The 111,997-nt window shown below is 59.2% G+C and carries 109 protein-coding genes, 5 tRNA genes, 3 rRNA genes, 1 other RNA gene and 1 pseudogene (2 of these 119 running past the window's edge); 76 read left to right on the forward strand and 43 right to left on the reverse strand.

Features of this window, described 5'->3' with window-relative positions:
- The 11 genes from AC1UK9_RS03740 to yfiB form a co-directional block, all read left to right on the forward strand.
- Positions 1 to 127, forward strand: a 16S ribosomal RNA gene (locus AC1UK9_RS03740) (it extends 1,410 nt beyond the left edge of the window).
- A gap of 124 nt (positions 128 to 251) precedes the next feature.
- Positions 252 to 328: transfer RNA gene (locus AC1UK9_RS03745), tRNA-Ile, on the forward strand.
- Positions 329 to 337: 9 nt separating this feature from the next.
- Positions 338 to 413, forward strand: a tRNA-Ala gene (locus AC1UK9_RS03750).
- Between the two features lie 227 nt (positions 414 to 640).
- Positions 641 to 3,532: ribosomal RNA gene (locus AC1UK9_RS03755) — 23S ribosomal RNA — on the forward strand.
- 159 nt (positions 3,533 to 3,691) lie between these two features.
- Positions 3,692 to 3,807 (forward strand): 5S ribosomal RNA (gene rrf / locus AC1UK9_RS03760).
- Together the 16S, 23S and 5S rRNA genes with 2 tRNA genes alongside form the textbook arrangement of a ribosomal RNA operon.
- Before the next feature lie 154 nt (positions 3,808 to 3,961).
- A complete protein-coding gene (recC, locus tag AC1UK9_RS03765; RefSeq protein ID WP_473014406.1) occupies positions 3,962 to 7,414 on the forward strand; it encodes an exodeoxyribonuclease V subunit gamma in 3,453 nt (1,150 codons plus the stop codon).
- Positions 7,411 to 11,100, forward strand: a complete 3,690-nt coding sequence (gene recB, locus AC1UK9_RS03770) for an exodeoxyribonuclease V subunit beta (RefSeq protein ID WP_482579479.1) — start codon at positions 7,411 to 7,413, stop codon at positions 11,098 to 11,100. Before recC ends, recB begins: the two co-directional genes overlap by 4 nt.
- Positions 11,097 to 13,196 (forward strand): exodeoxyribonuclease V subunit alpha, encoded by a 2,100-nt coding sequence (gene recD, locus AC1UK9_RS03775; RefSeq protein ID WP_482579480.1) that lies wholly within the window; start codon positions 11,097 to 11,099, stop codon positions 13,194 to 13,196. Before recB ends, recD begins: the two co-directional genes overlap by 4 nt.
- Positions 13,197 to 13,315: 119 nt before the next feature.
- Positions 13,316 to 13,891, forward strand: a complete 576-nt coding sequence (yfiR, locus tag AC1UK9_RS03780) for a regulatory sequestration protein YfiR (protein WP_025110545.1) — start codon at positions 13,316 to 13,318, stop codon at positions 13,889 to 13,891.
- Positions 13,888 to 15,156 carry a diguanylate cyclase DgcN/YfiN gene (gene dgcN, locus AC1UK9_RS03785; RefSeq protein WP_025110544.1) on the forward strand — a complete coding sequence of 423 codons (1,269 nt, stop codon included), beginning with the start codon at positions 13,888 to 13,890 and terminating at the stop codon, positions 15,154 to 15,156. Before yfiR ends, dgcN begins: the two co-directional genes overlap by 4 nt.
- 44 nt (positions 15,157 to 15,200) lie before the next feature.
- The gene (gene yfiB / locus AC1UK9_RS03790) at positions 15,201 to 15,656 is read left to right on the forward strand and encodes an outer membrane lipoprotein YfiB (RefSeq protein ID WP_177327331.1); all 456 of its coding nucleotides are present in this window, start codon (positions 15,201 to 15,203) and stop codon (positions 15,654 to 15,656) included.
- Here yfiB and AC1UK9_RS03795 read toward each other — a convergent pair.
- Positions 15,653 to 16,600 carry a LysR family transcriptional regulator gene (locus AC1UK9_RS03795; RefSeq protein WP_482579481.1) on the reverse strand — a complete coding sequence of 316 codons (948 nt, stop codon included), beginning with the start codon at positions 16,598 to 16,600 and terminating at the stop codon, positions 15,653 to 15,655. The genes yfiB and AC1UK9_RS03795 overlap by 4 nt on opposite strands.
- Positions 16,601 to 16,749: 149 nt before the next feature.
- On the opposite strand from AC1UK9_RS03795, the gene AC1UK9_RS03800 reads away from it, so the two are divergent.
- Both AC1UK9_RS03800 and mmsB read left to right on the forward strand, forming a co-directional pair.
- Positions 16,750 to 18,276, forward strand: coding sequence for a CoA-acylating methylmalonate-semialdehyde dehydrogenase (locus tag AC1UK9_RS03800; protein WP_482579482.1), 1,527 nt, complete (start codon positions 16,750 to 16,752; stop codon positions 18,274 to 18,276).
- A gap of 9 nt (positions 18,277 to 18,285) precedes the next feature.
- Positions 18,286 to 19,173, forward strand: coding sequence for a 3-hydroxyisobutyrate dehydrogenase (gene mmsB, locus AC1UK9_RS03805; RefSeq protein WP_482579483.1), 888 nt, complete (start codon positions 18,286 to 18,288; stop codon positions 19,171 to 19,173).
- Between the two features lie 94 nt (positions 19,174 to 19,267).
- On the opposite strand, the gene AC1UK9_RS03810 is transcribed toward mmsB, so the two are convergent.
- A complete protein-coding gene (locus tag AC1UK9_RS03810) occupies positions 19,268 to 19,618 on the reverse strand; it encodes a cupin domain-containing protein (protein WP_003221437.1) in 351 nt (116 codons plus the stop codon).
- Between the two features lie 265 nt (positions 19,619 to 19,883).
- On the reverse strand, positions 19,884 to 20,765 hold the full coding sequence (locus tag AC1UK9_RS03815) for a LysR substrate-binding domain-containing protein (RefSeq protein ID WP_025110539.1): 882 nt from the start codon (positions 20,763 to 20,765) through the stop codon (positions 19,884 to 19,886).
- Between the two features lie 214 nt (positions 20,766 to 20,979).
- Between AC1UK9_RS03815 and AC1UK9_RS03820 the strand changes: the two genes are divergently transcribed.
- A complete protein-coding gene (locus AC1UK9_RS03820) occupies positions 20,980 to 21,744 on the forward strand; it encodes a sulfite exporter TauE/SafE family protein (protein WP_473014411.1) in 765 nt (254 codons plus the stop codon).
- Here AC1UK9_RS03820 and AC1UK9_RS03825 read toward each other — a convergent pair.
- Positions 21,734 to 22,048: a putative quinol monooxygenase gene (locus AC1UK9_RS03825; RefSeq protein ID WP_025110537.1), complete on the reverse strand. Its 315-nt coding sequence runs from the start codon at positions 22,046 to 22,048 to the stop codon at positions 21,734 to 21,736. The two genes, AC1UK9_RS03820 and AC1UK9_RS03825, sit on opposite strands and share 11 nt — an antisense overlap.
- A 182-nt stretch (positions 22,049 to 22,230) precedes the next feature.
- Between AC1UK9_RS03825 and mdaB the strand changes: the two genes are divergently transcribed.
- The 7 genes from mdaB to AC1UK9_RS03860 all read left to right on the forward strand — a co-directional run bounded on the left by mdaB (position 22,231) and on the right by AC1UK9_RS03860 (position 29,481).
- Positions 22,231 to 22,821, forward strand: a complete 591-nt coding sequence (gene mdaB, locus AC1UK9_RS03830; protein WP_473014412.1) for an NADPH:quinone oxidoreductase MdaB — start codon at positions 22,231 to 22,233, stop codon at positions 22,819 to 22,821.
- Between the two features lie 149 nt (positions 22,822 to 22,970).
- Positions 22,971 to 23,882, forward strand: coding sequence for a LysR family transcriptional regulator (locus tag AC1UK9_RS03835; protein ID WP_025110535.1), 912 nt, complete (start codon positions 22,971 to 22,973; stop codon positions 23,880 to 23,882).
- Positions 23,883 to 23,985: 103 nt separating this feature from the next.
- On the forward strand, positions 23,986 to 24,879 hold the full coding sequence (locus AC1UK9_RS03840) for an NAD-dependent epimerase/dehydratase family protein (RefSeq protein ID WP_482579484.1): 894 nt from the start codon (positions 23,986 to 23,988) through the stop codon (positions 24,877 to 24,879).
- Positions 24,880 to 25,309: 430 nt separating this feature from the next.
- Positions 25,310 to 26,659 (forward strand): GntP family permease, encoded by a 1,350-nt coding sequence (locus AC1UK9_RS03845; RefSeq protein WP_482579485.1) that lies wholly within the window; start codon positions 25,310 to 25,312, stop codon positions 26,657 to 26,659.
- A 15-nt stretch (positions 26,660 to 26,674) separates the two neighbouring features.
- Positions 26,675 to 27,535 (forward strand): MurR/RpiR family transcriptional regulator, encoded by an 861-nt coding sequence (locus tag AC1UK9_RS03850; protein ID WP_042557552.1) that lies wholly within the window; start codon positions 26,675 to 26,677, stop codon positions 27,533 to 27,535.
- Between the two features lies 1 nt (position 27,536).
- Positions 27,537 to 28,994, forward strand: a complete 1,458-nt coding sequence (locus AC1UK9_RS03855; protein ID WP_482579486.1) for an N-acyl-D-amino-acid deacylase family protein — start codon at positions 27,537 to 27,539, stop codon at positions 28,992 to 28,994.
- Between the two features lie 118 nt (positions 28,995 to 29,112).
- Complete coding sequence (locus AC1UK9_RS03860) at positions 29,113 to 29,481, forward strand: glyoxalase superfamily protein (protein ID WP_482579487.1); 369 nt, start codon at positions 29,113 to 29,115, stop codon at positions 29,479 to 29,481.
- 175 nt (positions 29,482 to 29,656) lie between these two features.
- Here the strand turns inward: AC1UK9_RS03860 and gliR are convergent, their stop codons facing one another.
- Entirely contained in the window at positions 29,657 to 30,673 is a 1,017-nt protein-coding gene (gene gliR / locus AC1UK9_RS03865) for an AraC family transcriptional regulator GliR (protein ID WP_025110529.1), read from the reverse strand.
- A gap of 211 nt (positions 30,674 to 30,884) precedes the next feature.
- Between gliR and AC1UK9_RS03870 the strand changes: the two genes are divergently transcribed.
- The 7 genes from AC1UK9_RS03870 to AC1UK9_RS03900 all read left to right on the forward strand — a co-directional run bounded on the left by AC1UK9_RS03870 (position 30,885) and on the right by AC1UK9_RS03900 (position 41,302).
- Positions 30,885 to 32,480 carry an FAD-binding oxidoreductase gene (locus AC1UK9_RS03870; RefSeq protein ID WP_482579488.1) on the forward strand — a complete coding sequence of 532 codons (1,596 nt, stop codon included), beginning with the start codon at positions 30,885 to 30,887 and terminating at the stop codon, positions 32,478 to 32,480.
- A 5-nt stretch (positions 32,481 to 32,485) separates the two neighbouring features.
- The gene (locus tag AC1UK9_RS03875) at positions 32,486 to 34,081 is read left to right on the forward strand and encodes a glycerol-3-phosphate dehydrogenase/oxidase (RefSeq protein ID WP_482579489.1); all 1,596 of its coding nucleotides are present in this window, start codon (positions 32,486 to 32,488) and stop codon (positions 34,079 to 34,081) included.
- 20 nt (positions 34,082 to 34,101) lie between these two features.
- Entirely contained in the window at positions 34,102 to 35,670 is a 1,569-nt protein-coding gene (locus AC1UK9_RS03880; protein WP_029977620.1) for an FGGY-family carbohydrate kinase, read from the forward strand.
- A 241-nt stretch (positions 35,671 to 35,911) separates the two neighbouring features.
- The gene (locus AC1UK9_RS03885) at positions 35,912 to 37,207 is read left to right on the forward strand and encodes a phospholipase (RefSeq protein WP_482579490.1); all 1,296 of its coding nucleotides are present in this window, start codon (positions 35,912 to 35,914) and stop codon (positions 37,205 to 37,207) included.
- 47 nt (positions 37,208 to 37,254) lie between these two features.
- Complete coding sequence (locus AC1UK9_RS03890) at positions 37,255 to 39,210, forward strand: DUF1302 domain-containing protein (protein WP_482579491.1); 1,956 nt, start codon at positions 37,255 to 37,257, stop codon at positions 39,208 to 39,210.
- A gap of 150 nt (positions 39,211 to 39,360) precedes the next feature.
- Complete coding sequence (locus AC1UK9_RS03895; RefSeq protein ID WP_482579492.1) at positions 39,361 to 40,734, forward strand: DUF1329 domain-containing protein; 1,374 nt, start codon at positions 39,361 to 39,363, stop codon at positions 40,732 to 40,734.
- Between the two features lie 142 nt (positions 40,735 to 40,876).
- Positions 40,877 to 41,302: a hypothetical protein gene (locus AC1UK9_RS03900; protein ID WP_482579493.1), complete on the forward strand. Its 426-nt coding sequence runs from the start codon at positions 40,877 to 40,879 to the stop codon at positions 41,300 to 41,302.
- 235 nt (positions 41,303 to 41,537) lie between these two features.
- Here AC1UK9_RS03900 and AC1UK9_RS03905 read toward each other — a convergent pair whose 3' ends face one another.
- Together AC1UK9_RS03905 and AC1UK9_RS03910 are read right to left on the reverse strand one after the other, a co-directional pair.
- Positions 41,538 to 42,401, reverse strand: a complete 864-nt coding sequence (locus tag AC1UK9_RS03905; RefSeq protein WP_371262359.1) for a methyl-accepting chemotaxis protein — start codon at positions 42,399 to 42,401, stop codon at positions 41,538 to 41,540.
- Positions 42,402 to 42,443: 42 nt separating this feature from the next.
- Positions 42,444 to 43,457 (reverse strand): annotated as a pseudogene (locus AC1UK9_RS03910) (methyl-accepting chemotaxis protein); the annotation flags it as partial.
- A gap of 254 nt (positions 43,458 to 43,711) precedes the next feature.
- On the opposite strand from AC1UK9_RS03910, the gene pmrG reads away from it, so the two are divergent.
- A complete protein-coding gene (gene pmrG, locus AC1UK9_RS03915; RefSeq protein ID WP_473014423.1) occupies positions 43,712 to 44,383 on the forward strand; it encodes a lipopolysaccharide core heptose(II)-phosphate phosphatase PmrG in 672 nt (223 codons plus the stop codon).
- A gap of 77 nt (positions 44,384 to 44,460) precedes the next feature.
- On the opposite strand, the gene AC1UK9_RS03920 is transcribed toward pmrG, so the two are convergent.
- Complete coding sequence (locus tag AC1UK9_RS03920) at positions 44,461 to 45,900, reverse strand: ArnT family glycosyltransferase (protein WP_482579494.1); 1,440 nt, start codon at positions 45,898 to 45,900, stop codon at positions 44,461 to 44,463.
- Positions 45,901 to 45,969: 69 nt separating this feature from the next.
- The gene (gene rimJ / locus AC1UK9_RS03925; RefSeq protein WP_482579495.1) at positions 45,970 to 46,557 is read right to left on the reverse strand and encodes a ribosomal protein S5-alanine N-acetyltransferase; all 588 of its coding nucleotides are present in this window, start codon (positions 46,555 to 46,557) and stop codon (positions 45,970 to 45,972) included.
- 323 nt (positions 46,558 to 46,880) lie between these two features.
- Here rimJ and AC1UK9_RS03930 point away from each other — a divergent pair, with 323 nt between their 5' ends.
- Positions 46,881 to 47,453, forward strand: a complete 573-nt coding sequence (locus AC1UK9_RS03930; RefSeq protein WP_482579496.1) for a GNAT family N-acetyltransferase — start codon at positions 46,881 to 46,883, stop codon at positions 47,451 to 47,453.
- A 90-nt stretch (positions 47,454 to 47,543) separates the two neighbouring features.
- Here AC1UK9_RS03930 and AC1UK9_RS03935 read toward each other — a convergent pair whose 3' ends face one another.
- Positions 47,544 to 48,950 carry a DUF2252 domain-containing protein gene (locus AC1UK9_RS03935; RefSeq protein ID WP_482579497.1) on the reverse strand — a complete coding sequence of 469 codons (1,407 nt, stop codon included), beginning with the start codon at positions 48,948 to 48,950 and terminating at the stop codon, positions 47,544 to 47,546.
- A gap of 282 nt (positions 48,951 to 49,232) precedes the next feature.
- On the opposite strand from AC1UK9_RS03935, the gene AC1UK9_RS03940 reads away from it, so the two are divergent.
- The gene (locus AC1UK9_RS03940) at positions 49,233 to 50,273 is read left to right on the forward strand and encodes a DMT family transporter (protein WP_482579498.1); all 1,041 of its coding nucleotides are present in this window, start codon (positions 49,233 to 49,235) and stop codon (positions 50,271 to 50,273) included.
- Positions 50,274 to 50,370: 97 nt separating this feature from the next.
- Here the strand turns inward: AC1UK9_RS03940 and ssrA are convergent.
- The 7 genes from ssrA to AC1UK9_RS03975 all read right to left on the reverse strand — a co-directional run bounded on the left by ssrA (position 50,371) and on the right by AC1UK9_RS03975 (position 58,873).
- Positions 50,371 to 50,760, reverse strand: a transfer-messenger RNA (tmRNA) gene (gene ssrA / locus AC1UK9_RS03945).
- A 96-nt stretch (positions 50,761 to 50,856) separates the two neighbouring features.
- Entirely contained in the window at positions 50,857 to 51,135 is a 279-nt protein-coding gene (locus tag AC1UK9_RS03950) for a hypothetical protein (RefSeq protein WP_025110473.1), read from the reverse strand.
- 129 nt (positions 51,136 to 51,264) lie between these two features.
- A complete protein-coding gene (locus AC1UK9_RS03955) occupies positions 51,265 to 54,075 on the reverse strand; it encodes an FAD-binding and (Fe-S)-binding domain-containing protein (RefSeq protein ID WP_482579499.1) in 2,811 nt (936 codons plus the stop codon).
- On the reverse strand, positions 54,072 to 54,743 hold the full coding sequence (locus AC1UK9_RS03960) for a LutC/YkgG family protein (RefSeq protein WP_473014441.1): 672 nt from the start codon (positions 54,741 to 54,743) through the stop codon (positions 54,072 to 54,074). Before AC1UK9_RS03960 ends, AC1UK9_RS03955 begins: the two co-directional genes overlap by 4 nt.
- Positions 54,743 to 56,197 (reverse strand): LutB/LldF family L-lactate oxidation iron-sulfur protein, encoded by a 1,455-nt coding sequence (locus AC1UK9_RS03965; RefSeq protein WP_473014442.1) that lies wholly within the window; start codon positions 56,195 to 56,197, stop codon positions 54,743 to 54,745. The genes AC1UK9_RS03960 and AC1UK9_RS03965 overlap by 1 nt, the downstream gene beginning before the upstream one ends.
- Positions 56,194 to 57,018 carry a (Fe-S)-binding protein gene (locus tag AC1UK9_RS03970; protein WP_320329641.1) on the reverse strand — a complete coding sequence of 275 codons (825 nt, stop codon included), beginning with the start codon at positions 57,016 to 57,018 and terminating at the stop codon, positions 56,194 to 56,196. The genes AC1UK9_RS03965 and AC1UK9_RS03970 overlap by 4 nt, the downstream gene beginning before the upstream one ends.
- Before the next feature lie 160 nt (positions 57,019 to 57,178).
- Positions 57,179 to 58,873 carry a lactate permease LctP family transporter gene (locus AC1UK9_RS03975; protein WP_025110468.1) on the reverse strand — a complete coding sequence of 565 codons (1,695 nt, stop codon included), beginning with the start codon at positions 58,871 to 58,873 and terminating at the stop codon, positions 57,179 to 57,181.
- Between the two features lie 261 nt (positions 58,874 to 59,134).
- Here AC1UK9_RS03975 and AC1UK9_RS03980 point away from each other — a divergent pair, with 261 nt between their 5' ends.
- The gene (locus tag AC1UK9_RS03980; RefSeq protein ID WP_025110467.1) at positions 59,135 to 59,902 is read left to right on the forward strand and encodes a GntR family transcriptional regulator; all 768 of its coding nucleotides are present in this window, start codon (positions 59,135 to 59,137) and stop codon (positions 59,900 to 59,902) included.
- Between the two features lie 134 nt (positions 59,903 to 60,036).
- On the opposite strand, the gene smpB is transcribed toward AC1UK9_RS03980, so the two are convergent.
- Positions 60,037 to 60,519 (reverse strand): SsrA-binding protein SmpB, encoded by a 483-nt coding sequence (gene smpB, locus AC1UK9_RS03985; protein ID WP_003221505.1) that lies wholly within the window; start codon positions 60,517 to 60,519, stop codon positions 60,037 to 60,039.
- Positions 60,520 to 60,638: 119 nt separating this feature from the next.
- Between smpB and AC1UK9_RS03990 the strand changes: the two genes are divergently transcribed.
- From AC1UK9_RS03990 to AC1UK9_RS04000, 3 genes are read left to right on the forward strand one after another with little or no spacing between them, the layout of a single operon-like run.
- On the forward strand, positions 60,639 to 62,042 hold the full coding sequence (locus AC1UK9_RS03990) for a sodium-dependent transporter (protein ID WP_025110466.1): 1,404 nt from the start codon (positions 60,639 to 60,641) through the stop codon (positions 62,040 to 62,042).
- A 7-nt stretch (positions 62,043 to 62,049) separates the two neighbouring features.
- Complete coding sequence (locus tag AC1UK9_RS03995) at positions 62,050 to 62,484, forward strand: type II toxin-antitoxin system RatA family toxin (RefSeq protein ID WP_025110465.1); 435 nt, start codon at positions 62,050 to 62,052, stop codon at positions 62,482 to 62,484.
- Entirely contained in the window at positions 62,477 to 62,791 is a 315-nt protein-coding gene (locus AC1UK9_RS04000; RefSeq protein WP_482579500.1) for an RnfH family protein, read from the forward strand. The genes AC1UK9_RS03995 and AC1UK9_RS04000 overlap by 8 nt, the downstream gene beginning before the upstream one ends.
- A 60-nt stretch (positions 62,792 to 62,851) precedes the next feature.
- Here AC1UK9_RS04000 and bamE read toward each other — a convergent pair whose 3' ends face one another.
- The gene (gene bamE / locus AC1UK9_RS04005) at positions 62,852 to 63,382 is read right to left on the reverse strand and encodes an outer membrane protein assembly factor BamE domain-containing protein (protein ID WP_482579501.1); all 531 of its coding nucleotides are present in this window, start codon (positions 63,380 to 63,382) and stop codon (positions 62,852 to 62,854) included.
- A 97-nt stretch (positions 63,383 to 63,479) separates the two neighbouring features.
- On the opposite strand from bamE, the gene fur reads away from it, so the two are divergent.
- The gene (gene fur / locus AC1UK9_RS04010; RefSeq protein ID WP_003221515.1) at positions 63,480 to 63,884 is read left to right on the forward strand and encodes a ferric iron uptake transcriptional regulator; all 405 of its coding nucleotides are present in this window, start codon (positions 63,480 to 63,482) and stop codon (positions 63,882 to 63,884) included.
- A gap of 88 nt (positions 63,885 to 63,972) precedes the next feature.
- Here the strand turns inward: fur and recN are convergent, their stop codons facing one another.
- Complete coding sequence (recN, locus tag AC1UK9_RS04015; RefSeq protein WP_025110462.1) at positions 63,973 to 65,646, reverse strand: DNA repair protein RecN; 1,674 nt, start codon at positions 65,644 to 65,646, stop codon at positions 63,973 to 63,975.
- Between the two features lie 240 nt (positions 65,647 to 65,886).
- On the opposite strand from recN, the gene grpE reads away from it, so the two are divergent.
- From grpE to AC1UK9_RS04055, 8 genes are all read left to right on the forward strand, one after another.
- Positions 65,887 to 66,453, forward strand: coding sequence for a nucleotide exchange factor GrpE (grpE, locus tag AC1UK9_RS04020; RefSeq protein WP_025110461.1), 567 nt, complete (start codon positions 65,887 to 65,889; stop codon positions 66,451 to 66,453).
- Between the two features lie 102 nt (positions 66,454 to 66,555).
- Positions 66,556 to 68,472: a molecular chaperone DnaK gene (gene dnaK / locus AC1UK9_RS04025; protein WP_025110460.1), complete on the forward strand. Its 1,917-nt coding sequence runs from the start codon at positions 66,556 to 66,558 to the stop codon at positions 68,470 to 68,472.
- A 297-nt stretch (positions 68,473 to 68,769) separates the two neighbouring features.
- The gene (gene dnaJ / locus AC1UK9_RS04030) at positions 68,770 to 69,894 is read left to right on the forward strand and encodes a molecular chaperone DnaJ (protein ID WP_003221522.1); all 1,125 of its coding nucleotides are present in this window, start codon (positions 68,770 to 68,772) and stop codon (positions 69,892 to 69,894) included.
- A gap of 9 nt (positions 69,895 to 69,903) precedes the next feature.
- The gene (dapB, locus tag AC1UK9_RS04035; protein ID WP_482579502.1) at positions 69,904 to 70,710 is read left to right on the forward strand and encodes a 4-hydroxy-tetrahydrodipicolinate reductase; all 807 of its coding nucleotides are present in this window, start codon (positions 69,904 to 69,906) and stop codon (positions 70,708 to 70,710) included.
- Positions 70,711 to 70,967: 257 nt separating this feature from the next.
- Positions 70,968 to 72,104, forward strand: coding sequence for a glutamine-hydrolyzing carbamoyl-phosphate synthase small subunit (gene carA, locus AC1UK9_RS04040; RefSeq protein WP_007953761.1), 1,137 nt, complete (start codon positions 70,968 to 70,970; stop codon positions 72,102 to 72,104).
- Positions 72,105 to 72,229: 125 nt separating this feature from the next.
- On the forward strand, positions 72,230 to 75,451 hold the full coding sequence (gene carB, locus AC1UK9_RS04045) for a carbamoyl-phosphate synthase large subunit (RefSeq protein WP_025110458.1): 3,222 nt from the start codon (positions 72,230 to 72,232) through the stop codon (positions 75,449 to 75,451).
- On the forward strand, positions 75,448 to 75,924 hold the full coding sequence (greA, locus tag AC1UK9_RS04050; RefSeq protein WP_482579504.1) for a transcription elongation factor GreA: 477 nt from the start codon (positions 75,448 to 75,450) through the stop codon (positions 75,922 to 75,924). Before carB ends, greA begins: the two co-directional genes overlap by 4 nt.
- 28 nt (positions 75,925 to 75,952) lie before the next feature.
- Complete coding sequence (locus tag AC1UK9_RS04055; RefSeq protein ID WP_482579505.1) at positions 75,953 to 76,357, forward strand: MFS transporter; 405 nt, start codon at positions 75,953 to 75,955, stop codon at positions 76,355 to 76,357.
- Between the two features lie 9 nt (positions 76,358 to 76,366).
- Here the strand turns inward: AC1UK9_RS04055 and AC1UK9_RS04060 are convergent, their stop codons facing one another.
- Positions 76,367 to 76,675: a YhbY family RNA-binding protein gene (locus AC1UK9_RS04060; protein ID WP_003221534.1), complete on the reverse strand. Its 309-nt coding sequence runs from the start codon at positions 76,673 to 76,675 to the stop codon at positions 76,367 to 76,369.
- Positions 76,676 to 76,776: 101 nt separating this feature from the next.
- On the opposite strand from AC1UK9_RS04060, the gene rlmE reads away from it, so the two are divergent.
- From rlmE to AC1UK9_RS04145, 17 genes are all read left to right on the forward strand, one after another.
- Positions 76,777 to 77,406 carry a 23S rRNA (uridine(2552)-2'-O)-methyltransferase RlmE gene (gene rlmE / locus AC1UK9_RS04065; RefSeq protein WP_025110456.1) on the forward strand — a complete coding sequence of 210 codons (630 nt, stop codon included), beginning with the start codon at positions 76,777 to 76,779 and terminating at the stop codon, positions 77,404 to 77,406.
- A 202-nt stretch (positions 77,407 to 77,608) separates the two neighbouring features.
- Positions 77,609 to 79,519, forward strand: a complete 1,911-nt coding sequence (gene ftsH, locus AC1UK9_RS04070) for an ATP-dependent zinc metalloprotease FtsH (protein WP_025110455.1) — start codon at positions 77,609 to 77,611, stop codon at positions 79,517 to 79,519.
- Between the two features lie 8 nt (positions 79,520 to 79,527).
- Positions 79,528 to 80,379, forward strand: a complete 852-nt coding sequence (gene folP / locus AC1UK9_RS04075; RefSeq protein WP_482579506.1) for a dihydropteroate synthase — start codon at positions 79,528 to 79,530, stop codon at positions 80,377 to 80,379.
- A gap of 16 nt (positions 80,380 to 80,395) precedes the next feature.
- A complete protein-coding gene (glmM, locus tag AC1UK9_RS04080) occupies positions 80,396 to 81,733 on the forward strand; it encodes a phosphoglucosamine mutase (RefSeq protein WP_482579507.1) in 1,338 nt (445 codons plus the stop codon).
- Between the two features lie 65 nt (positions 81,734 to 81,798).
- Positions 81,799 to 82,554 (forward strand): triose-phosphate isomerase, encoded by a 756-nt coding sequence (gene tpiA, locus AC1UK9_RS04085; protein WP_008088336.1) that lies wholly within the window; start codon positions 81,799 to 81,801, stop codon positions 82,552 to 82,554.
- A gap of 4 nt (positions 82,555 to 82,558) precedes the next feature.
- Entirely contained in the window at positions 82,559 to 82,945 is a 387-nt protein-coding gene (secG, locus tag AC1UK9_RS04090; RefSeq protein WP_482579508.1) for a preprotein translocase subunit SecG, read from the forward strand.
- A 22-nt stretch (positions 82,946 to 82,967) separates the two neighbouring features.
- Positions 82,968 to 83,053 (forward strand) — tRNA-Leu (locus AC1UK9_RS04095).
- A 97-nt stretch (positions 83,054 to 83,150) separates the two neighbouring features.
- Positions 83,151 to 83,227 (forward strand) — tRNA-Met (locus tag AC1UK9_RS04100).
- 138 nt (positions 83,228 to 83,365) lie between these two features.
- Positions 83,366 to 83,824, forward strand: a complete 459-nt coding sequence (gene rimP / locus AC1UK9_RS04105; protein WP_007915250.1) for a ribosome maturation factor RimP — start codon at positions 83,366 to 83,368, stop codon at positions 83,822 to 83,824.
- A 47-nt stretch (positions 83,825 to 83,871) separates the two neighbouring features.
- Complete coding sequence (gene nusA / locus AC1UK9_RS04110; RefSeq protein ID WP_003221546.1) at positions 83,872 to 85,353, forward strand: transcription termination factor NusA; 1,482 nt, start codon at positions 83,872 to 83,874, stop codon at positions 85,351 to 85,353.
- A gap of 27 nt (positions 85,354 to 85,380) precedes the next feature.
- A complete protein-coding gene (infB, locus tag AC1UK9_RS04115) occupies positions 85,381 to 87,900 on the forward strand; it encodes a translation initiation factor IF-2 (protein ID WP_473014449.1) in 2,520 nt (839 codons plus the stop codon).
- 159 nt (positions 87,901 to 88,059) lie between these two features.
- On the forward strand, positions 88,060 to 88,461 hold the full coding sequence (gene rbfA / locus AC1UK9_RS04120; protein ID WP_007953741.1) for a 30S ribosome-binding factor RbfA: 402 nt from the start codon (positions 88,060 to 88,062) through the stop codon (positions 88,459 to 88,461).
- A gap of 4 nt (positions 88,462 to 88,465) precedes the next feature.
- Positions 88,466 to 89,383, forward strand: a complete 918-nt coding sequence (gene truB / locus AC1UK9_RS04125) for a tRNA pseudouridine(55) synthase TruB (RefSeq protein ID WP_024011571.1) — start codon at positions 88,466 to 88,468, stop codon at positions 89,381 to 89,383.
- Positions 89,384 to 89,524: 141 nt separating this feature from the next.
- Positions 89,525 to 89,794 (forward strand): 30S ribosomal protein S15, encoded by a 270-nt coding sequence (gene rpsO / locus AC1UK9_RS04130; RefSeq protein ID WP_003221553.1) that lies wholly within the window; start codon positions 89,525 to 89,527, stop codon positions 89,792 to 89,794.
- Between the two features lie 193 nt (positions 89,795 to 89,987).
- On the forward strand, positions 89,988 to 92,093 hold the full coding sequence (pnp, locus tag AC1UK9_RS04135; RefSeq protein ID WP_025110451.1) for a polyribonucleotide nucleotidyltransferase: 2,106 nt from the start codon (positions 89,988 to 89,990) through the stop codon (positions 92,091 to 92,093).
- A 129-nt stretch (positions 92,094 to 92,222) separates the two neighbouring features.
- Positions 92,223 to 92,298, forward strand: a tRNA-Thr gene (locus AC1UK9_RS04140).
- 163 nt (positions 92,299 to 92,461) lie between these two features.
- Entirely contained in the window at positions 92,462 to 93,694 is a 1,233-nt protein-coding gene (locus tag AC1UK9_RS04145) for a tyrosine-type recombinase/integrase (RefSeq protein WP_482579509.1), read from the forward strand.
- On the opposite strand, the gene AC1UK9_RS04150 is transcribed toward AC1UK9_RS04145, so the two are convergent.
- The 22 genes from AC1UK9_RS04150 to AC1UK9_RS04255 all read right to left on the reverse strand — a co-directional run bounded on the left by AC1UK9_RS04150 (position 93,664) and on the right by AC1UK9_RS04255 (position 104,636).
- A complete protein-coding gene (locus AC1UK9_RS04150; RefSeq protein WP_482579510.1) occupies positions 93,664 to 93,918 on the reverse strand; it encodes a helix-turn-helix transcriptional regulator in 255 nt (84 codons plus the stop codon). The two genes, AC1UK9_RS04145 and AC1UK9_RS04150, sit on opposite strands and share 31 nt — an antisense overlap.
- Before the next feature lie 108 nt (positions 93,919 to 94,026).
- Complete coding sequence (locus AC1UK9_RS04155) at positions 94,027 to 94,800, reverse strand: hypothetical protein (RefSeq protein ID WP_482579511.1); 774 nt, start codon at positions 94,798 to 94,800, stop codon at positions 94,027 to 94,029.
- Positions 94,797 to 95,075, reverse strand: coding sequence for a hypothetical protein (locus AC1UK9_RS04160; RefSeq protein ID WP_482579512.1), 279 nt, complete (start codon positions 95,073 to 95,075; stop codon positions 94,797 to 94,799). Before AC1UK9_RS04160 ends, AC1UK9_RS04155 begins: the two co-directional genes overlap by 4 nt.
- Positions 95,068 to 95,604, reverse strand: a complete 537-nt coding sequence (locus AC1UK9_RS04165; protein ID WP_482579513.1) for a hypothetical protein — start codon at positions 95,602 to 95,604, stop codon at positions 95,068 to 95,070. Before AC1UK9_RS04165 ends, AC1UK9_RS04160 begins: the two co-directional genes overlap by 8 nt.
- A gap of 70 nt (positions 95,605 to 95,674) precedes the next feature.
- Entirely contained in the window at positions 95,675 to 96,319 is a 645-nt protein-coding gene (locus tag AC1UK9_RS04170) for a hypothetical protein (RefSeq protein ID WP_482579514.1), read from the reverse strand.
- Positions 96,316 to 96,462 (reverse strand): hypothetical protein, encoded by a 147-nt coding sequence (locus tag AC1UK9_RS04175; protein ID WP_482579515.1) that lies wholly within the window; start codon positions 96,460 to 96,462, stop codon positions 96,316 to 96,318. The genes AC1UK9_RS04170 and AC1UK9_RS04175 overlap by 4 nt, the downstream gene beginning before the upstream one ends.
- Positions 96,459 to 96,611, reverse strand: coding sequence for a hypothetical protein (locus AC1UK9_RS04180; protein ID WP_482579516.1), 153 nt, complete (start codon positions 96,609 to 96,611; stop codon positions 96,459 to 96,461). Before AC1UK9_RS04180 ends, AC1UK9_RS04175 begins: the two co-directional genes overlap by 4 nt.
- Before the next feature lie 43 nt (positions 96,612 to 96,654).
- Positions 96,655 to 97,263: a hypothetical protein gene (locus AC1UK9_RS04185; protein WP_482579517.1), complete on the reverse strand. Its 609-nt coding sequence runs from the start codon at positions 97,261 to 97,263 to the stop codon at positions 96,655 to 96,657.
- A 56-nt stretch (positions 97,264 to 97,319) separates the two neighbouring features.
- Complete coding sequence (locus AC1UK9_RS04190) at positions 97,320 to 97,637, reverse strand: hypothetical protein (protein ID WP_482579518.1); 318 nt, start codon at positions 97,635 to 97,637, stop codon at positions 97,320 to 97,322.
- A complete protein-coding gene (locus AC1UK9_RS04195; protein WP_482579519.1) occupies positions 97,634 to 98,062 on the reverse strand; it encodes a hypothetical protein in 429 nt (142 codons plus the stop codon). The genes AC1UK9_RS04190 and AC1UK9_RS04195 overlap by 4 nt, the downstream gene beginning before the upstream one ends.
- Before the next feature lie 49 nt (positions 98,063 to 98,111).
- Positions 98,112 to 98,573, reverse strand: coding sequence for a hypothetical protein (locus AC1UK9_RS04200; protein WP_482579520.1), 462 nt, complete (start codon positions 98,571 to 98,573; stop codon positions 98,112 to 98,114).
- Complete coding sequence (locus AC1UK9_RS04205; RefSeq protein ID WP_482579522.1) at positions 98,570 to 98,809, reverse strand: hypothetical protein; 240 nt, start codon at positions 98,807 to 98,809, stop codon at positions 98,570 to 98,572. Before AC1UK9_RS04205 ends, AC1UK9_RS04200 begins: the two co-directional genes overlap by 4 nt.
- Before the next feature lie 2 nt (positions 98,810 to 98,811).
- Positions 98,812 to 99,435 carry a YqaJ viral recombinase family protein gene (locus AC1UK9_RS04210; RefSeq protein WP_482579524.1) on the reverse strand — a complete coding sequence of 208 codons (624 nt, stop codon included), beginning with the start codon at positions 99,433 to 99,435 and terminating at the stop codon, positions 98,812 to 98,814.
- Positions 99,416 to 99,937, reverse strand: a complete 522-nt coding sequence (locus AC1UK9_RS04215) for a hypothetical protein (protein ID WP_482579526.1) — start codon at positions 99,935 to 99,937, stop codon at positions 99,416 to 99,418. The genes AC1UK9_RS04210 and AC1UK9_RS04215 overlap by 20 nt, the downstream gene beginning before the upstream one ends.
- Positions 99,938 to 100,090: 153 nt before the next feature.
- The gene (locus tag AC1UK9_RS04220; protein ID WP_482579528.1) at positions 100,091 to 100,546 is read right to left on the reverse strand and encodes a hypothetical protein; all 456 of its coding nucleotides are present in this window, start codon (positions 100,544 to 100,546) and stop codon (positions 100,091 to 100,093) included.
- Positions 100,543 to 100,692 carry a hypothetical protein gene (locus AC1UK9_RS04225; RefSeq protein ID WP_482579530.1) on the reverse strand — a complete coding sequence of 50 codons (150 nt, stop codon included), beginning with the start codon at positions 100,690 to 100,692 and terminating at the stop codon, positions 100,543 to 100,545. The genes AC1UK9_RS04220 and AC1UK9_RS04225 overlap by 4 nt, the downstream gene beginning before the upstream one ends.
- Complete coding sequence (locus AC1UK9_RS04230; protein ID WP_482579532.1) at positions 100,689 to 100,883, reverse strand: hypothetical protein; 195 nt, start codon at positions 100,881 to 100,883, stop codon at positions 100,689 to 100,691. The genes AC1UK9_RS04225 and AC1UK9_RS04230 overlap by 4 nt, the downstream gene beginning before the upstream one ends.
- Complete coding sequence (locus AC1UK9_RS04235; RefSeq protein WP_482579533.1) at positions 100,880 to 101,305, reverse strand: hypothetical protein; 426 nt, start codon at positions 101,303 to 101,305, stop codon at positions 100,880 to 100,882. The genes AC1UK9_RS04230 and AC1UK9_RS04235 overlap by 4 nt, the downstream gene beginning before the upstream one ends.
- 21 nt (positions 101,306 to 101,326) lie before the next feature.
- Positions 101,327 to 101,527 carry a DUF551 domain-containing protein gene (locus AC1UK9_RS04240; protein WP_482579535.1) on the reverse strand — a complete coding sequence of 67 codons (201 nt, stop codon included), beginning with the start codon at positions 101,525 to 101,527 and terminating at the stop codon, positions 101,327 to 101,329.
- A 717-nt stretch (positions 101,528 to 102,244) separates the two neighbouring features.
- Positions 102,245 to 102,724, reverse strand: coding sequence for an Lcl C-terminal domain-containing protein (locus AC1UK9_RS04245; RefSeq protein ID WP_482579537.1), 480 nt, complete (start codon positions 102,722 to 102,724; stop codon positions 102,245 to 102,247).
- Between the two features lie 403 nt (positions 102,725 to 103,127).
- A complete protein-coding gene (locus AC1UK9_RS04250; RefSeq protein ID WP_482579539.1) occupies positions 103,128 to 103,553 on the reverse strand; it encodes a hypothetical protein in 426 nt (141 codons plus the stop codon).
- A 354-nt stretch (positions 103,554 to 103,907) separates the two neighbouring features.
- Complete coding sequence (locus tag AC1UK9_RS04255) at positions 103,908 to 104,636, reverse strand: LexA family transcriptional regulator (protein ID WP_482579541.1); 729 nt, start codon at positions 104,634 to 104,636, stop codon at positions 103,908 to 103,910.
- A gap of 108 nt (positions 104,637 to 104,744) precedes the next feature.
- Here AC1UK9_RS04255 and AC1UK9_RS04260 point away from each other — a divergent pair, with 108 nt between their 5' ends.
- The 15 genes from AC1UK9_RS04260 to AC1UK9_RS04330 all read left to right on the forward strand — a co-directional run.
- A complete protein-coding gene (locus AC1UK9_RS04260; RefSeq protein ID WP_482579543.1) occupies positions 104,745 to 104,918 on the forward strand; it encodes a Cro/CI family transcriptional regulator in 174 nt (57 codons plus the stop codon).
- 2 nt (positions 104,919 to 104,920) lie between these two features.
- Positions 104,921 to 105,229, forward strand: a complete 309-nt coding sequence (locus AC1UK9_RS04265; RefSeq protein WP_482579545.1) for a CII family transcriptional regulator — start codon at positions 104,921 to 104,923, stop codon at positions 105,227 to 105,229.
- Between the two features lie 2 nt (positions 105,230 to 105,231).
- Positions 105,232 to 105,948 (forward strand): hypothetical protein, encoded by a 717-nt coding sequence (locus AC1UK9_RS04270; protein ID WP_482579547.1) that lies wholly within the window; start codon positions 105,232 to 105,234, stop codon positions 105,946 to 105,948.
- A complete protein-coding gene (locus AC1UK9_RS04275) occupies positions 105,945 to 106,658 on the forward strand; it encodes a replication protein P (protein WP_482579549.1) in 714 nt (237 codons plus the stop codon). The genes AC1UK9_RS04270 and AC1UK9_RS04275 overlap by 4 nt, the downstream gene beginning before the upstream one ends.
- 90 nt (positions 106,659 to 106,748) lie before the next feature.
- The gene (locus AC1UK9_RS04280; protein ID WP_482579551.1) at positions 106,749 to 107,216 is read left to right on the forward strand and encodes an ead/Ea22-like family protein; all 468 of its coding nucleotides are present in this window, start codon (positions 106,749 to 106,751) and stop codon (positions 107,214 to 107,216) included.
- On the forward strand, positions 107,209 to 107,679 hold the full coding sequence (locus tag AC1UK9_RS04285; protein WP_482579553.1) for a hypothetical protein: 471 nt from the start codon (positions 107,209 to 107,211) through the stop codon (positions 107,677 to 107,679). Before AC1UK9_RS04280 ends, AC1UK9_RS04285 begins: the two co-directional genes overlap by 8 nt.
- Positions 107,676 to 107,861 (forward strand): hypothetical protein, encoded by a 186-nt coding sequence (locus tag AC1UK9_RS04290; protein WP_482579554.1) that lies wholly within the window; start codon positions 107,676 to 107,678, stop codon positions 107,859 to 107,861. The genes AC1UK9_RS04285 and AC1UK9_RS04290 overlap by 4 nt, the downstream gene beginning before the upstream one ends.
- Positions 107,858 to 108,469 (forward strand): recombination protein NinG, encoded by a 612-nt coding sequence (locus AC1UK9_RS04295; RefSeq protein ID WP_482579556.1) that lies wholly within the window; start codon positions 107,858 to 107,860, stop codon positions 108,467 to 108,469. The genes AC1UK9_RS04290 and AC1UK9_RS04295 overlap by 4 nt, the downstream gene beginning before the upstream one ends.
- Positions 108,459 to 108,821, forward strand: coding sequence for an antiterminator Q family protein (locus AC1UK9_RS04300; RefSeq protein WP_482579558.1), 363 nt, complete (start codon positions 108,459 to 108,461; stop codon positions 108,819 to 108,821). Before AC1UK9_RS04295 ends, AC1UK9_RS04300 begins: the two co-directional genes overlap by 11 nt.
- Complete coding sequence (locus AC1UK9_RS04305) at positions 108,818 to 108,997, forward strand: hypothetical protein (RefSeq protein ID WP_482579560.1); 180 nt, start codon at positions 108,818 to 108,820, stop codon at positions 108,995 to 108,997. Before AC1UK9_RS04300 ends, AC1UK9_RS04305 begins: the two co-directional genes overlap by 4 nt.
- 681 nt (positions 108,998 to 109,678) lie before the next feature.
- Positions 109,679 to 109,930: a holin gene (locus AC1UK9_RS04310; protein ID WP_482579561.1), complete on the forward strand. Its 252-nt coding sequence runs from the start codon at positions 109,679 to 109,681 to the stop codon at positions 109,928 to 109,930.
- Positions 109,927 to 110,439 (forward strand): glycoside hydrolase family protein, encoded by a 513-nt coding sequence (locus AC1UK9_RS04315; protein ID WP_482579562.1) that lies wholly within the window; start codon positions 109,927 to 109,929, stop codon positions 110,437 to 110,439. Before AC1UK9_RS04310 ends, AC1UK9_RS04315 begins: the two co-directional genes overlap by 4 nt.
- Positions 110,436 to 110,885: a lysis system i-spanin subunit Rz gene (locus AC1UK9_RS04320; protein WP_482579563.1), complete on the forward strand. Its 450-nt coding sequence runs from the start codon at positions 110,436 to 110,438 to the stop codon at positions 110,883 to 110,885. Before AC1UK9_RS04315 ends, AC1UK9_RS04320 begins: the two co-directional genes overlap by 4 nt.
- 2 nt (positions 110,886 to 110,887) lie before the next feature.
- Positions 110,888 to 111,367 (forward strand): terminase small subunit-like protein, encoded by a 480-nt coding sequence (locus AC1UK9_RS04325; RefSeq protein ID WP_482579564.1) that lies wholly within the window; start codon positions 110,888 to 110,890, stop codon positions 111,365 to 111,367.
- Positions 111,348 to 111,997, forward strand: the 5' portion of a protein-coding gene (locus AC1UK9_RS04330; RefSeq protein WP_482579565.1) for a PBSX family phage terminase large subunit. 658 nt of this gene lie beyond the right edge of the window; only the first 650 of its 1,308 coding nucleotides appear in the window; it begins with the start codon at positions 111,348 to 111,350; the stop codon falls past the right edge of the window. Before AC1UK9_RS04325 ends, AC1UK9_RS04330 begins: the two co-directional genes overlap by 20 nt.

Raw genomic sequence — 111,997 nt, forward strand, 5'->3', positions numbered from 1 at the left:
GGAGTGGGTTGCACCAGAAGTAGCTAGTCTAACCTTCGGGAGGACGGTTACCACGGTGTGATTCATGACTGGGGTGAAGTCGTAACAAGGTAGCCGTAGGGGAACCTGCGGCTGGATCACCTCCTTAATCGACGACATCAGCTGCTCCATAAGTTCCCACACGAATTGCTTGATTCATTGAAGAAGACGATAGAAGCAGCTTTAAGCTCCAAGCTGATAGCTCTTAGCTAATCAGTTACGCGCTCGAAATTGGGTCTGTAGCTCAGTTGGTTAGAGCGCACCCCTGATAAGGGTGAGGTCGGCAGTTCGAATCTGCCCAGACCCACCAATTTTGTATGGGGCCATAGCTCAGCTGGGAGAGCGCCTGCCTTGCACGCAGGAGGTCAGCGGTTCGATCCCGCTTGGCTCCACCATTAACTGCTTCTGCTTGTTAGAGTTTAGAAATGAATATTCCAGTGCGAATATTGATTTCTAGTCTTTGATTAGATCGTTCTTTAAAAATTTGGGTATGTGATAGAAAGATAGACTGGATAGCACTTTCACTGGTGTTTATTCAGGCTAAGGTAAAATTTGTGAGTTTAATCGCGAATTTTCGGCGAATGTCGTCTTCACAGTATAACCAGATTGCTTGGGGTTATATGGTCAAGTGAAGAAGCGCATACGGTGGATGCCTTGGCAGTCAGAGGCGATGAAAGACGTGGTAGCCTGCGAAAAGCTTCGGGGAGTCGGCAAACAGACTTTGATCCGGAGATGTCTGAATGGGGGAACCCAGCCATCATAAGATGGTTATCTTGTACTGAATACATAGGTGCAAGAGGCGAACCAGGGGAACTGAAACATCTAAGTACCCTGAGGAAAAGAAATCAACCGAGATTCCCTTAGTAGTGGCGAGCGAACGGGGACTAGCCCTTAAGTGGCTTTGAGATTAGCGGAACGCTCTGGAAAGTGCGGCCATAGTGGGTGATAGCCCTGTACGCGAAAATCTCTTGGTCATGAAATCGAGTAGGACGGAGCACGAGAAACTTTGTCTGAATATGGGGGGACCATCCTCCAAGGCTAAATACTACTGACTGACCGATAGTGAACTAGTACCGTGAGGGAAAGGCGAAAAGAACCCCGGAGAGGGGAGTGAAATAGATCCTGAAACCGTATGCGTACAAGCAGTGGGAGCAGACTTTGTTCTGTGACTGCGTACCTTTTGTATAATGGGTCAGCGACTTATTTTCAGTGGCGAGCTTAACCGAATAGGGGAGGCGTAGCGAAAGCGAGTCTTAATAGGGCGTCTAGTCGCTGGGAATAGACCCGAAACCGGGCGATCTATCCATGGGCAGGTTGAAGGTTAGGTAACACTGACTGGAGGACCGAACCGACTACCGTTGAAAAGTTAGCGGATGACCTGTGGATCGGAGTGAAAGGCTAATCAAGCTCGGAGATAGCTGGTTCTCCTCGAAAGCTATTTAGGTAGCGCCTCATGTATCACTGTAGGGGGTAGAGCACTGTTTCGGCTAGGGGGTCATCCCGACTTACCAAACCGATGCAAACTCCGAATACCTACAAGTGCCGAGCATGGGAGACACACGGCGGGTGCTAACGTCCGTCGTGAAAAGGGAAACAACCCAGACCGTCAGCTAAGGTCCCAAAGTTATGGTTAAGTGGGAAACGATGTGGGAAGGCTTAGACAGCTAGGAGGTTGGCTTAGAAGCAGCCACCCTTTAAAGAAAGCGTAATAGCTCACTAGTCGAGTCGGCCTGCGCGGAAGATGTAACGGGGCTCAAACCATACACCGAAGCTACGGGTATCACGCAAGTGATGCGGTAGAGGAGCGTTCTGTAAGCCTGTGAAGGTGAGTTGAGAAGCTTGCTGGAGGTATCAGAAGTGCGAATGCTGACATGAGTAACGACAATGGGTGTGAAAAACACCCACGCCGAAAGACCAAGGTTTCCTGCGCAACGTTAATCGACGCAGGGTTAGTCGGTCCCTAAGGCGAGGCTGAAAAGCGTAGTCGATGGAAAACAGGTTAATATTCCTGTACTTCTGGTTATTGCGATGGAGGGACGGAGAAGGCTAGGCCAGCTTGGCGTTGGTTGTCCAAGTTTAAGGTGGTAGGCTGAGATCTTAGGTAAATCCGGGATCTTAAGGCCGAGAGCTGATGACGAGTTACCCTTTGGGTGACGAAGTGGTTGATGCCATGCTTCCAAGAAAAGCTTCTAAGCTTCAGGTAACCAGGAACCGTACCCCAAACCGACACAGGTGGTTGGGTAGAGAATACCAAGGCGCTTGAGAGAACTCGGGTGAAGGAACTAGGCAAAATGGCACCGTAACTTCGGGAGAAGGTGCGCCGGTGAGGGTGAAGGACTTGCTCCGTAAGCTCATGCCGGTCGAAGATACCAGGCCGCTGCGACTGTTTATTAAAAACACAGCACTCTGCAAACACGAAAGTGGACGTATAGGGTGTGACGCCTGCCCGGTGCCGGAAGGTTAATTGATGGGGTTAGCTAACGCGAAGCTCTTGATCGAAGCCCCGGTAAACGGCGGCCGTAACTATAACGGTCCTAAGGTAGCGAAATTCCTTGTCGGGTAAGTTCCGACCTGCACGAATGGCGTAACGATGGCGGCGCTGTCTCCACCCGAGACTCAGTGAAATTGAAATCGCTGTGAAGATGCAGTGTATCCGCGGCTAGACGGAAAGACCCCGTGAACCTTTACTATAGCTTTGCACTGGACTTTGAATTTGCTTGTGTAGGATAGGTGGGAGGCTTTGAAGCGTGGACGCCAGTTCGCGTGGAGCCATCCTTGAAATACCACCCTGGCAACTTTGAGGTTCTAACTCAGGTCCGTTATCCGGATCGAGGACAGTGTATGGTGGGTAGTTTGACTGGGGCGGTCTCCTCCTAAAGAGTAACGGAGGAGTACGAAGGTGCGCTCAGACCGGTCGGAAATCGGTCGTAGAGTATAAAGGCAAAAGCGCGCTTGACTGCGAGACAGACACGTCGAGCAGGTACGAAAGTAGGTCTTAGTGATCCGGTGGTTCTGTATGGAAGGGCCATCGCTCAACGGATAAAAGGTACTCCGGGGATAACAGGCTGATACCGCCCAAGAGTTCATATCGACGGCGGTGTTTGGCACCTCGATGTCGGCTCATCACATCCTGGGGCTGAAGCCGGTCCCAAGGGTATGGCTGTTCGCCATTTAAAGTGGTACGCGAGCTGGGTTTAGAACGTCGTGAGACAGTTCGGTCCCTATCTGCCGTGGACGTTTGAGATTTGAGAGGGGCTGCTCCTAGTACGAGAGGACCGGAGTGGACGAACCTCTGGTGTTCCGGTTGTCACGCCAGTGGCATTGCCGGGTAGCTATGTTCGGGAAAGATAACCGCTGAAAGCATCTAAGCGGGAAACTTGCCTCAAGATGAGATCTCACTGGAACCTTGAGTTCCCTGAAGGGCCGTCGAAGACTACGACGTTGATAGGTTGGGTGTGTAAGCGCTGTGAGGCGTTGAGCTAACCAATACTAATTGCCCGTGAGGCTTGACCATATAACACCCAAGCAATTTGCAGGCTTTGAGCTGAAAAGCGAAAGGTCACCAGATTGCGGTGTGTGAAGACGAAACGAACCGAAAGTTCGAGAGAAACACACAAACTATCGCATACCCAATTTGCTGAAGCGTCGAAAGACGAGTCGGCACACCGAATTTCTTGACGACCATAGAGCGTTGGAACCACCTGATCCCATCCCGAACTCAGAAGTGAAACGATGCATCGCCGATGGTAGTGTGGGGTTTCCCCATGTGAGAGTAGGTCATCGTCAAGATTAAATTCCGAAACCCCAATTGCGAAAGCAGTTGGGGTTTTGTTTTGCCCGCAGGAAAGTTCCTACGACATGCAGGTGCCCCTTCCGGCTGTCACAGCCTGCCGACAGTGCTAAGGTTCTGCCCTGGCTTTTGTACTTTTCCAAGGAAGTTTTTATGCCGGACGCCTCGTCCCTCAACGCTGCATTCATGGTGGTCCAGAGCAATAGCCTGGACGAACTACGCAGCCTGGTGGTCAGCATCATGCGGCGCTATCCATTGGCGCCCTTGGAGAATGAAATCGCTCTGGTGCAGAGCAACGGTATCGCCCAGTGGCTGAAACTGGCTCTGGCTGAAGACCCTGAAGAGGATGACCTCGGTGGCTGCGGGATAGCCGCTGCCATCGATGTGCAACTTCCTGGCAGTTTCATGTGGCAGCTCTACCGTATGGTGTTGGGCCGCGACGAAATCCCGGCCACATCCCTGCTCGACAAAGCCCCGTTGACCTGGCGACTGATGCGCTTGTTGCCGCAGGTGATTGATCGCCCGCATTTTGAGCCGTTGCAACGCTTCCTTACTCATGACACCGATTTGCGCAAGCGCTACCAGTTGTCCGAACGCTTGGCGGACCTCTTTGACCAATACCAGGTGTATCGGGCTGATTGGCTCGAAGATTGGGCCGAAGGCCGGCACCAGTTACGCAATGTCAGAGGCGAGGTGAAGCCACTGCCCCCCGTCAGTTGTTGGCAGGCTGAACTGTGGCGTGCGCTGTTGGAGGACGTGGGCGAACAGGGCATGGCGCAGAGTCGGGCCGGCGTTCACCAGCGATTTATCGAGCGCATAAACGCCCTCGAGCAGGCACCTGCGGGACTGCCATCGCGGGTGATCGTGTTCGGCATATCTTCATTGCCGGCCCAAGTGCTCGAAGCGTTGGCGGGACTTGCGCGTTTCAGCCAGGTGCTGCTGTGTGTGCATAACCCTTGCCGGCATCATTGGGCCGATATCGTCGCGGACAAGGATCTGCTGCGCCATCAATACAAGCGCCAAAGTCGCAAGACCGGAATGCCAGCGGTACTCGATCCCGATGCGTTGCATCAACACGCCCACCCGCTACTTGCCGCGTGGGGCAAGCAAGGTCGCGACTACATCAACCTGCTCGACAGTTATGACGACCCCAACAGCTATCGCGCTGCTTTTCGCGATGGGCGTATCGACCTGTTCAGTGAGAATCAGCCACAGAACCTGCTCAATCAGCTTCAGGACGATATCCTCGAATTGCGGCCACTCAACGAAACACGTGAATACTGGCCTGCTGTTGATCTCGAACACGACGAGTCCATCCGCTTTCACATTGCCCACAGCGCTCAGCGTGAAGTGGAGATCCTCCACGATCAGTTGCTCGCACGCTTCAGCGCCAATCCGGATCTGCGTCCACGCGATGTGATCGTGATGGTGCCGGACGTCGACAGCTATGCACCGCATATTCGGGCAGTCTTTGGTCAACTGGATCGGCATGATCCACGCTTCATCCCTTTCACTTTGGCCGACCAAGGGCAGCGCGGCCGGGACCCATTGCTGATTGCAGTCGAGCACCTGCTCAAATTGCCGGACAGTCGTTTCCCGGTCAGTGAGATCCTCGACCTGCTTGACGTTCCCGCACTACGCGCCCGTTTTGGCGTGCAAGAGCGTGATCTGCCAACGCTGCATCGCTGGATCGAAGGGGCGGGGGTGCGCTGGGGCATGAACGCCGAACAGCGTGCCGGTCTGGGCCTGCCGGATGAGCTGGAGCAGAACAGCTGGCATTTCGGCCTGCGGCGAATGCTGCTGGGGTACGCCGTCGGCAGCTCCAGCGCCTGCGCGGGTATTGAGCCTTATGATGAGATCGGTGGTCTTGATGCTGCGTTGATCGGGCCCTTGGTTGCTTTGCTCGACGCATTGGAGCGGGCCCATCACGAGCTCACTCAGGCCGCTCAGCCCAAGGCGTGGGGCCTGCGTCTGCAAGTCCTGATGCAGTTGTTTTTCAAGGCCAGTAACGAGCACGACGATTATCTGCTGACGCAACTTGAAGAGCTGCGCGAGACCTGGCTGAAAACCTGCGAGTCCGTAGGGTTGGTCGATGAACTGCCGTTGACGGTGGTCCGAGAAGCCTGGCTCGCGGGACTGGATCAAGGGCGCCTCTCTCAGCGTTTTCTCGCCGGTGCGGTAAACTTTTGCACGCTGATGCCCATGCGGGCGATCCCGTTCAAACTCGTCTGTTTGCTGGGGATGAACGATGGCGACTACCCCCGGGCGCAACCGCCGCTGGACTTCGACCTCATGGGCAGTGATTACCGTCCAGGGGACCGTTCGCGGCGTGAAGACGATCGCTATCTGTTGCTCGAAGCGCTGCTGTCTGCACGTGATCAGCTGTACATCAGTTGGGTCGGGCGCAGTATTCGCGACAACAGTGAGCGTCCCGCGTCGGTGCTGATCGGCCAGTTGCGCGACCACCTTGCCAGCGGCTGGCGGTTGCTCGATGAACAGCAGGATCTGTTGAGCGCCATGACCGAGGAGCATCCACTGCAACCGTTCAGCTCACGCTATTTCCATGAAGGCGATCAGCTGTTCAGCTATGCCCGTGAATGGCAGGTTTTACACCAACTCCATGAGTCGCAACACGAAGCGCAATTACTGGCGCCGCATGTTCAAGAAGAACCATTGAGCCTGGCCTTGCTGCAGGACTTTCTGCGTAATCCGATCCGGCACTTTTTCACTCAGCGACTCAAAGTGTATTTCGAGGCCGCTGAGGCCCCGCTGGCTGACGAAGAACCTTTTGTGCTCGATGCGTTGCAGCGCTACACACTGAGCGACAGCCTGCTCGAAGCCGCACTCAGGCAGCCACACAATGTCGATCGTGCGCTTGAGGATCAGGCCCGGCGTCTGCAAAACAGTGGCTTGCTGCCCATGGCCGGTTTCGGTGAATGTCTCCAGAGGGAGTTGATCGAGCCGTTACCGGACTTGCTGCAACGTTACCAACAGCTTCTGGCGTTGTGGCCAACGCCCTTGACCAGTGCGATCCCGGTCAATCTTGAATTGCAGGGTGTACGCGTTGAAGGTTGGCTTGCCGGTTTGCATCAACGAGCGGACGGTGAGGTGTTGTCGGTCACGACCATTCCCAACAGCATCGGCTCGATCAAAAGTCGAAAATGGCATCGGTTGACCAAACCCTGGGTCAATCACCTGGTGGCTTGCGCGAGCGGGCTCACGCTGAGCACGGCGTTGGTGGCGAGTGACGATACGTTGCTGCTTGAGCCGATGGAGCAGGACAGGGCTGTGCGTTTCCTTGGTGATCTGCTGCTCGCCTGGCAGGCCGGCATGCGCCAGCCACTGCCGGTTGCGGTAAAGACCGCCTTCGCCTGGCTTGCGCAGACTGACCCGCTCAAGGCCGACGCTGCTGCCCGAAAAGCCTACGAAGGCGACGGCCAGAACAGCGAAGGCGAGCGCCGCGAGAGCCCTGCGCTTTCCCGACAATTCGCCGACTTCGATGCATTGATTGCCGACGAAACGTTCTCCGGTTGGTGCGACGCGTTGTATCGCCCCTTGTACGAAGCGCCCTGGCGCTCATTGACCAGCGAAGGGGCACGCACATGAGCGGCAAGACACCTCTGGCCCTGGCATTCCCGCTGCACGGCAGTCAGCTCATCGAAGCCAGCGCCGGTACCGGCAAGACCTTTACCATTTCTGCTCTGTATCTGCGTCTGATCCTTGGGCACGGCGGCGAGTCGAACGGCTTTGGCCGAGAACTGCTACCACCGCAGATTCTCGTGGTGACCTTCACCGATGCCGCCACCAAAGAACTGCGTGAACGAATCCGCACACGGCTGGCCGAGGCCGCGCGTTTTTTCCGGAAGGAGACCCCAGCGCCGGACGGACTGATCGACGAACTGCGTGAGCAGTTTGACCCCTCACAATGGCCTGGCTGCGCCAATCGTCTGGACATCGCCGCGCAGTGGATGGATGAAGCGGCTGTCTCGACCATTCACAGTTGGTGCCAGCGCATGCTGCGCGAACACGCGTTCGACAGTGGCAGCCTGTTTACCCAGTCCCTGGAAACCGATCACAGCGATCTGCTCGGTGAAGTGTTGCGCGATTACTGGCGACTGTTCTGTTACCCGATGCAGGGAGATGCGCTGAACTGGGTGCGTGGCAACTGGGGCGGGCCGGCCGCGTTGTTGCCACGGGTGCGCAGTTTGTTTGGCAGTGAGCGCGACAACGATGAAGGCAAAGCGCCCGCAGAGTTGATCGAGGAGTGCCTGCAGGAACGGCGTGCCGCGCTTCTCGAACTGAAAACGCCTTGGCGTCAGTGGGCAGACGAGCTGTTGGTGATATGTCACGAAGGTGTTGCGAGCAAAGCGGTCGACGGGCGCAAGATGCAGGCGCGCTACTTCGAGCCCTGGTTCGAGAAGCTCAAGGCCTGGGCCGAAGACGAGGCCATGGAGCAACTGGACATCGGCACCGGTTTCACCCGACTGACCCCTGACGGGATGGCCGAAGCCTGGAAGGGCCAGGCACCGAGCCATCCGGGTCTGGACGCGATGCCAGGCCTCAAGTCGCGTCTCGATGCACTGCCGACCCCCGACGCTGCTGTTCTGCAGCACGCGGCAAGATGGGTGGGCGCACGCTTTGAGGAAGAGAAGCGGCGCCGTGCGGAGATGGGGTTCGACGACATGCTGTTGCGCCTCGATGCGGCGTTGCAATCGGATAGCGGCGAGCGCTTGGCAGCGGTGATCCGCGAGCAGTTTCCGGTAGCGTTGATCGATGAGTTTCAGGACACCGACCCGGTGCAATACCGGATCTTCGAGAGCATCTACCGCATCGAAGACAACAGTCCAGACACCGGTCTGTTCCTGATCGGCGACCCGAAACAGGCGATTTACGCGTTCCGTGGCGCCGATATCTACACCTACCTGCGTGCGCGCCAGGCCACCACCGGCCGCCTGCATACGCTGGGCACCAACTTCCGCTCCAGCCATGGCATGGTCAACGCGGTCAATCATGTATTTGAACGCGCCGAGTCCCGTGAGCAGGGACGCGGCGCGTTTTTGTTTCGGGAAAAAAACGGGGAAAACCCGGTGCCCTTCCAGCCAGTTGAGTCTCAGGGGCGCAAAGAACGACTGCAGATTGCCAGCCAGGATGTCGCGGCGTTGAACGTCTGGCACCTGCCGACGGACCAGCCTCTCTCAGGTGCAGTCTATCGCCAGCAGTTGGCGGCAGCCTGTGCCAGCGAAATCACTGCATTGCTCAATGGCGGACAAACCGGTGCGGTGGGATTCGTTCAGGAAGGAGAAAGCTTCAGAGGCTTGCGGCCTTCCGATATCGCGATTCTGGTACGCGACGGCAAAGAGGCCCAGGCCATACGCGCAGAGCTCGCCAGGCGTGGGGTGCGCAGTGTTTATCTGTCGGACAAGGACTCGGTCTTTGCCGCTCAGGAAGCACATGACCTGCTGTCCTGGCTCAAGGCCTGCGCCGAGCCGGATGTCGAGCGTTCGCTGAAGGCTGCACTGGCCTGCATCACCCTCAATCTGCCGCTGGCTGAGCTGGAGCGATTGAATCAGGACGAGTTGGTCTGGGAAGCCCGGGTCATGCAGTTCCGTGGTTATCGCGAACTGTGGCGCAAGCAAGGTGTGCTGCCGATGTTGCGGCGCCTGCTTCACGACTTCCATTTGCCGCAGACGCTGATCGCACGCAGTGATGGCGAACGGGTGCTGACCAACCTTTTGCACTTGTCGGAACTGATGCAACAGGCCGCAGCAGAACTCGATGGCGAGCAGGCGCTGATTCGTCATCTGGGAGAATTGCTGGCGTTGTCCGGTCAGGCCGGTGAAGAGCAGATATTGCGTCTTGAGAGTGACGAGCAACTGGTCAAGGTGGTGACTATCCACAAGTCGAAAGGGCTTGAGTATCCGTTGGTGTTCCTGCCTTTCATCTGCTCGGCAAAACCTGTGGATGGCAGCCGCTTGCCACTGCATTACCACGATCCCGCCGGCAAGGCTCAGGTGAGCCTGAAGCCGACTGCCGAGTTGATCGCCCTGGCGGACGCTGAGCGTCTGGCCGAAGATCTGCGTTTGCTCTACGTCGCCCTGACTCGCGCGCAACATGCCTGCTGGCTGGGTGTCGCGGATCTCAAGCGCGGCAATAACAACAGTTCGGTACTTCACCTTTCGGCGCTTGGTTATTTGCTGGGTGGCGGTGAAACACTGGGTGAATCAATCGGCCTGAGCCGTTGGCTGCTGGACCTGCAGCAGGACTGTGCGGCCATATGCACGGGGGAAATGCCGCAAGCTACAGACGGTTTTTATCGCCCCGAGCGCAACGAGGCGATCCTCAGTGCCACCTTGGTACCCAAGCGCAAGGCCAGTGAGAACTGGTGGATTGCCTCCTACAGTGCCTTGCGCATCAGCGACGTGCTGAGCGTCGGCAGTGATGAGGCGCCTGACAGTCCACAGGCGCAAAAGCTGTTCGATGATGAACGTCTCGACCCGGATGCACCGCGTGAGATCATCGCCGGCGGTGCCGATATTCATCGATTCCCCCGTGGACCTAACCCGGGCACTTTTCTCCATGGCTTGCTGGAGTGGGCCGGGGATGAAGGTTTTGCCGTCTCCTTCGAGACGCTCAAGGACGCGATTGGCCGGCGCTGCAACCTGCGCGGCTGGGAGGGCTGGATTACCACCCTGAGTGAGTGGCTGCACCACCTGCTCAAATCTTCGTTGCCGACAGGTGGTGGGCAGCCTCCGGTGGTTCTCGAGCAACTGAAGCAGTACCGCGTCGAGATGGAGTTCTGGTTTGCCAGTCACAGGGTCGATGTACTCAAACTCGACGAGTGGGTGCGCCAGTACACCCACAATGGCGTGGCACGGGTGGCCGCCGAGCCTGTGCAACTCAACGGCATGTTCAAAGGCTTCATCGACCTGACCTTCGAACACGAGGGCCGTTATTACGTGGCCGACTACAAATCCAACTGGCTGGGCGTCGATGATGCGGCCTATACCGAGCAAGCCATGGAGCGCTCGATCCTCGACAACCGTTACGACCTGCAATACGTGCTGTACCTGTTGGCGTTGCATAGACAGTTGAAGGCGCGACTACCTGACTATGATTACGATCGACATGTCGGTGGTGCGTTGTATGTGTTTCTGCGAGGGACTCGGGCAGACAGTCGCGGCGTGTATTTTGCGCGCCCGCCACGAGAGCTGATCGAGCGTCTGGATCGCCTGTTCCAGGGCAAACCGGAACCCAAGGCCGAGCCCGCATGGGAACAGGGAGTCCTGCTATGAACCGTACCTTCGCCGATCTGTCAGCTGGAGTCGACAATCCGTCGAGCCTGGCGCCGCTGACGAGTGCCTCAGATCTGCTGATCTTGCTCGATCGCTGGGTCGATCGTGGCTGGCTTCGTTCGCTGGACAAAGCCTTCGTCGGTTTTCTGCACGAGCTCGCGCCCGAGTCAGATCCGCTGGTGTTGCTCGCGGCTGCGCTGACCAGCCATCAACTGGGTCACGGGCATGTTTGCCTCGACGTGTTCGAAACCCTCAAGGCACCGGATTTTGCTCTGTCGCTGCCTCCCGAAGGCGATGTGCAAAGTGGCGTATTGCTGCTGCCGTCGCAGTTGCTTGAAACGCTGGATGGCGCTCATTGGTGCAAGGCGTTGGCTAGCAGCGCTCTGGTTGCGTTGGCAGCGGACAACAGCGCCACGGCGCACCAGCGTCCGTTGGTGCTGTCCGGCAAGCGTTTGTATCTGCGGCGCTATTGGGCGTATGAGCGGCGTATCGATGCAGCGTTACGCACACGTCTGGCCCAAGGCGAAACGCCACCCGATGATCTACCCCTGCGTCTCGACGAGTTGTTCGGCTCCGCCCGGTCGGGTGCAGTGATCGACTGGCAGAAACTCGCCTGTGCCCTTGCCACTCGCGGAGCCTTCAGCATCATCACGGGGGGGCCGGGCACCGGCAAGACCACCACGGTGGTGCGCCTGCTCGCGCTGCTTCAGGCTCCGGCGGTGGAAGCCGGTCAGCCGTTGCGCATTCGTCTGGCGGCGCCGACCGGCAAGGCCGCGGCGCGCTTGACTGAGTCCATCAGTCAGCAAGTGCAGTCGCTGAAGGTCGCCGAAGCCGTGCGCGAGAAAATCCCCTGCGATGTGACCACCGTGCATCGCCTGCTGGGCAGCCGTCCGGGGACCCGACACTTCCGTCACCATGCCGGTAACCGCTTGCCGCTGGATGTGCTGGTGGTCGATGAAGCCTCGATGATCGACCTGGAGATGATGGCCAATCTGCTCGACGCGTTGCCACCGCATGCGCGTCTGGTGTTGCTCGGCGACAAGGATCAGCTCGCTTCGGTGGAGGCCGGCGCGGTGCTGGGTGATCTGTGCCGCGATGCCGAGGCAGGCTGGTACAACCCGCAGACCCGGCAGTGGCTGGAGTCGGTCAGTGGAGAGTCCTTGGAGGGCAGTGGCCTGCACGAGGATCGCGACGGCTCACATCCGCTGGCCCAGCAACTGGTGATGCTGCGTCATTCCCGGCGCTTCGGTGAAGGCAGCGGCATTGGTCAGCTTGCGCGTCGGGTCAATCAGCAGTTGCCCGATGAGGCGCGTCAGTTGCTGGCGGCCGGTCACTTCGACGATGTATTTTCGCTGCGGCTCAATGGCGAGTACGACCACAAGCTTGAACGCCTTGTGCTTGAAGGTCATGGTGATGGTCCGCAGGGCTATCGCCACTACCTGAACGTGCTGCGCAATCAACGCCCGCCGGGAGGCAGGCCGCTGGAGCATCCGGACTGGATCAACTGGGCCCGGGATGTGTTGCAGGCGTTCGATACTTTCCAGTTGTTGTGTGCCGTGCGCAAGGGACCCTGGGGCGTTGAAGGGCTGAATCTGCGGATCACCGAAGCCCTGCTCAAGGCGCGCCTGATTGAGCATGACCAGCAATGGTACGAAGGCCGGCCGGTGCTGATGACCCGTAACGACTATGGTCTGGGCCTGATGAACGGCGATATCGGCATCGCCCTCAAGTTGCCCGAGCGCGAAGGCCCAGAGGCTGGAAAACCGGTACTGCGCGTCGCCTTTCCGCGCAACGATGGTCAGGGCGGCGTGCGTTTTGTACTGCCGAGCCGACTCAACGACGTTGAAACGGTATACGCGATGACCGTACACAAATCCCAGGGCTCGGAATTCGCCCATACGGCGCTGATCCTCCCGGATGCCTTGAATCCGGTGTTGACCAAGGAATTGATCTACACCGGCATTACCCGGGCCAAGCATTGGTTCACCTTGATTGAACCCCGGGCCGGAGTGTTCGAGGAGGCGGTGCAGCGCAAGGTCAAGCGTCTGAGCGGACTGATGCTGGAACTGGAGGAGGGCGGCGAGGCTCATGGATGAAAAGACAGGCGTTTGGCGCCGATTACTGACCAGTCGGTCAGAGGCCGCTGTCTCGCTGGTGTTACTCCGCTGTGCTATCGTTGCGGCATCATTTCGGTACGATCCAAGAGAATCCCTGCATGAAGGTGGCTGTCTGGGCGACAGAGCGCGTGGTTCGCTGCAAGCACGCATTGCTTGTCGGTCTGCTCTGTTTGCTGACGGACGCTGCCATCGCGCAGCCACAAACGCCGGCGGGCCTGGCCGAACAACGCGCCCAGGCAGTGACGCAGGTCGTGCTTGGCATCCTCAGCTACGCTCGCTGGCCGGTTGAACCTGCGCAATTGCGCCTGTGCATTGTCGGCCCCACGGAATACACCGACGATCTGGTCAAAGGTACAACGCAGGCCACTGGTCGGCCGGTCGCCGTACGTCGACTGCTGGCCGACAACCCGGCCATCGTCAGCGAATGCGATGCGGTGTACATCGGCAAGCTCACGGCCGATGAGCGCAGCAGGCTTTTCGCATCATTGATCGGTCATCCGGTGCTGAGTATCAGTGAAGGTGGTGATCAGTGCACGGTCGGTAGCCTGTTCTGCCTGCGGGTCGGCGATGAGCAGGTTTCCTTCGAGGTCAATCTCGACTCCGTCGCCCGCAGTGGTGTGCGCATCCACCCGAGCGTACTGCAGTTGTCGCGCCGCAAACCGGCGGCGCCATGAAACTGTTCAGTTCCAGAAGCCGCCCGACGCTGGGATCGGTCATCGGCCGTGGACATTTGACTGTCGCGCTGGTGGCCGTGGCGATGGCCAGCGTGTCGCTGACCCTGCTGGGCGTTCTCGCGTTGCGGGTCTACGCCGACCACAACCTGCAGCTCATTGCGCGCTCGATCAGTTACACCGTGGAAGCGGCGGTAGTGTTCAACGACAAGGCCGCCGCGACTGAAGCGCTGGCCTTGATCGCGTCCACCGAAGAGGTGGCGGACGCGCAGGTTTTTGATGCGCAGGGCCAGTTGCTGGCGCGTTGGCAGCGGCCCGAGAACGGTCTGTTCTCCGAGCTTGAAATGCAGATCACGCGCACCGTTCTGGAAAAGCCGGTCAGCCTGCCGATCGTGCATCAGGATCGCGAGATCGGTCACATTCTGCTGGTCGGTCATGGCGGCAGCCTCATGCGCTTCTTGCTGAGCGGTCTGGCGGGGATCGTCCTCTGTACTGCGATCAGTGCCTGGGTCGCGCTGTATCTGGCGCGCCGGCAATTACGTGGTATTACCGGACCGTTGCGCAGTCTCGCGGCGGTGGCCCACGCTGCCCGCAGCGAGCGCGCGCTGGATCGACGCGTACCGCCGGCACAGATCGCCGAACTCGATAACCTCGGCAACGACTTCAATGCCCTGCTCGACGAACTCGAATCCTGGCAGACCCATCTGCAAAGCGAGAACGAAACCCTCGCCCATCAGGCCAGCCACGACAGCCTCACCGGCTTGCCGAACCGGGCGTTTTTCGAGGGCCGGCTGATTCGCGCCTTGCGTCATGCCAGCAAGCTCAACGAGCGGGTGGCGGTGCTGTTTCTCGACAGCGATCGCTTCAAAGGCATCAATGACAACTTCGGTCACGCCGCCGGCGATGCGGTGCTGGTGGCGGTCGCCAATCGGGTGCGCGCGCAACTGCGCGAGGAAGATCTGGTGGCACGGCTGGGCGGTGATGAGTTCGCCGTGCTGCTCGCGCCGCTGCACAAGATCGAAGACGCCGAGCGTATTGCCGACAAGATTCTCGCCAGCATGGACATGCCCATCGCGCTGCCGGGTGACACCAGTGTGGTGACGTCGCTCAGTATCGGCATTGCGGTTTTCCCCGATCATGGCGTCACACCGGGTGCCTTGCTCAATGCCGCCGACGCCGCGATGTACCAGGCCAAGCGCCTGTCGCGCGGCGCTCAATTCACTGCCGGGTCGGAGAACCCGGTCGTCAATCTTCAAACCAGGAGCTAATACCCGTGTTTACATTTCCCGCTCGATTGTTTTCCACCTTGCTGATGATCGCCGTACTGGCGCTGACCGGTTGCCAGACCGCACCGCCAAAAGGCCTGACGCCTGCGCAGATCGCCGTACTCAAACAACAGGGCTTTGAGCCGACCGACGAGGGCTGGGAGTTTGGCCTGTCGGGCAAAGTGCTGTTTGGCAGCGATATCGAAAGCCTGAACCGCCAGAGCACCGATATCGTCGAGCGAATCGGCAAGGCACTGGTCGGTGTCGGCATCGAACGGGTACGGGTCGACGGCCACACCGATGCGTCGGGCAAGGAAACCTACAACCAACAACTGTCACTGCGCCGGGCCAAGAGTGTGGCCAAGGTGCTGACCACGGTCGGCATGAAGGAAGAAAACATCCAGTTGCAGGGGCTGGGCAGCAGCGAGCCGGTGGCGTCCAACAGCACTTCCGCCGGACGCACCGAAAACCGCCGGGTGTCGATTGTGGTCAGTGCCGATTAATCGGCGAATCGCATGTCCCGCGTCTGTCCCATCAACAGACCCTGATTGCGCTCGGTCACCTCGCGGATGTAATCCCACAACAGGGTGATCCGCTTGAGCTTCCTCAGGTCCTCCCGGCAGTACATCCAGAACTGCCGGGTGATGTCGATTTCTTCGGGCAACACCGGCAGCAGGCGCGGGTCCTGCGCGGCGAGGAAGCACGGCAGAATCGCCAGAGAACGGCCCTGCTGTGCCGCGACGAACTGCGCGATCACGCTGGTGCTGCGCAGATGTGCGTTGGCGCCCGGCAGCACGTTAGCCAGGTAGAGCAGCTCCGAGCTGAACGCCAGGTCATCCACATAACTGATGAATTGATGCTTGCCCAAGTCTGCCGGGCGGCGGATCGGTGGGTGTTTGTCGAGGTAGTCCTGAGTTGCATACAGCTGCAAGCGGTAGTCGCAGAGTTTGCAGCAGACGTACGGCCCGTGTTCCGGACGCTCCAGGGCGATGACGATATCGGCTTCGCGTTTGGACAGGCTGATGAAGTGCGGCAGCGGCAGGATGTCCACGGATATCGCCGGGTAGGCGTCGACGAAATGGCTCAGCTGCGGGGTGATGAAAAAGCTGCCGAAGCCCTCGGTGCAGCCCATGCGCACATGCCCCGATAGTGCCACGCCGGAGCCTGATACCTGTTCACAAGCCATGTGCAGCGTGCTTTCAATCGACTCGGCATAACCCAGCAGACGCTGGCCTTCGGTGGTCAGCACGAAACCGCTGGTGCGCGACTTCTCGAACAGCAGTGTGCCCAATGCCGCTTCCAGCGAGCTGATGCGTCGCGACACGGTGGTGTAGTCGACGGCGAGCCGTTTGGCCGCGGTGCTGGCCTTGCGGGTGCGGGCGACTTCGAGGAAAAACTTGAGGTCATCCCAGTTCAGAGACCCCAGAGAGGTGATGTTTTTTTGCATGATGGACGGGCTTATATGTGCGTTCTTATTAGAAGTTTGCACATCTATACTCCAAAAACAGTCCGACAACCAATTCGTGACACACGCCTCATCTCAAGGCGAACCTTTCGCCTTGGCTCCTACGATAAAAACAAGTTTCGGAGACCAGCATGAACGCATCGCTTACGCCCAACGAAACCACGGTCCAGAAGGTCAAGCTGCTGATCGACGGCGAGTGGGTCGAATCGCAGACCACCGAGTGGCATGACATCGTCAACCCGGCGACCCAGCAAGTGCTGGCCAAGGTGCCGTTCGCCACTGCCGCTGAAGTCGATGCCGCCATCAGTGCCGCACATCGCGCGTTCCAGACCTGGAAACTGACCCCGATCGGCGCACGCATGCGCATCATGCTCAAGCTGCAGGCGCTGATCCGCGAGCATTCCAAACGCATCGCCGTAGTCCTGAGCGCCGAGCAGGGCAAAACCATTGCCGACGCCGAGGGCGATATTTTCCGTGGCCTGGAAGTGGTCGAGCACGCCTGCTCCATCGGCACGCTGCAAATGGGCGAATTCGCCGAAAACGTCGCGGGCGGCGTCGATACCTACACGCTGCGCCAGCCGATCGGCGTGTGCGCCGGCATCACCCCGTTCAACTTCCCGGCGATGATTCCGCTGTGGATGTTCCCGATGGCGATTGCCTGCGGTAACACCTTCGTCTTGAAGCCTTCGGAACAGGACCCGCTGTCGACCGTGCTGCTGGTGGAGCTGGCGATCGAGGCCGGCGTTCCGGCAGGCGTGCTCAACGTGGTTCACGGCGGTAAAGACGTGGTGGATGGCCTGTGCACCCACAAGGACATCAAGGCGGTATCGTTCGTCGGTTCGACTGCGGTCGGCACCCACGTTTACGACCTGGCCGGCAAACACGGCAAACGCGTGCAATCGATGATGGGCGCGAAGAACCACGCCGTGGTGCTGCCGGATGCCAATCGCGAGCAAGCGCTGAATGCCTTGGTCGGGGCCGGTTTCGGTGCGGCCGGGCAACGTTGCATGGCCACTTCGGTGGTGGTGCTGGTCGGTGCAGCGAAACAATGGTTGCCGGATCTGAAAGCGCTGGCGCAGAAACTCAAGGTCAACGCCGGCAGCGAGGCGGGCACGGATGTTGGCCCGGTGATCTCGAAGAAAGCCAAGGCGCGGATTCTCGACCTGATCGAAAGCGGCATCAAGGAAGGCGCCAAGCTTGAGCTGGACGGTCGCGACATCAAGGTGCCGGGTTACGAGCAAGGCAACTTCGTTGGCCCGACCCTGTTCTCGGGCGTGACTACCGACATGCAGATCTACACCCAGGAAATCTTCGGCCCGGTGCTGGTGGTGCTGGAAGTCGACACCCTTGATCAGGCGATTGCACTGGTCAACGCCAACCCGTTCGGCAACGGCACGGGCCTGTTCACCCAGAGCGGTGCAGCGGCGCGTAAATTCCAGAGCGAAATCGATGTTGGCCAGGTCGGTATCAACATTCCGATCCCTGTGCCGGTGCCGTTCTTCAGCTTCACCGGTTCGCGCGGTTCGAAACTCGGCGACCTCGGTCCGTATGGCAAACAAGTGGTGCAGTTCTACACGCAGACCAAAACGGTTACGGCGCGCTGGTTCGATGACGACAGCGTCAACGACGGCGTGAACACCACCATTAACCTGCGCTGAGGACTGGCCATGAAAATCGCATTCATCGGTCTGGGCAACATGGGGGCGCCGATGGCGCGCAACCTGATCAAGGCCGGCCATTCGCTGAACCTGGTGGACCTGAACAAGACTGTGCTGGCCGAGCTGGAGCTACTGGGCGGGACCATTCGCGCCTCGGCCCGTGAAGCGGCCGAAGACGCCGAACTGGTGATCACCATGCTCCCGGCGGCGGTGCATGTACGCAGCGTCTGGCTCGGTGAGGACGGTGTGCTCGCCGGCATCGGCAAAGGCGTGCCGGCGGTGGACTGCAGCACCATCGATCCACAGACTGCCCGCGATGTCGCGGCCGCAGCAGCCAGGCAAGGCGTGGCCATGGCCGATGCACCGGTTTCCGGTGGCACCGGTGGCGCGACCGCGGGCACGCTGACCTTCATGGTCGGCGCGACGCCAGCGCTGTTCACCACCCTGCAACCGGTGCTGGCACAGATGGGGCGCAACATCGTGCATTGCGGTGAAGTCGGCACCGGGCAAATCGCCAAAATCTGCAACAACCTGCTGCTGGCGATCTCGATGGTCGGCGTCAGCGAAGCCATGGCGCTGGGCGATGCGCTGGGGATCGACACCTCGGTGCTAGCCGGCATCATCAACAGTTCGACCGGGCGTTGCTGGAGTTCGGAAATGTACAACCCGTGGCCGGGCATCGTCGAAACGGCGCCGGCCTCGCGCGGGTATACCGGCGGTTTCGGTGCTGAACTGATGCTCAAGGATCTGGGGCTGGCGACTGAGGCGGCGCGTCAGGCGCACCAACCGGTGGTGCTCGGTGCGGTGGCGCAACAGTTGTATCAGGCGATGAGCCAGCGCGGAGAAGGTGGCAAGGATTTCTCGGCGATCATCAACAGCTATCGCAAGCCGCAGTAATCACAGTTTCACCGGCACCACAGCAGTGGTGCCAATCGGAATGCAGCAGGTGTTGCCGGGAAATCACGTCGGGTGGTTTCCCGGCTTTTTTGCATCAGGCGAAGACGAAATATTTGCGCACGGTCTCGACCACTTCCCAAGTGCCTTTCATCCCCGGCTCAACCACGAAGATGTCGCCGGCGCGCAGGTGAATCGGCGCCATGCCGTCCGGGGTGATGATGCAGTAGCCTTCCTGGAAGTGGCAGTACTCCCACTTCACGTAGTCGACCCGCCACTTGCCCGGCGTGCAGATCCAGGTGCCCATGATCTTGCTGCCGTCTTCGCTGGTGTAGGCGTTGAGGTTGACGGTGTGCGGATCGCCTTCGAGTTTTTCCCATTTACAGGCATCGAGTACCGGCAGCGGGTGGGTGTCGCGCAGAACGGTGATGGGGGCGGTCGCGGTCATGAGAACTCCGGGCAGTGGGCGGATGGCAAAGAAACCAAGTCACACCCTATAGCGCCCGGTCACCGCTCAGTTGTCTGTACTCGACATCGAGCTGCTCAGAAACGCGCAAACCGTTACAGACTCTTAAGCGGACATTCGACCCGCGCCCGCTCCAGCTCGATTTCGAAACCTTCCAGCTGCGCCGGGGTGGCCGAGAATCAGCAGAATGCGTTTGCCCATGGTCATGTTCCTTGCCGCTGAAAACGCCAAGGATGAAGTCTGCCCCTCAGGGCAGAGTCAAGGCCTGCAACAAGGCTTTGGCGTAACCCGGCAGAGCGCTGAAATCGCGGGCGCAGAGCATCAGGGTACGGCGCGCCCATGGCTCGTTCAGGGCAACGCTTTTGAATGAGCGCATTGGCGCGCGCTCGATGGCCGCCAGCGGCACGATGGCCAGCCCGGCACCCCGCGCGACCATGCGCATCACCCCGTCGAAACCGTCAGCACGAATGCGTACCTGCATCCGCGAGCCACTGTGCAACGCCTGTTCTTCGAGATAAATCGCCAGTGCGCTGTCGGTGCTCAAACCTACGAAGTCGTGGTGCAGAGCGTCGCTGAAACTGACGTCGGCGGCGTCGCAAAGCGGATGAGCGAGCGGCACGATCAGCAGCAATGGATCGTCGCGAAACGGCTGAGTCTGCAAATCGGTGGTGTCCACGGCATCTGAGACGATCCCGAGATCCGCTGCGCCCTGGCGCAAGGCATGCGTGATGCGCGCGCTGGGTAGCTCTTGCAGATCGATGTCGAGGTTGGGATGGCTGCGCAGGAAGTCGGCGAGCACCTCCGGCAGGTATTCGGTGATTGCCGTGGTGTTGCACAACAGCCGCACCTGACCTTTGACGCCCTGAGCGTAGTCGGCGAGGTCCTGCTGCATGCGTTCGGCCTGTTGCAGCAGGATGCGTGCGTGCTGCGCCAGTGCCTTGCCGGCCGGTGTCGGGGTCACGCCACGGCGCCCGCGCTGCAGGAAGTCAGTGCCCAGCGAGGCCTCCATGGCGCGAATGCGCGCGCTGGCGGCGGCAAGCGAAAGATGGCTGCGGGCGGCGCCGGCGGTGATGTTGCCGGTGTCAAGGATGTGCAGGTAGAGGCGCAGGTCGGTGAGGTCGAAGTGCATGGGCAGCCTGTGGTTTTTGTAATGTCTGGACTGGCCTCTTCGCGAGCAAGCCCGCTCCCACAGGTTCAGTGTTCGCCGCCGATCCAGTGTGGGAGCGGGCTTGCTCGCGAAAGAGCCATCAGCCGCAAAATTGTTGTCAGCCTCTTGCATTGGCAGAGGTAACCTCAGTATATGGCAGATTTTCAACCCTCTGCCCAAGGCGCACAGTAGCGCCATGAACGCATTCGCAGATTTCTATCAAAACCTCGGCCTGGCCTTGTCTTTGCTGGTCCTAACTACCTTCGTCATGGCCGGCTTGGTCAAAGGTGTGATCGGCCTCGGCCTGCCCACTGTCGCCATGGGCCTGCTCGGTCTGGCTATGGCACCGTCACAGGCAGCGGCACTGCTGATCATTCCGGCAACGTTGACCAACGTCTGGCAACTGGCGTTCGGCGGACATTTGCGCGGGTTGATCAAGCGCCTGTGGCCGATGCTGCTGATGATCTTCCTTGGCACCGCACTCGGCACGTTGTCGATCGGCATGGCGGGCGGGCATTGGGTGGTGCGCGGGCTGGGTGCGGCGTTGCTGCTCTATGCGTTGAGCGGATTACTGCTGCCGACGCTGCAGGTCGACCCTCGGCATGAAGCGTGGCTTGGTCCGGTGTGCGGGGTGATCACCGGCGTCATCACCTCGGCCACCGGAGTGTTCGTGATCCCGGCAGTGCCGTATCTGCAAGCGCTGGGTTTGAACCGCGATCAGTTGGTGCAGGCGCTGGGCCTGTCATTCACGGTTTCGACCCTGGCGCTGGCCGCCGGTTTGTTCTGGCGCGGTGCGCTGGGCGGGGGCGAATTGAGCGCCTCGCTGCTGGCGCTGATCCCGGCGATGTTGGGCATGTGGCTGGGGCAGTGGCTGCGGCAGCGGATCAGCGCCGTGCTGTTCAAGCGTGTGTTTTTTGTCGGACTGGGCGCGCTCGGCGCCCATCTGCTGATCAGCGGTTAGCCGACGACGCACTGAGCATGTCGATCTGCCGGATATCGAAATCGCGCTCCAGGTACGCCATGCGGTTTTCGAAAAATTCACGCATGTGCGGCAGGTTCGAGTGCACGTCCAGATGCGCCTGGCTTTCCCAGATCTCGTAGAAGATGAACAACGTCGGGTCTTCCTTGTCGCGCAGCATGTGGTACTCGATGCAGCCGGGCTCGGCGCGGCTCGGCTCGACGCAGGCGCGGAACAGTGCCTCGAAGGCCTCGGATTTCTCCGGGCGGGTCTTGGCGTGCAGGATGAAACCGTAGCGTTCACTCATCGAAACAACTCCTCAAATGCAGATCGCCGGGAATGCTATTGCAACAATCGGCATTTGATTCGTGCTTTTTGATCAAATGTATTTTGCGCCGGCGCGGCTTATTCCGCGCGAGATGGGTGGTTAACCTGCCGCCATTCCTTTTCCCATCTTCCTCCAGCCCCAGGCTGCACCGAGGCGTTCTCATGAAAAAAGTGTTGTTGCTCAATGGCGGCAAAAAATTCGCCCACTCCGACGGTCGTTACAACGCCACCCTGCACGAAACCGCGCTGAGCGTGCTCGATCGTGGCGGCGTTGATGTCAAAACCACCTGCATCGACGAGGGCTACGACGTCGCTGAAGAAGTCGCCAAGTTCCTCTGGGCCGACGTGATCATTTATCAGATGCCAGGCTGGTGGATGGGCGCGCCGTGGACGGTGAAAAAGTACCTCGACGAGGTCTTCACCGAAGGCCACGGCAGCCTCTACGCCAGCGATGGGCGTACCCGTTCCGACTCGTCGCAGAAGTACGGCAGCGGCGGCCTGATCCAGGGCAAGCAATACATGCTGTCGCTGACCTGGAATGCGCCGCAACAAGCCTTCGATGACCCGACAGACTTTTTCGAGGCCAAGGGTGTGGACGCGGTGTATTTCCCGTTCCACAAGGCCAACGAGTTCCTCGGCATGAGCGGTTTGCCGACGTTCCTCTGTGTGGATGTGATGAAGCGTCCGAACATCGAGAACGATGTGGCGCGCTATGAGCAGCATCTGAAAGAGGTGTTCGGCCTGAAGGCTTGAAGTGATTCAAGCTACTATCGAATAGCTTCGACAAATCCTGTGGCGAAAGAGCTTGCTCGCGCTGGAGTGCGCAGCGCGCCCCTACGTTTGAGGTAAAGCGGGGGCAGCTCCCTCACCACAATGAATATGCATTCGATTAGAGAATATCCGTGAAAGCCAGATCCGATGAGTTGCAGATTTTCGTCTGCGTGATCGAGTGCGGTTCTATTTCCGCTGCCGCCGAGCAGGTCGGGCAGACGCCGTCGGCGGTCAGCCGCACGTTGTCGCGGCTGGAAGCCAAACTCGACACCACGCTGATCAACCGCACCACACGGCGCATGGACCTGACCGAAGAGGGCAAGTATTTCTTCGAGCAGGCCAAGCTGATTCTCGATCAGATGGACGCGCTCGAAGAGCGTCTGTCGTCACGCCAGCAAACCCCGTCCGGACGCCTGCGGATCAACGCCGCATCGCCCTTCATGCTGCACGCCATCGTGCCGTACATCGACGAGTTCAGGCGGCTCTATCCGGACATCCAGCTTGAACTCAACAGCAATGACCTGATCATTGACCTGCTGGAACAAAGCACCGACGTCGCCATCCGCATCGGCACCCTTGCCGACTCCACGTTGCATGCGCGGTCACTGGGTTGCAGTCCGCTGCTGATCGTCGCCAGTCCGGCGTATCTGCACAAGCACGGTGCGCCGCAGCAAGTCGCGCAGCTGAGCGAACACACCCTGCTCGGTTTCACCCACAACGAAGGCCTCAACCAGTGGCCGCTGCGTTACGTGCACGGTGACCGCTGGCCGATCACCCCGGCGATCAGCGCCTCCAGTGGCGAGACCGTGCGCCATCTGGCGCTGGAAGGGCAGGGTATCGCCTGCCTGTCGCATTTCATGACCATCGACGACATCCGCGCCGGACGCCTCAAGGTGCTGCTGGCGGAGTTCAACAGCGGGTATCGCCAGCCGATCAACGCCGTTTACTACCGTAACTCGCAACTGGCGCTGCGCATTCAGTGCTTCCTCGACTTCATCCAGAGCAAACTCGCGGCTTACGCCAGCGCTGATTTCAAGGGTTGATTCGTGACCTCTGCGCAAGAGTGAATTGGGTGAGGACGGGTTTTTCCACCCGGGTCAGCGGTCGATACTCGCTGCATCACTTACTCACGCAGGGAGTTTCTTCATGAACGTATTCATCACCGGCGCCGCCGGATTCATCGGCGGCTCGATCGCCACCGGTCTGGTCCAGGCCGGGCACAATGTCACGGGCCTGGTGCGCAGCGCCGAGCAGGCTGATGAACTCAAGGCATTGGGCATCAACGCAGTGATCGGCACTCTCGAAGACAGTGCGCTGCTGGCCGAACAGGCCCGCGCCGCTGATGCGGTGATCAATGCTGCGAGCAGTGACCATCGCGGTGCGGTCGAAGCGTTGCTCGATGCCCTGCGCGGTTCGAACAAAGTGTTCCTGCATACCAGCGGTTCGAGCATCGTCGGCGATGCGTCGGGCGGCAAGTCCAGCGACGTCATCTATTACGAAGACAATCTACCGGAGCCGACTGTCGACAAGGCTGCCCGCGTCGCGATCGACAACCTGATCCTCGCCGCGGCGAAGGACGGGGTGAACTCGGCGGTGATCTGCAACACCCTGATCTACGGCCACAGCCTGGGTGTGCATCGCGACAGCGTGCAGTTGCCGCGTCTGCTGAAGCAGGCACGTAAAAGCGGTGTGGTGCGCCACGTCGGCACTGGGCAGAACATCTGGTCCAACGTGCACATCGAGGACGTCGTCGCCCTGTACCTGCTGGCGCTGACCAGAAACGTACCGGGCACCTTCTACTTCGTCGAAAGCGGCGAAGCCTCGTTCATCGACATGACCACCGCCATGGCCCAAGCCTTGAACCTCGGCGAGCCACAAGACTGGCCGCTCAAAGACGCCGAAGCCGAATGGGGCTACGAAATGGCCAACTACGGTCTGGGCTCCAACAGCCGTGTACGCGGCAAACACGCCCGTGAACTGCTGGGCTGGGCGCCGAAGCGCACGTCGGTGGTGGATTGGATTCGTAACGAAATGGTGTAACTCATCGAACACCCACCACCTGTAGGAGCGAGCCTGCTCGCGAATGCGCTGGATCAGTTGGTAGAAATATTGAATGTAACGGCCCCTTCGCGAGCAAGCCCGCTCCCACAGTTAGGCCGCATTCTGACTGACGGAATGCAATCAACCTGTGGGAGCGAGCCTGCTCGCGAAAGCGCTGGGTCAGTTGGTAGAAATGTTGAATATATCGTCCCCTTCGCGAGCAAGCCTGCTCCCACAGTTTGATTTGTGTTTGCCTGAGCGGGATGTAAATCCGGCCCCACGATTTTCATTAATCGCGACAAGACATACCCATCAGCGACACGCCTTACCTCTCCACGAAAATTACTTTCATGCGGTTTGAAAACTCGATCTCGAAATGATTTATGAGTTTCACAACCCATTCGAACGTGACCCTTTCGAGGAGTACCGCATGACGCCTTCCTTCGGCTATTGGCTGTTGGTTTATGCCGCCGTCGCCATCATCGCGCTGATCGTGTTGATCGCCCGTTACCGGCTCAACCCGTTCATTGTCATCACCCTGATTTCCATTGGGCTGGCGTTGGTGGCGGGGATGTCGCCGTCAGGGGTCGTGGGGGCGTATGAGGCCGGGGTGGGCAAGACGCTGGGGCATATTGCGCTGGTGGTGGCGCTGGGAACGATGCTCGGCAAGATGATGGCCGAGTCCGGCGGCGCGGAGCAGATGGCGCGCACGCTGATCGCCAGGTTCGGCGAGAAGAATGCACACTGGGCGATGGTCTGCATCGCGTTTCTGGTCGGCTTGCCGCTGTTCTTCGAAGTCGGTTTTGTATTGCTGGTGCCGATTGCGTTCACCGTCGCGCGGCGGGTGGGCGTGTCGATTCTGATGGTCGGTTTGCCGATGGTCGCCGGCCTGTCAGTGGTGCATGCGCTGGTGCCACCGCATCCGGCGGCGATGCTCGCGGTGCAGGCCTATCAGGCGTCGGTCGGGCAGACCTTGCTGTATGCGATTGCCATCGGTATTCCGACGGCGATCATCGCAGGCCCCCTGTACGCCAGGTTCATCGTGCCGCGTATTCAGTTGCCGGCGAATAATCCGCTGGAAAAGCAGTTCCTCGACCGCGAACCCCGCGACAAACTGCCGGGGTTCGGCGTCACCATGGCGACCATTCTGTTGCCAGTGGTGCTGATGCTGATGGGGGGCTGGGCCAACCTGATATCCACGCCGGGCAGCGGCTTCAACCAGTTTCTGTTGTTCATCGGCAACTCGGTGATCGCGCTGTTGCTGGCGACCTTGCTGAGTTTCTGGACGCTGGGCATCGTCCAGGGTTTCAACCGTGAATCGATCCTCAAGTTCACCAACGAGTGCCTGGCACCAACCGCCAGCATCACCTTGCTGGTGGGCGCCGGCGGTGGTCTGAACCGGATTCTGGTGGACGCCGGTGTCACCGATCAGATCGTCGGCCTGGCCCACGAATTTCACCTGTCGCCGCTGATCATGGGCTGGCTGTTCGCTGCGTTGATGAGGGTCGCCACCGGTTCGGCAACCGTGGCGATGACCACCGCTTCGGGCGTGGTTGCGCCGGTGGCCATTGGTCTGGGTTATCCACACCCGGAGCTGTTGGTGCTGGCGACCGGTGCAGGGTCGGTTATCTTTTCCCACGTCAACGACGGCGGCTTCTGGTTGATCAAGGAATACTTCAACATGACGGTCGCGCAGACGTTCAAGACCTGGACCGTGCTCGAGACGCTGATCTCGCTGGTCGCTTTCGGTCTGACCGTCGGCCTTTCTTACCTGTTGTAACCGGAGCCAGTCGCCATGGACATCCTTTATCAGATCCGCGCCCGTCAGGACTCCTTCAGCGCCGGCGAAGGGCGTATCGCCCGGCTGATGCTCGACGACGTCGGTTTCGCCGCGAGCGCCAGCCTCGAAGACCTCGCGCAACGGGCCGAAGTCAGCACCGCCACGCTATCGCGTTTTGCTCGTACGGTGGGCTGCCGCGACCTGCGTGATCTGCGCCTGCAACTGGCTCAGGCCAGCGGCGTCGGCAGCCGTTTTCTCGACCCGGCGGGCACGCCTGAGCAGTCAGCGTTTTACGGGCAGATTGTCGGTGATATCGAAACCACCCTGCGTCAGCATCTGGCCGGGTTCGACGAATCACGCTTCGCCGACGCGGTGAAATTGCTCGGCCAGGCGCGGATGATTCATGCGTTCGGCATGGGCGGTTGCTCGACCCTGTGCAGTGACGAGTTGCAGGTACGGCTGGTGCGCCTCGGCTACCCGATTGCGGTGTGTCACGACGCAGTGATGATGCGCGTCACCGCCGCCAGCCTGAATGCCGAACAAGTGGTGATCGTCTGCTCGCTGACCGGCATCACCCCGGAGTTGCTGGAAACCGTCGAGCTGGCGCGCAACTACGGCGCCCGCATCCTTGCCATCACCCGCGCCGATTCGCCGCTGGCCGAACTGGCCGACATCGTCCTGCCGCTGCAAGGCGCGGAAACCTCGTTCATCTACAAACCGACCGCGGCGCGCTACGGCATGCTGCTCGCCATCGACGTGCTCGCCACCGAGCTGGCGCTGGCCAGCCCTGAAGACAATCAAGAGCGTCTGCGGCGGATCAAACTCGCCCTCGACGAATACCGTGGCGGCGACGATCACCTGCCGCTGGGAGACTGACATGCTGTACGACACGCTGATTCGCAACGCCCTGATCATCGATGGCAGCAACACGCCCGGTTACCGCGCCGATGTGGCGATTTTCAATGGCCGCATCGAGCGCATTGGCGACCTGCAGGATGCTCGTGCCACTGAGGAAATCGACGCCACCGGTCGCGTGCTGGCGCCGGGTTTCATTGATGTGCACACCCACGATGACACCGTGGTTATCCGCCAACCCGAAATGCTGCCCAAGCTCAGCCAAGGCGTGACCACGGTGATTGTCGGTAACTGCGGGATCAGTGCGTCGCCGGTGACGTTGAAGGGCAATCCGCCGGATCCGATGAACCTGCTCGGTACGGCGACCGCGTTCGTTTACCCGCGTTTCAGCGATTACCGCGCGGCGGTCGAAGCGGCGGAGACCACGTTGAACGTCGCCGCGCTTGTCGGTCACACAGCGCTGCGCAGCAATCACCTCGACGACTTGTTCCGCAGCGCCACGCCAGAAGAGATCGGCGCGATGCGTGAGCAATTGCGCGAAAGCCTTGAAGCGGGTGCGCTCGGGTTATCCACAGGGCTGGCGTACGCCAGCGCGTTCAATGCTTCCACTGATGAAGTGAAACAATTGACCGAAGAGCTGACCGCGTTCGGTGCGGTGTACACCACGCACCTGCGCAGTGAGTTCGAACCGGTGCTGGAGGCGATGGAGGAGGCGTTCAGCATCGGACGCCATTCACGGTCTCCGGTGATCATTTCCCACCTCAAATGTGCCGGTGCCGGTAACTGGGGGCGTAGTCCGCAATTGTTGGCGTCGCTGGAAGAAGCAGCGAAAACCCAGCACGTGGGTTGCGATTGTTATCCCTACGCGGCGAGCTCGTCGACGCTGGATCTGAAGCAAGTCACCGATGCCCACCGCATCACCATCACCTGGTCGACGCCGCACCCGCACGTCAGCGGGCGCGACCTGATCGACATCGCCGCTGAATGGAATGTACCGCTGCTTGAAGCGGCCAGGCGCCTGCAGCCGGCCGGCGCGGTGTACTACGGCATGGACGAGGCGGATGTCAGACGCATCCTTGCCCATCCGCTGTCGATGGTCGGCTCCGACGGGCTGCCGGAAGACCCGTTTCCGCACCCGCGCTTGTGGGGCGCTTTCCCACGGGTGCTGGGACATTTCAGTCGCGATGTCGGGCTGTTTCCGCTGCACACTGCGGTACACAAAATGACCGGGCTGTCGGCGGCGCGTTTCGGTTTGACGGAGCGCGGCGAGATTCGTGAAGGTTATTGGGCCGATTTGGTGTTGTTTGACCCAGCGACCGTGCGTGATGTGGCGGATTTCAATGACCCGCAGCGGGCGGCGCAGGGCATTGATGGCGTGTGGATCAACGGTGTGTTGAGCTATCGCGACGGCCAGGCGAATGGCCGCCGGGAAGGGCGGTTTCTGGCCCGGCAGGGTGATTTGCGCAACAACTTTCGCTGACATTTCGCGGAGTGCGTCACAGTGATGGCACATTGCAATTAAAGAAAGCCATCGCCAAGCCGAATTGCTGACATCCAGCCCAGCTACACTCTTGGGCCAAACAGTCAGGGAGCACCCCATGAGCTTCGGTAAAACCACCCCGATCCTGCGGATCTTCGATGAAGCCAAGGCGTTGGAATTCTACGTTGACTTCCTCGGCTTCAAGGTCGACTGGCAGCACCGTTTCGAGGCCGATTTCCCGTTGTATCTGCAGGTGTCGCGTGGCGAGTGCGTGTTGCATTTGTCCGAGCATCATGGCGATGCAACGCCGGGTTCGGCGTTGCGCATCGAGACCGATGAGCTGGAGGCGTTTCAACAGCAGTTGGTGGCCAAGGATTACAGGTTCTCGCACCCGGGGATCCAGGCGATGCCGTGGGGTAGTCAGGACATGACGATCACGGATCCGTTCGGCAATCGGCTGGTGTTTACCAACGCGATCAGTCTCTGAATCGAGCTGAACAAGTCGCGGCCCAGTCAGCGCGATTTATCTGTGGGACGTTGTGCGGCTGCTGACGCCTTCGCGAGCAAGCCCGCTCCCACATTGGATCGTCAGCGAACATGGATTTTGTGTACGACATAAATCTCCTGTGGGAGCGGGCTTGCTCGCGAAGAGGCCGGAACCATCACCCGCGATGCGTCTGCCGAAACTCCCCCGGCGGCATCCCGCGCCGGCTCTTGAACGTGCGGTGAAACGACCTCGGCTCGGTAAACCCCAGATACTGCGCAATGTCTTGAATCGGCAGTGTGCTGTTCAACAGGTAATGCTCGGCCAACTCCTGACGCAGGTCATCGAGAATCTGCTGATACGACGTCCCCGCCTGATGCAACTGGCGCTGCAACGTACGCACCGACACCGCCAGTTGCTCGGCCACCTGTTCCTTGCGCGGCAAGCCTTCCTTGAGCAACTGGCGCAGGATGCTTTTGACCCTCTGCTCCAACGATGCGTCCTCCAGCGTCGCCATCAGGCCCATCGCGTGTTCTTCCAGGGTGCGCAGCAATTGCGCATCGGCCTGGCGCAACGGCAATTGCAGGTACGGCAGCGGCACGATCAGCGCTGAATACGGCTGCTCGAACAGCACCGGGCAATCGAAAAACCGTTCGTACTGCGCCTGCGTGGTATCCACCGGGCGCGGGTGTTCCAGCCACACGGCGGCGGGCGACATCTGCGTGTCGGCGATCCAGCGTGCATATTGCAGCCATGAGCCGAGGACGTTTTCCACCAGATGCCGACGGATCCGCGGGCGCTCGTAGCGGCAGCTCCAGATCAGATGCACGTGACCGTCCTGCACCTCGGCGCGGCTGACGCCCATGTCCCCCACCAGTTTTTCGAACGGCATGATCCGGCTCATGGCATCGCCCAGGGTTGCGCAGTTCATGGTGATGTAACCGAGCACACTCCAGGAATTGGGCAAGACGAAATTCGCGGCATTGAGGCCGAACAGCGGATCGCCCGAGTGCTCGCAGAAGTAATCGAGCAGGCGTTCATGGGTTTCGCCCGGCAGACGCAGGCTGTTGTCGCTCAGTTGCTGCGCCTGCAACCCGGCCGCCGCCAACGCGGGCTCGATGGCCATGCCCAGTTGTTCGGCATGGCGCACGTATTTGAGCAGCGGCGGAACGGAGGTGAAGCCGAGCGATTGCATGATCCAAATCCCTTGATCAAGGCCTGCATGAGCGAATGAATGCCTGAAAGGTAATTTGAAACCACGGCTAAAGTAAATGGCTGGCACTTGCGCGACGTTTGACTCAATTGGCTACTCGAACTGGCCGGATGCGACCGTGACACTTTTCGGCCGCTGACTAGTATGGAGGCCTGCCACATCACTGATCAGACTGCATAAGAAGGACACACGCATGCGACGCTGGAACGGCTGGGGAGATGCAACCACGGTGGTCGAACTGCCGGCCCAGGGCGCGAGTTTTCTCCATGAACGGTTGGGGGTCGGGCGCGCGCTGCCCGATGCCACGCTGGAAGAGGCATTGGCGCGGGTGCCGGTCTCGCGGCTGGGGCAGCACGCCTTGTACAGCGTCGACGCCCATGACCGTCTGTTGCATGCGCGGGGCCAGAGCCTACCGGACTGGCTGGCACTGCGCGAAGGCGTGCCGGGCAACTATCCCGACGCGGTGGCGTTTCCCGAAACGGCTGAGCAGATCCGCCAATTACTGGCACTCGCCCATGAGCAGGACCTGTGCCTGATTCCCTACGGTGGCGGCACCTCGGTGGCCGGGCACATCAACCCGCCGGATTCGGCGCGGCCGGTGGTGACGGTGTCGCTGGCGCGGATGAATCGCCTGACCGACCTCGACGAGGCCAGCCAATTGGCGACGTTTGGCCCCGGCGCCAGTGGCCCGCAAGTCGAAAGTCAACTGCGCGCCAAGGGTTACACGCTCGGGCATTTCCCGCAGTCGTGGGAACTGTCGACGCTCGGCGGTTGGGTCGCCAGTCGCTCCAGTGGTCAGCAGTCGTTGCGCTACGGGCGCATCGAGCAATTGTTCGCCGGCGGCACGCTGGAAACCTTCGCCGGCCCCTTGGAAATCCCGACCTTTCCGGCTTCGGCGGCGGGGCCTGATCTGCGTGAAGTGGTGCTCGGTTGTGAAGGCCGTTTCGGGATCATTTCCGAGGTCAAGGTGCGGGTCAGTCCGCTGCCCGCCGATGAGCGTTTCTACGGCGTGTTCCTGCCCGGTTGGAGCAAGGCGCTGCAAGCGATCCGCCAGTTGGCGCAGGCGCGGGTACCGCTGTCGATGCTGCGTCTGTCGAATGCGGTGGAGACTGAAACTCAGCTGGCGCTGGCCGGCCATCCGCAGCAGATCGCCTGGCTGGAAAAGTATCTGAGCCTGCGCGGCGCCGGTGAGGGCAAGTGCCTGCTGACCTTCGGCGTGACCGGCAATCGTCGGCAGAACGCGCTGTCATTGACGCAAGCCCGGCAGCATCTGAAAGCCTTTGGCGGCGTGTTCACCGGCACTTTGCTTGGCAAGAAGTGGGCGCAGAACCGCTTCCGTTTCCCCTACCTGCGCGAGAACCTGTGGAACGCCGGTTACGTGGTCGATACCCTCGAAACCGCCACCGACTGGAGCAACGTCGACCACCTGCTCAACCTGATCGAAAACAGCCTGCGCGATGCCTTGGCCGCCGAAGGCGAACGCGTGCACGTGTTCACCCATCTGTCCCACGTCTACGGCGAAGGTTCGAGCATCTACACCACCTACGTGTTTCGCCCGGCGGCGGACTATCCCGCGACGCTGGCGCGCTGGAAGGCCCTCAAGCATGCGGCCAGCCAGACCATCGTCGACAACCACGGCACCATCAGTCACCAGCATGGTGTCGGCAAGGATCACGCGCCGTATCTGCTGCGCGAAAAAGGTGCGCTGGCGATGGACACTTTGCAGGCGCTGAGCAAGCACTTCGATCCGGCCGGGCGCCTCAATCCCGGCACGCTGTTGCCGGAGTAATGGCCATGAACCCGGACTGGAACGCCGCATGGCGCCAGCACACCTTGCCGACGCTGGCGGCGCAAACCTGGGATCTGATCGTCATCGGAGGCGGTATCAGCGGTGCCGGCATCCTGCGCGAAGCTGCACGGCGTGGCTGGCGCTGCCTGTTGCTGGAACAACGGGATTTCGCCTGGGGCACCTCCAGCCGATCGTCGAAAATGGTCCACGGCGGTTTGCGCTACATCGCCAAGGGCCAGTGGCGCCTGACCCGCGACTCGGTGCGCGAACGTCAACGCCTGCTCGACGAAGCGCCGGGACTGGTGGAACCGATGAGTTTCATGATGCCGCACTATCGCGGCGGCTTTCCCGGGCCGCGTGTGCTCGGTGGCTTGTTGTCGGTTTACGACGCGTTGGCCGGACGGCGCAGCCATCGTTTTCATGACGCGCAACAACTGCGTTTTATGGCGCCGGGGGTCAAGGAAGACAACCTGCTCGGCGGCACCTGTTTTGTCGATGCGCTGACCGATGATGCACGGCTGGTGATGCGCGTGCTGAGCGAAGCGCGGGCCGATGGCGCGGTGGTGCTCAACGGGGTGCGCGTTGAACAGTTGCGGCGCGAAGACAGGCGCGTGTGCGGGGTGCAGATCGAGGACTGCGAAGCCGGTGGATCGCTGCAATTGCGCTGCGGCGTGCTGGCGGTGGCGACCGGTGCGTGGGCCGAACGCCTGCACTTGCCTGAGTCGCCGCGACAACTGCGGCCATTGCGTGGCAGCCATCTGCTGCTGCCGGGCTGGCGCTTGCCGGTGGCGCAGGCGTTTACCTTTCTGCATGAGCGGGATCGGCGGCCGGTGTTCGTTTTCCCTTGGGAAGGGGCGACAGTGGTCGGCACTACGGATCTCGATCACCGCGAGAATCTGGATCAGAGTGCGAGCATCAGCGCAGAAGAACTGGACTATCTGCTCGCCGCTTGCCAGCAACAATTTCCCGGAGCCGAAGTGAGCGCTGCCGATGTGCTGTCGACCTGGTCGGGCGTACGCCCGGTGGTGGGCAGCGCGGCGGGTGAGCAGCAAGGCAAGCCGTCGAACGAAACCCGTGAACATGTGCTGTGGCAGGAGCCGGGTTGCGTGACCCTGGCCGGCGGCAAACTGACGACCTTTCGCCCGCAAGCCATCGAAGTGCTCAAGGCTTGTGCCGGCATGCTCGGCCGTCATTTCGAGGATGATGCGGCGCCGGTGTTCGCTGGCGTTGCGCCGCTGAGCATTCCCGGACTCAGCCCTCAGCAATGGCGACGCCTGGCCGGACGACATGGCCGTGACCTGCCGAGGCTGGCGCAACTGATCGCCGAGTTGGGCCACGATACCGTCGGCCACACCGACACTTTGTGGGCAGAACTGGCCTTTGCCTGTGAAGCGGAAATGGTCCTGCACCTCGATGATCTGCTGTTGCGTCGCACCCGTCTGGGTCTGTTGCTGGCGCGCGGTAGCGAAGATCACTTCGCAGCCATCCGCCAACTCTGCCAGCCACGGCTGGGCTGGGACGATGCACACTGGCAGCAAGAGCTGCAGCGTTACCGGGCGTTGTGGCAACGCCATCACGGTTTGCCGGATGCCACGCCTTGATGCCCCTTGAAGAGAGCTCCATGGATAACCACCCGAACAAGCGTTACCTGCTGGCGATCGACAATGGCACTCAGAGCGTGCGCGCGCTGCTCTTCGATTTGCAGGGTAATCTGCTCGGCAAAGGCAAGGTCGAGTTGCAGGCCTATTACTCGACGCAGCCGGGTTGGGCCGAGCAGGATCCGGAATATTACTGGGCGAAACTCGGCGAGGCCTGTCAGCAGGTGTGGGCGCAAACCGGGATTGATCGCGCGCAGATTGCCGGGGTGTCGCTGACCACTCAACGCGGCACGGTGATCAATGTCGATGCCGAGGGCACGCCGTTGCGTCCGGCGATTCTGTGGCTAGATCAGCGCCAGAGCGAAGTCGAAGGCGGGATCAAGGGGCCGTGGGGCTGGCTGTTCAAACTGGTCGGCGCGCAGGCCACGGTGGATTATTTTCGCGCCCAGGCCGAGGCCAACTGGATCGCGCGACATCAGCCTGAGGTATGGGCGGCGACCGACAAGTTTTTGCTGCTCTCAGGGTTTCTCACCCATCGTCTGTGCGGACGCTTTGTCGATTCGGTGGGGTGTTGCGTCGGCTACTTGCCGTTCGATTTCAAACGCCTGAAATGGGCCGCGCCGAGTGACTGGAAATGGCAGGCGCTGGCGGTGCGTCCCGAGCAGTTGCCGAGCCTGCACAAGCCCGGTGAAACCCTTGGCTACATTACCGCGCAGGCCAGCCGCCACACCGGGATTCCCGAAGGGTTGCCGCTGATTGCGGCGGGCGCCGACAAGGCTTGCGAAGTGGTCGGTTCCGGCGTAGTCGATGGGGGCACCGTGTGCCTGTCCTACGGCACCACGGCGACGATCACCAGCACCCGCTCGCGCTATCTGGAAATCGTCCCGCTGATTCCGCCGTATCCGTCGGCGGTGCCGGATCAGTACAACTGCGAGGTGATGATTTATCGCGGTTACTGGATGGTCAGCTGGTTCAAGAACGAGTTCGGCTTGCGTGAGATGCAGCAGGCGAAAGAGCAGGGCATTGAACCCGAGCAACTGTTCGATGCACTGGTCGAGGCAGTACCGCCAGGGTCGATGGGCCTGATGCTGCAACCCTACTGGTCGCCGGGGATTCGTGAGCCGGGCGTGGAAGCCAAGGGCGCGATGATCGGCTTTGGCGATGTGCACACCCGCGCACACATTTACCGGGCGATTCTGGAAGGACTGGCGTATGCGTTGCGTCAGGGCATGGAGAAGATCGAGAAGCGCTCGAAAGTGTCGATCAAGCGTCTGCGGGTGGCGGGCGGCGGCTCGCAGAGCGATGCGGCGATGCAGCTCACGGCGAATATTTTCGGCCTGCCGGCGGAGCGTCCGCATGTGTATGAGGCGTCGGGGCTGGGCGCGGCGATCTGCTGTGCGGTGGGGTTGGGGGTGTACGCGGATTTCCCCAGCGCGATCGCGGCGATGACTCGAGTCGGCGCGGTGTTCACCCCTCAACCCGAGGCGCAAAAAATCTACGAGCAGCTGTACAAAGACGTCTACCTGCGCATGTACCGCCAGCTCAAACCGTTGTACCAGAGCATCCGCAAGATCACCGGTTACCCCGCTTGACAAAACACCACGCAGTTCCTTGTGGGAGCGGGCTTGCTCGCGAAGGCGTAACGTCGGTCACCCTTGATGTCACTGGCACTCCGCCTTCGCGAGCAAGCCCGCTCCCAGAGGGCACAGTGGTGTCTTTCGGATCGAGGCGTGGCGCTATCGGAGACTTTTTCTGGTGAGATTGGACAGTGCCAGCGCCGGGGGTGGTTGTTAGGCTCAACCCCCACAGCACATCCAATAAGAATTAAAAGCAATGAAGCTGACATTTCTCCTGTTGCTGCTTTGTGCAGTGGCCCCGACGGCGTGGGGCTGGTCGAACCACACGGTGGGCAGCTATCTGGCGTTGCAGGAACTGCCGGCCTTGCGTGATGCGCCGCCGGTAGAGGTTGAGCCGCTGGAGCGCTTTCTCACCGAGCAGTATCCAGCCGTGGTGGCACTACTGGAGCAACAGGAAAGCTTCGCCCGCGAGCACTTCGCCCAGTACCCGCCGCGCCCCGACAATCTGCAGCTGCCCGCCGTGCCAGGTGACAATCTGCGCCACGACTTTCTCACTGCGTTGCGGCTCAATCCGCGCATTTATCTGGCGATGGTCATTCAGCCGCTGCCGGGTCAAGACATGCCCGAGCGCGAACATCTCAGTGCCGATCAGGTGATGGTCGAGCAGACGCTTTCGCCATGGAATCGTCAGCGTTTTATTCGCGTGGTGGACGGCGAAAAAGTCGCGGCGCTGGCGGTATTGGCGAGTGCCGCCGACGAGCCGGACTACGGCCACGACATCAACCTGTTCAGTGACAACCTCGGCGAGGTCGGCGCGCTGTACGGCTTCGGCGCGCAGCCGTTTGGCGATGCGCGTTTTCAGTACAGCTCGCAGGCGCCGTTCCACATGGGCTTTTTCCATGAGAGCCCGGTGGTGTATGCAGCCGCCGGATTTCTTCAGCGCAGTTGGCCCGACTGGCGTGCCTATCAGTACATGGGCCTGGCGCGACTGGCCTTCGCCACGGGTCATCCCTACTGGGGCTACCGCTTTCTTGGTTGGGGCGTGCACCACGTGCAGGACCTCACTCAGCCCTATCACGCCAAGCCATTGCCCGGGGTCGAGCTGCCCAGCCTGTTGTTGCTGGAAGGCAAGGCGCTGGCCGGTTTTGCGGATGACAAACAAGCCTCCATCGAACGCGTCGCCACCCGCCACATGGAAATCGAGAAGTACCAGGCGACCTGGCTGCGGCGCCTGCTACGAGCCGGTCAGCCGCATCCGATGCTCGCTGCCTACGCCGATGTGGCGCAGGACAAAAGGTATCCGCCGTACTCGGTGGACTACTTGCGCGACGTGGTCAGCGCCGAGTCGGTCGACGACGCCGCCGCGTTTGATGCAGCCATCGGTCAATGGCTGGAGACGGCGCCTGTGACCAGCGATTTCAGCAGCGGCAATCAGTTGCAGCGCGAGACGTTCGAGCATCCGGCGCTCAATCAGCAGTTGTTCAGATTGCTCGGGCATTTCGGCGCGCACAGCCGGATGTATGTGAGCGCCGGACTGGCGCCCCGGCCATAGCGGTATTGCACCCCACAACAATAAAACCAGGGAAAGAGGAACAGATCATGAAAGCTCGATTTCGCCTGTCTGGCGTAGCGCTCCCCGGCGTCGGTCTGGCAGGGCTGCTGCAACTGTGCGCAGTTGATGGCGTGCAGGCCAAGGAGTTCAGCGTGCTGGACAATCAGGTCACCGGTTCGATCGACACGACCCTGTCCTATGGCCGTTTGTGGCGGGTGCAGGGCCGTGACAAGAACAACGATGACGTCAACACCAACGACGGCAATCGCAACTTCGACACCGGGCTGGTTTCCGAGGTGTACAAGATCACCTCGGAGCTGGAAGCCAACTATCAGAACTATGGGATGTTCCTGCGCGGCACTGCGTTCTACGACACGCAGTTGATGGATAAGCGCAACGATTACTACCGCAACAACAACCCGTCGCAACCGAGCCAGAGCTACCCGCAGGACGATCGCTTCACCAGCCAGACCCGCGACATCGCCGGCAGCCGGATCGAGATGCTCGACGCTTATGTCTACGGCAACTGGGACGTCGCGCAGATGCCGGTCACCGCACGGGTCGGGCGCCAGGTGTTCAACTGGGGCGAGGGGATTTTCTATCGCGGCGGGATCAACACCACCAACCCGGTGGACGCCGCCAAGTACCGTTTGCCGGGCGCCGAGGTCAAGGAAGTGCTGATGCCGGTGGAAGCGCTCAGCTTCAACATCGGCCTCACCGATTCGCTGACCATGGAAAGTTTCTACCAGACCAACTGGAAGGAAACCCGCATCGATCCGGTCGGCACCTTCTACTCGCAGAGCGACCTGTTCGCCGATGGCGGCAATACCGCTTACAACAACTTCAGCGGCACGGCGCTCGATACTCCGGTGCCGGGTTTTGGCAACGTCATCGGCCTGTACAGCGCACTGGGCAACAACCCGTTGCTCGGTCCGGCGCTGAAAAGCACCGGCCTCTACGCCAATGGCGTGACCCCGGCCTACGGCAACACGCTCAAGGTGGCGTCGATCGGCAAGGACTACAACGCGCGCAACGATGGCCAGTTCGGCTTTGCCTTTCGCTACATCGCCGAGCGACTCAACAGCACCGAGTTCGGCCTGTACATGGTCAACTACCATGCCAAGGAACCGACCATCGCCGCTGACCTCGGTGGCTACAAGGGTATCGACATGAATGCCCTGACCAACATGCTGTCCAGCGTTGCCGGCAGTCAGGCCGGGGCACTGGCCAACGGTCTCGCCACCGCCGACGTCATGGGCAACATCCAGGCGCATCGGCGTTATGCCGAAGACATCCGCATGTACGGCTTCAGCTTCAACACCACCCTGGGCCAGGCCTCGGTGTTCGGCGAAATTGCCTATCGACCGAACCTGCCGATCGGCATTGCCGCGACCAACGATCTGATCGGCGACCTGGCCAACGGCGCGGCTACAGCGGTGACCGGCAAGGCAGTCAATGTCGGTGGGCAGATGGTCACCCTCGACAGCGAGATCAACAACGCCGAACGCGTCGAAGCATTCAACACCTCGCTGGGCAGCATCTACAACTTCGGCCCGACGCTGTCGTTCGACTCGATGTTCGGCATCTTCGAACTGGCCTCCGAACACCTGCGCGGCAGCAGCCTGCAATACACCGCCTATGACGGCAGCACGCGTTACTACGCGGGCACCGGCAACACCTCATATGTCTCTGGCGGTGATCGTGACGATCAGGTCAACCGCAACTCCTACAGCTACACGGTGATGTTCAACGGCACCTGGAACGACGTGTATGCCGGGGTCAACGTCTCGCCCTACGTCGTCTACAAGGACGACTTCAAGGGCAACAGCTATCAGGCCGGCAACACCATCGAAGGGCGCAAGGCCTACACCCTGGGGGTCAAGGCCAACTATCAGAACAAGCTCGAGGCCGAGGTGCAATACACCAACTTCTGGGGCGGCGGGCAGAACAACGGCATTCGTGACCGCGACAACGTCGGGTTCAACCTCAAGTATTTCTTGTGAGTTCTACACGAGATTTCAGCAACACCTCATCCCCCCTGTGGGAGCGAGCCTGCTCGCGAAGAGGCAGGCACATTCAACATTGATGTCGACTGATACACCGCTTTCGCGAGCAGGCTCGCTCCCACAGGTTTTTGTACTTTGGAGAAGATCATGTTTCACACTTCAAGCATGACCCGGATTTCGCTGGCGCTTGTTCTGGGCCTGACCGCCGGCAGCGCGCTTGCCGCGATCACCCCGCAACAAGCCGAACAACTGAAAACCACCCTCACGCCGATGGGCGCCGAGCGTGCGGGCAACGCCGCCGGCACCATTCCGGCCTGGACCGGTGGCATCACTCAGGCGCCGGCCGGCTACAAACCGGGTCAGCACCACCCGGACCCGTACGCCGCGGACAAGCCGCTGTTCGTCATCACCAAGGCCAATCTGGATCAGTACAAAACCCATCTCAGTCCCGGGCAGATCGCGCTGTTCAACAGCTACCCCGACACGTTCCAGATGCCGGTCTATCCGTCGCGTCGTTCGGGTTCGGCGCCGCAGTGGCTGTACGACAACACCCTCAAGAACGCGACCTCGGCCAAGCTGCTGGAGGGCGGCAGCGGGTTCGCCGATGCCTACGGCGGCGTGCCGTTCCCGGTGCCCAAGGACGGCGTCGAAGTGCTGTGGAACCACATCACCCGTTATCGCGGCATCTACGTGGTACGCCGCGCGTCCGAAGCCCCGGTGCAGCGCAACGGCAGCTTTGCCCTGGTCACCTCGCAGCAGGAAGCGCTGTTCAACTTCTACCGTCCCGGCGGCCAGTACGCCGACCTGAAGAACATCCTGTTCTATTACCTTGCCTTCGTGAAAAGCCCGGCGCGACTGGCCGGCGGTGCGGCGCTGGTGCACGAGATGCTCGATCAGCTCAAGGACCCGCGTCAGGCCTGGGTCTACGACGCCGGCCAACGCCGCGTGCGCCGTGCGCCGAACCTTGCGTATGACACGCCGATCGCCTCGTCCGATGGTCTGCGTACCGCGGACGATACCGACCTGTTCAACGGCTCGCCGGACCGCTACGACTGGAAGCTCAAGGGCAAGCAGGAAATCTACATCCCCTACAACAACTACAAGGTCGGCAGCCCCGACGTGAAGTACGCGCAACTGCTCACCCCGGGCCACCTCAACCCGCAATTCACCCGCTATGAGCTGCACCGCGTATGGGTGGTCGAAGGCAACCTCAAGCCGGGCGCGCGGCATATCTATTCCAGGCGCGTGCTGTTTCTCGACGAGGACAGCTGGGGCGCGGCGCTGGTCGATCAATACGACGGGCGCGGGGAGTTGTGGCGGGTGTCGATGGCCTACCTGAAAAACTTCTATGACCTGCCGACCACCTGGAGTGCTTTGGACGTGTTCCACGACCTGCAGGCTCGTCGTTACTACGTGCAGAACCTCGACAACGAAGAAGCCTCCACCGTGGACTTCTCGCAACCGGTGCCGGAAGACGCGTACTTCATGCCGTCGGCGTTGCGCCAGCGCGGCACGCGGTAATCCAGAATGAGCCTATTACGGGCGCTTTAATTACTATCGAGTCTGAAGACCTGTCATTTATGACAGGTCTTTTATGAAGGGGCCTGCTGCATGCTTAGCCGATTCCAACCATTCGGTTGAGAGTCAACGGGAGGTACGCATCATGGCCGTCAATGGCACCATGAAGGGCCGGATCGAAGAATATCGACTTAATGATAATGAGCTGATTGCCACATTGGATTTTGTGTCGAGTCGAGTGGGGCGAATCGATTACGAAGACATGCAAGTCTATGGTGATATGACCTCGCCCAGGCAGATAGGCATGGGCTTCAACCTGGTTGATAAAGACCAGCCAAGTGGCACCTTTGAATTCCCGAAGGATGGAGGAAAAGTCAAAAGAATCTGGTATTCCAATACTTTGGGTGGCCATGTTTATCATGCTCGCCAAGGTGTCGTGGTGCTGCAGAACCATGCGCCGGCTGAAGTGAGGATCAACGGTAAACTGACGTTCACCACAGATCAGTTTGACGGCAGCTACTTCAAGGTCGATGTCACTTATGCAATCGATGGCATGGGTGAAATGACCTGAATTTGCTGATGCTATTGCTGCCACTCGACACGTGAAGGACTTTCAGCTTTCAGGGGTGGGAGTGATTAAGCCGTGGGTGGCGGGAGCGTCGGGGTGGGGGGATGGGACTGACGCCATCGCGAGCCGGCGAAGGCCTGCAGGGGATCGGCGTTGTTCACATAATCTGTGATCAACGCCGTACCTGTGGGAGCGAGCCTGCTCGCGAATCGATCTTTCATTTACCGCAAAGCGAAGGTCAGACGCGGAAGTGGCTGACCATCTGCTGCAACTGACCACCCAGGCGCGCCAGCTCAACGCTGGAGGCTGCGGTCTCGTCGCTGGCGGCGGCGGTCTGTTCCGACACGTCGCGCACGTTGATGATGCTGCGGCTGATCTCTTCGGCCACGGCGCTTTGCTGTTCGGCAGCGGCGGCGATCTGCTGGTTCATCGACTGGATGTTCGACACCGTGCGGGTGATGCTTTCCAGTGACAAGCCAGCCTTGCGGGTCAGGGCCACGCTGCTGTCGGTCAAGGCGCGACTGTTGTTCATCACGGCCGAAACCTGCTGAGTACCGTTCTGCAGACCGGCGACCAGGCCTTCGATTTCCTCGGTGGACTTCTGTGTGCGCTGGGCCAGGCCACGGACCTCGTCGGCAACCACGGCAAAACCACGACCGGCTTCACCGGCGCGTGCTGCTTCAATCGCCGCGTTGAGCGCCAGCAGGTTGGTCTGTTCGGCCACGGCCTTGATCACGTCCATGACGCTGCCGATCTTGTCGCTTTCCTGTTGCAGCACGCTCATGGCTTCGGTGGAACGTACCACTTCGCTGGCCAGACGCTCGATCTGCGCGATGGCTTCATTCACCACCTTGTCGCCTTCACGGGCTTCGCCATCTGCGGCGGCAGCGGCTTGCGACGCTTCTTCGGCGTTGCGCGCGACTTCCTGCACGGTGGCAGTCATCTCGTGCATGGCGGTCGCCACCTGATCGGTCTCGACCTTCTGGCTGTTCACGCCGGCGCTGGTCTGCTCGGTCACGGCGGAGAGTTCTTCGGCGGCGCTGGCGATCTGGGTGACGCCGTCGCGGATGCCGCTGATCAGATCGCGCAGGGTCACGCCCATGCGTGCGATGCCTTGTTGCAGCACACCAAGTTCGTCGCGGCGGGTGACGGTGACGTTCTGGGTCAGGTCGCCGCTGGCAATGCGCTCGACCACGGCCAGGGTTTCTTGCAACGGACGGGTGATCTGACGGGTGATGATCACGGCGGCAATCACACCGACCAGCAGCGCCAGCAGGGTGCTGATCAACTGGAAAGTACGGGCCTGTGCGCTTTCGATGTCGCGACGGTCGAGCTGGATCTGGTACAGCTGCTCGCTGGTGGTGACGATCGCGGCGCCCTGATCGGTCATCTCTTTACGCGCCTGCACGGCTTCGCTGTTGGCGTTCTTGTACGCCTGCAACGCGCTGCGATAGTTGCTCAGGGCGGTTTCCAGCTGACGCAGGGCGTCTTGTTGAGTCGCGGCGAAATGCACGTTCAGTTGCTTGAGGCTGGCAATCGCCACGTCCAGTTGGCCGACGGCTTTCTGCTCGGTTTCGGCGTTGGTGGTGGCGGTGTAGCCGCGCACTTCATAGCGCGCCAGGATGAACGCTTCCTTGGCTTCGGTGATGGCCTGGAACTGTTCGAAACGCTGTTCGCTCATGTCCATCTGACGGACGCGGTTGCTGATCGACTCGATCAGGTTGTAAGCGGTCTCGGCATTGGTGCTCATGACGTCGCGCGCACTGTTGCCGGTGCGGTAGGCGTTGCGCATCTTGTTCAGCGACGTCTGGTATTCGGCGATGGTCGCCGCCTGCTCTTTCAGCAGCTTGACGTTTTCCGGACTCTTGAACTTGTTGATCAGCGCTTGCTGTTGCGCGGCAAAGCTTTCGAGGGTGGTTTGTACATTCTGCGCGGCGGTTTCGTCGCCGTTGGTCAGCATGTATTGCAGGCGGACTACGCGCAGCTTGGTCAGGCCGGCGTTGAGCTGGGTGATGTCGCTCATCCAGTTGCTGCGGTCGATCAGACCGCCGAGACTGGTCCAGCCGGTCAGGGCGAGGACGCAGGTCAGGGCCAGTACCAGGCCGAAGCCCAGACCCAATTTCATGTTCACGCTGATGTTGCCGAACCAGCTATTCATCACAATTCCTCCAGGAACGTAGAGCTTCTTGATCGTCGGTCAGGCTGGAAGATTGTTGTTTTTTTGAGCCAGCAAGGGTGTTAGCAGGACTGTATCGGCCGCAAACACGAGAGCTGAAAGGATTTTGTCCGACGGAATTTGTAACAAGGCTCCTCAAGATTTTTTTCACAATCGTTTCACCGAGCACTTACGTGCGCTTCTCTACCCTCGCCGCATCGTATTGACTGTGATGCATGCCGGCGAGGCGGCCCGATGTGGAATTGAGACTGAGTCTGTTCGGCGTCAAACGCTCGATCTCCCTGAGTGGATTGACCCGATATCGCAATACCTGGGTCGTGCTCGGCGCCTTGCTGCTGGTGATTCCGCTGACCCTGTGGCTGCTCGCCCCGGCAGCGGTGCCGGACCTGGCCCATGGCAACGTCTCCGGTGCCAAGGCGCTGGCGGCCGGGTGGGCCAAGGGCGACATGATTGTGCTGGTGCGTCATGTCGAGCGCTGCGACCACTCCCCGGCGCCGTGCCTGAGCGGCGATGACGGCATCACCGACCGCTCGCGCAGCGTTGCGGTCAGTGTCGGCGCGCAGTTCGAGCATCTGGGCCTGGACCACGCCGATATCTATAACAGCCCGATGTTGCGCACCGTGCAGACCGCCGGTTACATGTTCAACCGTGCGGCCACCGGCGAAGACTGGCTGATCAGCTGCAAGGGCCGCATCTTGCAGGAAGCGCTGGCGCACAAGCTCCCGGGCCGCAATCTGATCCTGGTGACCCACAGCGAATGCATGGCGGAGCTGGAAAAGGACCTGGACGTACCGGTTTCCGACCCTGGCTACGGTTCTTCGCTGTTCATTTCCGCCGCGAATAAAGCGGCCCCGCGCATGCTGGGTTTCATCGAAGCCTCTGACTGGCACTCAGTCACCACCCGATGAACTGACGTTTCCATCCCGTCAGCACAAACAAAACCCGCCAGTGACGGCGGGTTTTTTATTGTCTGGCGTTTAGGGTTTCAGTAGCCGACGAAGTAGTACGCCTGCCGTCCGACCATCATGGTCTTGAGCACTTTGAGTGGCGCGGCGGGTTCGCTGTCTGCCGAGATCACCGCGACGTTCGACGGTGAGGCGCTGAGGAAGTCGTGCAGTTGCGCGTCGGTATCCAGCCCTTTGAGCACGCGCTGTGTGTAGAACACGCTGGCGCCGCCGACCCGCTCATTGGCTTGGAACAGCGCCACCTGCTGGCCGTTGGCTTGCAGGGTCTGAATATGTTCGGTCAGCGGCAGGAACGACAGTTCCTTATCGGCGTTGGGCAAGGCCCACTGTGCGGCGCCCAGGTAGCTGGCGATCACCACGGTGAGCAAGCCAGCAGCAATCGCCTGACGATGGCGGGCGACTTTTCCGATAAACCGGTCGGCCGTTTCATGCGCCTGCAAGCGATCGAACAACACTCGTGCATACTCGGCGGCAATCACCGCCGCGGCCGGGGTCATCGACATCAGGTACACCGTGCGCTTGCTGGAGGCCAGGGTCAGCATGATGAACTGCGCCACGATCCACAGGCTGAAAAACAGCAGGTAACGGTTGGCTTTCAGTTCCTTGCGAAAATGCCACAGGCCCAGGTACACCAGAATGTTCCACGGCAGGAACGCTTCCGGCAGTTTGGCCAGGTAGTAGTAGAACGGCTCGTAGTGGCCGGCTTCGACGAACGAGCCGCTGAAGCGACCGACACTGTTGGTCAGCAGCACTTCAGCGACGGCGTGCGAGCCTCCGCGCTGATAGAGCACGGCGAGCCAGATCAGCAACGGAATCAGGCCCACGGCCGTGAGCAGGCCGGGACGCAGCCAGGCGCCGATCTTCAGGCGTCTATCGATCAGGTTGTCGGCCAGCAGATAGGCGAAAATCACCACCCCCGGCATTGCCAGTCCGAGCACGCCTTTGCTCAAGGTGGCGATGGCAATCCCGACGATAAACAGCAGCGAGTTGCCCGCGTTCGGTGCGCGTTGCGCCTGAAAGAACGCCAGCAGCGCCGTGGTCACGCCGAGCGCCAGCAGCGCATCCTCGCCGACCCCGCGCACGTTGCTCCAGTAGCTGGCCATGGTCGCCAGCAGAATCCCCGCCGTCCACGCGACCGCTTTCGGCCGTCCGAAGCGGCGCAGCATGCCGTACAGCAGCATCACGCTGAGCAGCCCGGCCACCGCCGACGCCAGCCGCACCGCCCACGGCGAAACGCCGAACACGCGCATGGCGCCGGCGTCCAGCCACAGGCTCAGGGGTGGTTTTTCCAGAAAGGGCTCGCCGAACAGGCGCGGCGTCACCCAGTCATCGTCCAGGTGCATCTCCATGGCGATCCCGGCCACGCGGGCCTCGGTGGAGCCTTGCAACTGGTGGTTGCCCAGGGCGAAAAAGAACAGCAGGGCGGCAAGTAGAAACAGCGAAGTGGCGGCACGCGGCATGGGTTTCAGGCAACCGGAAAGGGCAGGAGCCTTGAGCATACTTCGCCAATGCTTAACAAATTGTGAAACTCACGCCAGTTGTCGCGACCAACGCTTGTCCGGCGTTTCGAACAACGGGTTGATCAGCGCCGTCAGCACATGGTCCTGCCAGCGGCCGGCGATGTTCAGGTAGGCCTTGGCGTAGCCTTCGCGCTCGAAACCCAGGCGCTCCAGCAGGCGTGCACTGCGCTCGTTGCCGGGCATGTAGTTGGCCATGATCCGGTGCAGGTTCTGGGTGTCGAACATGTAGCCGATGCCAGCTTCCAGGCCTTCCTGCATCAGGCCCTGGCCCTGATGTGCGTGGTCGATGTGATAACCCAGATAACAGGCCTGAAACGCACCGCGAATGATCCCGCTGAAGTTGCACGCGCCGATCATCTGTTGGCCGTCCGGCGTCAGCAGGGCGAAATGCATCGCCAGCCCGGCCTCGTAGGCACTGGCCTGAACCTCGAGGCGTCGGCGAATCTGTTCGGTGGAAAAGTATTCGGTGGTGCGAATCGGCGACCAAGGCGCGAGGTGGCGCTGGTTGCGTGCATAGAAGTCACTTTCCAGTTCGGCGTGGCCCGGGGCCAGGATGGCGAGCGTCAGACGTTGGCAGGGCAGGCTCAGCAGTGACATCGGGCGCTCCGGTTGGCAAGGTCAGGGACAGGATTGCCCACAGGGTGGAAAAAAACAAACCGCACTGGCTAATGCCGATCAGTTAAGCGCAGATCCCCTGTGGGAGCGGACTTGCTCGCGAAAGCGGTGGGGCAGTCAACATCAATGTTTGCTGGGCCGACGTCTTCGCGAGCAAGCCCGCTCCCACAATTGATCTTCGTGGCTTTGAGCATTGAGTTCGTTTAACTGATCGGCATTAACCGCGCTGGCGCCCTGTAAATTTCTCTGGTTGAGTGCACAGGGTGGTATCGAGTGCGGCATTTCTGCAATTGGAGGAACAAGCAATGGAATTTGCATTGACGGTGAACGGGCTGGCGCTGCGTGTTCGCTCGCCGGACCCCGCGCTGGTTAACCCGGTGCGCGAGGCGTTGAACGCCAGTTACCGCGAGCATGCGCCCTTTCTGGAGTGGGCGGTCGAACATACCAGTGAAGAGCGGGCACTGTCGTCGATGTTGCAAGCACGGAAAGATTTCGCCAGCGAGTCCGGTGAGCGGCGGCTGTTCATCGTGACCGAAGACGGTCGAGCCGTCGTTGGCTGCATCGGTCTGATACCGCGTCGGCGCCAGCGTTACGTCGTCGGCTATTGGGCCAACAGCGCGTTTGCCGGCAAGGGCTACATGCGCGAAGTGCTGACGCAATTGGTCAGGCGCTGGCCTGATTTCACCTTTTACCTGACCACCTCATCGGCCAACACCCGCAGTCAGCGTCTGGCTGAAGCGGCGGGGTTTGCGCTGATCAGGGTTCACCGGCGGGCGCGGCAGTCGCCACAGCATGGCGTGCAGGACACTTGGGTGTATCGCTTCGGCGCCGAACGACGGGCAAAAAAAAGCCCGCGGGAGAGCGCGGGCGAACCGTAGTTTCTTGAATGAGCGAGCGGACTGTACCGTGTTGATCGAACCGGAGCAGTGAAGAAAAATTCATCTCGGCGGCGACGGCGCTGGAACCCTTCAAGGCAAGTGATCCGCGGCAAAATCGGCTTCCGAACGTGCCCGCAAGCGGCCCTTGCGACAGGCCTCCTGAAAACGTTCGAAGTCGCGTTCGTTCTGCGCGGTATAACTGCGCGCATATTTGAACAGCGCGTCGGCCAAGGCATTACCTTTGCCGATGTAGCCGCTGATCAGCGCCGCATTCCCCGAAGCCTTGGCGTGAGCGCGGGCCAGCGCGCGACCGCAGACCCGGGCATAAGCGGCGAACGTTTCGGCGTCGAAGTTTTCCAGCTCGGCGGAAATCTTCATGTCGCGCAATTGCCGCACATAGAAATGCCGACCGCTGGGGCCGGTGGTCCACCCGAGAAACAGATCACTGGCCGACTGCATCAGGCGTTGTCCTTCGACCACACGCTGACCTTCATGGCGGGTTCGGGATTTGGCTTTCACATAATCCGCGAGCACCGAGCGCCGCGCTTCCTTGAACTGTAGAAACAACGGGAACTCCTGATCGTCGGTAAGCAACGCCACCAGACACCGCGTGCCGACGCTGCCGACACCCACCACCTTGAACGCCAGGTCCTGCACGTGAAACCGTGACAGCAATTCCCGCCGGTCAGCCTGCAGCGTGGTTCGGTAATCCCGCATGAACGTGTCGAACAACGGCCGCCAGTCCGCCAGCCGCAACCAGTCATCATCGGCGTCGAGCAGCGTGGTGTTTTTGTGCAGGTGGAAAATTTCCGGCAGGTCGTCGCGAATGATCAGCCGCCCGTTGGCGTCGCGCTCACTGATTTTCGGCAGCAACTCGGCATGGGTCCGCCGCTCGGCTTTTTCGACGGCACGCTGCACATGTTCCAGCGCACTTTTGCGCGCCTGATCGAGCAAGTCTTCGTACTTGATCGATTCGTACCAGGTTTCCAGCGCACTCTGTTCGGCGCACTCCAACACCGTTGCCTGATAGGCGCCGACCATCTGCCGACAGACGTCCTCTTCAACCGACTCACCATGGCGCAGATCCCGCGCCGCCACCACAAAACTTGCTGCCAGGCGCTTCACATCCCATTCCCAGGGGCCGGGATGCGCCTCGTCGAAATCATTGACGCTGAACAACAGATTGCGCTCCGGCGTGGCAAACCCACCGAAATTCATCAAATGCGCATCACCACAGATCGGCCCGACCAGCCCCATGTTCGCCGTGCCCGACAAGTCATGCGCCTGCACCAGCGCATTACCGCGAAAGAAAGTGAAGGGCGACACAAGCATCCGCCCATAACGCAACTCCACCAACGACGCGACGCGGCCCTGGCTTGAGGCCTTGATCAGCGGAATCGGATCGCGATTCATCTTGCCGGTGGTCGCCTGCGAGCCGCGCGAGCATTGCTTGCGCGCGTCCTTGCCTTGCTTCATGCGGTCTTGGAGGTTGGTCATGGGGGCTCGTCGTGGCAGTGGGGGCGGTGTGAGTGTAGAAGTGCTTTGGGGGTTTATCCGCAGACGTTGCACGATGTGGGCAACAGCGCAGACATAAAAAAGCCCGGCATTCAGCCGGGCTTCTTGGCGGTATTCGGGTTACGCCTGTTTGGTCTCGGCTTCCTGGATGTCCGATCTTCAGGGAGCTGTTCACACAATTCTCACCTGTGTTGCGCGATGATGACTGCCGGTATTCCATCGCCCCGAGCGAGTGTTCCCATCATGAATATGAGTGTTCCCATCATGAATATGAGTGTTCTCTACGCTTTGATTGCGGCGGCGCTGTTCGGCGCCAGTACGCCACTCGCCAAATTGTTGGGGCTACAGACGTCGCCGATTCTGCTCGCCGGCTTGCTCTATCTGGGCAGCGGTCTGGGCTTGACCGTCCTGCGTTTTGCCCGCGATCGAGGCTGGCAGCCTTCCGGGCTTCAAAATGGTGAATGGCCGTGGCTGATCGGCGCCATCGGCTTCGGCGGGGTGCTGGCACCGGTGGCGCTGATGTTCGGGTTGACCCGAACGTCCGGCGCCAGCGCGTCACTGATGCTCAATCTGGAATCGGTGCTCACGGCACTGCTGGCGTGGGTGGTGTTCAAGGAGAACGCCGACCGGCGCATCGTGATCGGCATGCTTGCCATCGTGGCCGGCGGTGTCGTGCTGTCATGGCCGCAGGAGGCGATGTCGGCGCATGACTGGAGCGGGCCGCTGGCTGTCGCCTTCGCCTGCTTTTGCTGGGCCATCGACAACAACCTGACGCGCAAAGTCTCTGCCTCGGATGCACTGTTCATCGCCGGTAGCAAAGGCCTGGTGGCGGGGCTGGTCAACTGCGCCCTGGCCTTGTTCATCGGCACGCAACTGCCCGCCGCCAGCTCGCTGGTGCCGATCATGCTGGTCGGCTTTCTCGGCTACGGCGTCAGCCTGGTGATGTTCGTCCTCGCCCTGCGCGGACTGGGCAGCGCGCGCACCGGCGCGTACTTTTCCACCGCGCCATTCCTGGGGGCAGGCATCTCGATTCTGCTGCTCGGCGAGTCGGTATCGCTGATGTTCCTGCTCGCGGCCGCATTAATGGTCTTCGGGGTATGGATTCACCTGATGGAAAACCATGCTCATGAGCATCAGCACGAACCGCTTGAACACGATCATCGGCATACACACGATGAGCATCACCAGCATACGCATGGGTTTGAGTGGGATGGGGTAGAGCCGCATAGGCATCCGCATGTGCATACGCCGATGCGGCACAGTCATGCACATTTTCCGGATGTGCATCATCGGCATGAGCATTGATCGGGTGTGTCGGGGGATGGGTTTTCGGCGGTAAGCGCTGGAGTGGAACGGTCAGATGCGACAAAGCCCGCACTAGGCGGGCTTTGTCGTTGAGAGTTGGTGGAGCCGGGGGGATTTGAACCCCCGTCCGCCAGTGCTCCGCTGTCGGTACTACATGCGTAGCCGTGTCTATTAAGTTAACCCTCAGCGACCCGACGGGCAGGGTGCTTTGGGCGAGTTGTGTAAGTTTTAGCCGCTTCGTCCACAACGTACTGCACGGCGATTCTGTTCTATATGACAATCATTTCGGGTTTACAGACATCCCCTGATGATTGCTGGGCCCGAAGGCACCAGGAGTGCATGTCAGCTGCAATTAAGCAGCGAGAGCAGCACCGTATTGGTCGTCATTGGCAACTATAAGAAGTTGCAACAGTGGATTTACGACTTCTGTTACCAAGTCGGCATGCACCTAAAGTTTCGTCACCGGCGTCGAATCCTAATCGGCCCCGAACTCATTGCCTCGTACATCATGTGAGGCAACAAGCCTGTGCAGTGTACGCCAAACGGCCTGCAAGGCCAACCCGAAGGTTGGCCCGGGCGTGAATCAATTGTTGGTGCCGGTGGATTTGCGCAGCTCCAGGATGGTTTGCGAGGTTTCCGCAACGCAGTCATCGATCTTGCCCTGGGCTTTGAGCGCCTGAGCCTTGCTCACGCTGGCTTCTGCACGCTGACTGAGTTCCGGGTTCGCTGACAGCTGCCCCTTCGCATTGTTGATGGTCTGGATATTGGCATCGCACAGGTCGGCAGGTTTGTCGGCGGCGAACGAGGTGGAGGCCAGCATCGAGGCCGTCACGAACAGACCTAACAGTACAGAACGTTTCATGTGTATCTCCTTGAACTGAGGGATCCAGACTTCGCTGGCCGTCAGGACGGGCAACCGAGTGGAGGAAAAGCCCCGATTTTCGGGGCCCGTTCTGTGGACTACGGTGGCGCGCAAGGGTTCTATTTTTCTTCAGCAGGCCTTGGCCCGGGTCACCCGATCCACCAGATAGACCAGCCCGTGATAGTCGATCCCGCCGTGTTGCGTCAGGCCGATCTCACAGGTGCGGCTGGTAGAAATCCCCTCGCTGCAATGCTGCACCGCATCCTTGAGCGTACGCAGCGAATGGCTGTTCAGCTCCGGCGTGGTGAAACCCTTGTCACCGGCGAACCCGCAACAATGGATGCCTTCCGGGACGACCACGGTCTTGCTGCATTTGCGTGCCAGATCGATCAGCGCCTGGCTCTCGCCCAGATGCTGCGTGCTGCACGTCACGTGAACCGCAATCGGTGCTTCCTGCGGGGTGAAATCCAGGCGATCGAGAAGGTGCGTACGGATGAAGCGCACCGGGTCGTACAGATCCAGACGCACATCTCCCACGTCCTGAACCAGGCGCAGGGTGCACGGGCTGGTGTCGCAATAGATCGGATCAAGCCCGCCGCGACTGGCGTGAAGCAGCGCGCCGATCAGTTCCTGACGCTTGTGTTCTGCCTGTTCGGTATAGCCTTTGGAAGCGAAGGGCTGACCGCAGCAGAGGTTGTCCTGATTGTCCGGAAAGACCACCTGGTAACCAGCCTTTTCCAGCAGACCACGGGTCTTGTCGTAGAGCGACATCTGCTCCTTGTCACCCGCCGCCGGGCCCATGACCCGCGATACGCACGCCGCCAGATACACCACGCGCGGGCGCTCATCGGAGACACTCGGGCTGAAGCGAATGGCTTTTTCCGGTTGCGGCATCGCATTGGTCCACAGCGGCACCTGGCCTTTGGACAAGCGCGTCAGCGTCGCCGAAAATTTGCCCAGACGCGGTGCGCCGAGCAGCATCCGTGCGCCGTTGGCCACGTGCAGGGTGAAGCGTGCGCCTTGCAGAGTCTTGGCGAAATTTCCTTCGATCCAGTCAGCGGTTTTCTGATGCGTGGCGTGACGGGCGCGAAGTTTTTTCACCAACTCACCGGTGTTGATGCCGACCGGGCAACGCTGCGCGCACAGGCCAGTCGCTGCGCAGGTTTCGATGCCTTGGTATTCGTAGGCTTTTTCCAACTCGGCGGTGTCGACACCCGCGCGTTTTTTCGCCTGAATGTCGCGCCAGATCACGATACGTTGGCGTGGGCTGAGGGTCAGGCCTTTCGACGGGCAGACCGGTTCGCAGAAGCCGCATTCGATGCATTTGTCGACGATCTCGTCAGCCGCTGGCAACGGTTTCAGGTGCTTGAGGTGGATCTGCGGATCCTCGCTGAGCACCACGTTCGGGTTGAGGATGCCGTTGGGGTCGAGCAGGCGTTTGAGCTGCCACATCAACTGATAGGCGTCGCTACCCCATTCCAGTTCAACGAACGGCGCCATGTTGCGCCCGGTGCCATGTTCGGCCTTCAGCGAACCGCCGAACTCCACCGCCACCAGTTGCGCGACGTCGTCCATGAACGCCTGATAGCGTACGACTTCTTCCGGGCTGTTGAAGCCTTGAGTGAAGACGAAGTGCAGATTGCCTTCCAGTGCGTGTCCGAAAAGTATCGCTTCGTCGTAGGCATGTTTATCGAACAGTGCAATCAGGCGGTTTACGCCGATGGCCAGTTGCTCAACCGGGAAGGTCACGTCTTCGATGATCACCGTGGTGCCGGTTTTGCGCACGGCGCCGACCGCGGGGAAGGTGTCTTTGCGGATCGCCCAGAGTTTGGCGTTCTCAGTCGGGTCTTCGGTGAAGTCGACCTGCTTTTCGACCGCGAAGCCACTGAGCGATGCCATGATCTGCGCCAGTTGCTCCTGCAGCAAAGCGGAGGAGGCCGCGCGGGATTCGATCAGCAGGGCGCAGGCATTGTCCGACAGCTGTTGTACGAAATCAGGCATGCCCGGTTTGTCCTGCACCGAGCGCAGGCTGCGTCGGTCCAGCAGTTCCACGGCGGAGACCGGTTGGCTTTTCAGCACGGTAACGGCGTTGCAACAGGTTTCCACATCGGGAAAGACGATCAGTGCCGAAGCCTTGTTCGGGTGGTCGATCACCGTGTCGTAGGTCACCGCACTGATGAATCCAAGGGTACCTTCGGAGCCGACCAGCAGGTGACTCAAGATATCCACAGGCTCATCGAAGTCCACCAGCGCATTGAGCGACAGGCCGGTGGTATTTTTCAGACGGTATTTGTGGCGAATTCTGGCGGCCAGTTCGGCATTGGCGCGGGTCTCGCGGCCCAACGTCGCCAGGCGCTCCAGCAGTTCGCGGTGGCTTTCGCGAAAGGCTGCGACACTCGCGGCGTCTTCGGTGTCGAGTCGCGTACCGTCAGCCAGCACCAGACGAATCCCGGCCAGCGTGTGATAGGTGTTTTGCGCCGTGCCGCAGCACATGCCGCCGGCGTTGTTGGCGACGATGCCGCCGATCTTGCAGGCGTTGATCGATGCCGGGTCTGGGCCGATCTTGCGTCCGAACGGTGCCAGCCATGCGTTGGCCTGCGCGCCGATGACGCCCGGCTGCAGGCGGATTTGCATGCCTTGGCCGCGAATTTCGCGGGCGTTCCAGTTATCCCCAAGCACGATCAGCACCGAGTCGCTGATCGCTTGCCCGGAAAGGCTGGTGCCGGCGGCGCGAAAGGTCACCGGAACCTGATCGCGCTGGGCCAGTTTCAGCAACGCCACCACTTCGTCTTCGGATTCGACGCGGATCACCAGTTTGGGAATCAGCCGATAGAAGCTGGCATCGGTGCCGAAGGCCAGGGTCGACAATGGGTCATCAAAACGGCGCTCGGCCGGGATCAGTTGTTGCGCATCTCGCAGGAAAGTCGCCGGTAACGTCATTGGTCCTCCAGAATCAGAACCACCAGGTCTTTCGGGCCGTGTGCGCCATACGCCAGCACTTGTTCGATGTCGGCGGTTTTCGACGGGCCGGACACCAGCAGCGCATTGGTCGGCATGCCTTGCGCCCACTCGAATTCCTGTTGCACCTGATAGAAGTTATCGCGGATTTCGCTGGCCTTGAGCAGGGCGAAATGCACCGGTGGTACCAGGCTCATCAACCGCGGTTCTTCGCGGGTTGGCCAGAGGATCAGGCTACCGGTCGCGGCGATGGCACCGAGGGTGCCGGTGACGCTGGCCGGGGTGTCGTTGAACAGCTCGGCTTTCCACTCCTCCATCGGTCGGTCGTAGGATTTCAGTGCCGGCAGATCGGGATTGTTCGCCCAGTGTTGTGTGATGCGTTGACCGTGGGGCGTTGTCGGTGCGATCAGCAGGCTTGGCAGTTGGCGATCACGCAGCAATTGCGCGAGCAGCGCCGGCCAGTCTGCGCCAGTCGTCAGATGGATTTCGGTGTGCACCGCTTCCATCAGTTTGCGCAGTTGCGGGATGCGTTGTTCGGCGCTGTAGGTGTAAGGCTGCGTCACCAGGTCGACGTCGAAGTCGTCGGCAATCGGTGTGGCGCCGGTCAGACTTTTCCGTAGCTTGGCGAGGATATTTTGCTTGGCGCTCATCAGCGGTCTCCCTGTTTGGCCAGATGCTCGCGGGCCATGTCGTGCAGTGAGCGGGCAGCGGGTTTCGGTGCGCTGTGGTTTTGCGTCCACGGTCCGACATTACTTGGTGTCAGCGCACGCAGGCGTGTGGCGAAGAAGCCGAACAGTCGATACAGGGTCGGCGAGCTGTTGAGTTTCGCCCAGGCATTCCAGATGAAGCGTTCCTTGCGCGAATACTTGCTGCCCTGGCCGCGCATCACTTGATGCGGCGCGTCCGGGGCTTTGACGTTTTCTTCGCGAAGTCGGCGCAGAATTGCCGGGATCGGAATTTTCACCGGGCACACTTCACCGCAGGCACCGCACAGCGACGAAGCGCTCGGGTGATCCGGAACTTTCGCCAGGCCAACCATGTGCGGAGTGATGATTTTGCCGATGGGGCCTGGGTAAACCTCGCCGTAGGTGTGGCCGCCGACGCGGGTATAGACCGGGCAATGATTCATGCAGGCGCCGCAGCGGATGCAGTTCAGGGTCTGACGCAGTTCACTGTCGGCAAAGGCCTGGCTGCGACCGTTGTCGAGCAGCACCAGATGCACTTCCTGCGGGCCGTCAAGTTCATGTTCCTTGCGCGGGCCGGAGATCATGTTGACGTAGGTGGTGATCGGAATGCCCAGCGCCGAGCGGGTCAGCAGCGACAGCAGCGGCACCACGTCGCGCAGGTTTTCCACGACTTTTTCGATGCCGGTGACGGCGATGTGCACCGGGGGCACGGTGGTGGTCATGCGCCCGTTGCCTTCGTTTTCCACCAGCAACAGGGTGCCGGTCTCGGCGACGGCGAAGTTGACACCGGAGACGCCGATGTCTGCTTCGAAGAATTTCTGCCGCAGGACTCTGCGACCGATCTGAATGAGTTGGTCAACGTCCTTGGTGTATTCCACGCCAAGTTTGTCGTGGAACAAGGACGCGACCTGACCGGCATTCTTGTGGATCGCCGGCATAATGATGTGTGAAGGCTTCTCGTGGTCGAGCTGGACGATGTACTCCCCCATATCGGACTCCAGGCATTCAACACCTTGAGCCTCGAGGAAATGGTTCATCTCCATCTCTTCGCTGACCATCGATTTGCCCTTGATCACTTGCCGCGCCTCGTGAGCGCGGATGATCGACAAGACGATGCCATTGGCCTCGTCCACCGTTTCCGCCCAGTGCACTGTCACACCGTTGCGGGTCAGGTTCTGTTCCAGTTGCTCGAGCAGGTCGGGCAACTTGGAGAGCGCGCGGGCCCTGATCGAGTTGCCCAGGGCACGCAAGTGTTCTCTTTCGTGGGCATCGCTGAAAGCCGCGGCCCGCTTGGTCATCAGTGAATCCATGGCAGTGCGGAAGTTGTTCCGTAACTGCGCATCGCCCAAGGCATTGTGTGCCCGGGTGCGGAAATCCTCTTCTACGGCGACCGTAGGAATAATCGCGGAAGTGCTCATTGCGCACCTCCGGTTCGTTGCCACAGAAAGCTGGCGAGATGTTGCCCGCGCAGCGCTTCCTTTTGTTTCTCCAATGCGCCGTTGATGTTCATCAAACAGCCACAGTCGGCGCTCAATACCTTATGTGCGCCAGAGTCCTTCAACGCTTTGGTCTTGTCCGCCACCATCGCGCCGGATATGTCTGGCATACGGACGCTGAATGTCCCACCGAAGCCACAGCATTCGCTTTCGTGATCGTGGTTGACCCGCTCCACGTTGCTCAACTGCGCCAACAACTCGCGGCCGTGCAGGTGGGTATTCATTTCGCGCCGTGCCGAACACGACGTGTGCAGCGCGACTTTGACCGGCTCGCCGCTGTCCTTGAGCTGCACCTTGCAGACAAACAGCAGGAACTCGGCCAGTTCATAGGTGCGGGCCGCCAAGGCCTGCACCTGTTTCAACGTTTGCGGCTCGTCCTTGAACAAGTCGGCGTAATGCTCGCGCAGCATGCCCGCGCAGGAACCCGACGGCACCACCACCGGATAATCCCCGGCAAACAGCGCCAGTTGCGAGCGCGCGACCGTCCGCGCCTGCTCGGTGTAACCCGAGGTGTAGGCCGGTTGCCCGCAGCAGCTCTGCCCTTGCGGGTACTCGACCGTGATCCCTTCGCGCTCCAGCAAGTGGATCGCGTCCATCCCGGCTTCGGGGTAGAACAGGTCGACCACGCACGTACCGAACAGGTAGACCCGCGACGGTTTCTCGCTGGGGTATTGCCGAGGTTCGGGCAGTGGCGGTGCAACACGGGTCGCGTTTGGCACTGCGTTGTAAAAAAGCTCGCTCATCAGGCGTGTCTCCGGGTGGTCCCGGTTATCCGTCCGCTGAGGCTGCTGAATATAGAGCGTGTGGCTTTCAGCAGCCTTACAGACCGGGGTGTGAATTGCTGACGCCGGCATCACGAACCGGCGTCGGTTATTTCCATGCTGCTTGTAGGCTCTTGCAGGTTTAGTGCACCAGCATGCCGGTGAACCAGTAGGCCTGGGCCAAAGTAATCAGGCCGACGATCGTGGCAAAGAATAGGCTGTGCTTGAGGGTGAAGCGGAACAGATCCGATTCCTTGCCCACCAGGCCGGTCGCAGCACAGGCCACGGCGATCGACTGTGGCGAGATCATCTTGCCGGTCACACCGCCGCTGGTGTTGGCCGCCACCAACAGGGTGTCATTGACGCCGATCTGGTGCGCAGTGGTGGCTTGCAGCGAGCTGAACAGCGCGTTGGAGGAAGTATCGGAGCCGGTCAGGAACACGCCGAGCCAGCCAAGGAATGGCGAGAAGAACGGGAACGCGGCACCGGTGGCTGCCAGCACCAGGGCCATGGTCGAAGACATGCCCGAATAGTTGGTGACGAAGGCGAAGGCCAGCACCATACCGATCGACAGAATAGGCCAGCGCAGTTCGTAGAAAGTCTCTTTTAAAGTGGTAAGACCAGTTTTTAAGTTGATCTTCAGCACCAGCATCGAGATCAGCGCGGAGAAGAAAATTGCGGTGCCAGTCGCGGAAATCGGATCGAGTTTGAACACCGCCGGGATGGCCGTAGGAGCAGCCACGATTGGCGCGGTTTTGATCACCAATTGATCAAGGTGCGGGATCGCGAAGTTGAACACCCAGCTGTACATCGAGCCGCCGGCGGCAAACATCGCTTTGAAAGGCTTCAGCGTCCAGATGGTCACCAGCACGGTAAGAATCAGGAACGGCGACCAGGCTTTGAATATTTCCCCGAGGCTGTAAGGCGAAGCCACAGTGGTGCGCTTCTGGCCGAAACCACCGACGCTGGCGGTGATTGCTGCACTCGACGTGGCGCCGGCGATTTGCGCACCCGCGGTGCGTTTTGGCTGCCAGACCTTCAGGAACAGAGTCAGAGAGATCAGGCTGGCCAGAGCCGAGGTGATGTCCGGCAGTTCCGGGCCGATGAAGTTCGACGTGAAGTATTGGGTCACGGCGAAGCTCAAGCCTGCAACCAGTGCTGCCGGCCAGGTTTCACGCACACCGCGCAGGCCGTCCATCATGAACACCAGCCAGAACGGCACGAACAGCGACAGCAGTGGCAGTTGGCGACCGGTCATGGCGCCGATCTTGAACGCGTCGATACCGGTGACCTGGCCGGCCACGATGATCGGAATCCCCAAGGCACCGAAGGCCACCGGCGCGGTGTTGGCAATCAGGCAAAGGCCAGCGGCGTACAGCGGGTTGAACCCGAGGCCGACCAGCAGCGCGGCGGTAATCGCCACGGGGGCGCCAAAACCGGCGGCACCTTCCAGGAACGCACCGAAGCAGAAACCGATCAGCAGCACCTGCAGGCGCTGGTCGTCGGTGATCGACAGCACCGAACTGCGGATGACCTCGAACTGACCGCTCTTGACCGTCAGTTTGTAGAGAAATACCGCTGCAACAATGATCCAGGCAATCGGCCACAGACCGTAGGCAAAACCATATCCAGCCGCGGCGAAGGCCATGTCGACCGGCATGTGGAAGGCGAAAATCGCTACGGCGATCGACAGGGCGAGCGTGATGCTGCCGGCCACATGGCCCTTGAGGCGGAACACCGCCAGAGCGAGAAAGAAGAAAACGATAGGAATGACGGCCGCAAGTGCGGAGACGCCGAGACTGCCGAGCGGGGTGTAGAGCTGTTGCCAGGTTTGCATATGGGGTGGCCCCTAATTGTTGTTGGTCAGGCACTGTCAGCGTTCTTGGTTAATTGGTAATACCAATTTACAATCGCTGTTGGCTAGGGTAAAAGCCTTGATGACGGTGTGTCAATTTGTCGCCCTGAAACTTTTGTCGAATGAGCGGTGCAGATGTCATCTGATCCGGTCGGGCAAATGCTGTCTGACAGGTGTCGGCGAGGCGCTGATAGGCCAGAATAGAGAGCCCGGCGAGCGGTCGGGATCGTGGAGAAATGAGTTATGGGGTTTGATCAGATTCGTCAGCGCCGTTTGTCTGACGATATTGTCGAGCGACTCGAGGGGATGATCCTCGAGGGCACGCTGAAGTCCGGTGAACGGCTTCCGGCTGAGCGAGCGCTGGCCGAGCAGTTCGGCGTATCGCGACCGTCATTGCGCGAAGCGATTCAGAAACTGGCGGCCAAGGGTTTGCTGGTCAGTCGCCAGGGCGGTGGCAACTATGTGGTGGAAACCCTTGGTTCGACGTTCAGCGATCCGCTGTTACTGCTGCTCGAGAGCAATCCGGAGGCGCAGCGTGACTTGCTGGAATTTCGGCACACTCTGGAGGCATCGTGCGCCTATTACGCAGCATTGCGCGCTACCGACGTGGATCGCGAGCGCCTGACAGCAGCGTTCAACGAGCTGCAGGATTGCTATACGCGGCATGACGAAGTGAGTCGGGTGGAGGAGGGCGCGGCGGATGCGAAGTTTCATCTGGCGATTGCCGAAGCCAGCCACAACGCGGTGCTGCTGCACACCATTCGCGGGCTATTCGATTTGCTCAAGCGCAACGTGGTGACCAACATCGGTGGCATGTACAAGCAGCGCACGGAAACCCGCGACATGCTGATTTCTCAGCACCGCGAGCTGTACCTGGCGATTATCGAAGGGCGCGCGGAGCAGGCGCGGGAAGTCTCCAGCCGACACATTCTGTATGTGCAGGAGGTGCTGGAAGAAGTGCGCCAAGAGGTTCAGCGCATGGCTCGGGCGGAGCGGCGCAAGGGGATGTGATCAGTTGTTTGTGTGTTGATGCTGCAATAGCTATCGCGAGCAGGCTCGCTCCCACATTTGAAATACATTCCAGGGTGGGAGCGACGGTTCGACGTTTCGACCTGCTCGCGAATACGCTTTAAAGGCAGAAGAAATTATTCTTCCTTGCCCTTGTTGCGCACGGCGCGCTGCAACTCACGACCGGCGTCGCGTTCGCGCTCGGTGTCACGCTTGTCGTATTCCTTCTTGCCCTTGCCCAGAGCGATCTCGCACTTGACCATGTGCTTGCTCCAGTAGAAGGACAGGCAGACGCAGGCGTAGCCTTTCTGTTGCACGGCAGCGGCGAGTTTTTCCAGCTCGCGCTTGTTGAGCAGCAGTTTGCGGGTGCGGGTCGGATCGGCGATGACGTGGGTGCTGGCGGTCATCAACGGCGTGATGTGACTGCCCAGCAGCCAGGCTTCGCCATCCTTGAGCAGCACGTAACTGTCGACCAGTTGCAGCTTGCTTGCCCGCAGACTTTTTACTTCCCAGCCGGCCAGGACCAGACCAGCCTCGAACCGATGTTCGATGAAGTAATCGTGTCGCGCCTTTTTGTTCTGCGCGATGGTCCCTGTAGGGTGTTTCTTCTGTTTAGCCATAGGGGCGGCATTATATGGAGATAAACGGTCCTCGGCTACGGTGATGCTGCGTGCTTGAGCAGGTTGAGTGAATCCCGGACAATGCGGCCTCTTTTTCTGATGCTTGGGCGTGATATTCGATGTCGACAGACAAGGTTTCTGTCCACGGCAGTTGGGCTAGCCGCTGGGTTTTCATATTCGCCGCGACCGGTTCGGCCGTGGGACTGGGCAGCATCTGGAAATTCCCCTACATGGTTGGGGTCTACGGTGGCGGCGCCTTCGTGCTGATGTTTCTGGCTTGCATCGCCCTGATCGGAGTCCCGGTCATGCTGGCTGAAACCCTGATCGGCCGGCGCGCACGGCAGAGTCCGGCGAACGCCTTGAAGGTGCTGGCGCTGGAAGCCGGGCATTCGGGCAAGTGGTCGTGGGGCGCATTTGCCGGAATGATCACCGCGTTGCTGATCCTGTCTTTCTATAGTGTGGTCGGCGGCTGGTCGCTGGATTACATCATCGACATGGGGCGCGGAGACTTCCAGGGTGCCACGGCGGATCAGGTTGGCGCTTATTTCGGCAATGTCATCTCCGATCCCTGGCGTCTGACACTTTGGCATACGGTTTTCATGCTGTTGTCGGCCGTGGTGATCGCCAAAGGCGTGGTCGCCGGGCTTGAGCGCAGCCTGCGAATCATGATGCCCCTGCTGTTCGTGATGGTGCTGGTGCTCCTGGGTTACAGCATGACCACCGGGCATTTCATGGAGGGCGTCCACTTCATGTTCGACTTCCACCCGGAAAAAGTCCTCGACGGCTTGCTGCCGGCCATGGGGCACGCATTCTTTTCGCTGAGCGTGGGCGTTGGCTCGATCATGATCTATGGCGCTTACATGACCAAGGAGGCCTCATTATCCGGCACCGTGGTGGGTGTGGCGTTGCTCGATACCTTTGTATCGCTGGTGGCGGGTCTGGCGTTGTTCCCGATCGTGTTTGCCGGCGGTTTGAACCCTAGCGAAGGCCCGGGTCTGATGTTCGTCAGCCTGCCATTTGCCTTCGGTAACGTGGTTTTCGGCCAGTTGATGGGCGTGGTGTTCTTTGTTCTGGTGGCGATTGCCGCCTGGAGCTCGGCGATTTCCCTGCTTGAGCCGATGGTTGCTTATCTGGTTGAGCGCACCAAAATCAGTCGCGGCTGGGTGACTTTCTGGCTGGCATTCATCTGCTGGTTCGTCGGTCTGGGCACCGTGTTCTCCTTCAATATCTGGAAGGAAGCCAAATTTTTCGTGAACGAAGGCGGGCTGTTCCATCTCTACCAATGGGGTGCCGCGGGCGGTCTGGACTTCTTCGGTGTGATCGACTTCTTCACCTCGCGGATCATGTTGCCGCTCGGTGGCTTGTGCTTCGTGCTGTTTGCCGGTTGGGTGATGGGGCGTGATGCGGTGCGTGAGGAGTTGTCGATCCGTAATCCGCTGTTGTTTACCCTGTCCTTGTTCTTGATGCGCTATGTGGCGCCCATCGGCATTCTTGTAGTGTTTGCCACCCAGCTCTGGAAGTGACGCTTACATGACGACACATATTCAACGATCAGCGCTGCTGCCATACCCGGCGCAATTTCTTTATGACCTGGTCAACGACGTGGCGCGTTACCCGGAGTTTCTCCCTTGGTGTTCGTCTGCCGAGGTGCTGGAAAGCTCACCTGAGCATATGCGTGCCAGCGTCGGAGTGGCCAAGGGCGGTCTCAGTCAGCATTTCGTCACGCGCAACACGCTGGTGCCCGGGCAATCGATCGAAATGAATCTGGAAGAAGGTCCGTTCAATCAGTTGCACGGCGTCTGGGTGTTCAAGCCGCTGGGTGAAAAGGCCTGCAAGATCAGCCTTGATCTGTCGTTCGATTACGCCGGTCCGATAGTGCGCGCGACACTCGGCCCGTTGTTCAATCAGGCGGCGAATACGCTGGTGGATGCGTTTTGCCAGCGCGCCAAGCAGATGCATGGTTGAGCCGGTGATCGAGATAGAAGTGGTGTATGCCGCCGTGGATCGTCAGATCTTGCGCGCTGTCAGCCTCCCTGAAGGTAAGACAGTGCGTGAGGCAGCGCTGAAATCCGGTATTGGGACTGAGTTCCCGGAGCTGGACTTGAGCGGGTGCCCGCTGGGGATCTTCGGCAAAGTGGTTGCTGATCCACAGATTCGCCCGATTCAGGCGGGGGAGCGCATCGAGATCTACCGGCCATTGCTGGCGGATCCGAAAGAGGTGCGGCGCTTGCGGGCGGCCAAGGCTGCCGAGGCCAAAGCGCGAAATCAGTAGTTGGTCAAATCGCAGACAATAAAAAACCCGGAATCTCCGGGTTTTTTATTGCGTCGCAAATTATTGCGGCGTGGTGTCCAGCGGCTCAGGCGTCGGAACCGGAACGGTTTCAACACCGTCCACGTCCTTCTGGATCTGATCCAGCAAGGAACCTGGTTTGGCTGGCTGTTCCGGCTTCGGCTTCTCGGTGTTCTCGGTAGCAGGCGCTGTCACGCTGGTGCCACTGTCCTTGCCCAGAATGGCTTCGTCACGGCTTACGCCCGGCATGAAGTCACCGGACAGGCTGACAAGCTGGTCGTTGGAGTTGAAGATAACACTCATGCGTTCCTGCTGACGTTCACCGCCACCAGGTTGCAGGCTGTACAGATAATCCCAGCGATCGGCATGGAACGTGTCGGTCAGCAGAGGGTTACCCATGATAAACCGTACTTGCCGACGGGTCATTCCCGGGCGTAACTGGTCTATCATGTCCTGCGTGACGACATTGCCCTGCTGGATGTCGATTTTGTAAACCCCGGGGAATGAACAACCGGCGAGTGCGAGCAGTCCCACAAAGGTGAAACTGGTTAGCAAGAGCTTGGTGTTTTGCATCGGTGGGCGACTTCCACTATCTTGGCTGGGACAACGTAAACGCCGATCATACCCGCATTAAGAGAAGCTGCGAAGCAGCATCGCGAGAAAGCTGACCATGGTTGAAAATAGCGAACTACGCAAAGCCGGCCTCAAAGTGACCCTGCCACGGGTCAAGATCCTGCAAATGCTCGACTCTACCGAGCAGCGTCACATGAGTGCCGAGGACGTCTACAAGGCGTTGATGGAAGCTGGCGAGGACGTCGGTCTGGCCACGGTTTACCGTGTTCTGACCCAGTTCGAAGCCGCTGGCCTCGTGGTCCGTCACAACTTCGACGGTGGCCACGCGGTATTCGAATTGGCTGATGGTGGACACCACGACCATATGGTCAACGTGGAAACCGGTGAAGTCGTCGAATTCGTCAGCCCGGAAATCGAAAAGCTTCAGAAGGCAATTGCCGAGGAGCACGGTGTTGATCTGGTAGATCACAATCTGGTGCTGTACGTACGCAAGAAAAAGTAAGCATGTCGCGCGAATTTCAGGTTCGCGAAACGAACGAAGGCGACCCAAGGGTCGCCTTCGTGCTTTCTGTTGTGCATGAAACCTGAGGTCAGGCCTTGGCGGTGACGACCATCTTTTTCGCGTGAGCCAAAGACTCTTTGGTCAGATCGATGCCACCCAGCATCCGCGCCACTTCCTCTATGCGGTCGTTCTTGCTCAGCTTGGACACGGCGGTGTGAGTTGCTTGCTCGCCGCGCACCTTGTGCACAAATAAATGCTGATGCCCCTGCGCCGCGACCTGCGGCAAGTGCGTCACGGTCAGTACCTGCCCGCGATCACCCAGGCGTCGCAACAACTGGCCGACAATCTCCGCCGTCGGCCCGCCAATGCCCACGTCCACTTCGTCGAATACCAGGGTCGGCACCCGCGAGGTCTGCGCGGTGATCACCTGAATCGCCAGACTGATCCGCGACAGCTCGCCACCGGATGCCACTTTGGCCAGGGCCTTCAGCGGTTGCCCGGGGTTGGCACTGACCAGCAACTCCACTTGTTCCAGGCCGTTGGGCAGCAGTTCGTCGCTGCTGTTGGCGCGCAGTTCGATAGTGAAACGGCCTCCCGGCATGCCCAGGCGCTGGATCTCTTGCTCCACGGCACTGGCGAGGCTGCCGGATGCCTGATGACGCAAGTCGCTCAGTTCTCGTGCCTTCTCTTGATAATGACGGGCATAAGAAGCCAGTTCTTCGCCCAGACGCTCGATGGATTCGTCATTGGCGTTGAGCGTTTCGATTTCATCCAGCAGCTTCTGCTGCATTTCACCGACCTCGGTCGGCTGGATCCGGTGTTTGCGCGCCAGGGTGTAGATCGCGTCGAGGCGTTCTTCCAGATATTGCAGGCGCGCCGGATCGGCATCGAAGTTATCGAGGAAACGATTGAGCTCGCCCACCGCTTCTTCGACCTGGATCTGGGCGCTGGTGAGCAGACTGCTGGCCTCGCCCAGTGCACCAATCGAGTTGTTCACGCTCGACAGGCGATTGAGGCTGGCGGTCAGCGCGTTCAGCACGTTGCCGGAGTCGCTCTCGCTGCATTGCTCGACCACTTGTCGGCAAATGCCGAGCAGGGTTTCGGCGTTGGTCAGGTTTTTGTGTTCCTGCTCCAGCTGTTCCAGCTCGTTTTCGCCGAGGCCGAGGTTTTCCAGTTCTTCTAGCTGGTAGCTGAGCAATTGATGGCGAGCACGTTGTTCGTCGCCGGAATTGGAGAGTCGCTCCAGTTCCTGACGGGTTTGACGCCAGCGCTGAGCAGCCAGTTGAACCTGGCGCGCCAGATCGGTAGCGCCGGCGTATTCATCGAGCAGGCGGCGATGGGTATCGGTCTTCAGCAGCGACTGGTGTTCGTGCTGGCTGTGGATATCGATCAGCAGTTCGCCGAGGGCCTTGAGGTCGCCGAGCGGGCAGGGGGTGCCGTTGATATAGCCGCGCGAACGTCCTTCGGCAGTGATGACCCGGCGCAGGATGCACGGGCCGTCATTTTCGAGGTCGCGCTCGGCCAGCCATGCATGGGCTTCAGGAATGTCGACCAGATCGAAGGTGGCAAGGATGTCGGCCTTGTCGGCGCCCGGGCGAACCACGCCGCTGTCGGCGCGATCGCCGAGGGTCAGGCCCAGCGCGTCGAGCATGATCGACTTGCCGGCGCCGGTTTCCCCTGTGATCACGCTCATCCCGCGATCGAGTTCGAGATCGAGATGTTCAACGATGGCGTAGTTGTGTACGGACAGGTGCACCAGCATAAAGGCCGCTCCCAGGCTTTAGGTCTGGTTATTTATACAGTGTTTTGTTTCGGCCTGACAATGCCCTCGCTTAGCTCGATTTGCTTGATCCGATCAAATGCTTAGTCCGGCCGGGAATGACAATGCAGCACTTTTTTGTAGGGGTAATCATTGCAGGCCCTTGAAGCCTGATTTTACGGCCCCATATATCGGGGCAGAAGCGCGAGTCGAGCTCGCGGACGTAATTGAAAGGAGAATTCTATGGCTGACGAACAGACAGTAGATACGCAAAATCCAGAAGCCAATCAGGCGCCCGAGACTTCGGGTGACGACCTGGCGACCCGTGTACAAGTGCTCGAAGAGCAATTGGCCGCCGCGCAGGATCAGTCTCTGCGCGTAGCTGCCGATCTGCAGAACGTCCGCCGCCGTGCCGAGCAGGATGTTGAAAAGGCCCACAAGTTTGCCTTGGAAAAATTCGCCAGCGACTTGCTGCCGATCGTCGACAGCCTGGAGCGTGGCCTTGAGCTGTCGAACCCGGACGACGAAAGCATCCGTCCGATGCGTGAAGGCATCGAACTGACGCTGAAGATGTTCCACGACACCCTCAAGCGCTACCAGCTTGAAGCGATCGATCCGCATGGCGAGCCGTTCAACGCCGTTCACCATCAGGCGATGGCCATGCAGGAAAGTGCCGACGTAGAACCAAACAGCGTTCTGAAGGTGTTCCAGAAGGGCTATCAGCTCAACGGGCGCCTGTTGCGTCCGGCCATGGTTGTGGTCAGCAAGGCGCCGGCGCCAATTTCGCCTTCGATTGACGAGAAGGCTTGAAATTAGCCGCAAGGCCCCCATTTAGAAGTCAAGCGTTTAAGTATTACCGCAGTTAGCCACCACTGCTGCGGCAAAAAAATCCAAAGTTTCGGGAGAGTGAACATGGGCAAAATTATCGGTATCGACCTGGGGACTACCAACTCCTGCGTCTCCGTGCTGGAAAACGGCAAAGCCAAAGTTATTGAAAACGCTGAAGGCGCGCGCACCACGCCGTCGATCATCGCTTACGCCAACGATGGCGAAATCCTGGTAGGTCAGTCGGCCAAGCGTCAGGCAGTGACCAACCCGCACAACACCCTGTACGCAGTAAAGCGTCTGATCGGTCGTCGTTTCGACGAAGAAGTTGTGCAGAAAGACATCCAGATGGTCCCTTACAAGATCGTCAAGGCTGACAACAATGACGCCTGGGTAGAAGTGAACGGCCAGAAAATGGCGCCGCCACAAATCTCGGCTGAAATCCTGAAGAAGATGAAGAAGACCGCCGAAGACTATCTCGGCGAGCCAGTGACCGAAGCGGTAATCACCGTTCCGGCCTACTTCAACGACAGCCAGCGTCAGGCGACCAAAGACGCCGGCCGCATCGCGGGTCTGGACGTAAAACGTATCATCAACGAACCAACCGCAGCGGCTCTGGCTTACGGTATGGACAAGGCCAAGGGCGATCACACCGTGATCGTTTATGACTTGGGTGGCGGTACGTTCGACGTTTCCGTGATCGAGATCGCTGAAGTTGACGGCGAGCACCAGTTCGAAGTGTTGGCCACCAACGGTGACACGTTCCTGGGCGGTGAAGACTTCGACATTCGTCTGATCGACTACCTCGTTGACGAATTCAAGAAAGAAAGCGGCATGAACCTCAAAGGTGACCCGCTGGCCATGCAGCGCCTGAAAGAAGCCGCTGAGAAAGCCAAGATCGAGTTGTCGTCCGCTCAGTCGACCGACGTCAACCTGCCGTACATCACTGCAGATGCCACCGGTCCTAAGCACCTGAACGTGAAGATCTCGCGTGCCAAGCTCGAAGCTCTGGTTGAAGACCTGGTTCAGCGCACCATCGAACCTTGCCGCATCGCCATGAAAGACGCTGGCCTGGATGTTGGCGCGATCAACGACGTGATTCTGGTCGGTGGTCAGACTCGTATGCCGCTGGTACAGAAGCTGGTTACTGATTTCTTCGGTAAAGAAGCTCGTAAAGACGTTAACCCGGACGAAGCTGTTGCCATGGGTGCTGCAATCCAGGGCGCCGTTCTGGCGGGTGACGTGAAAGACGTTCTGCTGCTCGACGTCAGCCCGCTGACCCTGGGTATCGAAACCATGGGTGGCGTGATGACCGCGCTGATCGAGAAAAACACCACGATTCCTACCAAGAAATCGCAAGTGTTCTCGACTGCTGACGACAATCAGGGCGCCGTGACCATTCACGTCCTGCAAGGCGAGCGTAAGCAAGCTGCGCAGAACAAGTCCCTGGGCAAGTTCGACCTGGCCGACATTCCACCAGCTCCACGTGGCGTGCCGCAGATCGAAGTGACCTTCGACATCGACGCCAACGGCATCCTGCATGTCGGCGCGAAAGACAAGGCAACCGGCAAGACCCAGTCGATCGTGATCAAGGCCAACTCCGGTCTGTCCGACGAAGAAATCGAGCGCATGGTGCGTGACGCCGAGGCCAATGCCGAGGAAGACCGCAAGTTCGAAGAGCTGGCCGCTGCCCGTAACCAGGGTGATGCACTGGTTCACTCGACTCGCAAAATGGTTGCTGACGCGGGCGACAAAGTCACCGCCGAAGAGAAGACCGCGATCGAAGCGGCTGTGGTTGCACTGGAAGCCGCTGTAAAAGGCGACGACAAGGCTGCCATCGAAGCCAAGGTTGAAGAGCTGTCGAAAGTCTCGGCACCGGTTGCCCAGAAGATGTACGCCGAACAGGCTCAGCCTGCCGAAGGCGCGGCGCCACACGACGAGAAGGCTGAAAAGGCTGACGACGTGGTTGATGCCGAGTTTGAAGAAGTCAAAGACCACAAGTAAGTTGTTGGTCGGCCGGTTGACTGCCTTTGGGCGGTGACTGGTAGGATGTCGCCGCGCGGGAGCTTGCTCCCGCGTTGGCGTATCTGGAATACGCGAATTTTTACAGCATGCGACAAGCCTCGCGTGTTGCTGGTATGGCCGGAAATGCTCCTGCTTTTCGCGCCGCAAGTACCGCATGAAACAAAGACCAGGATCGTTGAATTGACGTGAGTTGGGTCCGGGCCTGTATTGGGGCTCAACGAGTTTGGCCATCCTCAGGAGGGGTTTGCCGAACGTCCTCAAGAGTGCAAAAGACTTATGGCAAAGCGTGACTATTACGAAGTGTTGGGTGTTGAGCGTGGCTCAAGCGATGCAGACCTGAAAAAGGCTTACCGTCGCCTGGCGATGAAGCATCACCCTGACCGTAATCCCGATGACAAAGCGTCGGAAGAACTGTTCAAAGAGGCCAACGAGGCCTACGAAGTATTGTCCGACTCCAGCAAGCGTGCGGCGTACGATCAGTACGGCCATGCCGGTGTAGACCCGAGCATGGGTGGCGGCGGCGCCGGTTTCGGTGGGCAGAATTTCTCTGACATCTTTGGCGATGTCTTCAGTGATTTCTTCGGCGGCGGTCGCGGCGGTTCCCGTGGCGGCGCTCAGCGTGGCAGCGATTTGCGCTACACCCTGGAGCTGAATCTGGAAGAAGCGGTGCGCGGTACCACCGTGAATATCCGCGTCCCGACACTGGTCAACTGCAAGCCGTGCGATGGTTCGGGTGCGAAGAAAGGCTCGTCGCCATCGACTTGCCCGACGTGCGGCGGCATCGGTCAGGTGCGTATGCAACAAGGCTTCTTCTCGGTGCAGCAGACCTGCCCGCGTTGCCATGGCCAGGGCAAGATCATTTCCGACCCGTGCGATTCGTGCCACGGCGACGGCCGTGTCGAAGAGTACAAGACGCTGTCGGTGAAAGTACCGGCTGGTGTTGATACCGGCGACCGCATTCGTCTGTCCGGCGAAGGTGAGGCGGGTACTCAAGGTGGCCCGACTGGCGACCTGTACGTTGTGATCAACGTGCGCGAACACGACATCTTCCAGCGTGATGGCAAGCATCTGTTCTGCGAAGTGCCGATCAGCTTTGTGGATGCGGCGCTGGGCGGCGAGCTGGAAATTCCGACCCTCGACGGCCGCGTCAAACTGAAAATCCCCGAAGGCACCCAGACCGGCAAGCAGTTCCGTGTGCGCGGTAAAGGTGTGGCGCCGGTACGTGGTGGTGGTGCGGGCGATCTGATGTGTCGCGTCGCGGTCGAGACCCCGGTCAACCTGAACCGTCGCCAGCGCGAATTGCTCGAAGAATTCCGCAGCTCGCTGGCGGACGACAACAGTCACTCGCCGAAAACCACTGGTTGGTTCGATGGTGTGAAGCGCTTCTTCGGCGATCTGTAAGGAGTCGGCATGCGACGTATAGCTGTGATGGGCGCCGCCGGGCGCATGGGCAAGATTCTGGTCGAGGCCGTGCAACAACGCGCGCCGTTGACTGGCCTGACCGCTGCGATCGTTCGTCCCGGCAGTACGCTGATCGGGGTGGACGCCGGTGAACTGGCTTCATTGGGGCGCATCGGGGTGCCGTTGTCCGGCAACCTGGAATCGGTGGCGGAAGAGTTCGACGTATTGATCGACTTCACCCTGCCGGAAGTCATGCTGAAAAACCTCGCGTTCTGTCGCAAGGCCGGCAAGGCCATGGTCATCGGCACCACTGGGCTGGACGCCGCGCAGAAGCAGTTTCTGGCAGAGGCGGGCAAGGATATTCCGATCGTCTTCGCGGCCAACTTCAGCGTTGGGGTCAACCTGTCGCTCAAGCTGCTCGAGATGACTGCCCGGGTGCTGGGTGATGATGCCGACATCGAGATTATCGAAGCGCATCACCGGCACAAGATCGATGCTCCGTCGGGCACGGCATTGCGCATGGGCGAAGTAATCGCCGAGGCGCTGGATCGTGATCTGCAGAAAGTCGCAGTCTACGGTCGTGAAGGCCACACCGGTGCGCGCGAGCGCGAAACCATCGGTTTCGCCACCGTTCGCGGTGGTGATGTGGTCGGTGATCACACCGTGCTGTTCGCCTGCGAAGGCGAGCGCCTGGAGATCACGCACAAGGCTTCCAGTCGCATGACATTCGCCAAGGGCGCGGTGCGTGCGGCGTTGTGGCTGGATGCTCGCGAGCCAGGTCTGTATGACATGCAGGACGTGCTCGATCTGCATTGATTGACTGTTTTACCCAGCGCAAACGCCCTGTTTGCGCTGGTTTTTATTCGCCGCGCGACGCCCTGTCGCATTCTCCGGCCTTTTAGGCTCTTTAGCGGTGGACCAAAAAAGCCTTTTTCTGTAAGCTACAGCTTTAGTGTGTCCACTAAAAGCGCGCAGAATAATTCAGTGAAGAAGCGGGGTGACGTGTCCATACGTCACTCCGCTTTTTTACAACCTGCGATCGCCCTTTCATGCGTTATTTACGGGAGGTCTTCTTGACTAAGCCAGCCATACTTGCCCTTGCTGATGGCAGCATTTTTCGCGGCGAAGCCATTGGAGCCGACGGTCAAACCGTTGGTGAGGTGGTGTTCAACACCGCAATGACCGGCTATCAGGAAATCCTTACCGATCCTTCCTACGCCCAACAGATCGTTACCCTGACTTACCCGCACATCGGCAATACCGGCACCACGCCGGAAGACGCCGAGTCTGACCGCGTATGGTCCGCTGGCCTGGTCATCCGTGACCTGCCGCTGGTAGCGAGCAACTGGCGTAACACGATGTCCCTGTCCGATTACCTGAAAGCCAACAATGTTGTGGCGATCGCCGGTATCGACACTCGCCGCCTGACTCGCATCCTGCGCGAAAAAGGCGCACAGAACGGCTGCATCATGGCCGGCGACAACATCTCCGAAGAAGCGGCAATCGCCGCGGCGCAAGGCTTCCCTGGCCTGAAGGGCATGGATCTGGCAAAAGTCGTCAGCACCAAGACCCAATACGAATGGCGCTCGACTGTCTGGGATCTGAAGACCGACAGCCACGCGACCATCGAAGCCTCCGAGCTGCCATACCACGTGGTTGCCTACGACTACGGCGTCAAGGTCAACATCCTGCGCATGCTGGTCGAGCGCGGCTGCCGCGTTACCGTGGTGCCGGCCCAGACTCCGGCCGCCGATGTGCTGGCGCTGAAACCGGACGGCGTGTTCCTGTCCAACGGCCCGGGTGACCCGGAGCCTTGCGACTACGCGATCAAGGCGATCAAGGAAGTGCTGGAAACCGAAATTCCGGTGTTCGGCATCTGCCTCGGCCACCAATTGCTGGCCCTGGCCTCCGGCGCCAAGACCCTGAAAATGGGCCACGGCCACCACGGTGCGAACCACCCGGTGCAGGATCTGGACACGGGTGTCGTGATGATCACCAGCCAGAACCATGGTTTTGCGGTAGACGAAGAAACCCTGCCCGCCAACGTTCGCGCGATTCACAAATCGCTGTTCGACGGCACCCTGCAGGGCATCGAGCGCACCGACAAGAGCGCGTTTAGCTTCCAGGGGCACCCTGAAGCGAGCCCGGGCCCGAACGATGTCGCGCCACTGTTCGACCGCTTCATCAACGAGATGGCCAAGCGACGCTAAGCGTTCGCCTTGAGACTGTAGAGAGAAGCCCTCGAGGGCGGCCCCGGCACCGGCGGCCCCTTCGAGACTTCAGAAATCGATCAAGACGGCTTGCCGACTGACCTGCGGATTTGAGTGACAAACCCATGCCAAAACGTACAGACATTAAAAGCATCCTGATTCTCGGCGCTGGCCCGATCGTTATCGGCCAGGCCTGCGAATTCGACTACTCCGGCGCCCAGGCCTGCAAAGCCCTGCGCGAAGAGGGTTATCGCGTCATCCTGGTGAACTCCAACCCGGCCACCATCATGACCGACCCGGACATGGCCGACGCCACGTACATCGAGCCGATCAAGTGGCAGACTGTTGCCAAGATCATCGAAAAAGAGCGTCCGGATGCGGTGCTGCCAACCATGGGCGGCCAGACCGCTCTGAACTGCGCCCTGGATCTGGAGCGCGAAGGCGTTCTGGAAAAATTCGGCGTAGAAATGATCGGCGCCAACGCCGACACCATCGACAAGGCTGAAGACCGTTCGCGTTTCGACAAAGCGATGAAATCCATCGGCTTGGCGTGCCCGCGTTCCGGTATCGCCCACAGCATGGAAGAGGCCAACGCGGTCCTCGAGACCCTGGGCTTCCCGTGCATCATCCGTCCGTCCTTCACCATGGGTGGCACCGGTGGCGGTATCGCTTACAACCGTGAAGAGTTCGAAGAAATCTGCGCCCGTGGTCTGGACCTGTCGCCGACCAAAGAGCTGCTGATCGACGAATCGCTGATCGGCTGGAAAGAATATGAAATGGAAGTTGTCCGCGACAAAAAGGACAACTGCATCATCGTCTGCTCGATCGAGAACTTCGACCCGATGGGCGTGCACACTGGTGACTCGATCACCGTGGCTCCAGCGCAGACCCTGACCGACAAGGAATACCAGATCCTGCGTAACGCCTCCCTGGCGGTACTGCGCGAGATCGGCGTCGAGACCGGCGGTTCCAACGTTCAATTCGGTATCTGCCCGAACACTGGCCGCATGGTCGTGATCGAGATGAACCCGCGCGTATCGCGTTCCTCGGCGCTGGCTTCGAAAGCCACCGGTTTCCCGATTGCCAAAGTCGCCGCCAAGCTGGCGGTGGGCTACACCCTCGACGAACTGTCGAACGACATCACTGGCGGCAAGACCCCGGCGTCCTTCGAACCGTCGATCGACTACGTCGTGACCAAGCTGCCACGTTTCGCCTTCGAGAAATTCGCCAAGGCTGACGCGCGCCTGACCACCCAGATGAAGTCGGTGGGTGAAGTCATGGCCATCGGTCGCACCTTCCAGGAATCCCTGCAGAAAGCCCTGCGCGGTCTGGAAGTCGGCGTTTGCGGTCTGGACGAGAAGCTCGACCTGAGCAACCCGGAAAGCATGAGCGTGCTCAAGCGTGAGCTGACCGTGCCGGGCGCCGAGCGTATCTGGTACGTGGCGGACGCGTTCCGCGCCGGCATGACCGTCGAAGAAATCTTCGGCATGAACATGATTGACCCGTGGTTCCTGGTGCAGATCGAAGATCTGATCAAGGACGAAGAGAAGGTCAAGACCCTCGGTCTGTCCGCTATCGACCGCGACCTGATGTACAAGCTCAAGCGCAAAGGCTTCTCCGATCAGCGTCTGGCCAAGCTGCTGGGTGTGACCGAGAAGAACCTGCGTACTCACCGTCAAAAGCTGGAAGTGTTCCCGGTCTACAAGCGCGTTGACACCTGTGCTGCCGAGTTCGCCACCGACACCGCTTACCTCTACTCGACTTACGAGGAAGAGTGCGAAGCAGCGCCGTCCGGTCGCGACAAGATCATGATTCTGGGTGGCGGTCCGAACCGTATCGGCCAGGGCATCGAGTTCGACTACTGCTGTGTGCACGCAGCCCTCGCACTGCGCGAAGACGGTTACGAGACCATCATGGTCAACTGCAACCCGGAAACCGTTTCCACCGACTACGACACTTCCGACCGTCTGTACTTCGAGCCGGTGACTCTGGAAGACGTGCTGGAAATCTGCCGTGTAGAGAAGCCGAAAGGCGTGATCGTCCAGTACGGCGGCCAGACTCCGCTGAAACTGGCTCGTGCCCTTGAAGCGGCGGGCGTGCCAATCATCGGCACCAGCCCGGACGCAATCGACCGCGCCGAAGACCGTGAGCGCTTCCAGCAAATGGTTGAGCGCCTGAACCTGCGTCAGCCGCCAAACGCCACCGTGCGCAGCGAAGACGAAGCTGTTCGTGCTGCCGCCAAAATCGGTTATCCGCTGGTGGTGCGCCCGTCCTACGTACTGGGCGGCCGCGCGATGGAAATCGTTTACAAGGAAGACGAACTCAAGCGTTACCTGCGTGACGCGGTGCAAGTGTCCAACGACAGCCCGGTGCTGCTCGATCACTTCCTCAACTGCGCCATCGAGATGGACGTGGATGCGGTATGCGACGGCAAAGATGTGGTGATCGGCGCGATCATGCAGCACATCGAGCAAGCGGGCGTTCACTCCGGTGACTCCGCGTGCTCGCTGCCACCCTACTCGCTGCCGGCGCACATCCAGGACGAGATGCGCGAACAGGTCAAGAAAATGGCCCTGGAACTGGGCGTTGTCGGCCTGATGAACGTACAGTTGGCGCTGCAAGGCGAAGACATCTACGTCATCGAAGTCAACCCGCGCGCTTCCCGTACCGTACCGTTTGTGTCCAAGTGCATCGGTGTGTCCCTGGCAATGATCGCCGCTCGCGTCATGGCCGGTAAGACCCTGAAGGAAATCGGCTTCACCAAGGAAATCATCCCGAACTTCTACAGCGTGAAAGAGGCGGTGTTCCCGTTCGCCAAATTCCCTGGCGTTGACCCGATCCTCGGCCCAGAGATGAAGTCCACCGGTGAAGTGATGGGCGTCGGCGACACCTTCGGTGAAGCGTTCGCCAAGGCCCAGATGGGCGCGAGCGAAGTGCTGCCGACCGGCGGTACCGCGTTCATCAGCGTGCGTGACGACGATAAACCACTGGTTGCAGGCGTGGCCCGTGATCTGATCAACTTGGGCTTCGAAGTGGTCGCCACTGCCGGTACTGCCAAGCTGATCGAAGCCGCAGGCCTGAAAGTGCGCCGCGTGAACAAGGTGACCGAGGGTCGTCCGCACGTGGTCGACATGATCAAGAATGACGAAGTCACCCTGATCATCAACACCACTGAAGGTCGTCAGTCGATTGCTGATTCCTACTCCATTCGTCGCAATGCCCTGCAGCACAAGATTTACTGCACTACCACCATTGCGGCGGGCGAAGCTATCTGTGAAGCGCTGAAGTTCGGTCCCGAGAAGACCGTGCGCCGCTTGCAGGATCTACACGCAGGATTGAAGGCATGATCAAATACCCAATGACCGTCCAGGGCGCGAAAGCCCTGGAAGAAGAACACGCTCATCTGACCAAGGTCGTTCGTCCGAAGCTCAGCCAGGACATCGGTACGGCTCGCGAGTTGGGTGACCTGAAGGAAAACGCCGAATACCATGCCGCCCGCGAACAGCAGGGCATGGTAGAGGCGCGGATTCGTGACATCGAAGGCCGGATTCAGAATCAGGTCATCATCGACGTCACGACTATTCCTCATACCGGCAAGGTGATCTTCGGTACAACCGTCGAAATCGCCAACGTTGAGACTGATGAGTCCGTGACTTACCACATCGTGGGTGAGGACGAGGCTGACTTCAAACTCGGCAAGATTTCGGTTGGCTCGCCTCTGTCCCGTGCCTTGATCGGCAAGGAAGAGGGCGATGTAGTCGCCGTGAAAACGCCAAGCGGCGTTATCGAGTACGAGATTGTCGAAGTCCGTCACATTTGAAAGAGGGCGCCCGCTACGTGCGGGCGCCATGCTTTGGCAGCTGGCCCAGATGTTGTGGGTCGGCGGCTTCTGGTTGATTCATCTCGGTTTGCGAGCGGTGTTGGGCAAGATTGGTCTGGCACCGTTGCTGGTCGATGAGATCGCCGATGCGTTTGCAGTGCCGGTGGTGAGTTTTGCCTTCGCATGCGTGATCTTTCAGGCTTTGGTGCTGGTACAGGCCGAGGGCCTTGTCAGTCTATGGCGGGATTTTCGCGGGCAGGTGCTGCTGATGGCGTTGTACGCGTGTGCGATGTTTGTCGCCGTGCGTGTCGGCTGGCCGGATGCGCAGCGCTGGCAGGAATTCAGTTTTCTGGTGTTGGGCTTTTCAGGTCTGGTGCTGGTGCTGCAACCAGTGCCGGGATGGAGTGGCAGGGTGCGCGAAGCACACCCTTGACCCTTGTCATCACTTGAAGCGATGAACGTTCGACAGCTGCTTGTTGACGCTGAAGTTCTTGCGGTAAACCAGTGCCATCTTGCCGATGACCTGAACCAGGTCCGCTTTGCCGACCTTGCACAGTTCTGCAATGTGCGCCAGGCGCGACTCGCGATCGAGGATGTTGAGCTTGATCTTGATCAGCTCGTGATCCGCCAATGCGCGTTCAAGTTCGGCTAACACACCTTCAGTCAAACCGTTGTCCGCCACCGTCAAAACGGGTTTCAGATGGTGGCCAATGGATTTGTACTGTTTCTTCTGCTCTGGAGTGAGCGGCATAATCTGACCCTTTCGTCTGGATTCTGTAAAATGGCGGCCATTTTACCCGAGGGTTCGTGGATCCGCCCAATTAATCACGACCCTTATCATCGAGGTGCCCAATGGCGCGTTCCAAGACAAGCCTTGGTTGGCTGAAACGACATGTCAACGATCCCTATGTGAAGCAGGCGCAGAAGGATGGCTACCGCTCGCGTGCAAGTTACAAACTTCTGGAGATCCAGGAGAAATACAAGCTGATCCGTCCCGGCATGAGCGTTGTCGACCTGGGTGCCGCGCCGGGTGGCTGGTCGCAGGTGACTAGCCGGCTGATCGGTGGTCAGGGGCGTCTGATCGCCTCGGACATCCTGGAAATGGACAGCATCCCGGACGTGAATTTCATCCAGGGTGACTTCACCGAGGACGAAGTGCTCGCGCGGATCCTTGAAGCCGTGGGTAATTCGCAGGTGGACCTTGTGATTTCCGATATGGCCCCCAATATGAGTGGTACGCCTGAAGTGGACATGCCAAAAGCCATGTTCCTTTGCGAGCTGGCGCTTGATCTGGCGGAGCGGATTCTCAAGCCGGGCGGTAATTTCGTGATCAAGATCTTTCAGGGCGAAGGGTTTGATGTTTACCTGAAGGACGCTCGCAAAAAATTCGACAAGATCCAGATGATCAAGCCGGATTCGTCCCGTGGCAGTTCCCGCGAGCAATACATGCTGGCTTGGGGTTACCGCGGGCGTAGTGAGTAAAACGAGGTTTTTCGGCGGGGTGATAGGTATTTCGTATTTCGCCCCGCGCGCATAAGCGAATATTGTGTAGAAAGTGTTTCACAAAGGGTTACAGACGGCGCCTGCCAGAGCTGTAGGTAATGTAGTAAGTTAGGCCGGTGAATATCATGCGAAGCGCGCGCCAGTAGCGGAGCTTGCTTCAGAGGGTAGTTAATTGAACGATATGGCAAAGAATCTGATCCTGTGGTTGATCATCGCGGCAGTCCTGGTGACGGTGATGAACAACTTCTCCAGCCCTAACGAGCCGCAGACCCTCAACTATTCCGACTTCATCCAGCAGGTCAAGGATGGCAAGGTCGAGCGCGTAGCCGTTGACGGCTATGTGATTACCGGCAAACGCAACGACGGCGACAGCTTCAAGACCATTCGTCCGGCGATCCAGGACAATGGCCTGATCGGCGATCTGGTCGACAATCATGTTGTGGTCGAAGGCAAGCAGCCTGAGCAGCAAAGCATCTGGACCCAGCTTCTGGTGGCCAGCTTCCCGATCCTGGTAATCATCGCGGTGTTCATGTTCTTCATGCGCCAGATGCAGGGCGGGGCGGGCGGCAAGGGCGGACCGATGAGCTTCGGCAAGAGCAAGGCGCGCCTGCTTTCCGAAGACCAGGTGAAAACCACCTTGGCTGACGTTGCCGGTTGCGACGAAGCCAAGGAAGAAGTTGGCGAGCTGGTTGAGTTTCTGCGTGACCCGGGCAAGTTCCAGCGTCTGGGCGGTCGCATTCCACGCGGCGTGCTGATGGTCGGTCCTCCGGGCACCGGTAAAACCTTGCTTGCCAAGGCGATTGCCGGCGAAGCGAAGGTGCCGTTCTTCACCATTTCCGGTTCCGACTTTGTTGAAATGTTCGTGGGTGTCGGTGCGAGCCGTGTTCGCGACATGTTCGAACAAGCCAAGAAACACGCTCCATGCATCATCTTCATCGACGAAATCGACGCCGTCGGTCGCCACCGTGGCGCCGGCATGGGTGGCGGTCACGACGAGCGCGAGCAGACTCTCAACCAATTGCTGGTGGAGATGGACGGCTTCGAGATGAACGACGGCATTATCGTGATTGCTGCTACCAACCGTCCTGACGTGCTCGACCCTGCGCTGCTGCGTCCGGGCCGTTTCGACCGTCAGGTGGTGGTTGGTTTGCCGGATATCCGTGGTCGTGAGCAGATCCTCAAGGTTCACATGCGCAAGGTGCCAATGGGTGACGACGTTGCTCCGGCAGTCATCGCGCGTGGTACTCCAGGCTTCTCTGGTGCGGACCTGGCCAACCTGGTCAACGAAGCTTCGCTGTTCGCTGCGCGCAGCGGCAAGCGCATTGTTGAAATGAAAGAGTTCGAACTGGCTAAAGACAAGATCATGATGGGCGCCGAGCGCAAATCGATGGTCATGTCCGAGAAAGAAAAACAGAACACCGCTTATCACGAAGCCGGCCACGCCATCGTTGGTCGCGTAGTGCCTGAGCATGATCCTGTCTACAAGGTCTCGATCATTCCGCGCGGTCGTGCGCTGGGTGTGACCATGTTCCTGCCGGAAGAGGATCGCTACAGCCTGTCCAAGCGTGCACTGATCAGTCAGATCTGCTCGCTGTACGGCGGCCGTATCGCCGAAGAAATGACCCTTGGCTTTGACGGTGTAACCACCGGCGCTTCCAACGACATCATGCGTGCCAGCCAGATTGCACGGAACATGGTGACCAAGTGGGGTCTGTCGGAAAAACTCGGTCCGCTGATGTACGCCGAAGAAGAGGGCGAAGTGTTCCTCGGTCGCGGCGGCGGTGGTCAGAATGCAAGTTTCTCCGGTGAGACGGCCAAGTTGATCGACTCGGAAGTGCGCAGCATCATCGACCAGTGCTACGGCACCGCGAAACAGATTCTCACGGACAACCGCGACAAGCTGGATGCCATGGCTGATGCGCTCATGAAGTACGAAACGATTGATGCCGAGCAGATCGACGACATCATGGCGGGCCGTACACCTCGTGAACCACGCGACTGGTCGGGCGGTACCGGCACCGGTACGCCGCCTCCAGTGGTTCAGGATGAGCGTCCGGAAACACCGATTGGCGGTCCGGCTGCTGACGTTTAAGGTTTGAAATGACTTCTGTACAGTCCCTGACCCGGTTGCCTTGCGGCAACCGGGTTCTTGATTTGGCCCGGACGCATGTCATGGGCATTCTCAATGTCACCCCTGATTCTTTTTCCGACGGCGGCCGCTACAGCCAGCGGGACGTGGCCTTGCGCCACGCCGAGGCTATGGTCACGGCCGGCGCGACGCTGATTGACGTCGGTGGTGAGTCGACCCGCCCAGGTGCCCGCGCGGTTTCGCCGCTGGAAGAGCTGGAGCGCGTAGCGCCGATCGTGGAACTGATCAATCGCGAACTGGATGTGGTCATCTCGGTCGATACGTCGACACCTGCGGTGATGCGCGAAACTGCGCGCCTCGGCGCCGGCTTGATCAACGATGTGCGTTCGCTGCGTCGTGATGGCGCGCTGGATGCCGCAGCGGCGACCGGCCTGCCGGTCTGTCTGATGCATATGCTCGGCGAGCCGGGTGACATGCAGGACAATCCGCACTACCAGGACGTGACTCGCGAAGTGAGCGATTTTCTGTCTGGGCGTATGGCGCAATGTGCGGCGGCAGGCATTCCTGCCGAGCGGATCATTCTTGATCCCGGTTTCGGTTTCGCCAAAACCCTGCAGCACAATCTAAGCTTGTTCAAACATATGGAAGCCCTGCATGCGCTGGGTCGTCCGCTGTTGGTTGGCGTTTCACGCAAAAGCATGATCGGCCAGGCGCTGAATCGTCCCGTGGGCGAGCGTCTGTATGGCGGGCTGGCACTGGCAGCACTGGCATCGGTGAAAGGAGCGCGTATATTGCGCGTCCATGATGTGGCGGAAACGGTAGACGTGGTGCGCATGCTCGCGGCCGTGGAATCAGCCGAATAAGAATGATGGAGCACTTATGAGCAAGAAGTATTTTGGCACTGACGGTATTCGTGGTCGTGTTGGTGAGTATCCGATCACCCCTGACTTCATGCTCAAGCTCGGCTGGGCGGCGGGGATGGCGTTTCGCAAGATGGGCGCCTGCAAGGTGCTGGTCGGCAAGGACACGCGAATCTCTGGCTATATGTTCGAGTCGGCGCTTGAGGCAGGCCTGACGTCGGCGGGCGCCGACGTGATGCTCCTCGGCCCGATGCCGACACCGGCCATTGCCTATCTGTCGCGCACATTCCAGGCTGAAGCCGGGATCGTGATCAGCGCTTCGCACAATCCACATGACGATAACGGCATCAAGTTCTTCTCCGGGAAAGGCACCAAGCTGCCCGACGAGCTGGAGTTGATGATCGAAGAGTTGCTCGATGCGCCAATGACTGTCGTTGAGTCGAGCAAGATCGGCAAAGTATCGCGAATCAACGATGCTTCCGGTCGCTACATCGAATTTTGCAAAAGCAGTGTGCCGACCGGCACCAGTTTTTCTGGCCTGAAGATCGTTATCGACTGCGCGCACGGTGCAACCTACAAGGTCGCTCCGAGTGTCTTTCGTGAGTTGGGTGCTGAAGTGGTTGTGCTGTCGGCCCAGCCCAATGGTCTGAACATCAATGACAATTGCGGCTCGACCCATATGGGGCAACTGCAGGCCGCCGTGCTGGCTGAGCACGCCGACCTGGGTATCGCCTTCGATGGTGACGGTGATCGGGTGCTGATGGTCGATCACACCGGTGCCATCGTTGATGGTGACGAGTTGCTGTTTATTATTGCCCGCGATCTGCACGAGCGTGGCAAGTTGCAGGGGGGAGTCGTCGGTACGCTGATGAGCAACCTTGGGCTTGAGTTGGCACTCGCCGAGCTTTCGATACCGTTCATTCGTGCCAACGTTGGCGACCGATATGTGATCGCCGAACTGCTGGAGCGCCACTGGCTGGTAGGTGGTGAAAATTCCGGACACGTCGTCTGCTTCAATCACACCACTACCGGTGATGCGATCATCGCAGCGTTGCAGGTGCTGATGGCATTGAAGACACGTAATGAAGGACTGGCGCAAACTCGTCAGGCTCTGCGCAAGTGCCCTCAGGTGCTCATCAACGTCCGATTCGGTGGTGGCGAAAGTCCGCTTGAGCATCCGGCTGTCAAGGAAGCCAGTGCGCGTGTCACCCAGGCAATGGCGGGTCGTGGTCGGGTGCTTTTGCGCAAGTCCGGCACAGAGCCGCTGGTGCGTGTGATGGTCGAAGGTGAGGATGAAACTCAGGTTCGCGCCTATGCCGAAGAACTGGCAAAACTGGTAAGTGAAGTTTCTGCCTGATTCGGCTTGCCAGCCATGATTGTGTTGGGTAACATCTGCGCCCACTTTGACCGACGAGGTACAGCATGCGTCGCCCTATGGTAGCTGGTAACTGGAAGATGCACGGTACCCGCGCCAGCGTCGCTGAGCTGATCAACGGTCTTCGTCATCTGGCCTTGCCAAGCGGTGTTGATGTCGCGGTATTCCCGCCTTGCTTGCATATCAATCAAGTGATTGATGGCTTGAAAGGCAAGTCGATTTCGGTCGGCGCGCAGAACTCTGCGGTGGAATCCATGCAAGGTGCATTGACCGGTGAGATTGCGCCGAGTCAGTTGGTGGATGCGGGTTGTTCCCTGGTGCTTGTCGGGCACTCCGAACGCCGCCAGATAATGGGCGAGCGAGACGGAATGCTGAATCGCAAGTTCGCAGCGGCACAGGCATGTGGCTTGATTCCGGTGTTGTGTGTAGGGGAAACCCTCGAGCAGCGCGAAGCCGGAAAAACTCTTGAGGTTGTCGGGCGTCAGCTGGGCAGCATCATCGAGGAGCTGGGTGTTGGTGCCTTTGCCAAGGCAGTCATTGCTTACGAGCCGGTCTGGGCCATTGGTACCGGACTGACTGCAACGCCGCAACAGGCGCAGGATGTGCACAAAGCCATTCGCGAGCAGTTGGCGGCAGAGAATTCTGAAGTCGCACGAGGTGTGCGGCTTCTATACGGCGGCAGCGTGAAGGCGGCCAATGCGGTCGAACTGTTCGGCATGCCGGATATCGATGGGGGGCTCATTGGTGGAGCTTCCCTGAATGCAGATGAGTTCGGTGCGATTTGTCGCGCCGCGGGAAACTGAAAAAATGCTGGAAACAGTCGTAGTCGTTTTTCATCTGCTGGGTGCATTGGGCGTAGTTGCTCTGGTTTTGCTGCAGCAGGGTAAAGGTGCGGATGCTGGCGCGTCTTTCGGAGCAGGTGCTTCAAATACTGTGTTCGGAAGCCAAGGTTCCTCTACCTTTCTTAGTAAGTTTACTGCTATACTTGCCGCCGGTTTCTTCATAACCAGCTTGGGGTTAGGTTACTTTGCTAAAGAGAAGGCTCATCAGCTGACTCAGGCAGGTTTGCCAAACCCGGCAGTGTTGGAAGTGCCTAATCAACAACAACCGGCTTCTGATGATGTCCCGGTGCTTCAAGAGCAAAAGTCGGCTACTCCAGCGACTGACGTACCTCCAGCTCAAGAGCAGAAGTAAGAAGGGTTTCAAACGTAGTTTTGCCGAGGTGGTGGAATTGGTAGACACGCAACCTTGAGGTGGTTGTGCCCATAGGGTGTAGGGGTTCGAGTCCCCTTCTCGGTACCAATTAGTCAGGAGAGCCCGCTGTTGCGGGCTTTCTTGCAGGTGGAAGGTTACATTGACCCTATAAGGGATCGGTCGTATACTTCCGCCCCAGCTTTGTCGCGGGGTGGAGCAGTCTGGTAGCTCGTCGGGCTCATAACCCGAAGGTCGTCGGTTCAAATCCGGCCCCCGCAACCAGTTTAAGGAGCCCCTTTTAAGGGGCTTTTTGTTAGCTGGACACTTTCTACGCCGCTGTTCGACGGCGTTTCAAGGATGGGCGTTTCGCCCATTTTTTTATTTTGCATAGCATGCACATACATGCACGAGGGGGTTCAGGTGTCGAGCAAGCTAGAAGAGTTGCAGGCCTTGTTGGCCCCGGTGGTCGTGGCCCTAGGCTATGAATGCTGGGGTATTGAGTTTTCGGCTCAAGGTCGCCACTCAATGTTGCGCGTTTATATCGATAAAGAAGGCGGCGTGCTGGTGGATGATTGCGCCATCGTCAGCCGTCAGATCAGCGGTGTGCTGGATGTTGAAGATCCGATCTCCGTTGAATACACCCTTGAAGTTTCCTCGCCTGGCATGGAACGCCCGCTGTTCACTCTTGAGCAGTTTGCAAAATTTGCCGGTGAACAAGTAAAGATCAAGCTGCGCTCGCCTTTTGAAGGGCGACGCAACTTTCAGGGCCTTCTGCGCGGTGTAGAAGAGCAGGACGTCGTGGTGCAGGTAGATGACCATGAATTCCTGTTGCCGATCGACATGATCGACAAGGCCAACATTATTCCCAGTTTTGACTGAGACGCGGATCCCGCGGATCCAATGGCTTGCGAAAGGCGAGGCGTACGATGAGCAAAGAAGTACTGCTGGTTGTTGAGTCGGTATCCAATGAAAAGGGCGTACCGGCAAGCGTAATTTTTGAAGCGCTGGAGCTGGCCCTGGCCACTGCTACCAAAAAGCGTTTTGAAGACGAAGTTGACCTGCGTGTGGAAATTAACCGCCACACCGGTTCCTACGAAACTTTCCGTCGCTGGACGGTCGTCGAAGAGAATGATCTTGACGATCCGGCCATCGAAACCTGGCCGAGCAAGGTTGCCGAAACGCATCCTGGCGCCAAGGTTGGCGACGTCGTCGAAGAAAAAATCGAATCCATCGAGTTCGGCCGCATTGCCGCACAGACTGCCAAGCAAGTCATCGTGCAGAAAGTGCGTGAAGCCGAGCGCGCTCAAGTGGTCGACGCCTATCGCGAGCGCCTGGGAGAAATCATCTCCGGCACCGTGAAAAAAGTGACCCGCGACAACGTGATCGTCGATCTGGGTAACAACGCCGAGGCGTTGCTGGCCCGTGAAGACATCATTTCTCGCGAAACCTTCCGTGTCGGTGTACGTCTGCGTGCATTGCTCAAGGAAATCCGCACCGAGAACCGCGGCCCGCAGCTGATTCTGTCGCGTACTGCGCCGGAAATGCTGATCGAGCTGTTCCGTATCGAAGTGCCGGAAATCGCTGAAGGCCTGATCGAAGTCATGGCAGCGTCCCGTGATCCGGGTTCGCGTGCCAAGATCGCTGTTCGCTCCAAGGACAAACGCATCGACCCGCAGGGCGCGTGCATCGGTATGCGCGGTTCGCGCGTCCAGGCCGTGTCGGGTGAGTTGGGCGGTGAGCGTGTTGATATCGTCCTGTGGGACGACAACCCGGCTCAGTTCGTGATCAACGCCATGTCCCCGGCCGAGGTTGCGGCAATTATCGTTGACGAAGATGCCCATGCAATGGACATCGCCGTTGGCGCAGACAATCTGGCTCAGGCCATCGGTCGTGGTGGTCAGAACGTGCGTCTGGCAAGCCAGTTGACTGGCTGGACCCTGAACGTGATGACCGAATCGGACATCCAGGCTAAGCAACAAGCAGAAACCGGCGACATCCTGCGCAACTTCATCGACGAGCTGGAAGTCGACGAAGAGCTGGCTCAGGTGCTGGTTGATGAAGGCTTCACCAGCCTGGAAGAGATTGCCTACGTACCGTTGGAAGAAATGCTCAACATCGACGGCTTTGACGAAGACATCGTCAACGAGCTTCGCGCTCGTGCCAAGGATCGCTTGTTGACCAAAGCCATCGCTACTGAGGAAAAGCTGGCAGACGCCCATCCGGCCGAAGACCTGCTCTCGCTTGAGGGTATGGACAAGGATTTGGCGATGGAACTGGCGGTGCGCGGCGTAATTACCCGCGAAGACCTGGCCGAGCAGTCTATTGACGACCTGCTCGACATCGACGGCATTGACGATGATCGTGCCGGCAAGTTGATCATGGCCGCCCGAGCCCACTGGTTCGAGTAATTAGGCGCGGCCTGAGGAGAGAAGTGCATGACGCAAGTCACGGTGAAACAACTGGCCGATGAGGTCAAAACACCGGTAGAGCGCCTGTTGCAGCAGATGCGTGAGGCAGGTCTGCCGCACACCGCCGCCGAAGAACATGTGACTGACAGTGAGAAGCAATCCCTGCTGACTCACTTGAAAAGCAGCCACAAGGCGAAAGTGGAAGAACCACGCAAGATCACGCTGCAGCGTAAAACCACCAGCACCCTGCGTGTAGCTGGTAGCAAGAGCATCAGCGTAGAAGTTCGCAAGAAGAAAGTTTTCGTACAGCGTAGCCCGGAAGAAATCGAAGCCGAGCGCCAGCGTGAACTGGAAGAGCGTCGCGCAGTAGAAAATGCTGCCCGTCAGAAGGCTGAAGAAGAAGCCAAGCAGCGCGCTGAAGAAGAAGCGCGTCGCCAGCCTGCTGCTGCGTCGAATGCTCCTGCCGAAGCTGTTGCAGCACCTGCTCCAGTGGCCGAACCTGTGCGCGAAGCTGCGCCGGTTGTTGCTGCTGCGCCAGCTGCCGACACTCGCAAGCGCGACGAACAGCGTCGTCCGGACAAGCCACGTGCCGACGATAACAATCGTCGCGGTAGTGGTGATGGCGAGCGCAAAAACGCTCCGCATCGTGCGTCGGTCAAAGAAAAAGCGCCGGCTCCACGTGTGGCGCCACGCACTACCGACGAAGAAAGCGATGGCTTCCGTCGTGGTGGTCGCGGCAAGGCCAAGCTGAAGAAACGCAACGCTCACGGTTTCCAGAGCCCAACCGGCCCTGTCGTGCGTGAAGTGAAGATCGGCGAAACCATCACTGTTGGCGATCTCGCTCAACAGATGTCGGTCAAGGCTGCCGAAATCATCAAGTTCATGTTCAAGCTGGGTACCCCGGCCACCATCAACCAGGTACTGGATCAGGAAACTGCCCAACTGGTTGCTGAAGAACTGGGCCACAAAGTGACCCTGATCAGCGACACCGCCCTGGAAGATTCCCTGGCCGAGTCCCTGAAGTTCGAAGGTGAAGCGGTTCCTCGTGCGCCGGTCGTGACCGTAATGGGCCACGTTGACCACGGTAAGACCTCGCTGCTCGACTACATCCGTCGTGCCAAGGTAGCTGCTGGCGAAGCCGGCGGTATCACCCAGCACATCGGTGCGTACCACGTTGAAACCGAACGCGGCATGGTCACCTTCCTTGACACCCCGGGTCACGCCGCGTTTACCGCAATGCGTGCTCGTGGTGCCAAGGCGACCGACATCGTGATCCTCGTGGTTGCGGCGGACGACGGCGTGATGCCACAAACCATCGAAGCCGTTCAGCACGCTCAGGCGGCTGGCGTTCCTCTGGTGGTTGCGGTGAACAAGATCGACAAACCGGGTGCCGACCTCGATCGCATCCGCAGCGAACTGTCGGTTCACGGCGTGACTTCCGAAGAGTGGGGTGGCGACACTCCATTCGTACCGGTTTCGGCGAAAATGGGTACCGGCGTAGACGAACTGCTCGAAGCCGTTCTGCTGCAGGCCGAAGTTCTCGAACTGACCGCCACTCCATCGGCTCCTGGCCGTGGTGTTGTTGTCGAATCGCGTCTGGACAAGGGCCGTGGCCCGGTAGCCACCGTGCTGGTTCAGGACGGTACGCTGCGTCAAGGCGACATGGTGCTGGTCGGCTCGAACTATGGCCGCGTGCGCGCCATGCTCGACGAGAACGGCAAGCCGATCAAGGAAGCAGGTCCGGCCATTCCGGTCGAGATCCTGGGTCTTGACGGTACTCCGGACGCTGGCGACGAGATGAGCGTGGTTGCCGACGAGAAGAAAGCCCGTGAAGTGGCTCTGTTCCGTCAAGGCAAGTTCCGCGAAGTCAAACTGGCTCGCGCTCACGCCGGCAAGCTGGAAAACATCTTCGAAAACATGGGCCAGGAAGAGAAGAAGACGCTCAACATCGTCCTCAAATCCGACGTCCGTGGTTCGCTGGAAGCTTTGCAGGGCGCTCTGAACGGCCTGGGCAACGACGAAGTGCAAGTGCGCGTGGTCGGTGGCGGTGTCGGTGGTATCACCGAATCCGACGCCAACCTGGCACTGGCTTCCAACGCTGTACTGTTCGGCTTCAACGTGCGTGCCGATGCTGGCGCACGGAAGATCGTCGAGCAGGAAGGTCTGGACATGCGTTACTACAACGTGATCTACGACATCATCGAAGACGTCAAGAAAGCCCTGACCGGCATGCTCGGCAGCGATGTTCGCGAGAACATCCTGGGTGTGGCCGAAGTGCGTGACGTGTTCCGTTCGCCGAAGTTTGGCGCGATCGCCGGTTGCATGGTGATCGAAGGTGTTGTGCACCGTAACCGTCCGATCCGTGTACTGCGTGAAGACATCGTTATCTTCGAAGGCGAGCTGGAATCCCTGCGCCGCTTCAAGGATGACGCTTCCGAAGTACGTGCCGGCATGGAATGCGGTATCGGCGTGAAGAGCTACAACGACGTCAAAGTCGGCGACAAGATCGAAGTCTTCGAGAAGGTTCAGGTTGCTCGCAGCCTCTAACTCGCGCACTTCAGGAGCCGTGATGGCCGGCCGCACTCAACTGTGTGGCGCATCACCCGGACTCTAAACGCAACGCCCGGTCTGGCATTTGTCAGGCCGGGCGTTTGCCGCTTTCAGACCTTGCGGGTTTCACCGTGGGGCAGTAACAGGTAACAAGTCATGGCAAAAGAATACAGCCGTACCCAACGTATCGGCGATCAGATGCAGCGTGAGCTGGCCCAACTGATCCGTCGCGAAGTCAAAGATCCACGTGTTGGCCTGGTCACCATTACCGCTGTGGAAGTCAGTCGTGACGTCGGTCACGCGAAGATCTTCATCACCGTGATGGGGCAGGACAACGCCGAAGATATCGCGCAAAGCATCAAGGTGCTCAACGCTGCCGCAGGCTTCCTGCGGATGCAACTGGCCCGTGAAATGAAGCTGCGCAGCGTGCCGCAATTGCACTTCCACTACGACGAAAGCGTCGTGCGTGGTGCGCACCTGTCGGCGCTGATCGAGCGCGCCGTGGCTGAGGATAATCAGCACGTGGCCGCCGCTGAACCTGAAGACACCAAGGAGTAATTCGGTGGCTCAGGTCAAACGTATCCGTCGTAACGTCAGCGGTATCATCCTGCTCGACAAGCCGCTGGGGTTCACCTCCAACGCCGCGTTGCAGAAGGTTCGCTGGTTGCTCAACGCCGAGAAGGCCGGTCACACTGGCAGTCTCGATCCGTTGGCCACCGGTGTATTGCCGCTGTGCTTTGGCGAGGCAACCAAGTTCTCGCAATACCTGCTCGATTCCGACAAGGGTTATGAAACCCTGGCGCAGCTGGGCAAGACCACTACCACGGCAGACGCCGAAGGTGAGGTTTTGCAGGAGCGCCCGGTGACCGTTGGTCGCGCCGATGTCGAAGCGGTTCTGCCGAAATTTCGTGGGCAAATCAGTCAGATACCGCCGATGTACTCGGCACTCAAGCGTGACGGGCAACCGCTGTACAAGCTGGCCCGTGCAGGCGAAGTAGTGGAGCGCGAACCGCGTTCTGTTACTATTGCGCGCTTGGAATTGCTGGCCTTCGAAGGCGATACTGCGCGTCTTGCGGTGGATTGCAGCAAGGGCACCTATATTCGCACCCTGGTGGAGGATATCGGTGAGCAACTCGGTTGTGGTGCGTACGTCGCAGAACTGCGTCGTACCCAGGCCGGGCCTTTTACCCTGGCGCAGACCGTTACCCTCGAAGAGCTGGAAGCGGTACATGCCGAAGGCGGCAACGAAGCGGTCGACCGCTTCCTGATGCCATCGGACAGCGGCCTGCAGGATTGGCCGCTGCTGCACTTCTCCGAAGCGAGCGCGTTCTACTGGCTCAACGGCCAGCCGGTACGTGCCCCGGATGCTCCGAAGTTTGGCATGGTACGGGTACAGGATCACAACGGTCGCTTCATCGGTATCGGTGAAGTGAGCGAAGACGGGCGCATCGCGCCACGTCGACTGATTCGGTCAGAATGACCGGAAACCGGTCCGTGTAACAGCGGGCCGGCGAGTGTGGCTGTTAACAGGCACGGTCACGACTCATTTATAGATACAGGGATTTGTCCCTGGCCTGTTGAAACTGTTTTTGAAACAGTTTCCTGATAAAAGGATTGCCTCATGGCTCTCGACGTTCAAGAAAAAGCTCAAATCGTTGCCGACTACCAGCAAGCTGTTGGTGATACTGGTTCGCCAGAAGTGCAAGTTGCACTGCTGACCGCCAACATCAACAAACTGCAAGGTCACTTCAAGGCCAACGGTAAAGACCACCACTCCCGTCGTGGTCTGATCCGCATGGTAAACCAGCGTCGCAAGCTGCTGGACTACCTGAAAGGCAAGGATCTGAGCCGTTACAGCGCTCTGATCGGCCGCCTGGGTCTGCGTCGCTAATCAGCGATTGCGCTATGAGGTTGGTTGTCTGTCAGGCATCAGCGGTTTTCCGCTGGTGGCTGGCAGGCTCCCAGCCTCAAGTTTTATCTGCACTACCGTTTTACCCGGACAGTCAACGGGCCGATTCCCGACATTGCCCAAGAATTTCGCAAGAAACCAGTTCCCCCAAGAGCCACAAAGAAGGTAGGACACCGTGAACCCGGTAATCAAAAAATTCCAGTTCGGTCAGTCGACCGTTACCCTCGAGACTGGCCGTATCGCCCGTCAGGCCTCCGGCGCAGTATTGGTCACCGTTGACGACGACGTCAGCGTATTGGTGACCGTAGTCGGTGCCAAGCAAGCCGATCCAGGCAAGGGCTTCTTCCCTCTGTCCGTTCACTACCAGGAAAAAACTTACGCTGCCGGTAAGATCCCTGGCGGTTTCTTCAAGCGTGAAGGCCGTCCTTCCGAGAAAGAAACCCTGACTTCCCGACTGATCGACCGTCCGATCCGTCCGCTGTTCCCAGAAGGCTTCATGAACGAAGTGCAGGTTGTCTGCACCGTCGTTTCCACCAGCAAGAAGACCGATCCGGACATCGCTGCGATGATCGGTACCTCGGCTGCCCTGGCCATCTCGGGCATTCCGTTCGACGGCCCGATCGGCGCCGCTCGTGTTGCTTTCCACGAAAGCACCGGCTACCTGCTGAACCCGACTTACGAGCAGCAGGCAGCTTCGAGCCTGGACATGGTCGTTGCCGGTACTTCGGACGCCGTACTGATGGTTGAATCGGAAGCCAAAGAGCTGACCGAAGACCAGATGCTGGGCGCGGTACTGTTCGCTCACGACGAGTTCCAGGTTGTGATCAACGCGGTTAAAGAACTGGCCGCTGAAGCTGCCAAGCCAACCTGGACCTGGGCTCCTGCTCCAGAAGCCACCGAACTGTTGGGCGCGATCCGTGCCGAGTTCGGCGACGCGATCTCCCAGGCTTACACCATCACCATCAAGGCCGATCGTTACGCTCGCCTGGGTGAGCTGAAGGATCAGGTTGTTGCCAAACTGTCCGGTGAAGAAGGCCAGCCTTCGTCCAGCGAAGTCAAAGCGGCTTTCGGCGAAATCGAATACCGCACCGTTCGCGAAAACATCGTCAACGGCAAGCCACGTATCGACGGCCGCGACACCCGCACCGTACGTCCGCTGAACATCGAAGTGGGCGTTCTGCCGAAAACCCACGGTTCGGCTCTGTTCACCCGTGGCGAGACCCAGGCTCTGGTAGTTGCAACACTGGGCACCGCCCGTGACGCACAGCTGCTGGACACCCTGGAAGGCGAGAAAAAAGACCCGTTCATGCTGCACTACAACTTCCCTCCGTTCTCGGTGGGCGAGTGTGGTCGCATGGGTGGTGCTGGTCGTCGTGAAATCGGTCACGGCCGTCTGGCCCGTCGTTCGGTTTCGGCCATGCTGCCAGCCGCTGACGTGTTCCCGTACACCATCCGTGTGGTTTCGGAAATCACCGAATCCAACGGTTCGAGCTCGATGGCTTCCGTTTGCGGCGCTTCCCTGGCCCTGATGGACGCTGGTGTTCCAATGAAGGCGCCGGTTGCCGGTATCGCCATGGGTCTGGTTAAAGAAGGCGAGAAATTCGCTGTTCTGACCGACATCCTCGGTGACGAAGACCACCTGGGCGACATGGACTTCAAAGTAGCCGGTACCGCCAAAGGCGTTACTGCGCTGCAGATGGACATCAAGATCAAGGGCATCACCGAAGAGATCATGGAAATCGCTCTGGGCCAAGCCCTGGAAGCGCGCCTGAACATCCTCGGTCAGATGAACCAGATCATCGGCCAGTCGCGTACCGAACTGTCGGCCAACGCTCCGACCATGATCGCGATGAAAATCGACACCGACAAAATCCGTGACGTTATCGGTAAAGGTGGCGCGACCATCCGTGCGATCTGCGAAGAAACCAAGGCTTCGATCGACATCGAAGATGACGGCTCGATCAAGATCTTCGGCGAAACCAAGGAAGCTGCAGAAGCTGCTCGTCAGCGCGTTCTGAGCATCACTGCAGAAGCTGAAATCGGCAAGATCTACGTCGGCAAGGTTGAACGCATCGTCGACTTCGGCGCATTCGTCAACATCCTGCCAGGCAAGGATGGTCTGGTGCACATCTCGATGCTGAGCGACGCTCGCGTAGAGAAAGTGACCGACATCCTGAAAGAAGGCCAGGAAGTGGAAGTGCTGGTACTGGACGTGGACAACCGCGGCCGTATCAAGCTGTCCATCAAAGACGTGGCAGCGGCCAAGGCTTCGGGCGTTTAATCACCCCAGAGCTTTAGCGCAATGAAAATGCCCCGCCGTGAAAACGGCGGGGCATTTTTTTGTCTCGCAAATATCGAGACATTCTGCGAAGTTGCCGGACGGCGAGACCGGTGCTAGGTTTAGCCCACCGCCCGTGTAGCTCAGCCGGTAGAGCAGCGCACTCGTAACGCGAAGGTCGCAGGTTCGATTCCTGTCTCGGGCACCAAATCTACTTTCGCCGGTGTTCGGCGAGTTTCACACCCTCCAATTATAGGCTGCCAAGCGCGGCCTTTTATCTTTCGTGGTCTTTCGCATTCTTTCGCTGCGTGCCGCGCATTTTTAGTACATCATTCAGCACTTCTCCGTTCGAGTGACTTGGTGATGTACTAATGCCCCTCACTGATACCGCTGTTCGACAGGCCAAGCCGGCCGAAAAAGACTACACCCTCACGGATGGCAGCGGCCTATCCATCTTTATTGCCACCAATGGCACCAAGTCCTGGCACTTCAGGTATTCCTGGCACGGCAAACAGCCGCGCATGTCGCTGGGCACCTACCCGGAAATCACATTGAAGGAAGCCCGCGAGCTGCGGGACCAGGCGCGCGCGCTCGTCGCCAAGGGCGTTGACCCTCGTTCACAGCGCCGCGAGGAAAAGCGCGCCGCCGCCGGCAATGCCGTTAAGACGTTCGAGGTTGTCGCCAACGAGTGGCACAAGTTTAAGTCACCACGGGTTGCGGAGTCGAAGAAAGGCGCGGCGTATCAGTCTCGCTTCTATCTGGACAAGGATCTGATCCCGGTGCTGGGCAAGATCCCAATAGCCGAGGTCCGTCGTGGCGATGTACTGACTGCTCTGCGCCGGATTGAGGATCGCGGTTCGCTGAACTCCGCGCGAAAGTGCAGGGCCTGGCTAAACGAGATATTCCGGTATGGCATTGCATCTGGCTATCTGGAAATGAATCCAGCGTCTGACCTAGACATTGTGGCCGCCAAAGAGCCGCCGGTGAAGCACAACCCAATGTTGCGCCAGCACCAGCTGAAAAAGTTCCTGCATGACCTGCGGGCGTTCAAGGGCACGGCCGGGTATGTAAAAAGTGCGATCCGAATTCTGTTGCTAACGGGGGTGCGTACCGGCGAGGTGCGTCAGGCGACCATTGGCCAGTTCGATCTGGATAACGCGCTGTGGACGATCCCGCCGGATACGGTAAAGCAATTGAGGAAGGTGATTCGTAGCAAGGGTGGGGACGAGATACCGCCGTATCTGGTTCCGCTGTCGCGGCAGGCGGTCGAAGAGGTGCGCAAGGTGCATAAGTTGACCGGCTGCTACAAGCTGCTGATCGCCGGCCGGAATGAACCGACCAGGCCACTCAGCGACAACACGGTCAACAATGCATTGCGGCGCATGGGATATGACGACAAACTGACCGGGCACGGGATCCGTGCCACGATTTCAACGGCCTTGAACGAGATGGGTTACAACGAGGATTGGATCGAGGCGCAGCTTTCGCATGCGAGTTCAAGCAAGGTCAGGAAGACCTACAACCACGCGGAGTACGTGGTACAGCGGCGGGGAATGATGCAGGACTGGGCTGATTACTTGGATGCGCTGGAGGCTGAAGCCTGATCATACCCGCCACGGGCGGCGGTGATTTGTGCGTGGTTCCATTGCAGAACCTCGGACTTGATCCAGCCAACAGAGCGGCCGCCCAGTGGAACCTGCTTTGGAAACAGGCCCTTTCTGGCCATCACGTAAATCGTGGTTGTGCCCAAGCCAACCAGCTTTCTGACGTCTGGCAGGCGGATGAATTCGACCGGCTCTTCTGGCAGGTCTTGGCGTTCGGTGTTCATGGGTTCACTCCTAGATTTGGGTGTCGAGCCATTCGATTTCTGTTGCGGCCTCGCGCATGAATGCGACGATGGCCAGTGCTTTGACGTAGATGAGTTTTGCGGATTTGATCATGGCTTATCCCCATTCAGCGCAGCGGTGGCGTCGAGGCAGGCGTTCCAGACTTTGGCGCCCTGCCAAATGTTGATGTCGCCGTACATTCCGATCTTCTTCATCAGGTCGGAACAATTCGAATCCGTGCCGCGCTCAGGCAGCACCACCGCGACCGGCGCTGGCGGGGCGGTGTAGAGCGGCTCAGATGTGACCCTGAATAAAGCGTCATAATTTAAGCCGGGCTTGCCGAAAGCATTGTCCGACGAAACTGTTATCCGAGATTGATAGCCGCACCCTTCATCGAAATGCATCGTGTGCAGCCACGCCACCGGCTCACCACTCCCACTCTCCAGCTCTGCGATCCGAGTCTGTAGCTGGGCGATGGTGGATTGCAGGGCGGCGACTTCTGGAGGCGCTGAGTACAACCGTTCAACAGTTCCGCCGTGCGAGTACCATGCATTTGCGCAGTCCTCGCTATCCGTAACGCATGGCGTACCGATATCGCCTGTGCATTTCCACGCAGCTGGTTGCTGCTCGACCACTGGCGTGCCGCCCAAGCAGTTCTGCTTCCACTCCGGCCAAGTATTAACGATCTCGGCGCAATGCTTGCAGTGTTCGCGGAGTTCGTTGATGGGCGCAACCGATGCCGGAATATCGGCATCGAGCAGGGCGCGCAGTTCTTGTTTATCCCTATGCCACTGTTGGTCGGTGCTGCTTATTGGCGAGCTGTATTCTATGAAGTTGGCGAGCAACTCCCGCGACACGCCGTCAATCGTTGGGTTATTGGTCATGGTGTGAGATCCAAGGCTGATTCGCCCGCATGGGCGATAATGGCGGAGCGTTCAGGTTTTTCGTCCCATTTGTATTTAAGCGGGCGCCACAATTGGTCAGGCTTCAATTCCTCAACCCGCATCTTGAAAATCACGTCAAACCCGCTGACCGTGCCGTTTTCATTCAGGCTGTCGATGACAATTGTTGTAACGTCGGGGCCTGGCATCCCGTAGATGAATTGATAGGCGACGCCGCTTTTAATTTTAAAGCCCTGCTGGTCTATGTAATCACTCATGACTTTCTGCCTCGGGGTTGGGGTTGAGGGCGGCGTCAATCGTCCGGTCTAATTTTTCAAACCACAAAACATCTTCGCCTTCAGCCACGCCACAAATAACGTCCAGCTCAGGCGGAACGCAGTCGCGCTGCTCTGGATTCCGCAACCAACGGTAGCGCGTCGCATCACGCTCAAGATCCGCAATGCGCTGCTCGGCGGCGGCAAGCGCTTCAGCCATCCGGCCAACCTGCTCACCAAGAGTTGGCGATCCACCATCCGGCGGATCCATGAATCGTGTTCCAGGTAGAGCCCAAACAACAGCCTCTTCAAGCTCCTTCAGCTCAGCCTCAGCCGTATCGGCGCGCAGGCGTTGGGCGTCGAAGTCCCAGCGAGAAACCAGCTCGATATGGACGTCATCGAATGTGGTTACCAGCTTTTGCTGAAGCGCATCGGCAAACTCATTGTTGATCTCGATATCGTTATCGCTCAGCTCTGTCGCGTCGAAAGCACCACCGAGGATAAGCGTTGCAAGTGTTTTCACTTCACTCATGACATGCACCATTGAATAAGTTGCGGCAGGCCGTTGCAGGCGAGGCCGAGGATTGCGAAAACGTAAGTCATCATTTGTGGTTTGCCTCTGCGGTTTCCGCGATCTTGATCAGGAGGTCACGAAACTCAGGAGGGGTCGCGTTTCGCAATTTGGTTTTATCCTTTCCTCCGATCATTGCCATCATCCCTATGCGCCTGGCTTTCGCGTATCCATGCTTAGCCAAAGCAGTAGGATGAATTCTCTGCTCGACCTTGCCCCATCTGAGTTGAGGCAATTTCTCCAAGGGAATTCCTGATGTAAGCAGCCAAGTCGGCTTGCCGGCGACATGCCCGTAGTGGCCCTGATAGACGCAGCAAGTCCACATTCCCGGAGCCGCCATCACCCAGCCTCCTGACCTTGGTGGCTTATTTAGGTCGAAGTGAGCCCAGGCATTAGAATCGCAAGGGTGCTCTAGTACGCCGCCGAAGCTTTTTATAGATTCCAGGGCAGCAGCAAAGCATCCGTTGTCATCGCCCATTTTGAACTGATGCGGCTTCCTTGTGCTGCCATGCCAAAACCGACCCCAGCGCTGACATGGCGGATGCGCAACGACTGGGTAGGGGCCTTGGTATTTACGGGCATCGCGTAATTCGTCCCAGGGGTCAACACCGTCTATGCCAATGTAATTTCCCTCCGGTTCGACATACAGGGCTGCTATTCGAATACTGCTACTCATGCCTCAATACTCCAATTAACCCCGTCCGCCTTCCGCTGATCGCGAAGCTTGGCCAGGTGTGCGCCGTAAAGGCTGATGCCGATGACGGCGATGGTGATTAGGGCCAGCCAGGCGCAGGCGGCGTAGAAGGCTGTCAAGATCACGTCTGCTTCTCCTTTCGTGCCCGGTAAGCCTTGTTCCAGCCCTCAACCCAACGCTTCAGCGAGTGAGGCGATCCCTCTTTGTCGAACGGGTTTTCTTCACGCTTCAGGCCGGCGAGAAACGCCGCATAGCCTTGTTCGAATGGAGTCATGGTGACGCTCCATGCAGGCGGGGCGGTAGAAGACGGTTAGTGGTTATACGGCTTTGGTGCGAGCGTTGATCTCTTCCGCTTCTTTCTCAACTTGCCAGTGTTTGATCTCTTCCCATCCTTCAGGAGGAAGCCAGCACAAGTGATCAAGGTTCGCATCACGGCGCGTGCGCGCTTCTCGCTCTACTTTGTAGGTCTCAAGCTCGGCAGGATCGATGTCAAGCCATGGAACGCTGACGAACCAAACACTGACCGGCTTGCCAAAACCCCAGAGAGTTGGGGAATACCACTTTGAGCCGTGGAATAGCGCGGGGAAATTTGGGGTCAGATCGACTAACTTAAGTGCGCTATTCACAGGGGCTGGCAGCGGTATCTGATTAATGTCAGTCCACAGTTCTTTACCCTCTGGGGTATTTTTTCGCGGCACCCACAGCCCATGTTTTTTGAGAAGTCGAAATGTCTTCTGGCATGGATCGGCTCTGAACTTGAAACCAGCGAATCCTCCGCGTGATTGCCAGGTCTGAAAATCACCACCAACCTGCTTTGCGACCTTTTCCGCATGCGCGGCGGCGTCAGTCATTAGATCTTGCAGGCGGTTGATTTCGTCGACCATCGGACCTTTGGTTACGCGGAAATATCGTTTGTAGACGCTCATGGCAATAGAATTCCTCGGCCGCCGTACACCGGCAGGCTGTTGAGTAGGGGGAGGGGTTACTGCTGGATGAGTTCGGCGGGGATCTTCACTGTGGCGCCGCGCCTGGCGAAGACCACGGCGCGAAACACGGCGATGGTGCGGGTCTCGCCGGGTTGGCGGTTGAATGGATCGTTCGTCGCGTCGGCCAGCCACGGTTGCCGGTGACCGACATCGACCCAGACGCCGTACTTCTCGATCAGCTGCTCGGCGTCGGGCAGGGCGAATAGATCCAGCTGGCCCGCCACGGGCTGCTGCTCACCCTCGATCGCGTTGATTGCCCAGTCCAGCGCCGGGCCGGCCAGTTCCTCGGTGCGGACGCTGACCAGACGGTTCATGGCGGCAACAGCTTTTGCGCTGCCTCGACCATCCGGCGCCCGTCGGGCAGCAACATGTGAGGCAGAAACACGTCCTCGAAAGTCATCAGCTGGCATTCAACGGCGGTTACCTGCGCCTTCACCCAGTCGCGGAGAAGCGAGCACACAGCAATCTGGGCGATATCGGCTGCCTTTTGTCGGTGTTCTTCAGGTGTAGACCGCATCCGGCTGGTGTGCGGGTGCTCCTTGAGCCAGGCGCTGGCATATCCACCCCAGTGCCCGGGCAGTTGCACCGTGCGGCCGCGATGCTCGAACTGCACCAGAGTGATCTGCTCCCGCGCCTTGTGCATGATCCCGTAATTGTCGCAACCGAACCGCCCGAGGATCTTCTGGATTTCAGCGAACGCTTTGTCGCCGCTGGTGGCGTTCTCGTACGGCAGACTCATCGCCACGGCCCCTTGTAGATGAGGTAGGCCATGTAGAGCGGGGCGAAGATCATGCTGCCTCCTTGACCTGATTCCAGGCACCGACCGCTTCGAAGATCCGCGCTGCGTGATCCTCGGCCAGCGAGATTTGTTCGGGGATGGCGATCCAGCCAGAAGCGACGATCTGGGTCTGGTTTGCCGAATCGCGTAGGTTCTTGTAGCAATGCTCGATCACGTCTTCGAGGTGGTCGGACAGGTACATCCCGTCCGGTGCTACTTCGATTGACTTGGTGTAGCGGTCGCCGCGTGCATCCAGACACATGACGCTCATGTAGATCGTCCAGCGGTGGGCAATGCCACAAACAGCCTGACCGATCTTCCCGGGCGCGATGTTCTTGAGCGACTTGTAGTTGATCATTCCCTGCCGGCCGCTGGGGTCGATGTTAACGACGGCGACGTGGTTGGTACTGAGAAGTGCGCGGCAGGATCGCTCGATGCGGGCTTTCATGTTGTTGGGCTTGCGCTTCTTCATAACGCCTCCGCCATCTTCCGAAGTGCCCGGCGATCAGCCAGCGTCATCGGCGGCTTGCGGCGCTTCAGCTTCGTTTCCGGGTCGATTAATTCAGAACGCTTCGGTGGATCTGCCTTCAGCTTCGATTCTTCCCGCGAATACCGGCCACCACCAGCAATGAACTGCTCAACCAGCCATGACAGTTCGGCTGCTTTTGAGGCCTTGGCCTCGATGTCGTGCTTGAGATTCGAGATCATGACTACCTCGGAATGCTTGCCAGTGTGGTTTGCACCAGCTCAAGGAATTTGGCGCGGCGTTCTTCGAGGCGCCTCAGTTCGTCTTTGAAGTCGTCGCGGGTCTGTCGGTAAACGATGAGCTGGCTGGCTTCGGGGAATTCTGAGCAGTAGCTGACGAAGTCGACCCAGTCGCGCCCAGTGCAGTCGAGGTGGCTCACCAACTGCCAGCGGTAGGCAGGATCAAATGAGCCGCGGCGAAGCGTGGCGTAATGCACGGCAGCGGTGACGCACTTGATCTCCAGCACCCCATCTGCGCCTATGAGGCCGTCTGGTGAGTCGCCATGATCGCCGCAGTCGAAGAACCCACCATTGGTGACGGTTACGAACTCGGCGTCCTCGTAATGCATTCTGGCGATAGGCTCGTCCGTGTGCCCACGCTCAGTGTGTTCGTTGGAAAAGCTGAACTCAGCTTTCCGGCCGGTAGCGATCTCCAGCGCGATCTGAAGAGCGTATTTCTTGGCCGGTTCGCCGAATGCCCCATCACCGTTCGCCATAAAGCAGCCAGCATTAGAGCCTGTAGCTTTGCCGATCCTCAGCGCCGCCCAGACATCAGTGTTTTGTTCGATGTCATGCCACTGCCGATTCATCGGTGCACTCCTTGATCAGCTGCTGCTGGTGTTCGTCGGTCATGGAGTATCGGGCCAGCACCGCGTCGAGGTTGCCATCGCGCTTATATGCTGCTTTCGCGTTGGCCCAGGGCCTGACGACTTCCGGCGTCAACCATGCAACGGCCGGCGCCTTCGGACTGATCCGCAATCCTTCCATCACCTCGCGACCGAACCTCACGTTCGAATCCACGTAGACGCTGATCTTTACGCCGGCCCAGTCTTCAATGAACGGTGAGCCGGTCAGTGCCTTCATCGTCTTGCTGTTGGTGACGTTCAGGATCATCGGCTTCAGCTTCTCGCCCGGGCGAATCTCGCGTTCGACGAAGTAAGCCGTGTTGAACATGTCCTTGGTCTTCTTCGTCTTGTCGATCTCCAGCCTGACGTGCGAAACCGTGAAGGTCATGTAGCCCACGATATCGGCGCTTCCCAGGTAGGGGCTGTTGAATGCCTTCTTGAAGTGAGTTTTCGTTTCATCGGACACGATGATCCTCCCCGCCATGCAGGCGGCGTATGAGTTCGGGTTATTGAGTGACGCGGTCAGCGAGAGCGCTGAGCAGCATCAGGAAGGTGTAGATGGCGAGGACTGGGAACGATCCCCGCCAGATCAAAACTCGGCGGGCGAGTTGGCGGCTGGTCATGGCTGATCGTCTACGATTTCGAATTTGCGGTAGCCGTCAGCAAGCATCCATTCGACGATAGCCCCGGTGTGACCACTAATCACATCATGTGGCATTGCACCGAGAATGCGACGAACTTCATTGGATCGCTCTTCCGCCGCGATCTGCTCGGGTGTGCGGATTGGCTTAAGCAGTTCAGGAATGATTGTCCCGCAGAAGTGGCGGCCTTTGATGATGATCACGGCAAGATCGCATCCGCCAAAGTTAGCGTGCCCACCCACATAAACAACGGTTCCAGCTGGGAATGAGTCCAGGCGAGTCCCTTCCGTAAATTTGCATTCCTTCGCCAATAAGGCATCAACGCCAACCGGCGGCAGGCCTTCGCCGTTCCAGTTCAGGTGTTCGTTTATTCCTTCGACCGAAGGCGTGTATTTCATGCTTTCGAAACGAATCTCTCCAGATTCAAGATTCATGCTTTCACCTCGTAAGCCACAGTCCACTCACCGCACAGGCAAGCCCGGCGCGACCATGCGTGAACGTTTTCAATGCCGGCGTCGTAGGCCAGAGAGAGGGCTCCGAGCCACGATTTGTGGGTGAACGCCATAGTCATGCTGTTCATGCCGCACTCCTTGGCCGGCGCTCAATGGCGATATCCAGCCGCTTGCAGTAATGGTCGAATTCTTCGATGGTGATTTTCTCGGCGGTGTAGAAGGCCGTGATGTTGCGCAGGACGAGGATTTCGTAATTGTCCGGGCAGGCCGGATGTGCAAGTTCGTCGAGGTCTTCATCGATCAGGATGTGGGCGCTCATAATTCATCGTCCTCTGCCTGAGCAATCAGCGCATCGTCTACGAGCGGCTGTAGCAGCTTCTCAGCGATTTCGCCGAGCATGCCTAGCGAGTGGTCGCTGTGGCCCAGTAACTCGTCAGCAGACACTTTGTCGGCGACCCCGCGCTTGTTTTCGATCAGCATGTAGCCGAGCGACGTGGTGGGCACTCGACAGTCAGCGAGGCGCGCATTCACATGCTCATCAACCGCCAGTGCGAAGTCGCGGAACCGAACGCCTTGCTGCGGGTTCATTCGGCGCTGGAACATGACGTCACAGCCGCGCATCAACCGCTCAGCCGAGTCATACAGCCATTCATTCCGAGCCACGTCCTGCGCGCTATCGCTCACCATCAGAGGCAGCTTCGCGTCGTGCATGGCCTGACAAATCTTCAGTGCTGCGTTCATGGTTGCCTCCAGAGTGGCGGGTTATTCGGTTGGAGGGTCTGGCAGGGGCTGCCAGTAAGTCGGCTGTTCACAGCTATAAAACTCTTGATCAACCCAATGCGGAGCCATCTCAAGATCCTCATCAATTTGGCCGATTCGAACATCGCCAAAACTGCCTCCCCACATCAGCACCAGCTGACCAATTCCTGGCGGGTGGTCCGAAGTTTTTATCCATCCGCTCATGCGATGTAGCCTCCGGGCATAGTGGTAACGATCCGCTGCGCTACAGGGTGATGCATACGACCTTTGGCGCAGTCGTGGACGTCGGGGCGGGGCTTGCGGGGTTTGCGTTTCATGGCGGCTATTCCTGTGGGAGCGGGGCGGCGGTCAAATCGCCTGTTTTTGGCATAATTCCGCCTGAAAGCACCGGAATAGAGCCTTTATATGGTGGCGCTCATTGTGGGAGCGAAGACAATAAAAAGCCCGATCACTGACCGGGCTTTATTCCTGAAGTAGACCTCCCTACGTCAGGGGATATTTGCCTCCTGCTGGAGGGCTTGGCTGAATACCTAGCAATCTACCTTCCGCGCCTCCCGGTAATTTGTGGGAAGCCCTGACCAAGACTTATGGCTGCTTGGCGTCTCTGGTGCTGCGGAATCCGAAGGGATGCCAGCCCATCGGTATATGTGGGATCTCCTCTTGTTCGCTCACTGGGGAGGCAGTGGCCACCTATTGGGTTGTGTGCAGCTGCACCTGCATTGGTAGATCACCTTGCTTAACGGAAACGAATGCCGCGGCGTCGAATACCGCGCTTGTGGCCGCCCCACATTCGCCTGCGCTCCGCAGCGCTCACAAGGTGATCTCCGATACAGGCACCTCTCTAAACGAGTTTCCCCAGAGAGATATCGGGCCGAGTTACTTCCGGCAGACGCGCGACGGAGATCAAAAGCAATAAATGAATTACTGAATAGGCAATCTGCGGACGGGGCGGACGCGGAGCTCGTTGTACTTGCCGAAGTTGACCTGACAGCCATCATCGAAGTGCATGCCGAATGCGCTGTCGGCGGAGCGCTGCGAGGATGACCAAACCCAGCCCGACAGCTTGCCGTTGAGGTTCAGCCAGATCTCGTAAAGCTCGGCAGCCGCCGGCAGATAGAAGTCGTGATGGCCGTCTGCTTTATGTTCGTAGGCGGCAATTGCGGCTGGGTACTCGCCATCAGCCTCAACCAGAGCGTCGGTATTGGCTCGGCCATCAATCAGACTGATGGCTGGCGCGTCGTCGCCATATTGACCCCACTCGACGCGACCCAACTCATCGCCCAAGATCAGATGGTAGCTTGGCGCGCCGTTGCGAGAAGGCATGACGCCAGCGTAGATGCCGCCCTGACCTACCCATTTTTCGCCAATCGCTGGCGGCTGAATGCTTTGTGCTGTGTTCATGATGATTTCCTGTCGGGTTGTTGTGGCTTTCGAATGCCTCCCGGGGTTTGAGAGGCATTTGTAAAGCCAGATGGCGATCCGGAAACAGCCAGATGCCATCTGATATCCGGTCGCTCTCTACTGGAGGCAGCGACCGGTTGTTGCGTCAAAGGTGGGTGATGCAGGGGGCCGCGTTGAGCGGTGTGGACTCTTCCGCATCGGGGTGTGAATCGTCGGAGTCGAACTGACACCTCAGAGGGATTTCTCGAAACAGCGATCAGTTGATCGCCGGCATCTAATCAGCGGAGCAACCCGCCTAGTCAATGCCGCTGCCTCCAAGGTTGCATCCTGCAATTGCACACCCCGATGCGCTCTCATAGAGAGGATCGGGCAGTTAACGACAGGCTGTCGTGGCGCTGGTTGTTCACTTGTGCGCTTCGGGATCTTTCAGGTGTTTGTCGAATAACTTCTTGTGACGGCGAGCGAAGCGTGCTAACCGAGCAATCAGATAAGCCAGAAATACAGCCAGCGTGACTGGATAAATCGCAATGGCCGACGCCGCGAAAGGCGGAAGCACGACCAAAGCAATCAAGGGAAAGAAAAAACCTCGCTCTCCATCAGAGCATTGATGGCCTTTTTTGTAACCCCAAAGCCAATCACCTTCTCCCCAGCCCATTCGACTCATCGAAAGGTTGATCAACGGGTTTTTCTTGGGCACCTTCGAATCATCAACCCAAGCCCAAATACCAGCCCAAGCCCAGCTAAGAACATATGCAACGATCCAGCCAATACCAAGCAGCAGGCCGATACCGCCAGCAGCACCAATAATCTGCACCCATTCAATCTCCATACCTCTCTCCCGCATTTGGTTGTCATCCCAAAGCTCGCTCAGTGAACGAGCTTCAGTGATGCTTACCGCCGTGACCCGCTACTGGCTGGTCACCGGTTTGAATCTCTATGTCAAAGAACTTGATTCCGGTCGGTCCCCAGTCGGGGGTCGGGAGATCACTTCGCTGATCCCTGGCTATCTGGCGGCTTCACCAGTCGTGTCGTGTGCCGGTGTTTCGTTCGGCATGAGGTGAATTTAAGCGCACTGAAATGGATAGTCAAGTGCACTGAAGTAAATATTTTCAGCGCGCTTAAGTTTTCTGTCGGGCGGGCACAAAAAAGCCCGCGCTAGGCGGGCTTGAATGGTTTCGCTGAATTATCGGCGAGGCGCACGTCTTACTGTTGACCACCAAAAGACCCGGCCAAGCATGGCGATGTCCTGAAACTGGTCGGCGCTCAGTATCTCGTCGGGGTATTCGTCGGCGTTCTCACTCCGAACACGGACCGAGTTCCCTGGCATCGTGTACAGGTACTTCACTCGAAGCATGCCATCTTGATTGAAGGCATAGATCTCGCCGTCGACGATGTTGGTAAAGCTGGTATCAAAGCCGATGGCGGCGCCGTCCAATATAAGGCGCTCCATCGATCGTCCTTTAACCCGCGCCACCGCCGCGCACTCCGGCTCAACCCCGGCAGCTCTCAGCGTGTCTTTGGAGAATCTGAGCTTACGATCTGCAACCTCGACTACTTCTGTCATGCCATTTCCTGCGGCAAATTCAACTTCGGCGTAGTAGGGCAGTTCTACTTCGTCGTCATCCAGTGGTGTTTCGGCATCCCATACGGATACAAGGCCGATCAACTCGCCCTGCGAATGGCTTGACCCTGCCTCAACTACCTTTTCCGGGCCGGTGCCGAACGTAAGCCATTCGGCGCGGAACCCTGTGGCCTTAGCCAGCGCGAACACGCTTTCAGCTTTTAGCGTCTTGCTCTCGCCACTGATCCACTGGGTGACCGCTGACGGTGCAACTTTGCAAAGAGCTGCAATTTCGCTCTTGGACTTCCCGCTGAGCGTGATGGCGCGGGCAATGCGTTCGTTTCTATTCATCCTGAAATTTTAAGCCAACTGAATTTAAGTGGGTGGAAATCAAAGAGTCCAGTTGCGCGCGCTATTTAAGTGTGCTGAAATTGCCACATAACCACGCGAGGACTCGCAATGAATATCAACGAAGCCATCAAGCATTTCGGCTCCAAGAGCAAGCTTGCTGCCGCTCTCGGCATTAACCCGAGCGCCGTAACTCAGTGGGGTGAAGCCATTCCGGCTACCCGCCAATTTCAGATCCAAGTCATCAGCAAGAACAAGCTGAAGGCTGATCAGAAGGCTGCTTGATCATGTCGACGAGCCCATTAAGCCAAGAGCAGACCGTAAGGTCCCGCAAGAACTACTCCGTTCTCATGCAGCACCTTGCATCGGTCGGCAATGCCCCCGTTGCGCTTGCAGTCGGTTGCGACGAAGCAACGATCAGTCGCATGAAGCCGGAGAAGTTCGAACAGTTCTGCCAGATCCTGGCCGTGCTGGGGCTTAAGGTCGTCCCTATGGCCATGCAGTGCTTCGACAAGCGGGATATCGAAACCCTTCTGCATCAGGCCAAGCGGTACATGGAGCTGATTCAGAACGTTGATCAGTTGCAGGAGGAATAGCCGTGGATTGGTTCCGGATGTATGGCGAGTTCGCCACTGACCCTAAAGTGCAGATGATGAGCGAGGCTGATCAGCGCCGATTCGTCATGCTGCTCTGCCTTCGTTGCAGTAACGACGGTGTAACGTTACATGAAACAGAGATAGCGTTTCAGCTGCGTATCAGTAACGAAGAATGGGCCACATCCAAGGCTCTTTTTCAGAGCAAGGGGCTCATTGATGAGGACTGCATGCCCACCTCTTGGGATCGCCGTCAGTTCGTCTCCGACTCAAGCAGGGCAAGGGTTGCAGCCCACCGAGCAAAGAAGAAACAAGCATGTAACGTTACAGTAACGCCACCAGATACAGATACAGATACAGATACAGATACAGAACAAGATCAAAAGCCTGCGGCTGCGCTCAATCCCAAGGCGAAATCAACCAAGTTCGACCCGCTCACCGTCAAACCCGCCAACGTCACCGAACAGGTCTGGGCCGACTGGTGTCAGCACCGCCGCGAAATCCACAAGCCCCTGACCGCCAAGAGCTGCGAGCAGCAGGCCAAGGCGCTGGAGGGACACCCGACCCCGGACCAAGTCCTCGCCAACTCGATTTCCAACGGATGGACGGGGATTTTTCCGGACAAGGTCAGCAACGTGCACCGGCTCCCCCCGCGTCGAAACGGTAACGAACCGGACTTCGACAGCACGGCCTGGGCCAACGACCTTCTGGTGAACCCATGAAACCAGCCAGCCAGCTGCTGGCGACCATCGGCAACCTGCCGCCAGCCGCCCAGTCAGAACCGATTCAGGTCACGCCACAGACAGCCGAGGTGGTCAACGAGCTTTTCCGTCGACTGCGCGGGATATTCCCTGCATGGCGCCAGGCGTGGCCATCCACCGAAGCGCTCGATGCCGCCAAGGCTGAGTGGATTAAGGAATTCGCCGCCGTCGGCATTCGCTCTCTGGAGCAGATCGATTTCGGCGTTCAACGCTGCAGGAAGATGAGCAAGCCGTTTGCCCCAAGCGTCGGCGAGTTCATTGCCATGTGCACGCCGACTGCCGAGGACTTCGGCATGCCTGCTGCTGCAGACGCGTGGATGGAGGCGCTGATCGGCACCTACAGTCACGACGGTGTGCGCATCGCGGCCAATGAGACGGGGATATTTGACCTTCGCGCTGCCAAGCAGGATGACAAGTCGCTTCGCGCTCGCTTCGACCGGGCCTACGCGATCGTCATCCGCCGCGCTCAGGAAGGCCAGCCGCTCGACGGCAAGATCCTGGCCGGCATCGGCCACGACAGCCAGAAGACCGCCTTCGAATTGGCCAATGAACTGGCCGACCAACAGACCCAAGCGCGAATCATTCAGCAAGGCATTCCGGCCGACGGTAAGTCGGCCCGTGCACTGCTGCTCGCAAAGTTCGGCAAAAAACCACTGGAGAGCCGGCCATGAAAACCCACATCAAAATCGCCTGCGCCTTCACGCTGGTAGGGATTTCCCTCGCCGTCTACGTCGGTTTCATTGTTTGGGGGTTGACCAGTCATGTCTGACTACAGTGAATTGAAGCGTCTGGCTGAGTCCGCAACGCCAGGGCCTTGGAGTTATGACGGATCTTACGTGTGCCCGGCTCGAGTTGAAGATGGCACGACCTACGTTGAAACATGGCTATCGGTTGCTGACTGCCATCAGCTGGAGAATACAAAGTTTGTCGCCGCCGCAAACCCTGCCGCAGTGCTGAGCCTGACCGCGGAACTCGACCGCCTCAAGTCCGAACTCGCCGGCCTCCGCACCGGTTACGACGCCTACGAGAAGATCGTTGCTGATCTGAGGGCGGAGAACGAGGCGTTGATCGGCGCCCTCAAAGGAATGGCCTCAATGTACGGCTACTGCTGGGATTTGGTTGATGGTGGCCTTGTCTGCATGCAGAGCAACGTGCAGCGCTTTGAGGGCGCGCATGAGGTTGCGCAGAGCGTTTTGGCAGCCGTGAGCAAGGAGCCAAGCCATGACTGACAAGATCAGCGTGAACAGCACCGCCAAGCTCACCGCAGCTATCGGCATGCTCACCGCCATGTACCGCGAGAAGAAGTTCGTGGTGGTTTCTCTTCGCCCGGGCAAGGATCGCACCTTGGATCAAAACGCCCTGTGGTTCGCCTTGTACCAGCGCATCGCCCAGATGACCCAGATCGGTGACGTGGAAGACGCTCGCCGACACTGCAAGCTGCACTACGGCGTCCAGATCCTCATCAATGAGGACGAGGACTTCCGGGAAAGCTGGTACTCCACCCTTCGCCACTTGAGCTACGAGAAGAAACTGGCCCTGATGGGTGGCTGCCCACTCTTCGGACCGGACGGCTTCCCTGTAACCCGCCTATTCAATCGCGCCCAAGGCATTGCCTACACAGACCGCATCGTTTCCGAGTTCACGGAGCGCGGCGTGGTGTTCGATGACCTGCTTGGCAAGGAGGCAGCATGAGCAAGACGGCCCAGCGGAAGCGCCAAGCGTACGAAGAAGGTTTGCGCGACGGAACTGTAGGCAACGGAATCCGTTACTCCTATCACCCATTCATGGATTCCTATCGTGCCGGGTATCGCGAATCATCATCCATGCGACAGCCCCGGACATTGCTGCAATGGTTCCGCGAGGTGTTCGCATGAGCCTCCAAGCCAAGCAGCCCCGCCCGAAGAAGTGCAAGGTCGAATCCTGCAGGGCCTCATTCATCCCCCAGCGCCTCGGCCAATCGGTATGCAGCCCAAAGTGTGCATTGGCCATTGCTCCAGTGCACCGCGAGAAAGCCCGCAAAGCCATCAGCCAGCTCGAGCGCGCCGAGATCAAGGTGCGCAAGGAGAAGCTGAAGAGCCGCGCCGATCACCTCAAGGACACCCAGAAGGCCTTCAACGCATGGGTGAGAGAGCGAGACGCCAATCTCCCGTGCATCAGTTGTGGTCGCCACCACCAGGGTAAGTACGACGCAGGTCATTACCGGACAGTGGGCAGCAATCCCGCCCTGCGCTTCGAACCGCTCAACTGCCACCGACAATGCTCACCATGCAACACCCAGCTATCCGGAAACATCGTCAACTATCGCATAGAGCTGGTGAAGCGCATCGGCATCGAACTCGTTGAGTGGCTCGAAGGCCCGCATGAGCCGAAGAAATACACCGTCGATGAGCTTAAGGCGCTGACTGCTGAGTTCCGGGCAAAGACCAAAGAGCTACAGGCTTCGCAAACCCAAGCTGAACAGGGGATTCAACATGCAATATGACGCTGAAGAACTTCTGACGCAGTGGGGGCGCTGGGTATGGCAGGGCGCCGGCTTACCTGGATACGGTGTCTCGCAGATCTACGCCATCATGCGTGATAATGTGGAGCAGCCTACAGCGCGCCTTCCTGCCTCAATCACCGACGACGAAGCCCTGATGATCGACCGGGCCGTCGCGTCACTCTGGAAGCGCTACCCAATGGCTGCTGATTGCCTTCGGGTCTACTACTGCACCGGGCGCACGATGCATCAGGTTGGGATTTTGTTCGGCACCCCAAGACTCAAGGTGCGCGAAATGATCATCGCCGGGAACAATTACGTTCAGGCGTGTCTGGATATGAGGATGGCGGCATGACCATAGAAGAAATTCACGAACTGGCCCGCGAGATGCGCCTGAAAGACGCAGAGTTTCAAAAGATGAAAGCTCGGCATGAGGTAAATCAGATGATCTTCCGCTGCCAACTCTTGTTTACCATGTCGGCGGCGCTCAATGCACAGCCTTCGCCTACCCCCGGGGTCTTGCTCGCATGACTGATCAAGAGCTAATTTATCGATCAGCTGAACTGATTCGGCAGATGGATCAAATAAAAAGGAACAATCCGTCTCGTGAGCTGTTAAAGCTAGATCGGTTATGCATCATCTTGATGATATTTGCATCATTCGCCTTCCCTTTCTGCCTGGCTATAGTTTTTGGAGGCAAGTGATGACAGACCGCGAACTGCTTGAGCAGGCTGATCGTTACAAAGCGGCTTCTACTAAATATTGGCTTTGCTGTGGATCTGTTGACCCATCTCACAGGGATCATCGCGCTAAAAACTGTCGAGAGAGGGAGCATGGCCATCCTGAAAGATGTTTTTACGGGACTGGACAAGACCATTTCGCGAGAGAAAATTCTTAGATCAATATTCTTGAAGTGTTAACTCAGATATGGCAAATTGTCGCCATTGTGCGGTTTTACCGCTTCAAACAAGCCCGGCCATTGAGTCGGGCTTTTTTATGCAGATGAATGCGCAGGCTGATGCGCGGAGCGTCAACCCCTTAAACGATGCCAGGTCGCGAAAGCGCTGGGGAACTCTCGGGATATCGTGGGTAAACACCGAAAGCCGGAGATCAGCACCGGCCATCTGCACCCATTCCAAGCCTCGGCATTTAGCCGGGGCTTTTTTGTTTCTGGAGGCCCCGATGGCAGCCTCAGGCAGGAGTTCTAACAGCATGGCCAACCCTGCACCGGAAAGCATCGTAGAGGTGGTGGGCGCGTCAGTGGCCAGCAAGGGGATGATCACAGGCGGCGCTGTCGGCCTCGTCGGCTGGTTATCGCAGGTGAATTGGATCGGTATTGCAGGTGTCGCGGTCGCGGTGCTTGGCCTGCTGATCAATCTGTTCTTCCAGGTCCGCAAAGATCGCCGCGAATCCATTGAGAGCGCCGCCCGCCTCGAAGCACTGAAAGAGCGTGCACGAGCATGAGCCAGACCCGCCAGCGCATCGCCGTCACATTGCTGACAGTGAGCCTTGCTGGTTTCGGTGCATGGAAGGCGAACGAAGGCTACACCGATCACGCAATCATCCCGACCAAGGGCGACGTTCCAACCATCGGCCACGGCTCAACTCATTACGAGGACGGCCGGCCGGTCCAGATGGGTGACCGCATCACCCCGCGGCGCGCCGAAGTTTTGGCCCGCAATCTGCTGACCCAAGACGAGAAGCTGTTTGCCGCCTCACTGCCGGGAGTGAAGCTCCATCAGGCCGAGTTCGACCTGTACATGGACTTCGTGGGGCAGTACGGCATCGGCACATGGCGCCAGTCGTCAATGCGTCGTGACCTGCAGAAGGGAAACTACCCGCAGGCCTGCACCGATCTACTCAAATACCGATTCGCCGCCGGCTTCGACTGTTCGACACCGGGCAACAAGCGTTGCCCCGGCGTGTGGACTCGCCAGCTCCAGCGACACGCCAAGTGCATGGATGCGCAATGAGGATCCTCGCCGGTATCTGCGCCGCGCTCATCGTCGGCTTGCTACTGGCCCTCTGGCGTCTCGATCACGTCAGCACCAGCCTGAACCGCGCCGAGGGTGTCATCACCGAGCTGGAAGCCGCTGCCGACTCACGCCGCAATACCCAGCGCCTGCTGCTGGACCTCGATACCAAACATACCCAGGAGCTGACCGATGCTCAGGCTCAGAACAAAGACCTGCTTGCTCGTGTCGGCACTGGCACTCAGCGCCTGTCAGTCCCAGCCAAGTGTCCAGTTGTGCGAGCCACCGCCAGCACCACCAGCGTGGATCATGCAGAAGCACGAGCCGACATTGACGCAGCGGCTGGTCAACGAATTATCGCCATCACCAACGACGGTGACGAAGCCATCATCGCCCTGAGTGCTGCTCAGGACTACATCACCAACATTTGCCTGAAGAAGAACTGACCATGCCCGCCGGACGCCCAAGCGATTACACGCCAGAGATCGCTGAGGCGATATGCCTGCGCCTGTCTGAGGGTGAGTCACTTCGCTCGGTGTGCAGTGATGACGTGATGCCGGCCAAGGTTACGGTTCTGCGCTGGATCGCTCGGCACGATGAATTTCGTAACCAATACGCACAAGCCAAGCAGTCTGGGGCTGAGGCGATTGCCGAAGAGATGTTCGACATCGCTGATGATGGCTCCAACGATTGGATGGAGAAGCTGGATAAGGAAGGTAACGCGATTGGCTACCAGCTCAACGGTGAGCACGTCCAGCGCTCCAAGCTGCGCATCGATACGCGCAAGTGGTACCTGTCCAAGATCATGCCGAAGAAGTACGGCGACAAGCTCGACCTGACGCACACCGGGGAAGACGGTGGCCCGATTCGCTCCATCACCGAGATCCGCATCACTGGCGTGAGGCCTGATGGAAATCAAGGTTCCTGACAAGCTCGTCGACATCTTCCTTGGCGAGGCTGATGTAAGGGGCGCCTACGGTGGCCGGGGTTCTGCAAAGACTCACACCTTCGCCGAGATGATCGCGATACACGCAGTCCGGTACGCAACGTCAGGCATCAGTGGTTTCATGATGTGCGGTCGTCAGCACATGAGCAGCATCAAGGAGTCATCCTTTGCTGAGATCAAGGCGGCGATCGAGAAGAGTGAATTCCTCCGCCCGTGCTTCGAGACTGGCGAGAACTACATCCGCACCGTCGCATCATTCCCGGGCCGGGTTGATTTCATCTTTCGCGGCCTGGACAGCAACATCGACAGCATCAAGTCCACGGCCCGCATCCTGATCTGCTGGATTGACGAGGCTGAGAACGTCAAGGAAGAGGCTTACATCAAGCTGATTCCGACGCTGCGTGCTGAGGATGAAGGGTGGAACGCCGAACTCTGGGTGACATGGAACCCTGAGAACCGCAACAGCCCGACCGACAAGCGCTTCCGCCAAACCAAAGACCCGCTGATCAAGATCGCTGAGATCAACTGGCGCGATAACCCGTGGTTCCCGGCCAAGCTGGACCGTGAGCGCCGCCGGGATCAGGTCGAGCGACCCGATGAATATGAGTGGAT

Source organism: Pseudomonas sp. AK-TSAG1-1 (assembly GCF_056821665.1).

Bases quoted from the DNA above. Each gene is read 5' to 3' on its own strand.
- AC1UK9_RS03840 (WP_482579484.1), top strand. From the start codon at position 23,986: ATGAACGTATTCATCACCGGCGCCGCCGGATTCATCGGCGGCTCGATC.
- AC1UK9_RS04315 (WP_482579562.1), top strand. From the start codon at position 109,927: ATGAGCCAGACCCGCCAGCGCATCGCCGTCACATTGCTGACAGTGAGC.
- bamE (WP_482579501.1), bottom strand. From the start codon at position 63,382: ATGCAAAACACCAAGCTCTTGCTAACCAGTTTCACCTTTGTGGGACTG.
- nusA (WP_003221546.1), top strand. From the start codon at position 83,872: ATGAGCAAAGAAGTACTGCTGGTTGTTGAGTCGGTATCCAATGAAAAG.
- recC (WP_473014406.1), top strand. From the start codon at position 3,962: ATGCCGGACGCCTCGTCCCTCAACGCTGCATTCATGGTGGTCCAGAGC.
- AC1UK9_RS03820 (WP_473014411.1), top strand. From the start codon at position 20,980: ATGAACGCATTCGCAGATTTCTATCAAAACCTCGGCCTGGCCTTGTCT.
- carB (WP_025110458.1), top strand. From the start codon at position 72,230: ATGCCAAAACGTACAGACATTAAAAGCATCCTGATTCTCGGCGCTGGC.
- yfiB (WP_177327331.1), top strand. From the start codon at position 15,201: ATGATCGCCGTACTGGCGCTGACCGGTTGCCAGACCGCACCGCCAAAA.
- folP (WP_482579506.1), top strand. From the start codon at position 79,528: ATGACTTCTGTACAGTCCCTGACCCGGTTGCCTTGCGGCAACCGGGTT.
- glmM (WP_482579507.1), top strand. From the start codon at position 80,396: ATGAGCAAGAAGTATTTTGGCACTGACGGTATTCGTGGTCGTGTTGGT.
- dapB (WP_482579502.1), top strand. From the start codon at position 69,904: ATGCGACGTATAGCTGTGATGGGCGCCGCCGGGCGCATGGGCAAGATT.
- AC1UK9_RS03990 (WP_025110466.1), top strand. From the start codon at position 60,639: ATGTCGACAGACAAGGTTTCTGTCCACGGCAGTTGGGCTAGCCGCTGG.
- secG (WP_482579508.1), top strand. From the start codon at position 82,559: ATGCTGGAAACAGTCGTAGTCGTTTTTCATCTGCTGGGTGCATTGGGC.
- dgcN (WP_025110544.1), top strand. From the start codon at position 13,888: ATGAAACTGTTCAGTTCCAGAAGCCGCCCGACGCTGGGATCGGTCATC.
- AC1UK9_RS04190 (WP_482579518.1), bottom strand. From the start codon at position 97,637: ATGAACCGTCTGGTCAGCGTCCGCACCGAGGAACTGGCCGGCCCGGCG.
- greA (WP_482579504.1), top strand. From the start codon at position 75,448: ATGATCAAATACCCAATGACCGTCCAGGGCGCGAAAGCCCTGGAAGAA.
- AC1UK9_RS03940 (WP_482579498.1), top strand. From the start codon at position 49,233: ATGAATATGAGTGTTCTCTACGCTTTGATTGCGGCGGCGCTGTTCGGC.
- AC1UK9_RS03815 (WP_025110539.1), bottom strand. From the start codon at position 20,765: ATGCACTTCGACCTCACCGACCTGCGCCTCTACCTGCACATCCTTGAC.
- AC1UK9_RS04205 (WP_482579522.1), bottom strand. From the start codon at position 98,809: ATGATCTCGAATCTCAAGCACGACATCGAGGCCAAGGCCTCAAAAGCA.
- AC1UK9_RS03995 (WP_025110465.1), top strand. From the start codon at position 62,050: ATGACGACACATATTCAACGATCAGCGCTGCTGCCATACCCGGCGCAA.
- rpsO (WP_003221553.1), top strand. From the start codon at position 89,525: ATGGCTCTCGACGTTCAAGAAAAAGCTCAAATCGTTGCCGACTACCAG.
- rbfA (WP_007953741.1), top strand. From the start codon at position 88,060: ATGGCAAAAGAATACAGCCGTACCCAACGTATCGGCGATCAGATGCAG.
- AC1UK9_RS04170 (WP_482579514.1), bottom strand. From the start codon at position 96,319: ATGAGTAGCAGTATTCGAATAGCAGCCCTGTATGTCGAACCGGAGGGA.
- mmsB (WP_482579483.1), top strand. From the start codon at position 18,286: ATGAAAATCGCATTCATCGGTCTGGGCAACATGGGGGCGCCGATGGCG.
- AC1UK9_RS03970 (WP_320329641.1), bottom strand. From the start codon at position 57,018: ATGAGCGAGCTTTTTTACAACGCAGTGCCAAACGCGACCCGTGTTGCA.
- AC1UK9_RS03905 (WP_371262359.1), bottom strand. From the start codon at position 42,401: ATGGGCGTGACCCTGCGCGATCTGATCAGCGGCATCCGCGACGGCGTC.
- recB (WP_482579479.1), top strand. From the start codon at position 7,411: ATGAGCGGCAAGACACCTCTGGCCCTGGCATTCCCGCTGCACGGCAGT.
- AC1UK9_RS03800 (WP_482579482.1), top strand. From the start codon at position 16,750: ATGAACGCATCGCTTACGCCCAACGAAACCACGGTCCAGAAGGTCAAG.
- AC1UK9_RS03795 (WP_482579481.1), bottom strand. From the start codon at position 16,600: ATGCAAAAAAACATCACCTCTCTGGGGTCTCTGAACTGGGATGACCTC.
- infB (WP_473014449.1), top strand. From the start codon at position 85,381: ATGACGCAAGTCACGGTGAAACAACTGGCCGATGAGGTCAAAACACCG.
- AC1UK9_RS04250 (WP_482579539.1), bottom strand. From the start codon at position 103,553: ATGGAGATTGAATGGGTGCAGATTATTGGTGCTGCTGGCGGTATCGGC.
- AC1UK9_RS04235 (WP_482579533.1), bottom strand. From the start codon at position 101,305: ATGAACGCAGCACTGAAGATTTGTCAGGCCATGCACGACGCGAAGCTG.
- rlmE (WP_025110456.1), top strand. From the start codon at position 76,777: ATGGCGCGTTCCAAGACAAGCCTTGGTTGGCTGAAACGACATGTCAAC.
- AC1UK9_RS04225 (WP_482579530.1), bottom strand. From the start codon at position 100,692: ATGAACAGCATGACTATGGCGTTCACCCACAAATCGTGGCTCGGAGCC.
- AC1UK9_RS04285 (WP_482579553.1), top strand. From the start codon at position 107,209: ATGACTGACAAGATCAGCGTGAACAGCACCGCCAAGCTCACCGCAGCT.
- AC1UK9_RS04310 (WP_482579561.1), top strand. From the start codon at position 109,679: ATGGCCAACCCTGCACCGGAAAGCATCGTAGAGGTGGTGGGCGCGTCA.
- AC1UK9_RS03920 (WP_482579494.1), bottom strand. From the start codon at position 45,900: ATGCCGCGTGCCGCCACTTCGCTGTTTCTACTTGCCGCCCTGCTGTTC.
- AC1UK9_RS04185 (WP_482579517.1), bottom strand. From the start codon at position 97,263: ATGAGCGTCTACAAACGATATTTCCGCGTAACCAAAGGTCCGATGGTC.
- AC1UK9_RS03935 (WP_482579497.1), bottom strand. From the start codon at position 48,950: ATGACCAACCTCCAAGACCGCATGAAGCAAGGCAAGGACGCGCGCAAG.
- AC1UK9_RS04210 (WP_482579524.1), bottom strand. From the start codon at position 99,435: ATGAATCGGCAGTGGCATGACATCGAACAAAACACTGATGTCTGGGCG.
- AC1UK9_RS03875 (WP_482579489.1), top strand. From the start codon at position 32,486: ATGAACCCGGACTGGAACGCCGCATGGCGCCAGCACACCTTGCCGACG.
- AC1UK9_RS04240 (WP_482579535.1), bottom strand. From the start codon at position 101,527: ATGAGCGGATGGATAAAAACTTCGGACCACCCGCCAGGAATTGGTCAG.
- AC1UK9_RS04165 (WP_482579513.1), bottom strand. From the start codon at position 95,604: ATGAGTGAAGTGAAAACACTTGCAACGCTTATCCTCGGTGGTGCTTTC.
- AC1UK9_RS04195 (WP_482579519.1), bottom strand. From the start codon at position 98,062: ATGAGTCTGCCGTACGAGAACGCCACCAGCGGCGACAAAGCGTTCGCT.
- AC1UK9_RS04305 (WP_482579560.1), top strand. From the start codon at position 108,818: ATGACCATAGAAGAAATTCACGAACTGGCCCGCGAGATGCGCCTGAAA.
- AC1UK9_RS04160 (WP_482579512.1), bottom strand. From the start codon at position 95,075: ATGAGTGATTACATAGACCAGCAGGGCTTTAAAATTAAAAGCGGCGTC.
- AC1UK9_RS03825 (WP_025110537.1), bottom strand. From the start codon at position 22,048: ATGAGTGAACGCTACGGTTTCATCCTGCACGCCAAGACCCGCCCGGAG.
- mdaB (WP_473014412.1), top strand. From the start codon at position 22,231: ATGAAAAAAGTGTTGTTGCTCAATGGCGGCAAAAAATTCGCCCACTCC.
- AC1UK9_RS04265 (WP_482579545.1), top strand. From the start codon at position 104,921: ATGTCGACGAGCCCATTAAGCCAAGAGCAGACCGTAAGGTCCCGCAAG.
- AC1UK9_RS03890 (WP_482579491.1), top strand. From the start codon at position 37,255: ATGAAAGCTCGATTTCGCCTGTCTGGCGTAGCGCTCCCCGGCGTCGGT.
- recD (WP_482579480.1), top strand. From the start codon at position 11,097: ATGAACCGTACCTTCGCCGATCTGTCAGCTGGAGTCGACAATCCGTCG.
- ftsH (WP_025110455.1), top strand. From the start codon at position 77,609: ATGGCAAAGAATCTGATCCTGTGGTTGATCATCGCGGCAGTCCTGGTG.
- AC1UK9_RS03980 (WP_025110467.1), top strand. From the start codon at position 59,135: ATGGGGTTTGATCAGATTCGTCAGCGCCGTTTGTCTGACGATATTGTC.
- AC1UK9_RS04290 (WP_482579554.1), top strand. From the start codon at position 107,676: ATGAGCAAGACGGCCCAGCGGAAGCGCCAAGCGTACGAAGAAGGTTTG.
- rimJ (WP_482579495.1), bottom strand. From the start codon at position 46,557: ATGTCACTGCTGAGCCTGCCCTGCCAACGTCTGACGCTCGCCATCCTG.
- smpB (WP_003221505.1), bottom strand. From the start codon at position 60,519: ATGGCTAAACAGAAGAAACACCCTACAGGGACCATCGCGCAGAACAAA.
- AC1UK9_RS03960 (WP_473014441.1), bottom strand. From the start codon at position 54,743: ATGAGCGCCAAGCAAAATATCCTCGCCAAGCTACGGAAAAGTCTGACC.
- AC1UK9_RS03885 (WP_482579490.1), top strand. From the start codon at position 35,912: ATGAAGCTGACATTTCTCCTGTTGCTGCTTTGTGCAGTGGCCCCGACG.
- AC1UK9_RS03880 (WP_029977620.1), top strand. From the start codon at position 34,102: ATGGATAACCACCCGAACAAGCGTTACCTGCTGGCGATCGACAATGGC.
- dnaK (WP_025110460.1), top strand. From the start codon at position 66,556: ATGGGCAAAATTATCGGTATCGACCTGGGGACTACCAACTCCTGCGTC.
- dnaJ (WP_003221522.1), top strand. From the start codon at position 68,770: ATGGCAAAGCGTGACTATTACGAAGTGTTGGGTGTTGAGCGTGGCTCA.
- AC1UK9_RS03930 (WP_482579496.1), top strand. From the start codon at position 46,881: ATGGAATTTGCATTGACGGTGAACGGGCTGGCGCTGCGTGTTCGCTCG.
- AC1UK9_RS03810 (WP_003221437.1), bottom strand. From the start codon at position 19,618: ATGACCGCGACCGCCCCCATCACCGTTCTGCGCGACACCCACCCGCTG.
- recN (WP_025110462.1), bottom strand. From the start codon at position 65,646: ATGCTGGTGCACCTGTCCGTACACAACTACGCCATCGTTGAACATCTC.
- AC1UK9_RS03870 (WP_482579488.1), top strand. From the start codon at position 30,885: ATGCGACGCTGGAACGGCTGGGGAGATGCAACCACGGTGGTCGAACTG.
- AC1UK9_RS04220 (WP_482579528.1), bottom strand. From the start codon at position 100,546: ATGAATCTTGAATCTGGAGAGATTCGTTTCGAAAGCATGAAATACACG.
- AC1UK9_RS04245 (WP_482579537.1), bottom strand. From the start codon at position 102,724: ATGAACACAGCACAAAGCATTCAGCCGCCAGCGATTGGCGAAAAATGG.
- AC1UK9_RS04230 (WP_482579532.1), bottom strand. From the start codon at position 100,883: ATGAGCGCCCACATCCTGATCGATGAAGACCTCGACGAACTTGCACAT.
- AC1UK9_RS04180 (WP_482579516.1), bottom strand. From the start codon at position 96,611: ATGACTCCATTCGAACAAGGCTATGCGGCGTTTCTCGCCGGCCTGAAG.
- AC1UK9_RS04000 (WP_482579500.1), top strand. From the start codon at position 62,477: ATGGTTGAGCCGGTGATCGAGATAGAAGTGGTGTATGCCGCCGTGGAT.
- AC1UK9_RS04295 (WP_482579556.1), top strand. From the start codon at position 107,858: ATGAGCCTCCAAGCCAAGCAGCCCCGCCCGAAGAAGTGCAAGGTCGAA.
- AC1UK9_RS04280 (WP_482579551.1), top strand. From the start codon at position 106,749: ATGTCTGACTACAGTGAATTGAAGCGTCTGGCTGAGTCCGCAACGCCA.
- AC1UK9_RS04260 (WP_482579543.1), top strand. From the start codon at position 104,745: ATGAATATCAACGAAGCCATCAAGCATTTCGGCTCCAAGAGCAAGCTT.
- AC1UK9_RS03845 (WP_482579485.1), top strand. From the start codon at position 25,310: ATGACGCCTTCCTTCGGCTATTGGCTGTTGGTTTATGCCGCCGTCGCC.
- AC1UK9_RS04145 (WP_482579509.1), top strand. From the start codon at position 92,462: ATGCCCCTCACTGATACCGCTGTTCGACAGGCCAAGCCGGCCGAAAAA.
- AC1UK9_RS04055 (WP_482579505.1), top strand. From the start codon at position 75,953: ATGCTTTGGCAGCTGGCCCAGATGTTGTGGGTCGGCGGCTTCTGGTTG.
- AC1UK9_RS04320 (WP_482579563.1), top strand. From the start codon at position 110,436: ATGAGGATCCTCGCCGGTATCTGCGCCGCGCTCATCGTCGGCTTGCTA.
- AC1UK9_RS04060 (WP_003221534.1), bottom strand. From the start codon at position 76,675: ATGCCGCTCACTCCAGAGCAGAAGAAACAGTACAAATCCATTGGCCAC.
- AC1UK9_RS04275 (WP_482579549.1), top strand. From the start codon at position 105,945: ATGAAACCAGCCAGCCAGCTGCTGGCGACCATCGGCAACCTGCCGCCA.
- AC1UK9_RS03855 (WP_482579486.1), top strand. From the start codon at position 27,537: ATGCTGTACGACACGCTGATTCGCAACGCCCTGATCATCGATGGCAGC.
- fur (WP_003221515.1), top strand. From the start codon at position 63,480: ATGGTTGAAAATAGCGAACTACGCAAAGCCGGCCTCAAAGTGACCCTG.
- AC1UK9_RS04200 (WP_482579520.1), bottom strand. From the start codon at position 98,573: ATGAAGAAGCGCAAGCCCAACAACATGAAAGCCCGCATCGAGCGATCC.
- AC1UK9_RS04255 (WP_482579541.1), bottom strand. From the start codon at position 104,636: ATGAATAGAAACGAACGCATTGCCCGCGCCATCACGCTCAGCGGGAAG.
- AC1UK9_RS03850 (WP_042557552.1), top strand. From the start codon at position 26,675: ATGGACATCCTTTATCAGATCCGCGCCCGTCAGGACTCCTTCAGCGCC.
- AC1UK9_RS04325 (WP_482579564.1), top strand. From the start codon at position 110,888: ATGCCCGCCGGACGCCCAAGCGATTACACGCCAGAGATCGCTGAGGCG.
- AC1UK9_RS03860 (WP_482579487.1), top strand. From the start codon at position 29,113: ATGAGCTTCGGTAAAACCACCCCGATCCTGCGGATCTTCGATGAAGCC.
- AC1UK9_RS03955 (WP_482579499.1), bottom strand. From the start codon at position 54,075: ATGACGTTACCGGCGACTTTCCTGCGAGATGCGCAACAACTGATCCCG.
- AC1UK9_RS03950 (WP_025110473.1), bottom strand. From the start codon at position 51,135: ATGAAACGTTCTGTACTGTTAGGTCTGTTCGTGACGGCCTCGATGCTG.
- AC1UK9_RS03900 (WP_482579493.1), top strand. From the start codon at position 40,877: ATGGCCGTCAATGGCACCATGAAGGGCCGGATCGAAGAATATCGACTT.
- AC1UK9_RS04150 (WP_482579510.1), bottom strand. From the start codon at position 93,918: ATGAACACCGAACGCCAAGACCTGCCAGAAGAGCCGGTCGAATTCATC.
- AC1UK9_RS03975 (WP_025110468.1), bottom strand. From the start codon at position 58,873: ATGCAAACCTGGCAACAGCTCTACACCCCGCTCGGCAGTCTCGGCGTC.
- yfiR (WP_025110545.1), top strand. From the start codon at position 13,316: ATGAAGGTGGCTGTCTGGGCGACAGAGCGCGTGGTTCGCTGCAAGCAC.
- grpE (WP_025110461.1), top strand. From the start codon at position 65,887: ATGGCTGACGAACAGACAGTAGATACGCAAAATCCAGAAGCCAATCAG.
- AC1UK9_RS03895 (WP_482579492.1), top strand. From the start codon at position 39,361: ATGTTTCACACTTCAAGCATGACCCGGATTTCGCTGGCGCTTGTTCTG.
- gliR (WP_025110529.1), bottom strand. From the start codon at position 30,673: ATGCAATCGCTCGGCTTCACCTCCGTTCCGCCGCTGCTCAAATACGTG.
- AC1UK9_RS03965 (WP_473014442.1), bottom strand. From the start codon at position 56,197: ATGAGCACTTCCGCGATTATTCCTACGGTCGCCGTAGAAGAGGATTTC.
- AC1UK9_RS04155 (WP_482579511.1), bottom strand. From the start codon at position 94,800: ATGACCAATAACCCAACGATTGACGGCGTGTCGCGGGAGTTGCTCGCC.
- tpiA (WP_008088336.1), top strand. From the start codon at position 81,799: ATGCGTCGCCCTATGGTAGCTGGTAACTGGAAGATGCACGGTACCCGC.
- AC1UK9_RS04300 (WP_482579558.1), top strand. From the start codon at position 108,459: ATGCAATATGACGCTGAAGAACTTCTGACGCAGTGGGGGCGCTGGGTA.